Raw genomic sequence first — 115,343 nt, forward strand, 5'->3', positions numbered from 1 at the left:
TCCGGGGTAAAGACCTCTCCCCAGGGGACGTCGATGGTGTGCACCTCCGCCCGGCAGCGACGGGCGATTTCGCACAAAAGATGGCCGAAGCGGCCAAACACCGGCACCAGCACTTTATCGCCGGGACGGATGGCTGAAACCAGGATCGCTTCGATCCCCGCCCGCGAGGTGCCGTCCACCAGCATCGTCCAGCGGTTTTCAGTGCGGAATACGCCACGGTAAAGCGCCATCACTTCGTTCATGTAGTGCGTCATCGCCGGGTCATACTGGCCGATAAGCTGGCTTGACATGGCACGCAGTACGCGAGGATCGGCGTTGATCGGGCCCGGGCCCATCAGCAGACGCGACGGCGGGTTGATTTGCGAAAAGGAGGAGACATCCATCTTAAAGTCCTTACGTTAATTGAGACCGCGCACGGAGGAGATAAACTGCTTCAGTTCGCTGGTTTGCGGGCTGGCGAACAGCGTTTTGCTGTCACCCTGCTCCCAGACGCGTCCCTGATGCATAAACACCACGCGATCGCCCACTTCACGGGCAAAATTCATTTCATGGGTCACGAGAATCAGGGTCATGCCCTCTGCCGCCAGCTGCTCCAGCACCTTGAGGACTTCCCCCACCAGCTCAGGATCCAGCGCCGAGGTGATCTCGTCACAGAGTAATACTTTTGGCGACATCGCCAGGGCGCGGGCAATCGCCACCCGCTGCTGCTGACCACCGGAAAGACTGGAGGGATAGTAATCCAGCCGGTCACCAAGACCGACCTTCTCCAGCATGCGTCGGGCAAGGTCACGGCATTCGGCGGCACTTTTCTTCAGCACCCGACGCGGCGCCAGCATCACGTTTTCCAGAGCCGTCATATGCGGGAACAGGTTAAAGTTCTGGAAAACCATGCCAATCGAGCGACTGATTTCCCGCGCCTGGGAATCGCGGTCGGTTATGGTCATTCCGCCGAGCTTGATGCTGCCGTCCTGATAGCCCTCCAGGCCGTTGATACAGCGCAGCAACGTGCTTTTTCCTGACCCGCTGCGGCCAATAATCGAGATAACTTCTCCCATATCGATATCCAGATCGACACCCTTGAGCACGTGGTTATCGCCGTAATACTTCTGCATCTGGTTAATGGTGATGAGAGGCATTGAATTTATTCTCCAGATAGCGGCTGTAGCGGGACAGCGGGTAACACAGAATGAAGTAGCCCAGCGCCACCAGCGCAAAGACTTTAAACGGTTGATACGTCACGTTAGTCAGCATCGTCCCGGCCTTCGTCAGCTCGATAAAACCGATGATTGACGCCAGCGCCGTGCCCTTGATCACCTGCACGGCAAAACCCACCGTCGGGGCGATAGCAATGCGCATCGCCTGGGGTGCAATCACCCGACAAAGCGTCTGGCCAAAGCTCAGGCCCAGGCAGCGGGATGCTTCCCACTGCCCTTTCGGCAGGGCACGGATGCTGCCAAACCAGATATCGAGCAGAAAAGCGCTGGTGTAAAACGTCAGGGCCATCGACGCTGCGGTCCAGGCGGAAACGTCGATGCCAAACAGCGCCACGCCGAAAAAGGCGAGGAACAGCTGCATCAGCAGCGGCGTGCCCTGAAACAGCTCGACATAACCGCGGATGAGGCGCTTCACCTGACGGCCTGCGGACAGACGCAGCAGTAAAAGCGGCAATGTCACCAGCCCGCCGCCAACAAAGGCCACCAGAGAGAGCAGCACCGTCCAGCGCCCGGCCAGCAGTAAGTTGCGGACAATGTCCCAGTCGGTAAAGGTTGTCATCATGCCTGCACCCCCAGCCATTTTCGCCCCGCCGCCATCATCAGCTGACGCATCGTTATCGACAGCACCAGATAGATGCCCGTCGTCACCAGATAAACCTCAAAGCTGAGGAAGGTGCGCGACTGAATCAGGTTGGCAGCGAAGGTCAGCTCTTCATAAGAGACCTGCGACACCACTGACGATCCAAGCATCACAATAATGCACTGGCTTACCAGGGCGGGATAAATGCGCTGTAGCGCAGGCGGCAGAACGACCTGGATAAAAGTCTGCATCCGGCTCAGCCCCAGTACACGCCCCGCCTCCCACTGGCCTTTTGGCGTCACCTGAATCCCGGCCCGCACGATTTCAGTACTGTACGCCCCAAGGTTTACGATCATCGCCAGCAGCGCGGCTTCGCCTGCGGTCATCTTCAGGCCCAGATTCGGCAAGCCGAAGACGATAAAAAAGAGCTGAACCACAAATGGCGTGTTGCGGATCACCTCCACATACCCGCCCCAAATCCGGCTTAACCACGTGGGAGGCCCGCTGCGAATGGCCGCGCCGACAATGCCTGTCAGCAGACCGCCTGCCGTCGCCAGCAGGGTCAGCTGAACTGTGACCCACAGCCCCGCCATCAGCTCCGGCCACAGGGGCCAGAGCGCCGAAAAATCAAGTTGCTCCTTCATGCCCCAGCCTTATACGCCGAGGCTGGCAGGCAGCGGCGCTTTCAGCCACTTCTCAGACAGCGCGTTAAGGGTGCCGTCTTTCACTCCCTGTTCAATCAGCGCATCCACCTTCGCCTTCAGCGCCGGTTCGTTCTTTTTCAGGCCGATAAAGCAGGGGGAATCCTTCAGCATAAAGCTCGGCACCGGCGCTTTATCGGCGTTCTGCCGGGAAATGGCCGCGATCACCAGATTGCCGGTGGCGACGTACTGCACCTGGCCGGAAAGATAGGCTGAGAGGGTGGTGTTATTGTCTTCATAGCGCTTAATCTGCGCCTCTTTCGGCGCGACGCTACTCAGCACCATGTCCTCCACCGCGCCGCGGGTCACGCCCACGCTTTTGCCGCTGAGCGCGGCCGGGTCTTTCAGCTCAGCCCCTTGAGGGCCGAACACCCCCAGGAAGAACGGCGCGTAGGCGCGGCTAAAATCAATCACCTTTTCGCGTTCGGCGTTTTTACCGAGGCTTGAAATCACCAGATCGACTTTGTTGGTTTGCAGATAAGGCACCCGGTTGGCGCTGGTCACCGGCACCAGCTGCAGCTTGAGTTTCATCGCCTTAGCCAGATAGCGGGCCGTATCAATGTCATAGCCCTGGGGCTGAAGGTCGGTCCCTACCGATCCAAACGGCGGGAAATCCTGCGGTACCGCAATGCGGATCACACCGCGTTTTTCAATATCCTGCAGCTGGTCAGCCTGTGCTGCCGAAAGGTGGGTTAACAGGCTGGCAGCCCCAACCAGGGCGATGAGCAATTTTTTCATGAGGGTTCCCCGTTACGTTAGCATGAAACAAAAGATTCTTATGTTTCAGTTTTGCAACTAATGTGCCAAGAAGCATTCAGTCTGACGCACGGGGTACAAGTGGGATTAAACACGGCATTATCAGAGGGAAAAGACTAAAAAAGAGGAAATCCCACCGGCTTTCCCCACTATCTTTTCGCACCAGGAAGAGGCAAGGCACCACGCTGGCGCCCCATTATCGGTGTTCGAGTTCATCCAGCTGCTGGTAAAGCGTGGCGATATCGTGGATCCGCGGTCGGCCTTTATCGAGAATTTCATGCAGGAAAGCGTTCGCCAGCAGGTTGATCAGGCTGTTGACCGAGGCGTAGCTATCGTAAGCCGACACGCTATCCAGCGGGGCGCAAAGCTGCCAGCGCGCGAGCGGAAAGAGGCCATGCGCCTGCGGCTCGCACATCAGCAGGACCGGAATACCTCTGCTCTGCAGCTGCTGCAACAGCGGACGAATAATGCGCGGGCGACGGCGGAAGGCCATTACCACCACCAGATCCTCAGCCGTTAAATCAACCAGCTCTTCACTCAGGCTCTGCCCCGGCTGAGGCAACACCAGCACCTCTCCCCGCGCCTGCAGCAGCTGCTGACGCAGATGCAGCGCCGCAGGCCAGGAGTTGCGCATGCCCACAATAAAGATGCGCCGGGCGGCGACCATAGCCTGAAGCGCACCGGCAAACTGCTGCACGTCCAGGGCATTGACCCACTGGGTCAGATTCGCCATTTCCTGTTTATAGTGTCTTGCCAGCAGCGTGTTGCCCTGCACCGCATCGCGGTTGTCGGTAATGGGCATGCCACTCTGGCGCAGGGTCCGCAGTTCATCCCGCATCTCTTTATATTTTTCATAGCCCAGCCGCTTGAACAGGCGGCTGACCGTCGCTTTAGAGACGCCGCTCAGCTGCGCCAGCTCTGCGCTGTTATAGCTGATGAGATCGTCAAAATGATCGAAAATAAAGTCCGCCACCCGCTGCTCCTGTGGCGATAAAGACGCATACTGCTCTTTCAGGCGTTCATCAAGCTGTTGCATAAGGCCTCTGTAACTTTTGTTTCACTGCACTATAGCGTTAACTCTCTTCATAATGCATGCCAGTTCCGCAAAATGCCCTCGTCCTGCAGCAGGTGAAACTTTAAATTCATAAATGGAACAGCTTTTGCAACCCTTCGCACACAAACGGTTATCAGAGGACACGCCATGCAAAGTCATGTTGCCACCGAAGGGATGGCAGTTACTCCCCATCATCTGGCCAGCCAAAGCGCGCTGGCGATTTTGCGCGAAGGGGGCAGTGCCATTGAGGCAATGGTCGCCGCCGCATCAACCATTGCGGTGGTGTATCCGCACATGAACGGTCTTGGGGGGGATGGTTTCTGGCTGATCGTCCCTCCTGAGGGCGACCCCATCGCCATCGATGCCAGCGGCGCGGCGGGCGCGGGGGCTACCCCGCAGGCCTATGAGGGGCTGGCGCACATTCCCCATCGCGGCCCGCAGGCTGCGCTTACCGTGGCCGGTACCGTCAGCGGCTGGGAAGAAGCACTCTCGATTTCCCACGATCTCTGCCGGAGCAACATGCCCCTGACCCGCCTTCTCAGGGATGCCATCGGCTACGCCACCCTAGGTATTCCGGTCACCGCCTCTCAGGCCAGCGCCACCGCAAGTAAACTGGACGAACTGCGCCACCAGCCCGGATTCGCCGATACCTTTCTGGTCAACGGACAGCCGCCCGCGGCGGGCAGCCGCTTTTTGCAACCGGCGCTGGCAAACACCCTGCGCCGGTTAACGGAGGAAGGGTTAGACAGTTTCTACCGCGGGCCGCTGGCGGAGCATCTGGCCCGCGGCATGGAAACGTGCGGCATGCCGATCGCCCTCGCCGATCTGCATCAGCATCGGGCCCGCCGCCCGCTTCCGCTCAGACTCGATCACCAGCACGGCGAGCTGTGGAACCTGGCGCCGCCGACCCAGGGGCTGGTCTCCCTGGCGATCCTCGGGATAACCGACCGTCTCGGGATGGCCGATGCGGACGATGCGCTGACCATCCACCGCATTGTTGAAGCCACCAAGCTGGCCTTTGGCCTGCGCGACGCCCACATCACCGACCCGCGTCATCTTGATGTCGATATCCAGAGCCTGCTTACCCCTGCGGCGCTGCAGCCGCTGGCAGAGAAAATAGACGATCAACGCGCGGCGCCCTGGGGAGCGGGCAAAGGACCGGGCGATACCGTATGGATGGGCGTTATCGATAAAAACGGTCTGGCCGTCTCCTTCATTCAGAGCCTTTACCATGAATTTGGCAGCGGCGTGGTCCTGCCGGACACCGGCCTGGTCTGGCAGAATCGCGGGGCCTCGTTCAGCCTGGATCCGGCGCATCTTCTGGCGTTGGCCCCCGGCAAACAGCCGTTTCATACCTTAAACCCCGCCGCGGCACGCCTGAAAGATGGCCGGGTCATGGTGTATGGCTCCATGGGGGGCGACGGACAGCCACAAACCCAGGCTGCCCTCTTCACCCGCTACGTCATGCAAAATGTGCCGCTGCAGGAGAGCATCTCCCGCCCGCGCTGGCTGCTGGGGCGCACCTGGGGGCAAACATCCGACTCCCTCAAGCTGGAGGGGCGCTTCAGCGCGGAGAGCATCGCCCGCCTGCGCCAGTTAGGGCATGAGGTTGACCTGCTGGCAGATTTTAGCGAAGCCATGGGCCATGCCGGGGCGATTGTCCGCCACCCCAACGGCCTTTTAGAGGGCGCCAGCGATCCACGCAGCAACGGCTCCGCAGCCGGATATTAGGAGTTCACCATGACGATACCACAAACCGAATGGGATGCTTACCTCGCCCAGATGGAACAGCTGCTGGCACTGGAGCTGGACGACACGCGCCGCGCCGAGCTCAGCGTGCAGTTTACCCGCATTGCGGCTATGGCTGAGCCGCTGCTGGCTTTTTCCCTCGACGACCGCGTCGACATCGCCGGAGTCTATAAAGCATGACGCTACCTGAAATGACGATCGAAGAGATACGGCGCGCGTTAACCTGCGGCGAGCTGAGCGCCGTGGAGATTGCCCGCCACACCCTGGATAATATCGCCCGCGTCAATCCGCATATCAACGCCTGGACCCACGTCAGCGAAAGGCGGATGCTGGCGGAGGCAGAGCATATTGATACCCTGCGCCGGGACAAGCGCCCCCTGCCCGCACTGGCGGCGGTTCCCTGTGCGGTAAAAAATCTGTTCGATGTCGCCGGGCATACCACCCTTGCCGGAGCAGAATTGTTCAGCAACCGATCCCCCGCCGTCGCCGACAGCTGGGCGGTGCGTCAGCTGCAAGGCGCGGGGGCGCTGCTGTCCGGCATGCTGAACATGGATGCCTACGCCTACGGCTTCACCACCGAAAACAGCCACTACGGGGCAACGCGCAATCCGCACGACCTTTCCCGGATCGCTGGCGGCTCTTCCGGCGGGTCGGCAGCTGCGGTGGCGGCCGGCCTGGTCCATTTCTCGCTGGGTAGCGATACCAACGGTTCGATACGCGTCCCGGCGTCGCTGTGCGGCATCTTTGGCCTGAAGCCGACCTTCGGTCGTTTGTCCCGCGCCGGCAGCCACCCGTTTGTCGCCAGCCTTGACCACATCGGCCCGTTTGCCCGCCGCGTCAGCGATCTCTCGACGGTATACGATGTGCTCCAGGGCCAGGATCATGCGGACAGTTTTCAGGCCGACAGGGCCAGCGAGCCCACGGCGAACAGGCTCAGCCGCGGGCTGGACGGCCTGCGCTGCGCCACGCTCGGCGGCTATTTCTCCACCTGGTGCGATAACGACGCCCGGGCGGCTGTCGCCCGCGTAGCCAGGGCACTGGACGTTCAGGAGGAGCTCATTTTCCCGGAAGCGGAGCTGGCCCGCTCCGCAGCATTTATCATCAGCGCCTCCGAGGGGGGAAATCAGTATCTTCCTGCGCTACGCCGCGAGCCGGAGCGTTTTGAGCCCAACTCCCGCGAGCGCCTGCTGGCGGGCGCGATGATCCCCGCCAGCTGGTATATCCAGGCCCAGCGTTTTCGCAACCATGCCCGGCAGGCGTTTAACGCCCTGTTCGCCCATGCTGAGGTGCTGATCGCCCCCGCGACCCCCTGCACCGCTACGCCTGTCGGGGCGCAGACCATGGAGATCAACGGCCAGTCCCTGCCGATCCGCGCCAGTATGGGAATGCTGACGCAGCCCATCTCCTTTATCGGTTTGCCGGTCACCACGGTTCCGCTGCGCACGGCGGGCGGGCAGCCGATTGGCCTGCAGTTAATTGCCGCGCCCTTTAACGAGCAGGCCTGCCTGCGCGTGGCCCGGGTCCTGGAAGAGATGGGTATCACCGATGCCAGCCCGGCGGAGGTGGCAGCATGATAACCGGAGAAGAGATTAATCGCCCGCAGGTGCTTGCCGAGGTGACGGCGGCGTTTTATCGCTACGAAGAGGCGCTGATCGGCAATGATATTGCCGTGCTGGATGCGCTTTTCTGGCACGACGAGCGCACGGTAAGGCTGGGGGCCGGGGAAAACCTCTACGGTATCGAAGAAATTCGCGCCTTTCGTGCCGCCCGCCCTGCCGCTGGCCTTCACCGCGAACTGCGTCATACCACCATCACCACCTTCGGCGAGGATTACGCGGTGTGCAGCACCGAGTTTACCCGTGAGGGCAGCGAGCGCACTGGCCGTCAGCAGCAGACATGGGTACGCTTTCCCGCGGGCTGGCGCATTGTCGCCGCCCAGGTGAGCCTGATGAGCTAAGGGTGTGGACATACCCTCTTCCCGGACGGGAGAGGGTAATCAGAGGGCTATTTCGTTTGAGACGCCCGGTACGGATGAAGGTCGCGCCAGCGATCGGCAATCTGCTGACGGGTACAAATCCATACGTTGTCATGCTGCTGCACATAATCAAGAAAGCGCTGTAGCGCCCGAAAGCGGCCCGGGCGTCCAAGCAGGCGGCAGTGCATCCCGATGGACATCATTTTCGGGGCAGATTCGCCCTCCTCATACAGCACATCAAAGCTGTCTTTCAGGTAAGTGTAAAACTGCTCGGCGGTATTAAAGCCCTGGGCGGTGGCAAAGCGCATGTCGTTCGCATCAAGCGTGTAAGGCACAATCAGGTGCGGTTTGCGCGTGCCGTCACTGCAGGCCACCTCGCTCCAGAAAGGCAAATCATCGCCATAATAATCGCTGTCGTAATCAAAGCCGCCGTGCTCCACCACCAGCTGGCGGGTATTCGGGCTGTCGCGGCCGGTGTACCAGCCCGTGGGGGGCTTGCCAAAAAGATCGGTGAAGACCTGCACCGCTTTATTCAGATGCTCCCGCTCCTGCTCAATGGGCATATTCTGGTAATGGATCCAGCGCCAGCCGTGGCTGACCACGTCATAGTTCGCCGCTTTGATCGCCTCCACCACATCCGGATGACGCGCCAGCGCCATTGCCACACCGAACACCGTGAGCGGCAATCCACGGCGGCTGAACTCCCGGTGGATGCGCCAGAAACCGGCGCGGCTGCCGTACTCGTATAAGGAATCCATCGACATATGACGGTCAGGGTAGCTGGCGGCGCCGATAATATCGGACAAAAACTGTTCTGAACCGGCATCGCCGTGCAGGACGTGGTTTTCGGCGCCTTCTTCATAATTAAGCACAAACTGCACGGCAATCCGCGCGTTGTTCGGCCACCGGGCGTGCGGCGGCTCGCCTGCGTAACCGCGCAGGTCGCGCGGGTAATCGTCTGCCAAAAATGCCATCTCCCACCTCTTCTCGTTAGAATGAATTTAACACCTGAAATTTGCCGCTTAACGTCTTGGCCTCCGGATAAGCCAAATCGCCCTGCTTGCTGGTGGACAGCCCGAGCGCCACCAGCGACTCCACCATCTTGACCGCCGCGCTGACGCCGTCGATCACCGGCACGCGCAGTTCACGGGTTAGCTCCTGCGCCAGCGTCGCCATTCCGCCACAGCCCAGCACTATCGCCCCGCAGCCATCCTCCTTCAGCGCCTGGATACAGCGGGCACGCACCTTCTCCTGGGCCAGCCCGCTGCGCTCCTCCAGCGCCAGCACCGGGAGATCGATGGCGTGCAGGGCCGCACAGTGGTGTTCAAAGCCGTACTGACGCAGAAGATGACGGGCGATAATCAGGGTTCTCGGCAGCGTGGTCACAATTGAGAAACGGGTCGCCACCAGGGTTGCCATGTGCATTGCCGCTTCGGCAATGCCTATCACCGGCCCCTGCGCCAGCTCGCGTGCCGCTAGCAGGCCGGGATCGCCAAAGCAGGCAATCACGTGGCCATCCACGCCCTGCTCCCGACCGGCTTTGATCTGCTCCAGCACGCCGACCGCGGCGATCGCTTCATCAAAATGGCCCTCAATGGAGGCCACCCCGTCAGCGGGGCATACCGCCAGTATCCCGGTGCCCGGCGCGGCCGCCGCTCTTGCGGCTGCGCCGATGGTTTCCGTCATGCCCGGACTGGTATTGGGATTGATCACTTGTATACAAACAGCGGCCATTATTGCTCCTTAAAACCGGCAAACAGCCGGGCGAAATCAGGCAGGGTAACGCCAGAGCGCTCGAAGCAGAGGCTGGCGGCGATATGTTCAAAGTGGTGCGTTAATGCCTCGCTGAGGGGCTCTAGCGCCTTGTCCCGCAGCAGTTGAATAAGCCGGTCGTGATCGTCGCAGCGGCAGCCCTGCCGCCATGGCGATCCCCAGGTCGCAATCACTAAGGAGGAGCGCTGGCTCAGATGGGTCACCATTTCCGTGAGCACCTGATTGCCGGAGATTGCCTGCAGCTGAATATGAAACCCGGCGGAGTAGCGGATCGCCGCCGGACCGTCGTAGCGTTCATGGGCCTGCTGCTCCTGACGGACGATCGTCTCCAGCCCGGCCAGGTGGGTTGGCTGGCAGCGGGCCAGCACATCGGGCAAGTTCGCCACCTCCAGCAGAGTACGGGTACGAAAGATCGCCTGCGCCTCTTCAACCGTCGGGCTGGCGACCTGTGCACCACGTTTGGGTGCCAGCGTGACCATTTGCACCGTTGCGAGTCGCTGAAGCACTTTTCTGATCCCCGTCCGGCTCACGCCAAATACCTCTGACAGCGCCTCTTCCGGCAGCCTGCTGCCCGGGGGGAGCTGATGCCCGACAATGGCCGTCATCAGCGCCTGGTAAATGGATTCGTCCTTGTCATGCAGCTCTGGCGCGGCCTGCAGACGATGTTGGTTGCTCATTCATTACCCCAGCTTTTACTTTTAGATAGCATCTTGTATACATACGATTAAATTATTGTATACAAAATGAACGATTTCTGGCCTGGATCCTGCAACGCCTCAGTAAGCCACTTAACACGGGTTTCACTTACAGGAGCAGATTTCATGCCAAACAGACAAAACACGCATCAGGTTAATGACGCCGATCCTCACGCGGGCTACAGCCCACGGCTCTGCAATGAAGATCTGGCCCCGACACGCGATCAAAACTGGAGCTGGTACAACATCTTTTCGTTCTGGATGTCAGATGTGCATAGCATGGGAGGCTACGTGGTGGCCGCGAGCTTCTTTACCCTCGGGCTGGCGAGCTGGCAGGTTCTGCTGTGTCTGCTGGTGGGAATTTGTATCGTCCAGCTGTGCGCTAACCTCGTGGCGAAGCCCAGCCAGATGGCGGGCGTTCCCTATGCGGTGATCTCCCGGCAGGCGTTTGGCGTCTTTGGCGCCAACATCCCGGCGGTGATCCGCGGGCTTATCGCCTTCGCGTGGTATGGCATCCAGACCTGGCTGGCGGCCAACGCATTGATGCTGGTGTTACTGAAGTTCTGGCCCTCGCTGTCGGCCCTTACCACGGCCAGCTTCCTGGGTCTGTCCCATCTGGGGTGGCTCTGCTTTGCTACCATGTGGCTGCTGCAGGCGATGGTGTTCTGGCACGGAATGAGCGCGATTAAGCGCTTTATTGATATAGCCGGACCGGCGGTCTATGTGGTGATGCTGGCGCTGGCGGGCTGGATTGTATACAAAACCGGGCTGGACGGGATCTCCTTTACCCTCGCCAGTAAATCCCTGACCACCGGCGAGCAAACCTGGCAGATGATCACGGCCATCGCGCTGGTCGTCTCTTACTTCTCCGGCCCGCTGCTCAACTTTGGCGACTTCTCGCGCTACGGCAAAAGCATGGGCGAGATCCGCCGCGGCAACCGCTGGGGCCTGCCGTTCAACTTCCTGCTGTTCTCTGTCGTTACGGTGGTCATTGTCTCCGGGACTCAGTCCCTGTTTGGCCGGATGATTACCGATCCGATTGAAACCGTCAGCCGCGTGGGCAACGACCTGGCCGTCGCCATCGGCCTGCTGACCATGATCACCGCCACCATCGGGATCAATATCGTGGCGAACTTTGTCTCCCCGGCGTTCGATTTCTCCAACTGTTCGCCACAGAAGATCAGCTTCCGCACCGGCGGGATGATCGCCGCCGTCGGCTCGGTCCTGCTGACGCCGTGGAACCTGTTTAACTCCCCGGAGCTTATCCACTACACCCTCGACGTGCTGGGGGCGTTTATCGGTCCGCTGTTCGGCATTCTGCTGGTGGATTTCTACGTGATTAAGCGCGGTCAGGTTTCGGTTAACGACCTGTTTGACGATACGCCAACAGGAAAGTACTGGTATCGCAACGGCTTTAACCCAAAAGCCATCGCCGCGCTGGTGCCTTCCGTCGCCATTGGCCTGGTCATCAGCTTTATTCCTGCCCTGCATGAAGTGGCTAACTTTAGCTGGTTTATCGGCGTCTTTGTGAGCGCGGCCGCCTATCGCTGGATTGCGCGGGAGGATCGCGCCGCAGCGCCTGCCCGTTTTGGCGCCCTTGCCCAGAAAGAGTAAGTCATCCCCGCCGCGGCCCCCGTCCGCGGCGCTTCCTCCTGCCAGAGAAACTGGCATCAATTTTGCTCGCTCTGTTTACCCTTTCGTTTAGCCATAAGGCAGAGACTGATGGACTACCATATCGCCCTTCGCGGCGCCTTTTTCGACATCGGTACGGTTGCCGATTGCCCTGACGATATCGCCCGTCACGCACGCTACATGGAGGACGGCTTACTTTTTATCCGGGACGGGCGCATTGAGGCGCTCCTCCCCTGGCTGGAGGGGGAGCAGTACCTGCAGCCGCTGAAAGGCTATCGCGATCTGAGCGGAAAACTCTTACTCCCCGGTTTTGTCGATGCGCACGTCCACTATCCGCAAACCGAAATGATTGGCGCGTTTGGCGAGCAGCTGCTGGAGTGGCTCACGACCTATACGTTTCCGGTGGAGAGCCAGTTTTCCAGTGCCGGTTACGCCACGGAGATCGCCCGGTTCTTTATCAGCCAGCTCCTGAGCCACGGCACCACCACCGCGCTGGTGTTTTGTACCCTGCATCCTGAATCGGTGGACGCCCTTTTCGGCGAAGCGCTGAAGCTGAATATGCGCCTGCTTGCCGGGAAAGTGATGATGGACCGCCATGCCCCGGACTATCTCAGCGAAAGCGCGGAGCAGAGCTACCGGCAAACCCGGGAGCTGATTCAACGCTGGCATCAGCGCGGGCGCCTTGGCTACGCCATTACCCCCCGCTTCGCCCCGACCTCCACGCCCGCGCTACTGGCTGCGGTGCAACAGCTGCGGGAGGAGTTCCCCGACACCTGGCTGCATACCCATCTGAGCGAAAACCTCAGCGAAGTCGCCTGGGTTAAAAGCCTGTGGCCGGAGCATGAACACTATCTTGATGTCTACCACCACTACCGGCTGACCGGCGAGCGCAGCGTTTTTGCCCACGGCATTCATCTGGCGGACGCAGAGTGGCAATGCCTGCACGATACCGGTTCCGCCGTGGCCTTTTGCCCCACCTCTAACCTGTTTCTCGGCAGCGGGCTGTTCCGCTTGCCCACCTGCTGGCAGAAAAAGGTGCGAATGGGTATCGGCAGCGACGTTGGCGCAGGCACCACTTTCAGCATGCTACGGACGCTGGGGGAGGCTTACAAGGTGGGCCAGTTGCAAAGCTATCGCCTGCGCGCCAGCGAAGCCTTCTACCATGCCACCCTCGGCGGGGCGCACGCCCTGCGTCTCGATGACAAGATTGGTAATTTTCAGCCGGGTAAAGAGGCCGATTTTGTGGTCATCGACCCGGCCGTCACGCCGTTGCAGCGCTTACGTAGCGGGCGCTGCAAGGATATCTACGAGCAGCTGTTCGTGTTGATGACCCTGGGTGATGAGCGCAATATCAGCGAGACCTGGGTGAACGGCAAATGCGTGTGGGGAGAAGCAGAAATACCGTAACGACGGGACCGGCGTCTGAAATGACGCCGGTAAAAGGCCGCCTTAACTTCCGCGATAGGTAGACCACCCGCCAGGGGCAATCAAAAACGGCAGATGGTAGCGATCGCCCGCCGTCTCCCGGATGGCAAAATCAATCTGCGCGCTCAGAAAGATCGTCTCCCGGCCGCTGGCGGCAAACCACTCGCCGGTGGCCGCCGTCAGACGGTAGTCTCCTGCCGCCAGTTGCCCGGCGCCAAACTCGCCGATTCGGCCATTCTCGTCCGTCACGCCTGCGGCTATCTGCTCGCCTTCCCGCTCCAGGGTCACCTTCACCCCCTGCGCCGGTCGGCCGGTAGAGATATCCAGAATATGGGTGCTTAACCTGCTCATTCGCCAATTGCTCCTTCCAGTCGTAATAGCGTAATTTCGCGCAGCTGCGCTAAGGCATCCTGCACCTCTGCACTGTCGCTGTTGCCTAACCGGCGCGACAGCGCCTGGAGAATATCCTCCCCGGTGCGCCCTTTAGCGCGGATCAGAAAGACCCGACCAAATCGCGCCTCGTAGCGGGCATTTCCCTCCCTGAGAGCCCGGGCCAGGGCGGCATCGCCAGCGTTAACGCTGGCCTGTTCCTGACGCGACAGTGCCGCGTGCTGCTGCTCACCCGCAGGCTTTTCACCGATGCGCGGATGGGCGCTCAGGGCCTGGTTCAGCTCAGCGTCTCCCCAGGCGGCCATCAGTTGCTGCGCGGCGTGCAGCATCGCCTCGCGGGTGCGCCAGGGCCGCCCCTCCGCCAGCGCCGTCGCCCAGCCAGGAACGGCAACGCAGGGCGCCAGCAGGGCAGCGGCCTCTGCGCCACTCAGGCGGTTAAAGTGATTCAGCGTGATCATCAGCGCTCCTTGTTACCGCCGCGGCGGTTGATGTCTCTTCCGGGATAATCAGATTGAGGATAATCGCCACCAGCCCACCACTGGTGGCGGCGGAACCGAACAGGTTCTCAACCACTGGCGGGAAATGGGCCAGAAATTCCGGCACGGCTTCGATACCCAGCCCAAAGCCAAATGCCAGACCGACAATCAGCATATCGCGGCGGGTGAGGGGTTTCTGGGTGACGATGCGGATCCCCGCCGCGACCACGCAACCAAACATTACCATCGTTGCACCGCCCAGTACCGGCGCCGGGATCTGACGAAGCAGCTCGCCAAAGGGGGGGAACAGTCCCAGTAAAATCAGGAGCACTCCGATATAGCGGCCAACGTAGCGGCTGGCAACCCCGGTCATCTGGATCACGCCGTTGTTCTGGGCAAAGGTGGTGTTAGGGAAGGCGCAGAGCATCGCCGCCACCATACAGCTGATGCCGTCCGCCAGAATGCCGCCCTTCAGGCGCGTACGAAAGGCGCGATCGTCGATGGACTGCTGCGAAATCAGGCTGTTGGCCGTCAGGTCGCCGACGGCTTCAAGTATGCAGACCAGCGATACCAGCGCAATGGGCAAAAAGATCGCGCCGTTAAACGCAAAGCCAAACGGGAACAGCTGCGGCAGGCGGAACCAGACGTCGCCCACGGGCTGAAGCTGGAAACTTCCGCTCAGGGCGGCCACCAGGCAGCCGACGGCAATGCCGATCACCACCGACGAAAGCCGCAGCCAGCGGTTTTTCATGCAACTGAGCAGGACGATGGTTCCCAGCGTCACGGCGCCGAGCGTGATATTGCCCATGCTGGCGAACTCTTTTGCATGCTCCCCACCACTCCAGTTGATGATGCTGACCTTAATCAGGCTCATGCCAATCAGGGCAATGACGCTGCCGGTAATAATCGGGGTAAAAACTCGCTTCAGGGGTTCAATAAAGCGGCTGACAACGCAGGGTACCAGGGCGGCAACGAAATTGACGCCAAACAGCATAGCCATAATATCCTGCGGCGTGCCTCCCTGCCCCTTTACCCACATGCCACCCGCAATCGCCACCCCGAGAAAAGCAAAGCTGGTGCCCTGCATACAGATCATGCCCGCACCAATTCCCCACAGGCGGTTAGATTGTAAAAAGGTACCGATACCCGATGCCAGCAGGGACATGCTGATTAACCAGGGCAGCCACTGCTCTAACCCTAGCGCGGCCCCGATAATCAGCGGCGGCGTGATAATTCCCACCAGCCCGGCAAGCACGTGCTGTAGCGCGCTGAAAATTGCCGGAACCGGCGGGATCTGCTGCTCAAGGCCGTACAGTAAGCCACCGTTCTTTTCCTCTGACATAGTCTTTCATCCCGTTAAGAATAAGCGTGCAGTGGCAAGTGCATAAAACAGGCCAGAGTTGCTCACTTTGTGATATCACCGGATTTACGCTTTTAATATCAGCTAATTACATCCTCCCCCGGAAAAAGCGCGTCAATGTGAACCGCGTCGGCGCCATGAAACATTAGATTCTTTATCGCCTTTATAGAAACGATTGATTCACAAAAGAGCAACATTCACCCCGTTACGCCCCGATTTTGTGCAACCTCTCTCCAGGAAGTACCAGAAAGCGCCAGATTCCCCCCGCTCGCCATTGTGGTACGCAAATTGCTCAAGGCTATGACAACGCAAAAAGAGGAGAGGCAAATGAAAGCACTGGTGATTGGGGGCGGAATTGGCGGTCTGAGCGCGGCGGTCGCGTTGAAAAATGCAGGTATACAGTGCGAGGTCTTTGAAGCCGTAAAAGAGATCAAACCGGTGGGCGCCGCCATCTCCATCTGGCCTAACGGCGTAAAATGCATGCAGCACCTGGGCATGGGCGAGATAATCGACAGCTACGGCGGTCCGATGCATTTTCTGGCCTATAAAGAACACCGCCGGGCGGAGACCCTTACGCAGTTCAGCCTCGCGCCGCTGGTGGAGCGCACCGGCGGACGCCCCAGCCCGGTATCCCGGGCAGAGCTGCAGCGTGAGATGCTCGACTTCTGGGGCCGCGATGCCGTGCAGTTCGGTAAACGTGTGACCCGCTGCGAAGAGAACGCCGACGGCGTCTGCATCTGGTTCACCGATGGCTCAACGGCACAGGGGGATTTCCTGATTGCCGCCGACGGTAGCCATTCCGCACTGCGTCCGTATGTGCTCGGCTACACCCCGCCGCGCCGTTACGCGGGCTACGTCAACTGGAATGGGCTGGTGGAGATTGATGAGTCCATCGCCCCCGGCAACCAGTGGACCACCTTTGTCGGCGAGGGAAAACGCGTCTCGCTCATGCCGGTCTCCGGCGGCCGCTTCTACTTTTTCTTCGATGTTCCGCTGCCGCTGGGGCTCCCGGAAGATCGCACTACCCTGCGCGATGACCTCAGCCGCTACTTCAGGGGATGGGCGCCGCAGGTGCAAAAGCTGATTGCCGCTCTCGACCCGCAGACCACCAACCGGATCGAAATCCATGATATCGAACCCTTCGATACCCTGGTGCGCGGGAAAGTGGCGCTGCTGGGGGATGCGGGGCACAGCACCACACCGGATATCGGTCAGGGCGGCTGCGCGGCCATGGAGGATGCGGTGGTGCTGGGGGATCTGTTCCGCCAGAGTCAGGACATTTCACAGGTGTTAAGCCAGTACGAAACGCTCCGCCGGGACCGGGTTCGCGACCTGGTGCTGAAGGCGCGAAAACGGTGCGATGTCACCCACGGTAAAGACAGGGCGCTGACGGAGGCGTGGTATCAGGAGCTGAAAGCCGAGACCGGAGAGCGGATCATCAATGGCCTGTGTGAAACCATTCAGGGCGGCCCGCTGGGCTAAGCGCGGCTGTTGCACAGGCTTTTTACGGCACAGCCTGCATCATCTCCATAACCCCGGTCAGCTTCTGGATAGCCATCTGCGCCGGGCGGGAGAGCTGGCGCGAGGGGGCCGTGCACAGGGCCAGCGTCAGCGGCCGCAGCAGCTTATTACGCAGCGGTATAAACGCCAGTCGCCCATCCTTCACCTCATCCAGAACATCCAGTCGGCTGAGGACGGTGACGCCGCTGCCTTTTAACAGCAGGGATTTAATCAGCCGGATATCGTTGCAGCGCACGCTATTTGCCGGGGAAAAGTCATAATGGCGATAGAGCATCGAGACCCGCTCATGCACGATGAGCGGTGCGCCGGCAATGATATGCCGCTCGTCGCTTAATTCCCCCAGGGAGAGCATCGCAGCCCCGGCCCGGGGATGATCCGGGCGCGTCACCACCCCCATCTCCAGCTCGGCAAATGCCAGCACGCTCAGACCGGCCTGGCCTTCAGGATCCAGGATCAGGCCAAAATCGAGATCCGCCTGACGCACCCGCTGGCTGACAGTATGGCTGTCCGCCACCTGCAGGTTCAGTTCCAGCCAGTGCCAGCTGCCAATAATCTCCGCCAGCGCGGCGGCAAAACACCCCTCCGCCAGCGCCTGAACCATGCCGACGCTGACGGTGCCGCGCTTCAGCCCCTGAAGCTCATCAAACTTCTGCCGCGTAAGCTGAAACTCCTTTTGCCAGCGCAGCAGATTTTCATACAGCAGTTCGCCAGCGGTGGTCATACGCAGCCCTTCGGGCAGACGCTCAAACAGCGGCGTACCGAACGCCTCCTCGGCCTGCAAAATTTGCCGGTTGATCGCCGAGGCGGAGATATGCAGTTTTTCCGCCGCCCGGCGCAGGCTACCGCTGCGGGCCACTTCGGTAAAATAGACAGCAAAACGCGAAAATGGACTCATGCTGGCCTGTTCTCTTTTTTGCAACGCATGACTGAATTAATGGCGATGGATGTCAACACCCTAATATGGCAACAATAAACTCACAACAATTAAACAATTATTTGTGTGAGCAGGAAAAGACGCCATGAACAGAACGCAACCCACGCCCCCCGCCCACTGCACCTTTGAGCCTGACGACTGGCGGCGTCTGGCGAAATGCTGGCACCCGGTCGCCCGGGCCTGCGATATCGGCCCCGCGCCGGTAAAAGCCACCCTGCTTGATGAGCAGCTGGTGATCTATCGCATTAAAGGCCAGGTGGTGGTGGCCCGCGATGTCTGTCCCCATCGCGGCGTCCCCCTGACGCTCGGCTTTCACGATGAAGAGGGGATCGTCTGCCCCTATCACGGGCTGCGCTTCGGCGAAGAGGGCCGCTGCAACCGCATCCCCTCCAGTCCCGATCAGCCGGTGCCGGCTAAGCTTCATCTCACCGCATTTGCGGTGGAGGAGCGCTACGGCCTGATCTGGACCTGCCTGGACTTCGATCCCCTGGATCCTGTGCCGCTGCCGGTCATGCCGCACTGGCATGATGACGGCTTCCAGCAAATTAACTGTCCGGGGTTTGAGGTCAGGGGCTTTGCTGGCCGTCAGGTCGAGGGGTTTCTTGATGTGGCCCACTTCGCGTGGATCCATACCGATACCTTCGCCGATCCGGAGAATCAGGTCGTGCCGACCTACAGCACGGAGGAGACACCGTCGGGCTTCAGGGCCGATTACTGGAGTTCGGTGAGCAACTATCCCCCGAGCGCCGCTTTTCGTGCGCCGGAGGGGTTCCAGTGGCTGCGCCATTTTGAAATGCATCTGCCGTTTACCGCCACCCTGACTATCCATTTTCCTGGCGATGACCGGCTGGTGATTATGAACGCCGCCTCGCCGGTCTCCTCGCGGATCACCCGCATGTTTGCCCCCATTGCGCGTAATTTCGATCTGCACGTGCCGGTGGAAGAGGTGCACGCCTTCAATCTGCGCATCTTTGAGGAGGATCGCCTGATGGTGGAGACGCAGCGGCCGGAAAAGTTGCCGCTGGATTTAACCCTTGAGGCCCACATTCCCGCCGACCGCAGCTCCATCGCCTACCGGCGCGGGCTAAAGAAAATGGGTTTCGGCGACTTTTTCCTTGTCTGAAGGAGCACCATCATGAGCGATCTCCTCGATGTTGTTGTGGACGGACTCTGGCGCCAGGGGAGCCAGAGCCTCGCCGTCAGGCTGGTGGCAGAGAACGGTATGCCGCTCCCCGACTGGCAGCCCGGCGCCCATATCGATGTACACCTGCCCTGCGGGCTCATCCGCCAGTATTCCCTTACCGGGGCGCCGTGCGGGCAGGAGGGATATCTGATTTGCGTGGCGCTGGAGAGCGCCTCCCGCGGCGGATCCCGCTATGTTCACCAGCAGCTGCGCCCCGGCCAGAGGCTGGCTGTCTCCCGACCGCGAAATCTGTTTCCTTTACTGCCGGCAGAGCGGGTGATGCTGCTGGCTGCCGGGATTGGCATAACGCCGCTGTATGCCATGGCATTGCAGCTGGAGGCCCAGGGGGTCCCCTTTACCCTGCACTATTATCTGAAAACCCGTCAGCAGGGCGCCTTTATCAGGGAGCTGCAGCAGGCGTTTAACGCCGGGAGAGTAGTCATTCACTCCTCTTGTGAGGGGAGCAGCGCCCGCCATCATCTGTCCGCTGCGCTGGCAGAATCCACACCGGGGACCCCGATTTACCTCTGTGGACCCGGTGGCTTTATGGCGCATGCACGTCACGCCGCGCTGGAACAGGGCTGGCCGGAGGCGCTGATCCACAGCGAAGCCTTCCAGCCCCTGGCTGCGCCTGCCGACGCGCAGGCGGGAGAGACCTTCTGGGTGACCCTCGCGTCATCCGGTGAACGGTGGCCGGTGCCCCCGCATCAAACCATCGCCCGGGTCCTTCAGGAGAACGGCATCGACGTTCCCCTCTCCTGCGAGATGGGGATCTGCGGGGCCTGCCTGACCCCGGTGCTGGAGGGCGTGATTGACCACCGCGACACCGTCCAGTCGGCGGCTGAAAAAGCGGCCAGCACACAGCAGATTGCCCTTTGCTGCTCGCGCAGCCGGTCAGCGAATCTGCTTCTGGATATATAAATGTTCCGGCAGCGTCAGAACCCTTCCAGCACAATTTTCCCGACCGCACGCCCTGTCTCCAGCTGAGCATGGGCCTTCTGCACATTCGCCGCCGTAATCGCCCCGTAATGCTCACCCAGCGTGGAGGTGATAATGTTATCGTCAATCAGCCCGGCCACGCGGGTCAGCAGCTGGTGCTGGGCAATCATATCGGCGGTCTCAAACATGGAGCGGGTGAACATAAACTCCCAGTGCAGGGAGAGGCTTTTCGCCTTCAGCGGGCGGGCGTCCAGCGTCTCGGGATCGTCAATCAGCGCCAGTTTCCCCTGCGGCGCCAGGGCCTTAATAATTTCCGCGTAATGCGTGGCGGTGTGGTTCAGGCTGGCGACGTGGGTAACCTCTTTGATGCCTGCGGCGGCTAACGCTTCCGACAGCGGCTCGCTGTGATCGATAACATGATGCGCCCCCGCCTTCTGCACCCATTTCTGGCTTTCAGGACGCGAGGCCGTACCTATCACCGTCATTTTCGTCAGCCTGCGCGCAAGCTGCACCAGGATCGACCCCACCCCGCCTGCGGCACCGACGACCAGCAGGGTGTCGCCTTCGTTACCCTGCTCCAGAACGCCCAGGCGATCGAACAGCATCTCCCACGCGGTGATGGCGGTTAACGGCATCGCGGCAGCGGAGGCGTTATCCAGGGTTTTAGGCTTCAGGGCGACAATACGCTCGTCCACCAGCTGAAACTCGCTGTTGCTGCCCGGCCGTCCCAGCGCACCGGCATACCAGACTTCATCTCCCGGAGCGAACAGCGTTACCGACTCGCCCACCGCGGCAACAACCCCCACCGCGTCCCAGCCGAGCACGCGCGGCGTATCGCCCGTAAAGCCGGAACGGACTTTGGTATCCACCGGGTTTACAGAGATGGCTTTCACTTCAATCAGCAGATCGTGCCCTGTCGCCACCGGCTGCGGCAATTCAATATCCTGCAGGAACGCGATGTTGTCAGGGGCAGAACGGGTAATGGCAATGGCTTTCATAATCTCTCCGGCATTTTATGGTGTGGGTCGTAATAATTTGATGGTAAGGCGAAGCAGTGACCGGAAAAATAGCCTCGCGGAGATAAGACTTGTACTCGAAAAAGGAAAATGGCCCGGCCTGAAGATGTATGGCTGTGGGTGCCGGGCGTCAGATTATTGTATGAAGCGGTTAAAGCGTGCTGTGAAATTCAGTCAGCGCACGATGATGTAATTTGATCACCGCTTTTTTGATCATCCCGGGCGTTGCGGTACAGCAGCCCGGCTTATGGGGTTCACCCGGCATAAAAATGGCAAACATCCCCGGCTTTAGGGTCAGGGTCTGCCGATCCGCAATGCGGTCACAGAGCTGATAGTCCTCCTCCTCGTGCCACTCATCACAGTCCCGGGCGCTTCCCGCCAGGCCAAAATCAATCTGCTCTTCCCCCTCCAGCAGGATCTGAATATCGATATAGCTGCGGTGCAGCTCCGCGCGTTTGTCCTCCGGGCGCTGCGTCGCAAACTGCATCACATTCACGAACATCTCTTCACCCTGCAGCGGATAGCTGCCCGGTGCCAGCTGCGACAGCCCGGCGCTCAGCGCCCGGTCAATTGCCTGACAGAACACCGCCGACAGACCCGCGGCCTGCATGCGGTTGATATCCCCCACAATCATTGCCACGCTCCTTTTGCCCACAATGCTGCGCCCAGCAGCCCCGCGTCGCCGCGATGGCGGGCTGAACAGAGTTCGGTCTGATAAACGCCCGGCTCCTGCGCCAGGTAGTGCTGCACCTGCGCCAGATACCCGTCGGCGAGGCCAATACTGCCGCCGATCACTACCCGCTGGCAGTCGGTGACGGCTTTCAGATCGGCAATTAACCGCGCCAGCGTCCGGGCAGAGCGCGCAACCAGCCCTGCCGCCTGGGCATGTCCCTCTGCGGCGCGGGCAAAGATGGCTTTTGCATCCAGCCCGCAGAGCGCCCCTTCTGCCGCCGCGGCGATGCCCCGGCCCGAGGCAATCGCTTCCACGCAGCCGATCCGCCCGCAGCCGCAGCGCGGCCCGTTCGGGTCGGCCAGCGTGTGGCCGCAGTGCCCGGCCAGCCCGCCGGAGCCGGTCACCAGTTTGCCGTTATGGATAACCCCCCCTCCCACGCCGGTGGACACGGTGATAAACACCATATCGCGCACGGCATGGGGCATGTGCTGATACTCCGCCAGCGCCGCGGCCTGGGCATCGTTCAGGGCCACGCCGGGAAGCCCGGTGAGTGCCGACACATATTTCACCAGCGGAAAATGCGACAGCCCGCCGAGGTTGGCCGGGTTAAACGAGGTGAGTACGCCCTGCTGAATAATCCCGGTCGAGGCGATAGCGACGTGCTGCGCCCGGGGGTAAAGCGGCGTCACCAGTTCGCACAGCGCCGCTTCCAGCGCATCCGGCGTTTTGCTGGCGGGGGTGGGGATCTCCCGGCGTTCAATAATATTCAGTTCGCTGTCCAGGAGCGCCGCGGCGAGCTTGGTCCCGCCGATATCCATCGCCAGCGTAATCATTTTGCCGCTCCCTGTAAGGCATCCAGATACCACTGGCAGATATGCTCCAGCCGGGTAATGGCGGACCCCACCGTCACGGCCCATGCCCCGTGTCCGATGGCCTGCGCGGCCAGTTGCGGGGAATTGTAGCGCCCTTCGGCCACCACCCGGCAACCGGCCTGACTCAGCGCAGAAACCAGCGCCAGATCCGGCTCGACGGGCGTGACGTCCGAGGTGTAGCCCGAAAGCGTTGTGCCAATCAGCTCAACCCCCAGCTGATGGCACCAGAGCCCGTCCTGCTCAGAAGAGCAGTCCGCCATCGCGATGAGCTGATGGTGTCGGATGCGCGTCAGCAACGCCTCCACCGGCACAGGGCGCGGGCGCTGGGTACCGTCAAAGGCGATGATGCTGGCCCCCGCCTCTGCCAGCGCATCCACATCCTCCAGCCAGGGGGTAATGCGCACCGGGGTGTCGGGCAGATCGCGTTTAATAATGCCGATAACCGGCACGCTCACCAGGGCGCGTACCGCCCGCAGGTTTGCAATCCCTTCGATACGCAGCGCCACGGCCCCCGCCTGCTCCGCCGCCAGCGCCATCGCCGCGACGATCTCCGGCTTATCCAGCGGGCTGTGCGGCACCGGCTGACATGAGACGATCAGCCCGCCATGGGCTTTTACTTTTGTATCCAGTTCATCAAGGAACGACATAACTCCTCCGTTAAAAATTCAGCCTTTGTGTCTGGCAAAGTGGCTCGCCTTTTGGCCCGGGATAAGGGCGCCGCTGAAGGGTTTTCCGTCGATGGCATCATGGGTGCGCAGGGCTTCCGGATGCAGCCAGCGCTGAACGCGGGACGGCATATCAAAACCAATCAGCAGGATGACGACGAACGTCAGGCCAAACGAGAGGGAACAGAGCGCGGTGCCCAGATCCAGACGCTGAGCGATAAACGCTCCCAGCACCGGGGCCAGTGCGCCGCCCAGCGCGCCGACGTTATAGGTAAACCCGAGCCCGGCCGCGCGCTGATCGGTATCAAAGTAGCCTCCGATCAGTTTAGGCAGGATCCCGGAGATGCCCTGGCCGAGCATCTGCTGGAAGAAGAGCAGCAGGCCCAGCACCCAGACGCTGCTGCCGCCAATGGTGAAGACCGGAATAATCAGCAGCTGTGAGGCCAGCAGGCTACAGACATAGGCTTTGCGCGTGCCGAGCCAGTCACCAAGGAAGCCCCCGGCACAGCAGCCCGCCGCCGCGCCAAAGCCGCTGAAGAACAGCACCTGGGCTACGGTGGCGGGATCGTAAGCGAGGTCGGTTTTCAGGTACGTCGGCAGCAGGGCCTGGATCGGCCAGGAGTATAAGAAGGCAAACAGCACCACCACCATCAGGGTGACGCCGGTCGGCCAGCGCCTGCCGTTGCTTTGCACCATAAAGCTGATGAAGATCCCCGCGCACAGCAGGCCGAGCACGGCCACTATCGCGGCGCTCTCCAGCTGGCCTGCGAAGCAGAACCACAGCGACACGGCGGCCACCAGGGTCATGGCAATATTGATAAACCGGTGTTCGCCGCGATACAGAATATCCACCATGGTTTTCACCGGCGCACTGGTCTGCCGCTTCTCTTTCCAGTCTTCCGCTTCCGGGATATTTTTTCGCAGCCAGAGGGCAAATATGATGGGCAGGATGCCGATGAAGAACAGCGCCCGCCAGCCCCACTCCGGCACCACCAGGCTGTAAACCTGCGCCGCCACTACCGCGCCAACGGAGAAGCCCGAGATCAGAAAACCGCTGGCTTTGTTGCGCAGGTGTTTGGGCCAGCTTTCGATCACATAGGTGGCGCTGGAGCCATACTCCCCCGCCATCCCCATGCCGATCACCAGACGGGCGATAAACATGGTGGTGTAGCCCTGGGCCAGGCCGCACGCCAGCGTCCCGACGGAAAAGAGGATAATGCTGCTGACCATTGCCAGACGGCGGCCATAGCGATCCCCCATCGCCCCCAGCACCAGGCCGCCGAACCAGCGGGAGATAAAGGCGGCGGAGATCAGGCTGGCGGCGTGCAGGGTGGTCAGGCCGAATTCGGTTTTTATATCGGTTAACACAAGGGCGATGAGGACAAAATCAAAACCATCAAGAACATAACCGACCCAGGCGGCAGAAAACGCGCGCCACTGCTGACGGTTGAGGCAACGATACCACGGGACATTTTGTGTCATTGTATTCATGTCAGTCTCCGCAATGGGAAAACCCATACGCTGTTTTGCAGGATACAGCTTCAGTGATGCCGGAAATGCCCGGCATCCGGTGTTGTCTTATTGTTGGTCTTGTTCTTGCTGGAGCCGCTGCGCTAACGCCCGCAGCTCAGGCAGGTATTTCTCCTCGACGGGGGCAAACGGCTTGCGGCACAGCGGAACATCAATCACGCCCATATAGTGCAGCACCGTTTTCAGGCCGCGGAACACGCCCACTTTGATCAGCAGGTCGATGACCTCGTTACATTTTGTCTGCAACGCGCTGGCGGTGGCGACGTCCCCCTCCTTCAGCGCCCTGATGATCCCCTGATAGCGCCAGCCCATGATGTTATAGGTGCTGCCGATGCCACCGTCCGCGCCCGCCAGCAGGCCGGAGGCAAAGATCTCATCGTAACCGTTGTACAGCACCAGATCCGGATGCGCCCGGCGGATCTGCTCCATCTGAAAAAGATCCCCCGACGTCTGTTTCAGCGCCCCCACGCCCGGAAGGGTCACAAGGGTGTTGATCTGTTCGAGCGAGAGTTTCACCCCGCTAAGGGCCGGAATGTTGTACACCACCATCGGTAATCCATCCGCTGAATCAATAATTCCCCGGTAGTGATCGCAGTGCTCTTCAAAGCTGAACGGATAGTAGAACGGCGTGACGGCGGAGACGGCGTCATAGCCAAAGCGGCTGGCGGCCTGGGCCAGCTGCTGGCTCTCCTGGGTGCTGACGGTGCCGACGTGGGCAATCAGGGTCACTTTGCCTTTGGCCTCTTCGGCGACGATCTCCAGCACGTCCTGACGTTCGGCACTGTTCTGCACGAAGGCTTCCCCGGTGGATCCCCCGACGTAGAGGCCGTCCACCCCCTGGGCGATGTTGAACCGTACCAGCTGGCGCAGGCTTTGCGTATCCAGCTTATGCTGGCGATCGAAGGGTGTAAGAAGCGCGGGCATAACCCCTTTAAGCGTAACGGACATAGATACCTCGAATGTGTTGTGACGATGTTTTAACGGTAGACCTTTATACCTGTTATACCAGACAGATTAAAAACAGCGCGACAGAAATGCGCAGAACGCGATCTACTTCACTAAACGATCGAGGTTACTTGCGGCGCTTTTTGCCCTGCTCGAAGGCATGCCAGGTGGCGAAAACGCTGGTGAGGTGAGCCTGTAACGCCTGTTCCGCCGCATCGGGATCGCGGCTGCGGATGGCGTTAAAGATGGCGATATGTTGTTGATAGCTGGTGTTATTGTGCTCGTGCAGCGCCTGCTCAGGTACCGCAGGACGGGCGGCGATCAGCCAGTCGATCAGCGCCACGTGGATCGACATAAAAATAGGGTTGTTGGGGATCTCCGCCAGCACGCGGTGAAACTCCACGTCGGAGCGGATAAACAGGGCGTTGTCATCCAGCGACTGGCTGTTCAGCTCCAGGGCTTTTTCCAGCAGGGCAATCTGCTCATCGCTGGCATGCTGTGCGGCATGGCGCACCAGGCTGGATTCAAAAAACAGGCGCAGCTGTTCAAAGTGGGCAATTCCGCCCGGGTGGGCGAGAAAATCTTTCGCCATGCCGGAAAGTTCCCCGATGATGGTGTCCGCAGACGGACGCGAAATACGGGCGCGCTCGCCGTTCTGGATCTGCACCAGCCCTTTACGCTTTAACGCCGCTAGCGCCTCGCGCACCGAAGGCCGCCCAACGTTGAAAAAGGCCATCAGTTCGCGTTCGGAAGGAAGCTGTTCCCCTTCGGCGAACTCGCGGCGGCGGATCATCTGCTCCAGCTCTTCTTCCACCATCTCGGACAATTTTTTGCGCGCCAGCGGGCGGCGACGCAACGTGCGCCCAATGGCCTCAGAGGAGATTTCTGTCTGTTTTTCGCTGGAAAGAGTCATAGACGTTACATCGTAAGAAGTTGAGTGAAGACGTTCTTTATCATACCACAGGCGTTTGTACCAGGTGTTATGGGTTACGCAGGCCGTGGGGCTGACCGCCACCCGGCGATGTCACAGCGGTACAACCTGATGTTCTTTCCCGAGGGTAAATATCGGCACGGTCGGCTCCCTCTCCATTCAGGGAGAGGGCTGGGGTGAGGGGGAACATGCGACCGAGGTGGTGATTCCGTTCACCTTAGGTTCCTTGCTTCTCTGATTCACCTGAACCGGTGAACGTGCCAGGGTGGCTCAATCGCCACCACCCTGGCGACCCGGGCTCCCGGCAAGAAAACCGCCGCTTCTCGGTTTGTACTTTATTCTTCTGAACGTTCTCCATCGCTGGTTTTGTCGTTTCGTAGGCCGGGTAAGCGAAGCGCCACCCGGCGATGTCTTACCGGTGCGGCCTGATTCCCTCACCCCGACCCTCAGCCCATAGGGAGAGGGAGCAAACATTAAAACGTCCTAAAACTGTGACCTCACCGCAAACACATAAATAACAATGCCCTGAATACCCTTGCCGACGCGCTTGCCCCTTTCTACGCTTATCTCACGCAGGGCCCTACACCAAATAATCCTGCGCTCTGTTAAAGGGAGACCCTATGCTGCGCCTCACTCTTCTGCTGATCGTCACGCTCGTTTGCCCGTCGCTCTGCGCAGCGCCCGTGGTATACGCCATCGACACACAGAAGACAGCCATCAAACTGTCGTGGCGCGCCTTCGCTGGCATCCCCTCCTGGGCGCATCTCAGTGGGGTAACAGGCTCGGTGACGTTGAACCCGGACAATGAATTTGAGGATCATATCCAGGTGACGGTGCCGGTCGCCACGCTGCAGGCCTCCAACAACCTGCTCACCTGGCAGCTGAAGAGCAACATGTTTTTCGACGCCGCGCGTTATCCGACAATCACCTTTTCCAGCACCCGGGTGGTGAAGCTCAGGGACGATCGTTACCGCGCCTTCGGCACGCTCAACGTGCGGGATCTCAACCGTCCGGTGATCCTCGACGCCACGCTGGATCGCCTTCCGGGTAAGGCGATCGCCCTGCACGCCACCACCGCTATCTCACGTTCGGCGTATAAAATGGATCGCTTTGCGCTGGTGGTGGACGATCGCATCGCCATTGCCATTGATATCCAGACGAAACCGTCCAGCGACTAAACGCACCTTTCTTCCCTTTATTCGATAATATTTATTAATAATTATCCCGGCAAAAGCCGTATAGCTGCTCTATACTGCCTGACCATCTGTCGCGGTAAAGGATAAAATAATACGAACGTCGTAGAGCAATTTGCAGAGTACATTATTTAAAAGATAAAAATTCATACTTTTGTATTATTTCCTGTCTCAGCGGGGCTTCTGCTAGCAAAAAGCCAGCATATTGCAATGATGTAAATAATAAACCCACAGGCTTTATAAACATCATTCACATAATGCCGCCCTGCCCCGCATTTAATTAATAAAAACGGCAATTTCATCGCCATGAATTGTGATCGGCCGCAATATCCATAATGCGCTATTTCGCTGTAGCAATAGCCACCAACCCGCACCCCACAAGGCTTGCAGCCATGCAAGCGCTACAGCCCGACGCCTTAAGCATGCATCAGACCAGGCTAACTATCGGCTATTCTTTATTTCACCGCTTCGTCATTTGCGCTTTTAGTCCTTTCTGGCTATATCCTTTTAAAGCAATAATGAGACGCTGGCAGTATTAATAACAGGGATGACAAAAAACCTATCTGAAAGCAAAAACATTACAGCAGGTCACTATTTCTAACAAATAGTGTCTCCTTCGGGACGCTTAAATTCTGCTGACGAAAAACGAATTTATACACACAGCATGTCATTACACTCTGGTGGGAGTAATACAAATGAGTAAATTCACTGTCATCTCCAGACTAACGCATCAAGAAACCGTGGCTGAAGGCAATCAGATCGTTCTGGGCGAAGATTCCGTTGTTAAGCTCCAGGCTGGCAGGGGCGATATTGCCAGCTATTCCCGCAGCAATAACGATCTTCTGGTCAGAATGACCAACGGCGAAACCGTGACGCTGAAGAACTACTACGTCAACAACCACAAGCTGGTGCTGGATGAAAACGGCGCGCTGTGGTGGATTGACGATCCGCTGGCGGTGGAGCGTTACCAGTCGATCCCCTCCACCGATGCGCTGATAGCGGGTAACGTCAGTAACTCATCCAGTGATACCCCAATCTGGCCGTGGGTGCTGGGCGGTGTGGCCGCTGCGGGCGGTATTGCCCTGGCAGCAGGCGGTGGTGGTGGCGGCGGCGGGGGTGGCGGTGATGACAGAATCGATCCCGGTCCGGCTGCGACGGATACCACGCCACCCGGTGCGCCAACGAACCTGCACTTCGCCAACGGTAACACCCAGCTGCTCGGCAGCGCCGAAGCCAACAGCACGGTGACCATCACCGATGCCAGCGGCAACGTGGTGGGTAAAGCCAGGACCAACGGCAACGGCGAGTTCACCGTCGAGCTGGGTACGCCTTACACCAACGGCGAAACCCTGACGGCGATAGCCACCGACGGCTCTGGCAACGTCAGCCCGCCAACCAGCATTACCGCCGCAGATACTACTGCGCCGGATGCGCCAATGATTATCATCGCGGACGATGACGTCGGCAGCATTACGGGCGCGCTGGACAGCGACGGGACCACCGACGATCCGCGCCCGGTATTTAGCGGCAGCGGCGAGGCCGGGTCGACCATCACAATCTATGACAACGGTAAAAACATCGGCAGCACGGTGGTAAACAGCGACGGCAGCTGGACGTTTACCCCAGCCTCCGATCTGGCTGACGGCCTGCATCAGATCACCGCCAGCGCCACCGACCCGGCAGGCAATACCGGCCCGGATTCCCCCGCGTTTACCCTCACCATCGATACCCAGGCGCCCAACGCGCCGGTGCTGCAGGTGATGGACAGCGTGGGTAACATTCAGGGGTTCGTCACCGCCGGTGGCTTTACCGATGCCACCCAGCCGTTGCTGAGCGGCACGGGCGATCCCGGCAGCACCATTACCCTCTACCATAACGAGCTGCTGCTGGCGGAGATCATCGTCCCGGACAACGGCTCCTGGAGCTACACACCCGTCGAGCCGCTGGAGGAAGGGGAGCACAGCTTCACCCTGACGGAGACGGATGTCGCGGGCAACCTGAGCCCCACCTCCGCGCCCTTTGCGTTTACCGTCGACCTTACGCCACCGGCCGCGCCGGGTGGCCTGGCGATCAACGCCACTGGCACCCTTCTCACCGGCAGCGCCGAGCCCAACTCGACGGTCACGGTCACCAACGACCTGGGCGAAAGCCTGGGCACCGCCACCGCCGATGTTAACGGGGCATTTACGCTGACCCTGACCCCCGCGCAGGTTAACGGCGAAACGCTGAGCGTCGTCGCCACGGACCGGGCAGGCAATGAAGGACCTGAGGCGCCGCTGATCGTGCCGGACATCACCCCTCCGGCGGCGCCGACCGCCCTTGTCGTCGCCGAAACGGGCGACAGCGTGAGCGGTGAAGCGGAAGCCAATGCGCGCATTTCAATACGCGATGCTACGGGCCAGGAGATTGGTTCCGGCACCGTGGAGGCCGACGGTAAGTTCGTCGTTACTATCTCCCCTAACCAGCTCAACGGCGAAGTGCTGACGGTCTATGCCTTCGACACCACCAATAACCAGAGTCCGCCCGCTCAGGCCACGGCGAATGATTCCACCCCACCGGCTGCGCCTGCCAACCTTGATGTCTCCGACGATGGCCTGGCGCTCACCGGCACCGCGGAGACTGGCAGCACCGTGACGATCATGGAAGGCACCACTAAACTCGGCGAAGTGGTGGTGGGCGAATCGGGGAGCTTCTCCTTCACGCTGCCGACCGCCAAACTGAACGGTGAGATTATGAGCCTGACCGCCACCGATCACGCGGGCAATACCAGCGAGCCCGGCACGGTAGAGGCGGATGACACGACGCCACCGGCCACACCGATCATCACCAACGTGGCGGATGACGTGCCTGAAACGCTGGGTACCGTGGTCAGCGGATCCTTAACCGACGATCGCACGCCGCTGATCTCCGGTACCGGTGAGATCGGCACCAAAATTTATGTCTACAGCGAGGCCATTCAGATCGGGATGACGGAAGTCGACTCTTCGGGCAACTGGTCGTTCCAGGTACCCGCCAGCCTGACCAATGGGATCCACTCCCTCACCGCCGACGCCGTTGACCGCCGGGGCAATCACAGCCTGATCTCCGACACCTGGACAATTGACGTTGATCCGGCGGCCCCTAACCCACCGACCACCACGCCAGCAGCCACGGCCTCTGCCCTGAGCGCCACCACGACCGGGGATACGCTGATCTTCAACGTGCTCAGTGATAACGGCGGGGACCACGTCAGCAACTTCTCGCTGGCGGGGGGAGATAAGATCGACATCAGCGAGTTGCTGGAGGGGTGGAATGGCGATCGCAGCACGCTGGGGAATTATCTCCAGGTCAACAGCAGCGATGGCAGCACCACCATCAGTATCGACCGGGATGGGGCGGGCACCAGCTATGCTCCGGCCACGCTGGTGACGCTGGACGACGTCCAGACCACGTATGAGGAGCTGGTGAACCAGAATCATATTATTACCGGTTAGCACGGACTATCCCCTCTCCCCTGTGGGGAGAGGGTTAGATTTTCCAGGCCCGGCAAGCGCAGCGCCGCCGGGCAACACCGCGCACGGCATTAAATAACCCCACCTTTAACCCAATAAATATTCTGACATTTGTCACATTAATGCTAATGCTACTAAATACCCTGGTTGCCTTAACTTAAACGATCATCTAAATAGCACAGCAAATCACTATTTCAACTCCTGAAATCTACACTTGCCAAATATATCACAAACAGTTTTCAGTTCATTCTCGCTTAATTATTTGTGCAGCCACACTGAAATAAGCACACTACTTATTTCACCATGCGTAATATTCCCATCTTATTAAATCTTCGATATAAAATCGCCGCCACACCCTGATTCAGGCACCCGATGAACCCGCGCCGCGCCTGAATTCTTTATTTCCAACCTGTGCGAAATAACGTTTTCAATCCCGCTAAACATTTATTCATTCAGGCTTAATTTGCGCTTCTGATACTTTCTGGCTATATCAAATTCAGTCAATCATGAATTCTCACGATTATCTAAGACAAGGATTTTACCGCCGAAAATATATTCCCAATTGAATTACCCATTAAGAAGTAGGGCCTATATGTCGCTGCCACCATCGCTATATTGGCAGCCCTTAATCACTTTCAAATAATTACCCTGGGTCATTGTTTTAAATAAACACTTTCCCTACGGGTGGAGCTCAATCTGCTGAAAAGAAATGGTTAATACTGCGCGCCATTTCACTGCACACTGCCGGGAGTAATACACATGAGTAAAATCACTGTCATCTCCAAACTGACGCACGTGGAGACGGTAACAGACGGGTCTCAGGTGACACTGAACGACACCTCCATCGTGAAAATTGACGCCGAACGTGCCGACATTCTCGAGTACAACCGCAACGGTAATGACCTGATTATTAAGCTGACCGACGGCGAAACCATTACCGTCAAAAACTTCTTTGTCAGCGGCGATCAGGGTATCAGCCAACTGGTGCTGGAAGAGGAAAACGGTGCGCTGTGGTGGATTGCAGACCCGATGGCAGGGGAAAGTTACCAGTCAATTGCCTCCATTGACGCTCTTCTGGCGGGCACCACCGCGTCGACAAGCGAAGGCGCGGCGATCTGGCCCTGGGCGCTGGGCGGCGTAGCGGTGGCGGGCGGCATTGCGCTGGCCGCAGGTGGTGGTGGCGGTGGCGGTGGCGGAAGCGACAACGACGGCGGCAATAACAACGGCGGTGGCAATGGCGGAGACGGTGACAATGGCACCGGCGGCAACCCAACCCTGCCGGGAACCAACCCGAACGACACCACGCCTCCGGGCGCAGCAGGCAACCTCAGATTCTCAGCAGATGGCACTAAACTTAGCGGGAGCGCTGAAGCCAACAGCCTCATCACCGTAACCGATGCTAACGGCAACGTCATCGGCACAGGCCAGACCAACGGCAACGGCGAATTCACCGTCGATCTCGGCAAGCCCTACACCAACGGCGAGACCCTGACCGTCACGCCAACCGACGGAGCAGGTAACGTCGGGCCGGGTACGCCGGTGACCGCCGCAGACACCACTCCGCCTGCCGCGCCGGTCGTCGCCAGCGTGACGGATGACGTGGGTAGCGTGACCGGGTCGCTCACCAGCGGCCAGACTACCGATGACGCCCGCCCGACCTTTAGCGGCAGCGGCGAACCGGGTTCCACCATCACGATTTACGACAACGGCAACGCCATCGGCACCGCGCAGGTGAACGGCGACGGCAGCTGGACGTTTACCCCGGCCACGGCGCTGGGGGACGGGGCGCATCAGATAACCACCCGGGCCACCGACGGCGCGGGCAACACCGGGCTGGCCTCTCCGGCCTTCGGCTTCACCGTAGATACCGTCGCGCCGAATGCGCCAACCGGCGTGACGGTGAATGACACCACCGGCAGCGTGCAGGGGGTCGTGGCCGCCGGGCAGAGTACCGACGCCAACCGCCCTTCCCTCAACGGCACCGGCGAGGCGGGCAGCACCATCCGGATTTATGACAACGGTCAGCTGGTGGGCCAGGCCACCGTGGGCGCAGACGGCAAATGGAGCTTCACGCCAGAGACACCGCTTGCCGACGGGCCGCACGCCATCACCCTGACGGAGACCGATCTGGCGGGCAACACCAGCGCCGCCTCTGAGCCGTTCGCCTTCACCATCGACCGCACCCCTCCGGCCCAGCCGACCATTAGCCAGATCCCTGGCGGCACCGAGGTCATCGGCACCGCCGAACCGGGCAGTACCATCACCATCACTAACGGTGCCGGGGAGCCCATTGGCTCCGGACTGACCGATGCTAACGGCGAATTCCGGGTTGTGCTCAGCGAAGCGCAAACCGAGGGGGATACCCTCAACGTGGTGGCCACCGATGCCGCCGGGAACGCGAGCCAGCCCGTTAACGTGGTGGTGGGCGATGTTACCCCTCCTCTGGCGCCGACCGATCTTCAGATCTCTGACGATGGCGCCACCGTCACCGGTAAGGCCGAAGCGGGCAGCACCGTCACCATTCGCGACGGCGACGACGTGATCGGCAGAGGCGTGGCTGACGCCGACGGCAACTTCGATATTATTCTCTCCACCCCAAGACTGAACGGCGAAGACCTGGCGGTTACCGCCACCGATGCGGCGGGCAATACCGGGCCGCAGGCCACCGTGACCGCCCCGGACGTCACTCCGCCAGAGGCCCCGGTCATCACCAGCGTGGTGGATAACGAAGACGACATCACCGGCGTGGTTCTCGACGGCCAGGTCACCAACGACACCCAGCCGGTAATCAGCGGTACCGGTGAGCCGGGCACCACTATTTACATCTACAGCGGCGAGGTTCAGGTAGGTTTCGCCGAAGTGGATGCCGAGGGCAACTGGTCGACCGAGCTGCTGCTGGTCGACGACGGCGGCTACGTCCTGCGGGCGGAAGCGGTTGACCGTTACAACAACCACAGCCAGCCGTCCAACACCTGGAGCATCATCATCGATGCCACCGCGCCGGACGCCCCGGCCATTACCCAGGTGATTAACGATCTGCCTGACTCCGCAGGCGTAATTAATAACAACGGCACCACTAACGACAACCGTCCAACCCTGTACGGCACAGGTGAGGCCGGGTCGACCGTCAGCATTCGCGTGGATGGGGTGGAAATCGGCACCGCGCAGGTGGGTAACGGCGGCGAGTGGAGCTTCACCCCTGCCACCGCCCTTGAGGAGGGTGAGCACAACATCACGGTGGTGGCGAAAGATGCCGCCGGTAACAGCAGCGACGTCTCCGGCGCCTTTACCTTAACCGTTGATACCACCGCCCCGGAGGTGCCTGTTATTACCCGAGTGGAAGATAACACCGGCAGCGTGCAGGGCGATGTGGGCAACAACGTGCCGACCGACGAAACCCGTCCGGTGATCCACGGCACCGGCCCGGCAAACTCGCAGATCAGCCTCTATGAGGGCACCACCCTGCTGGGCACCGTCACCACTAACGGCGACGGCGTCTGGAGCCTGCAGCTGACCACGCCGCTGGTGAACGGTACCCACGTGATTACCGCCACCGTAAGCGATGCCGTGGGGAATACCTCCACCTCGGAGAGCTTTAACCTGGTGGTGGATACCCTGGCCCCGGTCACCCCGGCGTTGCCGACCATCACCGTCAACCCTGACGGCGGCGAGCAGCAGCCCCTCCTCCCCGGCGGCAGCACCCGCGACACCACCCCAACCCTTAGCGGGACCGGCGTTGAAGGGGATGTCGTCACCATCTACAACGGCACGACCCCGATCGGCGAAACCACCGTTCAGCCGGACGGCACCTGGACCTGGACCCCGCCGGAAGGGCTGCCGAATGGCACCTACGATCTCAGCCTGACCGTCACCAACAGCGACGGCGCGGGCAACGAGAGTGCCCCGTCGCAGCCGGTAAGCATCACCATCGATACCGAGGCGCCGGACCAGCCTGACGCCCCGGCCATCACCGATAACGTCAGCGAAATTACCGGCCCGGTGGGCAACAACGGCGCCACCAACGATACCCGTCCGGTGCTGAGCGGCACCGGTACGCCGGACGACACCATCAGCATCTACGACCAGACCGCGGCGGGCAACGTCAAGGTGGGTGAAGTGGTGGTCGACGTCAACGGCAACTGGACATGGCGTCCTGATGAGGAACTGGCCCAGGGGCAGCACAGCTTTACCGTCACCGCCACCGACGAGGCGGGTAACGTCTCGGTAGTCTCTAACACTGTTACCGTGACCGTCGACAGCCAGATCCCGGCGATCCCGACTATCGGCAGCGTGGATGACAACCTTCCGGCGGGCGGCAGCAGCAACAGCAATACCCCGACCGTGACCGGCACCGGTGAAAACGGCACTACCGTTATTCTTTACAGCAACGGCGTGGAGGTGGGCCGCGGGCAGGTCACCAACGGCAGCTGGAGCATCACCACCCCGGAACTGAAAGATGGCCCGACCACCCTGACCGTCGCGGCGGTGGATGCCGCCGGGAACGTCAGCGGCGTAGGGGGTGATTTTGCCTTCACCGTCGACACCCTCCCGCCGGGGATCCCGCAGCTGCTTGAGATCTCCGACAGCACCCTGGCCAACGGCACGCTGTACGTGAACAACGCCACCCCAACCCTCAGCGGCACCGGCGAGCCGCTCAGCACCATCACCGTCCTTATCGACGGTAATGCCGTGGGCCAGGTGCAGGCTAACGCCGAAGGTGTGTGGACCCTGCCACTGCCTGAGGGCACCGTCCTGGCGAATGACAACCACACCATCACCGTGGTGGCGAGCGACGCGGCGGGCAACACCAGCGAAAGCAGCCCGGTCAGCGTGATTGTGGATACGCTGGCGCCGGACGTGCCGGTGGTCACCGACATTGTCTCCGGCGGTACGCCGCTGAACGGCACCGCGGAAGCGGGCGCCACCGTGACGGTCACCGGCCAGGGCGGCGTGGTGCTGGGTACCGGCTTTGCGAACGAACTGGGGCAGTTCTCGGTGGCCCTGACGCCGCCGCAGTACAACGAAACCATCCTGACCGTGGTGGCAAGCGACGCGGCGGGCAACACCAGCGATGCGGCGACCTTTAACGTGCCTGCCACGCCACAGCTGCCGGACGCACCGGTTATCGACACCATTATTGATGACAACGGCACGGAAAACGTTAACGTCAAAGGCGGTAGCTCGAACGACGCCACGCCAATCCTGAACGGTACGGCCATTCCAGGCAGCGTAGTCAACATCTACCTCGACGGCAGCGCCACGCCGCTGGGTACCGTCACCGCCGATGCCCAAACCGGGGCCTGGACCTTCCCGATCGAAACCGCCCTGAGCGAAGGCAGCCACAGCTTCAGCGTTACCGCCATTATCGACGGATTAACCAGCACCCAGTCGCCGGGCGCGACGGTCAATATCGATCTCACCCCACCGGCCGCCCCGGCGTTTGGCTCCGTCATTGACGATGTGGGTCCGGTTTCGGGCGCTGTCGTCAGCGGCACGCCAACCAACGATGACCTGCCGACCTTCAACGGCACGGCGACACCGGGAGATGTCATCACCCTGTACTCGGGCGATACCGTGCTCGGTACGGCAACGGTGGGCAACACCGGGGCCTGGAGCATCACCCTCGCCCAGCCACTGGATGACGACACCTACAGCCTGACCCTCACCGCCACCGATCCGGCGGGCAACGAAAGCCTGCGCTCGGAGGCGTTCTCTCTGGTCGTGGACACCACCGCGGGTGAAGTCCTGATCACCGGCGCTAACGACAACGTCGATCCGGTCAGCGGCAACGTGGCCGACGGCGGCAGCACCAACGACAATACCCCAACCCTGACCGGCACCGCGGAAGCGGGCAGCAGCGTGGCCATCTATGACGGTATCCGGCTGCTGGGCACCGTCACCGCCAGTACCGCAGGCACCTGGACCTTTACCCCCACCAGCGTGCTGGCGGAAGGCCAGCACGTCTTTACCGCCGTGGCCACCGACAGCGCGGGCAACGTCACGCCGGTGTCAGGCACTTACACCCTGACCGTGGACATGACCCCACCGGCCACCCCGGCGATCGTCAGCATTAACGATGACGTGGAGGGCAGTACCGGCCAGCTGACCAACGGCCAGGTCACCAACGACACCCGGCCGGAACTGACCGGTACCGGCGTGGCGGGCAGCACGGTGCATATTCTGGATAACGGCCAGGAGATCGGCACCGCCGTGGTCAGCTCTTCCGGCAACTGGAGCTTTACCCCTGCCAGCGATCTGGCGCCGGGGCCACACGATCTGCGCGTCAGCGCCACCGATGCGGCAGGCAACGTCTCGGGCACCTCCCCGGTCTTTACGATAAACATCGACACCGCCGCCCCGCTGGCGCCAGTGCTGGCAACCGTGGTGGATGATGTCGGCCCCGCTACCAGCACCCTGGCGAGTGGCGATACCACCAACGACGCCCTCCCAACCTTCACCGGCAGCGGCGAAGTGGGTGCCACGATCCATATCATTGTCGACGATCAGGAGATCGGCACCGCGGTGGTGAACGCCGCGGGCAGCTGGACCTTCACCCCTGAGGCCCCCCTCGGGGAAGGTACCCGCAGCATAACCTTCACCGCCACCGACACCGCCGGGAACACCGGTCCGGCCAGCGAGCCGTTTATCCTGACCGTGGACACCCTGGCCCCTGCGGCCCCGACCCTGACGTCCATCAGCGATAACGTCGGCACCATCCAGACGCCGATCACCACCTCCGGCCAGGCCACCGACGACACCACGCCGACCCTGACCGGCCGCGCCGAAGCCAATGCCACGGTCACGATTTACGACAATGGCGCGGTACTGACTACCGTGCAGGCTAACGACGCGGGCGACTGGACGTACACCCCAACCGAGGCGCTCAGCAGCGGGAGCCACACCTTTACCACCCGCGCCACCGACGCGGCGGGCAACCTCAGCGAAGTCTCTCCGGGCTTCACCCTGATTGTTGATACCCTTAAGCCGGTTGCGCCAACCATTGCCCTGGCCCAGGACGACGTCGCCCCGGTGACCGGCTCCCTGACCAGCGGGAGCAGCACCAACGACAACCTGCCGGTGCTCACCGGCACCAGCGAACCGAACGCCCGGGTGCAGATCTTTGAAGGCGACACCCTGCTCGCTGAAGGCGTGGCTGATGCCAGCGGCAACTGGTCCATCCCCCTCACTGAGCCGCTCGACGATGCTCAGCATAGCTTCACGGCGGTGGCGATCGATGCGGCAGGCAACGCCAGCGATCCGTCCGCCACCTTCACCCTGACGGTGGATACCGGGACGCCAGAGGCACCGGTGCTGGTCTCCGTCACCGATGACGTCGGCACCACGGTGCTGCTCGATAACGGCCAGCTGACCAACGACGCTAACCCGACCCTGCGCGGCACGGCGGAAGCCGGGTCGACGGTGAGCGTTTACGACGGCACCACCCTGCTGGGCACCGCCCTTGTCGGGGACGACAACGCCTGGATCTTTACCCCGCTCAGCCCGCTGGGTGACGGGGAACATACCCTGACGGTGACCACCACCGACGCGGCAGGCAACGTCAGCCTGCCGACCGGCGGATTTACGATCAACGTGGATGCCACCGCGCCGGTTGCCCCTGCCATCGTCTCGATTGTGGATGACACCGGCTCGGTACAGGGGCCAGTCCTCAACGGTAATCCGACCAACGACACCCGTCCGACCCTCAACGGTACCGCTGAAGCGGGCGCCATTGTGCGCATTTACGACGGCGACACCCTGGTGGGTGAGACCCTTGCCAACGGCGAGGGCCAGTGGACTCTGGCCCAGACCACCACCACCCTCACCGACGGGGTGCATAACTTTACCGCCACCGCCACCGACCCGGCGGGCAACCTCAGCCCGGCGTCGCCAGTCGTCTCGATCACCGTCGACACCATCGCCCCGGGGGCACCGGACAGCTTCACTATCCTTAACAACGGCAACACCCTGACCGGCCAGGGGGAAGCGGGCAGCACCATCACCGTGCGCGATGGTGACACCGTGATTGGCACCGGCGTGGTTAACGACACCGGCAGCTTCTCCATCACTCTCACCACGCCGAAACTGAACGGGGAACTGCTGACGGTCACGGCGACCGATATCGCCGGGAATACCGGTGCAGAAGGCCAGGTGACGGCTCCGGACACCACGCCACCGGCCGTTCCGGTGATTACCGACGTGGTGGACAACGTCACTGACTTCACCGGCACCGTTAACGACGGGCAGACCACCAACGACAACACGCCGCTGGTGCGCGGGACCGGCGTCGCTAACGCCACCATCCTGCTCTACAGCGGCACGGAGCTGGTTGGCACCACCCAGGTCAGCCCGGGCGGGACCTGGGAGATCCAGCTGACGGCACCGCTGCCTGATGGCGGCCACGTCCTGACCGCGCAGTCGGCGGATGCGGCAGGCAACAACAGCGCGCCATCCAACAGCTGGAGCATCGTGGTTGATGCCACCGCGCCGGACGCCCCGGTCATCACCCAGGCGATCAACGATCTCTCCGGCAGCCCGGTGGCGATCGCTAACAACGGCGCCACCAACGACAGCCAGCCAACCCTGAGCGGTACCGGCGAGGCGGGCACCACCCTCAGCATTCGGGTGGACGGCGTGGAGGTGGGCACCACTCAGGTGGGCGCGGGGGGCGCATGGACCTTTACGCCGCCTGAAGCCCTCGGGGAGGGGCTGCGCGTCATCACCGTGGTGGCGAAAGATGCCGCCGGGAACACCGGTGAGCCGTCCGTGGCCTTTAACATCACCATTGATACCGTGCCGCCAGCCGCCCCGGTTATCACCCTGGCGGAGGACACCACCGGCACCGTGACCGGTGACGTGGTGAGCGATCAGCCAACCGACGAAACCCAGCCGCTGATCCGCGGGACAGGCCCGGCGAATTCCCAGATTAACCTTTACGAAGGCACCACCCTGCTGGGTACCGCCACCACCAGCGCCACCGGGGCATGGAGCATACAACTGGCCACCCCGCTGGGGAACGGCACCCACGCCCTGACCGCGACGGTGACCGATGCGGCGGGCAATACCGCTACCTCCGGCACCTTTAACCTGGTGATTGATAACGTGCCGCCTGCCACGCCGGAGGTCCCGGCGATCACCGTCAACCCTGACGGCGGCGGCGAAACCATCCTCACTGGCGGAGACAGCACCCGCGATACCACCCCAACCCTGAGCGGCACCGGGAATGAGGGCGATATCGTCACCATCTACAACGGCACCACCCCTATCGGCGAAACCACCGTTCAGCCAGGCGGGACCTGGACCTGGACGCCGCCGGAGGGGCTGCCGAACGGCACCTACGATCTCAGCCTGACCGTCACCAACAGCGACGGCGCGGGCAACGAGAGTGCGCCATCCCAGCCGATAAGTATCACCATCGATACCGAGGCGCCGGACGCGCCAGCCCTGCCGGTAGTAACGGATAACGTCAGCGACATCACCGGCCCGGTGGCCAACAACGGCGCCACCAACGATACCCGTCCGGTGCTGACCGGGACAGGTACGCCGGACGACGTCATTACCATCTATGACCAGACCACAGCCGGTAACCTCCCGGTGGGCGAAGTGGTGGTGGACATCAACGGCAACTGGACGTGGCGTCCGGATCTGCCGCTGACCGAAGGCAGCCACAGCTTCACCCTCACCGCCACCGATCCGGCAGGCAACGCATCGCCGGTGTCAGGGGCCATGACCGTGACCGTCGACAGCCTGGTGCCGGAGATCCCGGTTATCAGCACCGTCAATGACAACGTCGGTCCGGTCACCGGCAACATCACGGCAGGCGGCAGCAGCAACGACAACACCCCGACCGTGACCGGCACCGGGGAGAACGGCACCACCGTCATTCTCTACAGCAATGGCATCGAGGTGGGACGCGGCCTGGTAAGCGACGGCGGCTGGACCATCACCACGTCGGCGCTGAGAGATGGCGCAACCACCCTGACCGTGGCGGCGCTGGATGCCGCCGGGAACCGCAGCGAGGCGGGCAGCGACTTCGCCTTTACCATCGACACCGTTCCACCGGCTATCCCGCAGCTGCTTGAGATCTCGGACAGCACCCTGGCGGGCGGCCAGCTTTACGCCAACAGCAGCACGCCGACCCTGAGCGGTACCGGCGAGCCGCTCAGCACCATCAGCGTCTATGCCGACAACACCCTGCTCGGCCAGGTGCAGACCAACGCCGAGGGGCAGTGGACGCTGTCTGTTCCTGCCGGTACGCCGCTCACCGATAACCCGCACACCTTCACTCTGGTGGCGAGCGATGCGGCGGGTAACACCAGTGAAAGCACCCCGGTGAACGTGGTTATTGATACCCAGGCACCGGGCGTGCCGGTGGTGACCGGGATTGTCTCCGGCGGTACGCCGCTGACCGGTACTGCCGAAGCGGGCGCCACCATTACGGTGACCGGCCCGGGCGGCGCGGTACTGGGCACGGGCGTCACCAACGATCTGGGGCAGTTCTCCATCGCCCTGACCCCGCCGCAAAGCGACGCGGTGACCCTGAGCCTGACCGCCAGCGACGTGGCGGGCAACACCAGCCTGCCGGGTACCTATGACGTTCCGGCCACGCCAGCCCTGCCTGACGTACCGGTTATCGACGCCATCCTGGATGACAACGGCACCGGCGGCAGCGTCAACGTGAAAGGCCTCAGCTCCAACGACGCCACCCCAACCCTGACCGGTACGGCGATCCCGGGCAGCGTCGTCAGCGTCTATCTCGACGGCAGCACCACACCGCTGGGTACCGTTACCGCCGACGCCACGACCGGCGCCTGGTCGTTCCCGATCGCGACGGCCCTTGCTGAAGGCAATCACAGCTTCAGCGTCACCGCCACCGTGGGGGCAGAAACCAGCGGCCAGTCGCCGGGGGCGACGGTGAATATCGACCTCACCCCGCCTGCGGCACCGACCCTCGGTACCCTGGTGGATAACGTCGGCACCGTGACCGGGTCCGTGGTCAGCGGCACGCCGACCAACGACAACCAGCCAACCCTGAACGGCACCGCGACGCCGGGCGACGTGATCACTATCTACGCCGGTGACACCGTGCTGGGCACCGTACCGGTAAGCGCCACCGGGGCGTGGAGCTTTACGCCGGCTACCGCCCTGGACGATGGCACCTATACCCTGCTCATCACCGCCACCGATCCGGCGGGTAACCAGAGCCAGCCTTCCGCACCGTTCTCGCTGGTGGTGGATACCGTGACGGCGGCCCCGGTCATCACCGGGGCTAACGATGACGTCGGGCCGGTGACCGGCAACGTGGTCAGCGGCGGCGTCACCAACGACAATACCCCGACCCTCTCCGGCAGCGCGGAAGCGGGCAGCAGCGTGGCCATCTATGAAGGCACTCGCCTGCTCGGCACCGTGGTCGCCAACGACAGCGGCGTCTGGAGCTTCACCCCAACGGTGGTTCTGGCCGAAGGCGTACACAGCTTCACCGCCATCGCCACCGACGTGGCGGGCAACGTCAGCGCGGCGTCCGGGGCCTATACCCTGACCGTGGACATGACGCCACCGGCGACGCCTGTCCTGGTGAGCGTTAACGACGACGTGGCGGGCAACACCGGCGTGCTGGTCAGCGGCCAGCTCACCAACGATGCCCGTCCGGAACTGACAGGCACCGGCGTGGCGGGCAGCACCGTACACATTCTGGATAACGGCCAGGAGATCGGCACCGTGCTGGTAGATGGCACCGGCAACTGGCGCTTTACCCCCACCAGCGATCTGGCCCAGGGGCCGCACGAGCTGCGCGTCAGCGCCACCGATGCCGCAGGTAACCTGTCGGGCACCTCCCCGGCCTTCTCCCTCAACGTGGACACCGTCGCCCCGCTGGCCCCGGTTCTGGTCACCGTGGTGGATGACGTCGGGACCCTCACCGGCCCGGTGAACAACGGCGGTATTACCAACGACACCCGTCCAACCTTCAACGGCACCGGCGAAGCGGGCTCCATTGTGAGCATCCTTGTCGACGGCGAGGCGATCGGCACCGCGGTGGTTAACGCCTCGGGAAGCTGGACCTTCACCCCTGACACCGCCCTCGCCGAGGGGCTGCGCAGCGTCACCCTGACCGCCACCGATCCGGCGGGCAACACCGGGCCTGTCAGCGCGGCCTTCACCCTGACGGTCGACACCACTGCCCCGGCGGCACCGACCATCGTGGCGGCTGCCGATAACGTGGGCGCCATCCAGACGCCAATCACCGTCTCCGGCCAGGTGACGGACGATGCGACCCCAACCCTGACGGGCAGAGCCGCCGCCAGCGCCACGGTGACCATCTATGACAACGGCGTTGCCCTGGGTAGCGTGCAGGCCAGCGCCGCAGGGGACTGGACCTTTACCCCTGAGAGCGCGCTTGACAACGGCAGCCACACCTTCACCGCCAGCGCCACCGACGCGGCAGGCAACCTGAGCGAGGCCTCGGCGGGCTTCACGCTGATTGTCGATACCGTCAAACCGCTCGCCCCGGTCATTACCCTGGCGCAGGATGACGTCGGCACCCTCACCGGGTCGCTCATCAGCGGCCAGCGCACCGACGACACCCTGCCGGTGCTCACCGGGACCAGCGAAGCCAATGCCCGGGTGCAGATCTTTGAAGGCAACACCCTGCTGGGCACCACCACCGCCGATGCCAGCGGCAACTGGACAATCCCGCTGACCACGCCGCTGACCAACGCCACGCACAACTTCACGGCGGTGGCGACGGATGCGGCGGGCAACGCCAGCGATCCGTCCAACACCTTCAGCCTGACGGTGGATACCCTGCCGCCAGCGGTGCCGGTGCTGGTGTCGGTGGTGGATGATGTGGGCACCGTGACCACGCTCACCAGCGGCCAGCTGACCAACGACGCGAAACCGACCCTCAGCGGCACGGCGGAAGCGGGCTCGACGGTGAACGTTTACGACGGGGCCCTGCTGCTCGGCAGCGTGGTGGCCGACGCCAACAACGCCTGGAGCTTTACCCCGGCGACGCCGCTGGCCGATGGCCTGCACACCCTGACGGTGACAGCCACCGACGCGGTGGGCAACGTCAGCCTGCCGACCGCGGGCTTCACGGTTAACGTCGATGCGACCGCCCCAACCGCGCCAACCATCACCTCGGTGGTGGACGACGTGGGCACCATCCAGGGGCCGGTTGTTAACGGCAATCCGACCAACGACACTCGTCTGACCCTCAACGGCACCGCCGAAGCGAACAGCGTGGTGCGCATTTACGACGGCACCACCCTGGTGGGCGAGGTGACGGCCAACGCTCAGGGCCAGTGGACCCTGGCGCAGACCACCACCACCCTCACCGACGGGGTGCATAACTTCACCGCCACCGCTACCGACGCGGCGGGCAACCTCAGCCCGGCGTCGCCGGTGACCGCGATCACCGTCGACACCATCGCCCCGGGGGCACCGGGCGGCTTTACCGTGCTGGAGAGCGGTGGCCGGGTTAACGGTACCGCCGAGGCGGGCAGCACCGTCACCATCCTCGGCACCGACAACGTGACCGTCCTGGGGACCGGCGTGGCCGACGCGAGCGGGCGATTCAGCATCGCGCTCACCACGCCGCAGGTTAATGCCGAGCTGCTGCACGTCTTCGCCACCGACCGGGCCGGTAACGCGGGCCTGACGGTGGATCTGCGGATGCCGTACTCGGTGATCCCAACTGCGCCGGTTATCACCAGCGTCAACGACAACGTGGGGAGCATCATCGGCAATCTGCTTAACGGCCAGAGCACCGACGATACAACCCCAACGCTGACCGGGACCGCGCAGCCGCTCTCCACCATCACCCTGTACGACAACAACGTGCTGTTAGCCACGGTGACCACCAACGCGGCCGGGGTCTGGACCTACACCCCAACCGTGCCGCTGGGTAACGGCTCCCACGCCTTTACCGCTACCGCGGGCAATGCGGTCGGCACCAGTCCGGTCACGCCGCTGAGCACGGTAGTTGTGGATACCGTCGCGCCGGGCACGCCGCAAGGGACCTTCAACGCCGACGGCAGCGTGCTGAGCGGGACTGCCGAAGCGGGCAGCACCATCACCCTGCTGCTGAGCGATAACAGCGTGGTCACCACCACCGCCAACGCCCAGGGCAGCTGGAGCTACACCTTCCTCGACAAGCAGTCCGAAGGGGAGCGGATCACCCTTTCCGCCACCGATGCGGCGGGTAACACCTCCGCGACCGGCACGGTGATTGCGCCAAACCTGCCGCTGTCGGCCAGTGATAACGTGGTGGGTCTGGCCCTGACCACCAACGCCACCACCAGCACCGCCCAGTACAGCGACTACGGCGTGCAGCTGGTGGGCGGCGTCGGTAACGTGCTGTCGCTGCTGGGGGAAAACTCCGCTCAGGTGACCTTCACCGTGCCAACCGGCGGTAGCGCGGATATGGAGATCAACGCCAGCGCCACCGGCATCGTGCTCTCCCTGCTTAACACCATGGAGATCATCGTGCAGCGCTGGAACGGCACGACCTGGACTACCGAGATAGATACCGGTCTGCCGCAGTTCGCCAACCTGCTGACGCTGGGGGCCAGCGGCGTCACGCTGAACCTCACCGGCATGCAGGGCGGGCAGTACCGCGTCCTGAGCTACAACAGCAACCTGCTGGCAACCGGGACGTACACCAGCCTCGACGTGGATGTCGTCCAGACCACGGCGGGTACCCTGACCGGCACGCTGGTGCAAAACGGTAACGTCATCACCGATACCGATCCGGTGAGCGGCAGTGACAGCGCGCCAAACGGCACGGTGGTCACCAGCGTCACCAACGCCAACGGTGAGACCGTCAACGTGGCGGCGGGCGCGGCGGGCACCACCATCAACGGGCTGTACGGCACCCTGAACCTGCACGCTGACGGGAGCTACACCTACACCCTGACCAACACCAGCGCCTCGGTGCTGGGCCGGACCGACACCTTCATCTATAACATCGCCGGGAAAGGGGCCACGGATGACGCCCGCCTGGTGATCACCCTGGGTGAAAACACCGTCCGCAACAGCGTGACGGCGGTGGACGATACCGCCTCCCTGACCTTCGGCACCGAAGTCCACGCCATCGACTACGGCCCGTCGAGCCAGGGTGGCTTTACCGTAGTGGGTGTCAACCTGGGTAACGTGCTGAACCTTAACCTGCTGGACGACCGCAGCGAGAGCGTGAAGTACAGCGTGGCGGAGGGCACCACCCGCACCATGACCATTCAGAGTACGGTGGGTGGGGTGGCGCTGGCCTCGGTGTTTGACCTCTATATCTACAAGTTCAACCCGGCGACCCAGAGCTACGAGCGGATGCGTACGGAAGCAGGCTGGCTGCGCGCGCCGCTGCTGGGCGGCTCCTCCGCGCCGCTGACGCTGACCCTTCCGGCAGGGGATTACATCTTCCTGTTGAACACCGTCTCGGGGATCACCGCCCTGACCGGCTACCGTCTGAACGTGCTTGAGGACCACGTTTATGCCGTGACCAGCACCACCGCCGCGACCACCGGGGACGTGTTGCAGAGCGACATCGTTCCGGCAGGCACCCATGTGACGCAGGTGAACGGCGTGGACGTGAACGCCACCGGCACCACCCGCATTGACGGGCAGTACGGCACCCTGCTGATCGACGCCGACGGGAAATACACCTACACCCTGCGTGCCGGGGTGGGCGCCGACCTTATCAGCACGCCGGACACCTTCATCTATACCGTCACGGCACCGAACGGCGATAAGGACACTGCCTCCCTGAACATCACCCCGACACCGGTGGCGCTGGATGCGGTCAACGACGTCAGCCGTGAGATGGTGGTGGATGCCACGCCGCAGGTCGCAGCCTATCGCGATGATACGGTGGGTGTCGCCACCTGGAACGCCGCCCTGCTGGCCTCAACGTCCGGCAGCGGCAGCGGCACCTTTGTGGTGGCGGCCAATACCGCCCTGCATGACGTCGTGCTCCACTTTAACGTCGCCTCCCTGCTGTCGCTGGGTGGCCTGAACGTGAACTGGACCATTACCGGGGGTGGGGTGACCCGAACCGGTTCCTTCAACGGCGGTCTGCTGCTGGGGGGCACAGCCACCATCAACCTCCCGGATCTGGATCTGAATGCCGGGACCTACACCCTGAGCTTTACCGGGTCTATGGGGCCGCTGGCGGCAGGCCAGATCTCCATCACCCCTTACGTCACCGGGACCACCCTGTACCTGAACAATGAGCTCACCACCGCGGGCCACACCGTCACCGGCAATATCTATGACGGCACCGATTCGCTGGGCGTGCTGGATCAGGTGAGCTCGGTGGACAGCCGTCTGAGCATTACCGGCTACAACGGCACCACCACGACGCTGGATCCGTACACCACCGCCACGGCCACCGCGACGGTTCAGGGGCACTACGGCGTGCTGACCATCGGCGTGGACGGCGCGTACACCTACACCCTGAACAGCGGCGTTTCGCTGGCATCCATGACGAGCAAGGAGACCTTTACCTACAAACTGACCGGCGAAAACGGCACCTCCGATACCGCCACCCTCACCATCAACATGGCACCGAAATTTGTCAGCTCGGAGCATAACGATACCTTCACCGGTAGCGCTTATGGCGACACGCTGATTTACGAAGTGCTGAACAACACGGCGGGGAACGGCACGGCAGGCAACGGCGGCAACGACCACTGGACCAACTTCTCACTGGCGCAGGGAGACAAGATCGATATAAGCGATCTGCTGGTGGGCTGGAACGGTGATAACGCCACGCTGGGTAACTATTTGCATGTCACGAACAGCAATGGCAATACCGTGATCTCCGTCGACCGGGACGGAGCGGCAAATATTTACACCAATACTACACTTGTAACACTGGATAACGTTCAGACAACTTACGAGGAGCTGGTTAACCAGAATCATATCATTACCGGTTAGCGCTAATAACAAGACCCGGGCGCCTGTCGCCCGGGCTTAACATTATAAAGTTGTTCAGTTTTTTTAGGGATAATGCCATGAACAAAGTACCTTGCTGGTGGCTTGGGTGCTGCCTGTTGTCTGCGCAGGTCCTTGCCGCCGACTCGCCTGCGGTTATCAGCTTTGGACAATTAAATGAAGATCGGGAGCTGCCCGCCCTGGACGGACGGGTCGCCCTGCCGACCAGCCAGGCCGCACCCGGTACCCTGACGCTGGGCGATGCGGTCACCCGCGCCGTTAACTGGCATCCCACCATTCGCGAAGCGGTGGGCAAACTTTACGAACAGATCCAGCAGGTTGATGTCGCCAAATCGAAATACTATCCGCAGATCAGCGCGGGCTTAGATAACGGCTACAGCAACAACTCCAGCGATACCGGCTTTACCCCCTCCGTGGTTGTCTCCCTCTCCCAGATGCTCTATGACTTTGGCAAGGTCGCCAGCCAGGTGCGCGCCGAAGACGCGGGCGTGGTCCAGCAGCAGGCCAACGTCCTGCTGAGCATCGACACCATCGCCCGGGACACCGCCACCGCGCTGGTGCAGGTGCAGATGTGGCAGCAGATGGTGGAGACCGCCGAGGAGCAGCTTGAGGCGCTTGGCGCTATCGGCAAACTGACCCGCCAGCGTAACGACGAAGGGGCCACCTCGCTCTCGGACGTGGTGCAGACCGACGCCCGTATCGAAGGGGCGCGCTCGCAGCTGATGCAGTATCAGGCCAACCTCGACAGCGCCCGCGCGACGCTGATGAGCAACCTCGGCTGGAGCAACCTGAACGGGGTCAGCAACGCGTTCCCGGAAAAACTCGCCCGCAGCTGCGACATCAACGAGCCGGATGACCGGCTGGTGCCCGCGGTGCTCGCGTCCTGGGCGCAGGCCAACGTGGCGCAGGCCAATCTCGATTACGCCAACGCCCAGATGACCCCCACCGTCTCCCTTGAGCCGCAGGTGCGTCACTATATGAACGAGCGCTACCCCGGCCACGACACGCTGGATAAAACCCAGTACAACGTCTCGGTGAACGTCGAGATGCCCATCTATCAGGGCGGTGGCCTGAACGCGCGGCGCAATGCCGCCAGCCACGCGGTAGAGGCGGCCCAGTCCAATATTCAGCGCACCCGGCTGGACGTGCGGCAAAAGCTCCTGGAGTCCAAAAGCCAGGTGATGAGCCTGATGAGCACCCTGCAGATCCAGTCCCGCCAGGAGACGCTCAGCCAGCGCACCCGGGAGCTTTATCAGCAGCAGTATCTGGATCTGGGCTCCCGCCCGCTGCTTGACGTCCTGAACGCCGAGCAGGAGGTCTACCAGGCCCGCTTTACCCAGTGGCAAACCGCCGGGCAGCTCCGCCAGCTACAGATCAACTGCCTGTATAACACCGGGCGGATGCGCAATGCCTTCGGCCTTGAAAACCACACCATTCAGTCAGTGGAGATCCAGCCATGATCCGAGACGATATCCTTTACGAGGACACACTGACGCAAGAGGCGCTGGAGCACTGGGCGCAGGCGTTTGGCTATGTCGCCACCCGCTACCGGGTGGCCTGCTCCCCCGGCGCGCTGGTGGCGGGTGCCCCCTGGCTACAGGGCAAAAGCAAAATCCCGGCGCTGACCGGGCTGGCCCGGGAGGCGGGCCTCTCCTTTCAGCTGCTGAGCAACGGCCAGGAGTCCATCAACAGCTGGCGTCTGCCGGTGGTGGTGGAGCTGGATGACGGCAAGATCGGCGTCATTGAGCACTTTGATGGCGAAGATATGCTGGATGTCTGCTTCTTCGACGGCAAGGCGCAGACCAACCGCATCTCGCTGGCGAAGATGCTACCGGCCATTCACCAGGTGGTGGCCCTGCGCCCGCTGGCGGCGCTGAAAGACAGCCGCGTGGATGCCTATATCTCAAAGTACCGCCCGGACTGGCTCTACCGGCTGGTGATGCGCGACCTGCGCCCCTACACCTACGTGATGCTGGCGGCGCTGTTCATCAACCTGCTGTCCCTGGCGGGTATCCTGTTTTCGATGCAGGTGTATGACCGGGTGATCCCGGCCCAGTCCTACCCTACCCTGTATGTGCTGACCATCGGGGTGCTCATCGCCACGTTGTTCGGTTTTATTTTGCGTATCGCCCGCTCCCACATAATGGATCTGCTGGGCAAACGCGCCGACATGCGCGTCTCGGACCGGGTGTTCGGCCATGCCCTGCGCCTGCGCAACAGCGCGGTGCCCCGCTCCACCGGCAGCTTTATCTCCCAGCTGCGCGAGCTGGAGCAGATCCGCGAGATGGTCACCTCCTCCACCATCTCCACCATTGTCGACCTGCCCTTCTTCTTCCTGTTCGTGATTGTGCTGGCGATTATCGCCCCGTCCCTGGCGTGGATCGCCCCGGTGGCGGCGGTGCTGATGGTGCTCCCGGGCCTGCTGCTGCAGAAAAAGCTGGCAGCGCTGGCGAAGCAGTCGGCCCATGAATCGACCCTGCGCAACGCCGTGCTGGTAGAGAGCGTGCAGGGGCTGGAGGACATCAAGCTGATGCAGGCGGAGAACCGCTTCCTGCAACAGTGGAACAGCTACATTCAGATCACCGCCGAGTCGGGCCTCAAGACCCGGGAGCTGACCCAGGGGTTAATCAGTTGGGGGATGACCATTCAGAGCCTGGTCTACACCGCGGTCATTGTGGTGGGAGCCCCGATGGTAATTGAGGGGGAAATGACCACCGGTGCGGTGGTGGCCGCTTCAATGCTGGCCTCGCGGATGATCGCCCCGATGGCGACCCTCTGCGGCGTGCTGGCCCGCTGGCAGCAGGTGAAGGCGGCCAAAGAGGGGCTGGACAACATTATGCAGCTCCCCACCGAGAACCAGCGCGAAGAGACGCCGATCCGCCAGGACGTGCTGCGCGGCCACTACATCTTCGATCAGGCGCAGTTTGCCTACGCCGGTGATGCGCAAACCCCGGCGCTGCGCATCAACCGCCTGGAGATCAAACCCGGCGAGCACGTGGCGATCCTGGGCCGTAACGGCGCGGGCAAATCGACCCTGTTGCAGGCGATGGTCGGCGGCATGGATCTGGTAGGCGGCGAGCTGCGGCTCGACAACCTCAGCCTGCCCCATCTCGACATGGCGGACGTGCGCCGCAACGTCGGCCTGATGAGCCAGAACGCGCGGCTGTTTTACGGCACCCTGCGGGAGAACATTACGCTTGGGATGCCGCGCGCCACCGACGAGGAGATCTTTGCCGTGCTGGAGATGTGCGGCGCGGCCAGCTTTGTGCAGAAGCTGGCGAAGGGGCTGGATCACCCGATTATGGAGAACGGCGTCGGGCTCTCCGGCGGCCAGCGCCAGTCGATTTTGCTGGCGCGCATGTTCCTGCGCGATCCCAATGTCGTCCTGCTGGACGAACCTACCGCCTCGCTGGATGAACACACCGAACGCGAATTTATCCAGCGTCTGGGCCAGTGGCTGGGCAACCGCACCCTGATCGTCGCCACCCACCGCGTGCCGATGCTGGAGCTGGTGGATCGCGTGGTAGTGCTGAAAGAGGGAATGCTGGTGATGGACGCGCCGAAAGCCCAGGCGCTGAGCAACAGCCGGATGCAGCAGCAACAGCAGGCGAATGGCCGGGAGTGGAAAAATGAAAACCAATCAGCGTGATGTTGCGGCAATGGACGACCTGGATAACGCCCTCGGTTCCGAGAGCGGCTATACCGGGGCAAGAAGCATCGTGTTATTCAGCCTGCTGCTGTTTGTCGTCGCCGGCGTGTGGGCGTGGTTCAGCATTCTGGATGAGGTCTCCACCGGCACCGGAAAGGTGATCCCCAGCTCCCGCGAGCAGGTCTTGCAGTCCCTCGACGGCGGGATCCTCGCCGAGCTAAAGGTCCACGAAGGGGACCAGGTGCAGGCCGGTCAGGTGCTGGCGCGCCTCGATCCGACCCGCTCTGAATCCAACGTGGGCGAGAGCGCCGCCCGCTATCGCGCGTCGCTGGCCTCCAGCGCCCGTCTGCATGCGGAGGTGAACGACCTGCCCCTGACCTTCCCGCCGGAGCTGAAGAATTGGCCCGATCTGATCGCCGCCGAAACCCGGCTCTACAACTCCCGTCGCGAGCAGCTTGAGGACTCCCGGCGCGAGCTGCGCCAGGCGCTGGAGCTGGTCAATGCCGAGCTGGCCATCACCCAGCGGCTGGTGAAAACCGGTGCCGCCAGCCACGTCGAGGCCCTGCGGTTGCAGCGCCAGAAGAGCGATCTGGAGCTGAAGCTCACCGACCTGCGCTCGCAGTATTACGTACAGGCCCGGGAGGCGCTTTCCAAATCTAACGCCGAAGTGGATATGCTCTCGGCGGTGCTGAAAGGCCGTGAGGACTCGGTCACCCGTCTGACGATGACCTCCCCGGTGCGCGGCATCGTGAAGAACATCAAGGTGACCACCATCGGCGGCGTCATCCCGCCGAACGGTGAGGTGATGGAGATTGTGCCGGTGGACGATCACCTGCTGATTGAAACCCGCCTGTCGCCGCGGGATATCGCCTTTATCCACCCCGGCCAGAAGGCGCTGGTGAAGATCACCGCCTACGACTACGCCATCTATGGCGGGCTGGACGGCGTGGTGGAAACCATCTCCCCGGACACCATTCAGGATGAAGCCAAGCCGGAAGTGTTCTACTACCGGGTGTTTATCCGCACCAGTCAGGATTACCTGGTGAATAAGGCGGGCAGGCACTTCTCCATTGTGCCGGGGATGATTGCCACGGTGGATATCAAAACCGGCGAGAAATCGGTGATGGATTATATGATCAAGCCGTTTAACCGGGCGAAAGAGGCGTTAAGGGAGCGGTAGCGGAGGTAAATGCAAAACGGCAACCAGGTTGCCGTTTTTAGTATTTGCTCCCTCTCCCCGTGGGAGAGGGTCGGGGTGAGGGCATCAGGCCGCAACGCTGTGGTATCGCCGGGTGGCGGCTGCGCCTTACCCGGCCTACAAGACCTTGCCTTTGACCCGGTAGGCCCGGCAAGCGCAGCGCCGCCGGGCAATCCGCAGCACCGCCGGGTGGTGGCTGCGCCTTACCCGGCCTACAAATCCTGCCTTTGACCTGGCAGGCCCGGCAAGCGTAGCGCCGCCGGGCAATCCACGGCACCGCCGGGTGGCGGCTGCGCCTTACCCGGCCTACAAACCCTGCCTTTGACCTGGCAGGCCCGGCAAGCGCAGCGCCGCCGGGCAATTCACAGCACCGCCGGGTGGCGGCTGCGCCTTACCCGGCTTAAGCCACGAGCCTGTGTTGTAGATCCCTGCTGTGGACTGTGCCGTCTCCAAATCTGCCAATAGCGCCACGGTAATGGAGTGACCTTTATTGTTCAGATAACGGGGGATTACTTCAGCGATATCCGCCGCGACGACGATCAAGACTCCTTTCATCACTTATCGCCCCGCATCCATGTCACAGCGCATACGATCCCAGCCGGTATAGTTTTTCACTTCGGGGACTTTGTCGGGCAGGCCCTGATAGTTTTGTTCATGGCTTACAACTTTTCCTTCGAGCCATCCCTTCGTGAAGTACACCATTCCCCATTTCCAACCCGGAAATTCTGGGCTAATTGACTGGACGGTTCCATCTTCAAGGGTATATGTGATACCCGGACCACCAGCAACAACGCGTGGATCTTCAAACGGCTTTGATGACATGTAGAGCCGGTGTCTGGTCTGCAGAAAACCCTGATCGTTGACGACGGTAAAAGATAGCACGTCTTCAGCAGGCGCTCTGTTATCACCATTCGGTTCATTATGTCCGGGAGCAAAGCCGACGGACCTCCATGTTTGACCATAATCTTTCGAAACAAGGAAGCCATCCACTTGCCAGTTGGTAATTGCTATATATTTCTCAGAAGGATGGATAAATTTCCGCGTAAAAATTCGATAGAACTGACTGGCAGGTGTGGTGTGAATACCTCGTTTGGTATCCGTATACCAGAGTTCCCCTTCACAGTCCCAGCCCTTAAGCTCCAGATAGCGATGGTCATCAAACCGATAAACCACCTGTGTTGGTGGCTCTTTTCCCAGGCAATCAGCAGCCAGCACAACGGCGACTACTGCGAAAACAGTAAATAATCCTTTCATTACTTATCGCCCCGCATCCATGTCACAGCGCATACGATCCCAGCCCGCATAGTTCTTCACTTCGGGGACTTTGTCGGGCAGGCCCTGATAGTTTTGTTCATGGCTTACAACTTTTCCTTCAAGCCATCCCTTCGTGAAGTACACCATTCCCCATTTCCAACCGGGAAAATCTGGGCTAATTGATTGAACGGTTCCATCTTCAAGAGTGTAAGTGATACCTGGACCACCCGGCAGAATGCGCGGATCATCAAACGGCTTTGAAGACATATAGAGCCGGTGTCTGGTCTGCAAAAAACCCTGATCGTTGACAACGGTAAATGATAATACGTCTTCAGCGGGAGCGTAATCATCACCATTAGGTTCATTATGCCCGGGAGCGAAACCAACCGCTCTCCAGGTTTCGCCGTAATCTTTTGAAATCAGGAAGCCATCAACCTCCCAATTTGGAATTGAAATATAACGTTCTGAAGGGTGAATAAATTGGCGGGTGAATATTCGGTAAAACTGAAAATAAGGCTGTGAATGAATACCCCGCTTTGTATCGGTATACCATAACTCTCCCTGGCAATCCCAACCTTTTAACTCAAGGTAGCGGTGGTCATCAAACCGATAAACTATCTGTGTAGGTGGCTCTTTCGCGAAACTATTCGCAGTCAGTAAAATAGTGGCTACAGCGAAAACAATACATAATTCTTTCATGCTTAATCCTTAAGCCAACTGGCTGTCACTTTTAGGTTTTGGCATTTCCCACTGCAATAACTTTCTTTCCTGAAAGTCTTCTGCCTTGAAAACGCCCATATCGACATACTTAGAGTTACGAACATTAGGTCGGATACCTGCGTAACCATTCTCCACACCGTATTGGCCTTTAGGCAGCACTTCGTCTGGCTTATTCATGTGAAATTTGGTAAGTATTTCTGGCAACCTACCTTTCCGGTAGTACTCTTTCACGTCACTATTCTTATTCAATGGATCTCGCCAGTCCGCCAGATGTAACAGCTCCTCCCAGAACTTCCCTGCCTTATAATCAAACGATTTGCACTGTCCAATCGCCAGGTCAAAGGCCATCGCCTGAGACGGCGCAAACTCGCTCATCACAATGGAAGAGTGCTGGCTGTACCCTACCGGGTCGGTTTTCTGCCACTCTTTTTCCAGCTCTTCACGGGTTTTCAGCCAGGTAATTGACAGTACCGGGTACTCTTTTGAACCAATAATTTTCCCTTGAATGACCGTGTGTTTCCGGGCAGTACTTTCAATATTAAGTTCATCAGGCGTTAAAACATGCCCCGGTTTCCAGCTGATACGCTGATAGCTGTTAAGCATATACATTGCAGAGTCCGTGCGCTTAATAGCGCTGGCTTTGGCTGAATAAGAGATATAAGCGTCCGGACTTTCCGGATCGATATAATAGGTATAGGGTTTGTCACTGGTTTTAGGTTCGTTATCAGAACGGTTATCCTGTCCCTGAAGTTTAAAAATAAACGGCTCCGGTAATTCCTCGCCGTTAATCACCACATCACGAAAGTCATAACTGCTGTTCGTCAGGAAGGCGTACTCTGCATCTCCCTCCTTTCGCGGCGGTAACGAAAAAGGTTTTGCATCCGGGGCTTTTCCCACCTCCCCGTGCTGATAAAACACGCGCTGATACAGATTAGGAATATCACCGGCTATTTTCTGAGGGATACCCCGCCAGCCGAACCCCTGCACATTCTCCAGCGACACGACACCGTCGTTCGGGCAAAAGTAGTTGTACACCTTGCCGTCATTGCTCCGGCCATAACGGTCATCGGTCCGCAGCGGGTTATCGGAAGGTTTACGCAGGGTGCAGGAGGCTTCCAGAGCCAGTATTTCACTCTCCGACATTTTTCCGCCCCCTTTCCATTGCGTATACATCAGGCTGCAGAAGTTTTTGAAGGTGTTCTGCCTGGCCGCGTTGGTCTGCTGGTATCCGGGCTGAATATTTTCAGCCACGCGTGATTCCAGTGAATAGGGGGAATGGTTAAGAATGACACAATTTACCGGAGCATATCCGGCTTGTTTAACCAGCATATTCGCCAGCATGGTTATGATAGTTCCCTGGCTATGGGCAACCACATTAATCACATCATTCTTAGTTATATCTTCTACCCTGATCTGAATAATCAAATCCGCCAGTCGTTGAGCGGCAAAAAACTGATATATGCGGTGCGGGTTTTCATAGATGGGATGCGTGAAGTCCCCTCCATTGAAGTGCAACGAAGCAAAGCCCGCAGCCGCCACGCCGAATCCACCGGCACCCGGCCCTAACATATCCGGGATAGTGGTGGTGGCATTAGCGAAAGTCCCGCCATTTTTGGCAAAGTGCATATCGAGCACATTTTTGAAGTTATCGTTCTGGTACTTAAAGGGGCCTTTTCCGTCATTACCCAGCGCCTTTTTATTCTCCGGGTTATGTTCCTGATACGCATCATAGGGCAGATGCGCTTTGTCACTCAGCTTGCCGACCTCTTCCCGGTAGCGCTTCTGGTCTGCCCGGTAGTCATCATAGGTAACCGGTTTATAGCCCCAGTAAAACGGGATAATGGGCGAACGGCCGGGCGTGGTGATTCGGTAATCTTTCCATTCATGGGGATAAAAATCCTGCCGGTTAAGCCGTTTCCCCAGTCCTTTGAGAATTCCCTTCTCCTGATTCTGGTAGGCTTCCCCCACGTCGTTTACCCCGTGAACCAGAATCACAATACCCGGCATCGGGCGCGGCACTCCGACATTTCGAGTCTGGGCCACTTCGCCCAGACTTTTATGTACCGGAATATCGCCCTCAGAAACCACCCTCGGGGCGTAGGGTCTGGTCTTCGTCTCCTTCATTCCATTAGCTCCATTTTGTAACAATAGTTTCTGTCCAGCGAAGGCTCGCTTAACCCTTCTGTTCGAGTAAATAAATAAACATCAGGAATAATTTTTTTGTTATGGCGTACATGTAAAAAATATCGGTTTGAGGTGGTCTTTTTTTGTATCGATTCGGTTTCCCCTGCCATAGTCGAACATCCTTTAATAAATGATGAGGTAACTATAAATAATAAACCCACGCCTTTTATTAAAATATGATTTAGCTAAGCAGAATCAGATATTCTCGAGATAAACTTATTCACTCAATGAATTTAAGATAAAGAATTAATTGCGTGAATATAAAAATAAGCGCCTTCACACTCAATTTAAATAACAAAATGACGAATAGATTATTTAATCGGCAGCTTCGTGCGCCGGGTGCGGCTACACCGCATCCGGCCAGGGAAATCAACGAAACATCAACGGCAGGGTTTCACTCAACTGCTGCGGTCGGGATGCCCCTGCCTTTGAGGGATGGTCGATAAAATCAGGGTGATGAACAATATGATTTGTCGCCAGGTTAAGGGCGCAGTTCATTTCATACAGCATCCTTTCCTGTTCCGGGCCACTGCGCCCCGCCAGGTTTTGCGCGTAGCCTTTCACCTGCAGCAAATTTTCCGTCATGCGCAGATTCGCCAGCTTGTACTCCTCTGCCTGCTGGCCGGCAGACTTCAGCTGTCCCCGGCTCTCTTCCAGCGCCGTTTCAAGCTTATCAACCTCGTTGGTGAGTCGGGTAACCATTATGAAGAGGATGGCGACGCCTGCCAGGACCGGAACGATTAACCACCATGACACAAACATGTGAATCACCCTGAAAGATAATTAGCGTAGTTACAGTCTTAATAGCAGGGTGAGTTAGAGCAATAAGAGGAATTCATTAGAAAGGCCCGCGCGCCTTTACTTATTCACTTCAGATTGCCAGTACAGCGGCGTGCCGAAAAATTTCACGTAGTAATCAATAACCGCCCTGACGTTCAACGGCGGGTGCCGCGCATTGGGGTAGATCGCCGAGATGTTCTGCGGTTCCGTGTTGATAGCGGCCTCCCAGCCTGGCAGCAGTTTTACCAGCTCCCCGCTCCTGCACCGGTCGCCGATGAGCCAGTCCGGGAACAGCACTATCCCCATCCCGCCCAGCGCCGAGGTCAGCAGGGTTTCCGCATTATTGGATGACAGCTGCGGCGACACGGGATAGTGAACCCACTCCCCGCCCGGCTCGCGCAGCAGCCAGCGGTTTGGGCCGGACGAACCGCGATAGACCAGGCATTTATGACGGTTAATGTCGTCCGGCACCTCAGGCGCCCCGTATTTGCGCAGGTAAGCAGGCGCGGCGGCCAGGTGATAAAACTGCGGCCCGAAAACCCGGGCGTGGAAAGAGGAGTCGGTCAGCATACCGATGCGAAAGATCAGGTCGGCGGCATCCCGGTGGGGATCGATATAGTCGTCCGTCAGCGTCAGCTCAATGCTGAGCCGGGGGTAGCGCTCCGCCAGGCCCGCCAGCCCGGGGGCGATATGCCGCTGGCCGAAAAAGACCGGGGCATTGATGCGCAGCACACCGGACGGCGCCTGCTTGCGCTCGTCCAGCTCCCGCCGCGCCTCCTCAAGATTACCGAGCATCAGGCGGGCATAGCGGATAAAGAGATGCCCGCTTTCGGTGGGGATGATCGCCCGCGTGTTGCGGTAGAAAAGCTGCTGGCCAAGGGCATCCTCAAGCTGATGGATAACCCGCGACACCTGGGACGCGGCAATCCCTTCCCGGCGCGCCACCACTGAAAAATTGAGGGACTCATAGACATCTTTAAAGATAAGCAGCCAGCGCATGCTGATGTTGGCGGTATCGCGCATTGATGCATTTCCTGCACAAGTGTTTAGTGCATTATGGCATTTTTCTCACGGATGTTCAGGGGTACGCTTCTCCGCCTGGATAAAAGAGATGAGTCACTATGCAACATTTATTGATTTTACTGGTTATTGCCGGCGGGATGGGCCTCTCCGTCGAGGCTGGCTTATTGGGGCCACTGGGCAGTGAAGTGGGCGATCTGTGGGCAACGTTCAGCATATTCGGCGTCGGGGCCGCCCTGACGTTTCTGCTGATGCTGTTTTTCAGCCCCCGCAACAGCCCGTCGTTTTTCTCCCAGCCTGCATGGCAGCTGCTGGGCGGCGTCCTCGGCCCGGTCTACGTGGTGATCCTCACCGTGGTGACACCGGCGATTGGCATCGCCATGACGATGATTGGCATCCTCGCAGGCCAGGTGTTTAAGAGCCTGATCATCGATCACTATGGCCTGCTGGGCACGCCACACCGAAAAATTGACGCCAGACGTATCATCGCGCTGATATTTATCATTGCCGCGCTGGTTCTGGTTGCACAGGGGTAACAGTATGACATTTATCATGATTATTCTGGCAGTCATCGGCGGTGCCACGCTGAGCATTCAGGCTGCCATTAACGGCCAGCTGGGCAGCAAGGTGGGCGTGTTCAAAAGCGCATTCCTGACCTTTTCCGTCGGTGCGCTCATCACCGCCCTGCTGATTGTCTTCTTTGAACCTCAACATGCCGTCACGCTGATGGACGTGCCGAAATGGCAGCTCCTTGGCGCCCTGCTTGGCGTGCCCTATATCGTGATTATGGTGCTGGCCGTGCAGCGGATCGGCACTGCGGTCGCCACGGTGGCGGTGATTTTCGGCCAGCTGACCATGAGCATGCTGATCGACAATTTTGGCTGGCTGGGCAATGCGTCTATCCCCTTCTCGATGAGCCGCCTGGGGGCCGTGGTCTGTCTGGGGATTGCGCTGTGGTTTATCTACTCCAGCAGCACAGACAAAGCTCAAGAGAAGAGGCCAGCGAAAACGCGGAGTTAAGCTGATGGCGATGAGGGGAGATACAGGCAGGTGTTTTTGCCCCTGAGGTCATTTATAGTACTTCCCCTCATCCCGAAACCATTAACCCAATGAAAACCGATAATAAACGCGTTCGTGCTTTTCACTTTTCCGCCTTTCGCCATCTTTTTGCGGCGCGTTTTCTCACCGTACTCGGCAACGGTATTGCCCCCATCGCGCTGGCGTTCGCAGTGCTGGATATTGGCGGCTCAGCTTCCGATCTGGGGATCGTCGTGGCGGCCCGCTCTCTCTTTAATGTCCTGTTCCTGCTGCTGGGCGGCGTCTTAGCGGACCGCTATTCCCGCAGCCGGGTGCTGGTTTCATCTTCGTTGGTGGCTGCCCTCTCGCAGGCTATTGTGGCCTGGTCGGTACTGGACGGTTCCGCCTCGGTGCTCAGCCTGGCCCTGCTTGGCGCGGTGAACGGCGCCGCCGCCGGTATCACCCTACCGGCCTCCTCTGCCCTGGTGCCCCAGACGGTGCCCGGCAAGAGCCTGCGGGAAGCCAACGCCTTTATTCAGCTCGGTGTTTACAGCGGGACGGTGATCGGCGCGTCGCTGGGCGGGGTGCTGATCGGCTCCGTCGGGCCGGGCTGGGGGCTCGCCATTGATGCGCTGGGGTTCGCCGCCGCAGCACCGCTCTACCTGCTGATTCGCGTCACCGCCGTCGAGGCTGACGCCCCTCAAAGCAACATGCTCCAGGATCTCAAAGAGGGATGGAAAGAGTTCATCAGCCGGGCGTGGGTGTGGTCGATCGTCGTGCAGTTCACCATTATTAACGCCGCCTTTAGCGGGGTGATGATGGTGCTCGGGCCGGTGATTGCGGATACCTCTTTTGGCCGCGCGCACTGGGGGATCATTGTTGCGGCGCAGAGCATTGGCCTGATGGTCGGATCGTCGCTTGCCCTGCGCTGGCGTCCGCGCCGGGATCTCTTCATCGGCGTGATGCTGGTGTCATTCTGCGCCCTGCCCATCTTCATGCTGAGCCAGCTCCCATCCACGCCCTGGCTGATTGCCGCATTCTTTATCGCCGGGGTAACCTTTGGCCTCTTTGGCGTCGCCTGGGCCCACTCCCTGCAAACGCACATTCCGCAGGATAAGCTGGCACGCGTGTATGCCTACGATGCGGTGGGTTCCTTTGTGGCGATCCCCTTCGGAGAGCTGATCGCCGGGCCGCTGGCGCACCAGTACGGCACCAGCAAGGTGCTGCTGGTTGCGGCCTGTGCGGTGGTTCTTGCCACCCTGGCCGCCAGCCTGGTGCCTGCCATCAGACGGCTTGATAACACGTCACAGATTAAATCGCATACGTAATGGGTTATCATCCGCTTCCCCCTTTGTTTTTGCGGTCAGCCTGATGTCAGTCATTATCGATAATTTTATTGCCCCGCCCTGCCATGAAGCGATAGAGACGCTCTGGCAGGACGAGCACCTGGTGCTGATCAATAAGCCCAGCGGGCTGCTCAGCCTGTCGGGCAAAAACCCGCAAAATCTCGATTCCGTGCATCACCGGCTGGTGCAGCGCTTCCCCGGCTGTACCCTGGTGCATCGCCTCGATTTTGGCACTTCCGGCGTGATGGTGATTGCCCGCAACAAGGCGATCAATGCCGCCCTCTGCCAGCAGTTCAGCCAGCGCAGCGTGACGAAAATCTACACTGCCCTGCTCTGCGGGCATCTGTCTGAAGATGAGGGGTTGATAGACGCGCCGATTGCCAAAGATCCGGCGCTGTTCCCGCGGATGTCGGTTTGCCCCCTTCACGGCAAGCCCGCCCGCTCCCGTTATCGGGTGACTGAACGCTTTTATCATCAGGGAGGCGTGCCGGTAACGCGGGTGGAACTGACGCCTGAGACCGGGCGCACCCACCAGCTGCGTATTCACTGCCAGCAGCTGGGCCACCCGATTTTAGGCTGCGACCTGTACGGCGGCTTGCTGATGCCCGGCACAGAGCACACGCCGCGCCTGATGCTGCACGCCAGCGAGCTGCGGTTTGCGCATCCGGTGAGCGGGGAGCCGGTTTGCATCCACAATGCGAGTCCGTTCTGATATCCGTCATGATCGACGAAGGTGCATCCGTTTACGTCCCAGTACGGGTTAAACGACGCTGACTGGGTGAACCCGGCGTCACGCATTCTTCCGCAGGCCTGTTCCCATTCCGCTTTATCGGGATAATACAGAATCATCGGATCGTCTTCCCTGTTTACCCCGTTTGAAGTAGCCCTTTCTGTGAGTAACTGTAATCCATACATAATATACACAGCCGCTTCGCATGATTATTTTTCACCCAAATAAATACGCGCAAATAATATATAAAACCAATTGAGATTAATCCCACGTACATTAAGTTTATCTGCACTATAGGCTCTCAGCCAAAATGTAAATTTTCGTAAAGAGCCCCGCCACGCCTGGACTCGCCCGTTTCAGCGAAACATAAAAACAGCGAAAAAGCAGAACTGCCGGAAGGTCGTTTGTTTACATAATCTTGTCGCCGAATATCTGTGAAACAAGCGAAGCGTTATTTTTACCCAGGGTTAAAAGTGACAAGATATTTATTTCAGAAAGTCAGTTTGACTCCTCGCAAACAGGGTCTAAATTTAATCCTGAACGACAACGGATACGAATAAAAACGTATCTCAACTGACATAAACAATGTACACGAGGAAACATAATATGGCAGATCAACGTGGTGGTTCAGGTAATTTCTCTCAGGATCGTGAAAAGGCTTCTGAAGCAGGGAAAAAAGGTGGACAGCAGAGCGGCGGTAATTTCAAAAACGATCCGCAGCGTGCATCCGAAGCAGGTAAAAAGGGTGGTCAGCATAGCCATGGCGGCGGACGCAAGTCTGACAATTCTTAATTCATCTCAATATTAAAGCCTGTTCTTCACTTTAACCGAAAATCTGCGAGTCCGCGGGCTCGCAGAATTTCGACGTCACTGGAGATAATATATGAATATGAAAAGTGTTGAGGATGTATTTATTCATTTACTATCCGATACCTATAGTGCAGAAAAACAGCTTACCCGCGCGCTGGCTAAATTGTCCCGCGAAGCCTCCAGCCCTGAATTAAGCGCTGCGTTTAAAGCGCACCTGGAAGAGACGCACGGCCAGATTGAACGTATCGATCAGGTTGTAGAGAAAACGCCCAATATCAAACTGAAAAGAATGAAGTGTGTGGCGATGGAAGGCTTAATCGAAGAAGCCAATGAAGTCATTGAAAGCACAGAAAAAAATGAAGTTCGCGATGCGGCCCTGATCGCCGCGGCGCAAAAGGTCGAGCACTATGAGATTGCCAGCTACGGCACCCTCGCCACCCTGGCGGAGCAATTAGGCTATACCCAAGCAGTAAAATTATTAGCCGAGACGCTGGAAGAAGAGAAATCCACCGATTTTAAACTCACCGATCTGGCCGTCGGTAATATTAACCAGAAAGCAGAAAAGTAAGCCTGTATTAACCGAACCCGAGGAAGAAAATATGAATCACGTAGAACACTACCACGACTGGCTACGCGATGCTCACGCCATGGAAAAGCAAGCTGAATCTATGCTCGAATCAATGGCGAGCCGCATCGATAATTATCCTGATGTCCGTGCCCGCATCGAGCAGCATATTTCTGAAACCAAACACCAGATTACCCTGCTGGAAGAGATTCTTGATCGTAACGATATTTCCCGCTCGGTTATTAAAGACTCCATGAGCAAAATGATGGCGTTCGGTCAGTCTATGGGCGGCATGATGACGTCAGATGAAATTGTGAAGGGCTCTATTAGCGGCTACGTTTTCGAGCAGTTCGAAATTGCCTGCTATACCTCCCTGCTGGCCGCGGCGAAAAAAGCCGGGGACGTGGCGTCGATACCTGCGATTGAATCCATTCTCGCGGAAGAGCAGCGCATGGCCGACTGGCTGATCCAGCATATCCCTGACACCACTGAGCAGTTCCTGCTGCGTTCAGATGCAGACGGCGTGGAAGCGAAAAAATAACTCAGGAGTGAGCCTATGTTTCGACATGTAAAGCAGCTGCAGTACACCGTCCGCGTCGCCGAGCCTAATCCCGGCCTGGCGAACCTTTTGCTTGAACAGTTTGGCGGTCCTCAGGGCGAGCTGGCTGCAGCCTGCCGCTACTTCACGCAGGGGCTGGGCGATGACGATCCGGGCCGCAGAGAGATGCTGATGGATATCGCTACCGAAGAGCTCAGCCACCTTGAGATCATCGGTACGCTGGTCGGCATGCTGAATAAAGGCGCCAAAGGTGAGCTGGCCGAGGGAACGGAAAGCGAAGCGGAACTCTACCGCTCGCTGACGGCCAACGGTAACGACAGCCACATTACCTCTCTGCTGTACGGGGGCGGGCCTTCGCTGACCAACTCCGCTGGCGTGCCCTGGACCGCCGCTTACGTCGACACCATTGGGGAAGCCACCGCCGATCTACGCTCGAATATTGCGGCGGAAGCGCGCGCCAAAATCATCTATGAACGCCTGATCAACGTCACTGACGATGTCGGGGTAAAAGATGCCCTTGCGTTCCTGATGACCCGTGAGGCCGCGCACCAGCTCTCGTTTGAGAAAGCATTGCAGTCGATTCGCAATAATTTCCCGCCGGGGAAACTGCCGCCAATCGAACAATATGCAACCACCTACTACAATATGTCTGCAGGTGACGATCTTCGCGGTAGCTGGAACAGCGATGAAAACTTTGAGTACGTTGCCGATCCGCAACCCGCCGTTGACGGTGGAGACGGTAACGCTCAGGTTAAGCTTTCGAAAGAGCAGACCGCTCTGCTCAAAGCGATGGCGAAACGCACCGAGTCGGATCCTAAAGCCGATCCACTCACTGGCGCTGAGCTGGGTGCCGGAAAGAAAAAACCGTAACCCTGCGCCGAAGAAAATGCTGTATCACAATGCCCCGTTTCGTGCGGGGCATTTCGCTGACAGGGGTAGAGTACGATGTTCGAACTCGATGCGTTCCATCTCGCCAGGCTTCAGTTTGCCTTTACTGTCTCATTTCATATTATCTTTCCGGCGTTAACCATCGGTCTTGCCAGTTATCTGGTGGTGCTGGAGGGGATGTGGCTGAGGACGAAAAACGACGTCTGGCGCTCGCTGTATCACTTCTGGTTAAAAATCTTTGCCGTTAACTTCGGGATGGGCGTGGTCTCCGGGCTGGTAATGGCCTACCAGTTCGGTACCAACTGGAGCGGCTTCTCCCAGTTTGCCGGGAGCATTACCGGCCCGCTGCTCACCTATGAAGTGCTGACCGCTTTCTTCCTCGAAGCGGGTTTCCTTGGCGTGATGCTCTTTGGCTGGAATAAGGTCGGGCCCGGCCTGCACTTTTTTGCCACCTGCATGGTGGCGCTCGGCACCCTGATGTCCACCTTCTGGATCCTCGCCTCTAACAGCTGGATGCATACGCCGCAGGGCTTCAGCATTGAGAACGGTCAGGTGATCCCCGAGGACTGGTTCGCCATCATCTTTAATCCCTCCTTCCCCTATCGCCTGATCCACATGTCCATCGCCGCCTTCCTGAGCAGCGCCCTGTTTGTGGGTGCCTCCGGGGCATGGCATCTGCTGCGGGGTAACGACACCCCGGCGGTGCGCAAGATGTTCTCGATGGCGCTGTGGATGGCCCTGCTGGTCGCGCCCATTCAGGCCTTTGTCGGGGATATGCATGGCCTGAACACCCTCGAACACCAGCCGGCAAAAATTGCCGCTATCGAAGGCCACTGGGAAAATCCGCCCGGCGAGGCCACGCCGCTGCTGCTGTTTGGCGTGCCGGATATGGAGGAGGAGCGTACCAAATACGGGCTGGAGATCCCGGCGCTTGGCAGCCTGATCCTCACCCACAGTCTGGATAAGCAGGTTCCGGCGCTGAAGGATTTCCCGAAAGACGAGCGGCCCAACTCGCTGATTGTCTTCTGGTCGTTCCGCGTGATGGTGGGGCTGGGAATGCTGATGATCCTGATGGGGGTCACCAGCCTGTGGCTGCGCCGCCGTCGCCGGCTTTACCACTCCCGCCCGTTCCACTGGTTCGCCCTCAGCATGGGGCCCGCTGGCGTGGTGGCGATCCTGGCGGGCTGGATCACGACCGAAGTGGGCCGCCAGCCGTGGGTGGTGTATGGCTATCTGCGCACCATTGACGCGGTGTCCCTGCACAGCACGTTACAAATGAGCATCAGCCTGCTGGCGTTTATCGTTGTCTACTGCTCGGTGTTCGGCGTGGGGCTCGTCTATCTGGTGCGGTTGATTAAAAAGGGGCCGCAGCCTGTCGACAACCTTTCAGTGAAGACCGACGGCAGACCTGCACGTCCGCTCTCGGCGGCAGAGCCGGTACCGGAAGAGGAGAAACTGTAATGGGCGTCGATATCTCAGTCATCTGGTTTGCCATCATCGTTTTCGCCACCCTGATGTACATCATCATGGATGGCTTCGATTTGGGTATCGGCATGCTCTTTTACTTTGAGCGTGACCCCCAGGCGCGCGACGTGATGGTCAACAGCGTCGCCCCGGTATGGGACGGCAATGAAACCTGGCTGGTGCTGGGGGGCGCAGGGCTGTTTGGCGCCTTCCCGCTGGCCTATGCGGTGATCATCGACGCTCTGACGATCCCCCTCACCGCCATGCTGATCGGCCTGATCTTCCGCGGCGTGGCGTTTGAGTTTCGGTTTAAGGCCACGCCGTCGCACCGCGCCTTCTGGGATTACTCCTTCGCTGGCGGTTCGCTGCTGGCGACCTTCAGCCAGGGCATTGTGGTGGGGGCGATGATCAACGGCTTTGATGTCGAAGGCCGTCGCTTCGCCGGTTCGTCGCTGGACTGGCTGACGCCGTTTAATCTCTTCTGCGGCCTGGGGCTGATGGTGGCCTATACCCTGCTGGGCACCACCTGGCTCATCATGAAAAGCGAAGGTGCGTTGCAGAACCATATGCGCGATCTGACCCGCCGCGTGCTTCTGGTGCTGCTGGGCGTGGTGGCGGTGGTGAGCGTCTGGACGCCGCTCGGCTGGCAGTTTGTGGCCGACCGCTGGTTCACGTTGCCGAACTTCTTCTACTTCCTGCCGGTGCCGCTGCTGGTGGGGATTTTCGGGCTGTGGATCTGGCGGCTGACCCGCAACCCGCACAGCCACACCCGACCCTTTATTCTGACCCTCGGGCTGATCTTCCTCGGCTTTAGCGGGCTGGGCATCAGCCTGTGGCCGAATATTATTCCGCCGCGCATCACCATCTGGGACGCCGCCGCACCGCCGTCCAGCCAGCTGTTTATGCTGGTGGGAACGCTGCTGATCATCCCGTTGATCCTGGTCTACACCGCCTGGAGCTACTACGTGTTTCGTGGGAAGGTGACGGATACCGAGGGGTATCATTAAGCGCAGCGGCAGTGCCGGGTGGCGGAGGTAAATGCAAAACGGCAACTCAGGTTGCCGTTTTTAGTGTTTGCACCCTCTCTCTTGAGGGAGAGGGCTGGGGTGAGGGGGAACATGCGACAGAGGTGGTGGTTCCGTTCACCTTACGTTCTGCACTTATCTGTCAGCCGGACCAGGGAGCCGCTGTAAGCCCTTTATAATCATGTAGTAATTTCATTGCGTTAAAGGCAAGAAAGTTACCGGGGATTTTTCAGCCCTGGGGATAAGACCGATGTGAGGGCATCAGGCCACATCCGGCCTATATGCTATTTCCGCCTGGCGATCAATTTCCCCACCAGCAGCAGCCCCGCCAGCGCGGCGGAGCCCAGCAGCACCTTCCCCGGTACGCCGGAGGTGATGGCCGTGGCCCGGGTTCTGGCCTCGCTGGAGAACCGCCCGTGGACCTGGTGCATACCGCTGACCGGGGCGGAGAGATCGTCCTGCCGCTCGGGGGGATTCAGCTCGCTGGTCATCTGCCCTTCCCACGCCTTTTTGACCATCAGGCGGTCGAGCAGGCCGGGGAAAAGAAACTGGCCGATAATGGCCTGCATGGTGCTGCATCCCACCCACAGCTCCCGCACCGGACGTCGGGTGACGTTGAATATCGCCTCGGCGGCGACCTCCGGTTCGTAGACCGGCGCGACCGGGCGCATGGCGAAGGCAAACTTATTCCGCGCCCAGTTAAACTGCGGCGTGTTAAGCCCCGGCATCTGCACCATCGACAGATGAACGTTGATTCTCTCGTGGATGAGCTCGGTGCGCACGGCGTCGGTGAAGCCGCGGATCGCCGCTTTGGCACCACAGTAGGCCGACTGGAGCGGGATGGAGCGATAGGCCAGCGCGGAGCCGACCTGAATAATCTGCCCGGCATCGCGCGGGGTCATCACGGCCAGTGCCGCCCGGGTGCCGTTAACGTAACCGAGATAGGTAACGTCCGTGACCCGACGAAACTCCTCGTCATCCATGGTGCGAAACGGCGCCAGCACCCCGCACATGGCGTTGTTGATCCACACGTCGATCGCCCCAAGGTGCTGCTCGAACGCGTTTGCCGCCGCCATAATGGCCGGGGCATCAGCCACATCGGCGTTCACCGTGTGGCACTTTACGCCGTAGTGTTCAATTTCGCCCCGCGCCACCTCCAGGCTGTGGTCATCGCGGGCAATAATCCCCACGTCATAACCCGCCTGGGCAAAACGCAGCGCCGTGGCCTTGCCTACGCCTGCCGTCGCGCCTGTGATCACCACTACGCTCATCGTGCTCTCCTTAATGCAGTTGCTTTTTCCAGTGCGGGACCTGCCGCAACAGTTCCGAAAGCGCATAGCGAACCGCTTTCTCAATCACGTCTTCGCACTCGCCGGTGAAGTGCTGCACGGCGGTGGTGACTTCGCCGTGAAAACACCAGCCAAACCAGACGGTGCCTGCCGGAGTGCCATCTTCACCGCCGTCCGGCCCCGCATAACCGCTGATGGCGATACTGATATCCGCGTCGGCAAGCTTCAGCGCCCCTTCGGCCATCTCGCCCACGGTCTGGCTGCTGACGGCGGTGTGTTTTTCGAGGGTGGCATTGCTGACGCCCAGCACCTTGTGCTTGGCTTCGTTGTTAAAGGTGACCACCCCGGTACCAAAAAACGAGGCGGTATCCTCTTCGGCGCACAGCGCCGAGGCCAGATTGCCGCCGGTGCAGGATTCCGCCGTGGTCAGCAACCAGCCCAGGTCGATCAGAACGGTGGCAACCTGGCGGGTAAGCTCCCTGGTGGTTTTAGCCTGGTTCCAGATATTGTCTTTCATGATGCATTCTCTTCAGGAATAATCGAAATATGGCCATTACGTTCAAGTATGGCGTATTTAATTTTTTTCAGTTCTGTTATGCCATGATTCTGACGGGCAGAGACCAGAATATCGTCGCAGGAAACATCCACCTTTTTTAATTTTTCGTTTTGTAATTCGCCGTGTACGACAAGGAAAACCGGGGAGCCATCGAGCATCGACTCCGCGCCGGAAATATATTTTTTCAGCATGCCAAAAAGCATATCCACCACCACCAGCGTAATAATGGTGAGCATGGCGCCGGTGACGGAAAAATCATCCCCCAGCAGCGCCTGCTGTGTGGCTTCACTGATAATTAACAGCAGAATGAGATCGAAGCTGGTCATTTGCAGCAGCGCCCGACGCCCGGCGATTTTAAATACCACCAGCAAAATCAGATAAATCGCCACCGCCCTGAGTATCATTTCCATACTATTGCCTTAGGGATAGATAAATTGCCAGAACGAGAGACCCGGTTGATTATTGACCGTGACGGTGGTGTCCGTTTTACCGGGGCGATGCGGGGTCGTGTAGAGCCAGACGGTAAAATCCCTGCGCGGCGCCTGATAAACCAGCACCATTTCCCCGCCCTCACTGTACATGTTGTCAGGCTGCGGCCAGATATTATCGGTCTGAATACGCGCCATATAGTCGCCGCCGATCCGCAGCGCCAGCGGGGCGGGATCCGCGCCCGGCACGGTGATTTTTAACTCGACGGGGGTCTGTAATCGGCCAAAACGCTGATATTCCACCTGCAGATTATGTGCAGCCGTTGTTTTTGTCGCTTCGCTAAAGTACCCGCCGGAAAAAAGCCCCAGCAACGCAGCGGCAATAATGAGTAATAACAGAACAAAACCGAAGCGGTGGGTGTCGTATTCAAACTTCAGGGCGGCTGGACTTGGTTTCACGCCGGGCAAAGCGGGGGAATTATCTTTTGCTTTTGCCATATATCACCTCACCGTCTCGTTAATTAAAATTATGCAGCCAGATGATTTTTATCGATAAATTTGATTAAGACTGTTCCTGTTTGCAAAATAAAAAATAGCAACCAGGCTTAATCTGTCAAGCTGACTAAACCAAGGAGGCCGTATGAAATTATCCGTCGCACCCTTATTGTGTTGCCTTATAATTCCGGCTGCGTATGCCGATGATAATGGTGGACTGAAAAAAGATACTGCCCCACCACCACCCCATGCGCTGGATGACGGTTATCGCGGCACCGAGGATGCCCGCACCATGACCGTAGAGCAGGCAAAAGAGATGCACGATGGGGCAACGATTTCCCTGCGCGGTAATCTTATTGACGGCGCCGGCGGTGATAAATTTAAATTCCGCGATAAAACCGGCACCATTGATACGATTATTCCTCAGGCGGTATTTGATGGCCGCAAGGTCCAGCCCGATAATATGATCAGCATTAACGGCAGTCTGGACAAAAAATCGTCCCCTCCGGTCGTTCGCGTCGACCGCATTCAAAAATAGCCATAAATTTCACTTAAGTTTCTCGTGGGTATTTCCTGATATCCACGAGAACCCTGCGTTATCTATTTTCCCCGCCTGAACCTACCAGATTTAAGGAGCCTGAAACTCGGATAATTCCGGGCTTTAGGAATAATCCCCCTTTCATTCCCGGCCTAATACTTAAACAATTTTACACAAATTCACATTGACTTCTTTTTTCTTACACAGCATGGATTCGCCGATGATCGCCCGACACAATATCGCCATAATAATAGCGCCAGCCGCTGGCCTGCCTTTAATTCTCCCTGCCCATGCCGCGCCGCCCGATAATCAATTTATTATTCAGCAGCAGCGCCAGAGAGCGCTGGAGCAGCAATTAACCCCGCCGGTACCGGACGTGCGTCTTTCGGAGCCCTCCTCCGGCTTTGGCAGAATTGCCTTTCCTACCGAAACCCCCTGCTTCCCCATTAACCGCGTCGAACTGAGCGGTCAGGAGGCTCTGCCCCACTGGGTGCCGCTGCAGCGTATTGCGGATCAGGCCCGGGGGCGCTGTCTGGGCGGCAAAGGGATTAACCTGCTGATGAGCACGATGCAGAACCGCATCGTCGATCACGGCTGGATCACCACCCGCGTGCTGGCCCCGTCGCAGGATCTGAAAAGCGGCACCCTGAAGCTCGCCATCGTGCCGGGCACTGTGCGCCACGTAAAACTGACCGAAGAGAGCGACGACTACATCCAGCTCTACAGCGCCTTCCCGGCACATGAAGGGGAGCTGCTGGATCTGCGCGATATTGAACAGGGGCTGGAAAACCTGCAGCGCCTGCCGACGGTCGAGGCCAACATGGAGCTGCTGCCGGGGGAAAACCCCGGCGAGACCGACGTGGTGATTACCCGCAAGCAGAGCAAAATGTGGCGCATCGGCCTGTCGCTGGACGATGCCGGAACCGAAACCACCGGGCGTTACCAGGGCGGCGTGACCCTGTCGCTGGATAACCCCTTCTCGCTGAGCGATCTGCTGTATGTCTCCGCCAGCCACGATCTGAACGACAAGGGCGGCAAAGGCAGTAAAAACGTCACCGCCCACTACTCGGTGCCCTTTGGCTACTGGCTGCTGGGCGTGACCGGCAGCGACTACGACTACCACCAGACCGTCGCCGGGCTGAACGAGGACTATCGCTACAGCGGTAAAAGTAAAAACCTCGACGTTCAGCTGAGCCGCGTGCTGCACCGCAGCGGCTCGCAAAAAACCACCTTCACCTGGGACGTGATGGCGCGGGAGACCCGCAACTATATCGACGATACCGAAGTGGGCGTTCAGCACCGGCAGACCGCCGCCTGGCGTATCGGGCTGGATCATCGCCACTACATCGGCCAGGCGACCCTGGACGCGGGCATCAGCTATCAGCGCGGCACCCGCTGGTTCGGCGCGCAGCCTGCGCCGGAAGAGTACTGGGGCGATGCCACGGCGCTCAGCAAAATTACCCTGCTCAGCGCCCAGCTCGATCTGCCGTTTGCTCTCGGCACGCAAAACTTCCGCTACAACGTGCAGTACCTGCGCCAGATAAGCAACACGCCGCTGACGCCGCAGGATCAGTTCGCCATCGGCAACCGCTGGACGGTGCGCGGCTTTGACGGCGAGCGCACCCTGAGCGCCAGCCACGGCTGGTACGTGCGTAACGATGTGGCCTGGCGCACGCCGCTGCCAAATCAGGAGTTCTACCTGGGTGCCGATTACGGCGAAGTGGGCGGTTACAGTTCCGACCTGCAGGTAGGCAAACACCTGGCGGGCGGCGTGGCGGGCCTGCGCGGCAACGCCTTTAACACCGGTTACGACCTGTTCGCCGGAACGCCGTTCTCGAAGCCAGACGGCTTTGAAACCAGCGATCTGACCCTCGGCTTTAATCTCAACTGGAGCTGGTGATGCGCGTCGGCAATCTGGATATCAAAGCGCCGCTGATCCTCGGCGGAGAAGAGAGCGAGGCCGAGGTGCTGGGCGCCACCGTCTGGCTGTGGATGCACTCCCCGATGCACCGGGATGCCCCCCTTCACGCCCTGCCCACCCTGCTGCTGCCGATCATCAAGCGCGGACAGTACGTGCTGGTGAGCGAAAACGGGCGTCCCGTCTTTTTCATGAGCTGGGCCTGGCTGAACGAGGAGGCGGAAGCCCGCTACCTCACCCGCCCGGCTATCGAGATGAAAGAGGCGGACTGGGACTGCGGGGACAGGATCTGGTTCTGCGACTGGATCGCCCCCTTCGGCCATACCGCCGCGATGTACAACCTGATGCGCCGCGACATCTTCCCCGACCACGTCTGCCGCGCGCTCTATCACCGGGGCGCGGAGCGTGGCAAGCGCGTGATGCTGTTCCACGGCAGCCACGTCAGCCGTCAACATGCCCGAGAATGGCAACAGAATCACCCGCTCACTGTGCCCCTGCCGGAAGCGTTTAAAGGAATGAACCATGAATAAGAACCTGTACCGAATTGTCTTTAACAAAGCGCGCGGCATGCTGATGGTGGTGGCGGATATCGCCCGCTCCGGCCGCGCCGGTTCGTCCCGTTCTTCCGGCATCGGCCATACCCACAGCCAGCTTATCGGCAAGGTGAGCGCCCTGAGCTTTAGCCTGTGGCTGGCGATGGGAGCCGTACAGACGGCGCAGGCCAACATCGTGGCCGACGCCGGGGCGCCAAAAAACCAGCAGCCAACGGTGGTTAACAGCGCCAACGGCACGCCGCAGGTCAATATCCAGACGCCATCCGCTGCCGGGGTATCGCGCAATAACTACACCCGGTTCGATGTGGATCAGAAAGGGGCGATCCTCAATAACTCGCATAAAAACGTGCAGACTAACCTGGGCGGCATGGTGGCGGGCAACCCGTGGCTGGCGAAAGGCGAAGCCAAAGTGATCCTCAATGAGGTGAGTTCCCGCGATCCGAGCAAGCTGAACGGCATGATCGAAGTGGCCGGTAAAAAAGCCCAGGTGGTGATCGCCAACCCGTCAGGGATCACCTGTAGCGGCTGCGGCTTTATTAACGCCAACCGCGCCACCCTCACCACCGGCCAGCCGCAGATGAAAGACGGCGCGCTGACCGGGTTTAACGTCGAGCGCGGCGAAGTGGTGGTCGAGGGCGCGGGGATGGACACCTCCGGCGCGGATTACACCGATATCATCGCCCGTTCGGTCAAGGTCAACGCCGGGCTGTGGGCTAAGGATCTGAAGGTGACCACCGGGCGCAACACCGTCGATGCCGCCCACGAGGTGATTGAAAAAGGCAGCGACGACCCGGCCACCCGCCCGCAGCTGGCGGTGGACGTGGCCAGCCTTGGCGGCATGTACGCGGGCAAGATCCGCATGGTGGGCACCGAGCGCGGCGTCGGGGTGCGTAACGCCGGGGCTATCGGCGCCCAGGCGGGCAGCGTGACGATCTCCGCCGACGGACGCATCGAAAACAGCGGCACCCTGCGGGCCGCAGAGAGCGCCAGCCTGCAAACCGCGGGCGAACTCAACAACAGCGGCGTGATTACCGCCGCCAGTAACGTCCGGGCGAGCGCGGCCAGCCTCACCGGCAGCCAGCAGAGCGTGCTGGCTGCCGGGGTGAAGAGCGACGGCACCTTCGCCGGGGCGGGCGATCTGGAACTGAGCACCAGCGGCCAGCTGAGCGCCCACGGGCAAACCCTGGCGGGGGGCAATCTCAGCGCCCGCGGCCAGGGGGTGGACGTCAGCGGCAGCCAGACCCAGGCTAAACATGTCCTGCTGGATGGCGGCGCGGAAGATGTGAACACCGCCAGCGCGAAGGTCAACGCCAGCGAACTCACCGTCCGCAGCGGTAAGATGCTTAACAACAGCGGCGGCAGCCTGAGCGCGGAGAAAATCAACCTCAGCGCTCACGACCTCAACAACCAGAAAGGTAAAATCGTCCAGCGCGGCAGCGACGCTTTCGCAGTGAATCTGCCGGGCAAGCTCGATAACCAGCAGGGGCAGATTGGCGCGGCCAACGGCGTGCAGCTCAAGGCTGACAACATCGACAACAGCGCCGGGCAGATTGTGGCGGTGGCGGGCAATACCCGGCTGGACGCCGGGACGGTAAACAACCAGCAGGGGCTGATCTCAGCCAGCGCGGGTGACGGCGAGATCGCCAGCCAGCAGGCGGTGAACAACGTCAAAGGCCGCATCGAGGCGGCCAAAACCCAGCGCATCAGCGCCGGGAGCCTCGACAACCAGCAGGGGGTGATTGTCGCCGACGGCGCAACGCTGGCCCTGAATGAATTTGATAACCGTTCCGGCTCCCTGCTCTCTCAGGGTTCGCTTAGCCTCGAGAGCGGCGCGCTGAATAACCAGAGCGGCTTCCTGGCAAGCGACGGCGACTTTAGCCTCAGCGCGGGTACTATCGACAATACCGACGGGCAGATTGGCGCGAACCGGACGTTAACCGCCGGGTTCGACACCCTCACCAATAACGGCGGCGCGCTGAAATCGGTCGGGGCTATGACCCTCAGCGGCGGCCTGCTGGATAACCGCCAGGGGACTACCTTCTCCGGCAACAGCCTGAATTTCAACGGCGGCACGCTGAACAATACGTCCGGGCAGCTTGCTGCGACAGGGAGCCTGTCGCTGGGCACCTCGCAGCTCATCAACACTCAAGGCGTCCTGCAGGGCGACGGGATCAATCTCACTTCCGGTACCCTCGATAACCGCTCTGGCACCCTGAACAGCCTGGGGGCCCTGAACCTCTCGGCAGACAATCTCAATAACCAGGCGGGCACTCTGGCGGCGAGCGGCGCGGCGGATGTCGCGGCCACAGAGCTCGATAACCGCAGCGGCGGGCGCATCATTGGCGAGGCCGATACCGCCCTGCATACCGATAATCTGCAAAACGGCGGCGGGCAGATCCAGTCGGTGGGGGATCTGCTCCTCGACAGCGCCAGGGGTGCGGTGGATAACGTCTCCGGGCTGATTCGCAGCGGCAAAAACGTGACCCTCAATGCCGTCAAATTTGTGAATACCAGTACGTCTGGTGAAAACCAGGGGCTGGAGGGCCAGAGCCTGACGCTGAACACCGATACCCTGGATAACCAGCGCGGCAGCATCCTGGCGAACAACACCCTGAGTATCAATAACGGCGGCGTGCTGAACAACGGCGCAGGGGTCCTGGCCTCGGGCGATACCCTGGATCTCAGCGGTAGCGCCCTGAATCTGTTGAACGCGGACGGCACCCTTAAGGCAGGTAAAACGCTCAGCCTGGACGCGGCATCGCTGGACGCCAGCGGCCAGCTGCTGTCGCTGGGGGACATGACGCTTCACAGCGGCAGCGGCGTGAACAACAGCGGCACTACCATTGCCAACGGCAACCTGACCTTCACGACCGACGGCGATCTCACCAACAGCGGCCAGCTGATGGCGGGTAGCGCCCTTAACGTGCAGAGCGCGAACCTGAATAACCTCGCCGGGGGTGAAATCAACGCCGGCAGCACCACCCTGACGGCCAGCGGCACGGTACGCAATACCGGCCTGATCGACGGCATCGCTACCCGCATCAACGCCGACACCCTGACCAACACCGGCACCGGGCGGATCTACGGCGATGCGGTGGGGATCAATGTGGATACCTTCAACAACCTCGCCGAAAACGGCACCGCGGCGACGCTCGCCGGTCGTGAGCACGTGAGCCTGGGCGTGCAGACCCTGAACAACGCCGACCACGGCCTGATCTACAGCGCGGGCAGCATGAGTATCGGCGGCGCGCTGGACGACAGCGGCGCCGTGACCGGCCGGGCGGGAACGATCAATAACCACAGCTCCACCATCGAGTCTGCCGAGGATATGGCCATCGCCGCCGGGCAGATCAATAACATCAACGACCACTTCTCCACCGAAGTGGTGCGGGTGTCGCAGGAAGATCTCACCGACTATCAGCACTCCGGCTCCACCAACCGCTGGAGCTCAACTGAGAAAGGCGTCTGGGTGGATGACAACTCCTCCGACGGGCTGCGCAACCTGAATACGCCAGAAGATACCGGCTCAAATAACGACAACTTTAACCAGTACGACTACACCCGCACCATCGACGAAACGCGCATCAAAGAGAGCGACCCGGCGAAGATCCTCGCCGGGGGCAACCTGCTGATGACCGGCGACAAGCTGTTTAACGACAAGAGCCAGGTGATTGCGGGCGGCACCCTGGCAATCGACCAGATGGGTAGCGTGAAGAACGAGGACGTGCCCGGCAAGCGTTACACCACTGATGAGGGCACCGTCACCCACTACTACCGTATTCGCCACAAAGGCGACGATGAACAGGGACGCGATCGCACGGCTTACACGCCGCCAACCACCATTCAGGATATCGCCCTGAAGCCGGGCCAGCTGGTCAGCAACGGCAGCGTGGAGGGCAGCAACCTCAGCCTCTCCCCGCTGGTGTTAACGGGCACCGACGTGACCATTGGTCAGGCCGCGGGCGTGGCCCCTGCCCCGCAGCAGACCGTCTCGCCGGGCGAGCCGGTGACCCCGCCTGCCGGACAGCAGTTTGAAGTGACTCCGGCCGACGGCGCGATCCGCATTATCGGCCCCAACACCACCCTGCCGGACAACAGCCTGTTCAAGGTGAACCCGTCGGCGGAGGTGCCGTACCTGGTGGAGACCGATCCGCGCTTTACCAACGAGCGCCAGTGGCTCGGCAGCGACTATATGCAGGACGCCTTTACCGCCGACGGCGACATGACCCAGAAGCGGCTGGGGGATGGCTACTACGAGCAGCGGCTGATCCGCGAGCAGGTGATCGGCATCACCGGCCAGCGCTATCTGGACGGCTACAGCAACGACGAAGAGCAGTACAAGGCGCTGATGGATCGCGGCATCACCTTCGGCAAGCAGTACGATCTGAAGATTGGCGTGGCGCTGACGCCTGCGCAGATGGCGCTGCTGACCGGGGATATCGTCTGGCTGGTGAACACCCGGGTGAAGATGCCGGACGGCTCAACCGAGAACGTGCTGGTGCCGCAGGTCTACGCCAAAGTGAAACCGGGCGATATCGACGGCTCCGGCGCGCTGATTGCCGGGAACAACGTCTCTATCAAGCTCAACGGCGACCTGTTTAACCGCGGGACCCTTGCCGGGCGCAAAGTGCTGCAGCTGGACGCCGACAACATCACCAACCAGACCGGCACCATTCAGGGGGCGGATGTTAACCTCAACGCGCGCACCGATATCAACAATATCGGCGGTGCCATCGTGGGAGACAGCAGCCTGCTGGCCAGCGCCGGGCGCGACATCAACCTCACCAGCACCACCCTCAGCGCCGAAAGCGTCAACGGCGAGAACCGCTTCGCCCGCACCACCATCGACAGCGTGTCGGGTATTTACGTCCAGGGCGACGACGGCAAACTGGCGCTGCAGTCAGGGCGGGATATTAACCTGACCGGGGCACAGGTTATCGCCAGCGGCGAGAACGGTACCGCCCAGCTGGTGGCCGGGCGGGATATGAACCTCAACGATCTCCAGACCGCCAGCCGCGATAATCTGGTGTGGGATGCCGACAACAGCCTGAAACAGGGCCAGACGAACAGCATCGGCAGCGAAGTGACGGGCAAAGGCGACGTGACCCTGGCCGCCGGGAATGACCTCAACGCCCGCGCCGCTGCCCTCTCCGCCGGGCAGGCGCTGAACGTCAGCGCCGGGAATAACTTGACCCTGACGGCGGGTGAGAATACCCAGGATCTGGACGAACGGCACAAAGTGGTGGGCGGTAACGGCTTCCTGTCGAAAACCACCACCACCACCCGCGACCAGATCGCCCGTCAGACGGTGCAGAGCAGCGAGCTGAACGGCGACACCGTTAACCTCACCGCCGGAAACGATCTCACCGTGCGCGGCAGCAACGTGGCGGGCACCGGGGATGTGGCCCTGCTGGCAGGCAACAACCTGAGCGTGGAGACCCAGGCCGAACGCAATAATGAGCTGCACCAGAAGCAGGAGAAAAAATCGGGTCTGCTGAGCTCGGGCGGCATCGGCTTTAGCGTCGGCACACAGAGCATTAAAACCACCGACACCGGCGCGGACGCGACCCAGGCGGGCAGCACCGTGGGCAGCGTCGACGGCGACCTGACCCTGCGGGCGGGGGATCGCCTGACGGTGAGCGGCTCGGATCTGGTGGCGGGTCAGGACATGACGCTGACCGGTAAAAACGTCGATATCACGGCGGTGAATAACCGCAGCCAGCAGACCCACGAGGTGGAGCAGAAAACCTCCGGCCTGACGCTGGCGCTCTCCGGCACCGTCGGCAGCGCGCTGAACAGCGCCGTTGAAGCCTCCCAGCAGGCGAAATCCTCCGGCAGCGGCCGCTTACAGGCGTTGCAGGGGGTGAAGGCCGCGCTCTCCGGCGTGCAGGCCGCCCAGGCCGCACGTATGGATCAGGCCCAGGGTGCGGACGCGGGCAACACCAATACCGTGGGCATCAGCCTCTCCTACGGCAGCCAGTCGTCGAAATCGACCCAGTACAGCGAGCAGAACACCGCTCAGGGCAGCACCCTCAACGCCGGGCGCGATCTGAGCGTTGTCGCCACCGGCAGCGGCGAGCGCGGCACGGACGGCGACCTGACCGTGGAAGGCAGCCAGCTGAAGGCGGGCAACGATATTACGCTTGCCGCCAACCGCGATCTGTATCTGCGCTCTGCGCAGAACACCCAGCTGCTGGACGGCAAAAACGAGAGCAAGGGCGGCAGCGTCGGGGTTGGGATCGGCGTCGGCTCCGGCGGCTTTGGCCTGAACATCTCCGCCAGCGTCAACCGCGGCAAAGGCAACGAGAGCGGCAATGGCACCACCCACAGCGAGACCACCGTGGACGCGGGCCGCCAGGTGAATCTTCTGACCGGACGTGACGCCACCCTGACCGGGGCGCAGGTAAGCGGCGAGACGGTAAGGGCGGATATTGGCCGCAACCTGACCCTCACCTCCGAGCAGGACAGCGATCGCTACGATTCGAAACAGCAGAACGCCAGCGCGGGGGGCAGCTTCAGCATCGGCTCCATGACCGGCTCGGCCAGCGTCAACCTCAGCCGCGACAAGATGCACAGCAACTACGACTCTGTCGTGGAGCAGACCGGGATCTTCGCCGGCAAAGGCGGCTACGACATCACCGTGGGCGAACATACCCAGCTCAACGGGGCGGTGATTGGCTCGACGGCGACCGCCGATAAAAACCGTCTCGATACCGGCACCATTGGCTTCAGCGATATTGAAAACCGCGCCGATTTCGAAGTGGAACACCAGAGCGTGGGGATGAGCACCGGGGGCAGCATCGGCAGCCAGTTTGCCGGGAATATGGCGAACGGCCTGCTGGTGGGGGCGAACCGCGACGGGCATGACAGCAGCACCACGCACGCCGCAGTATCGGAGGGCACCCTGATTGTCCGCGACCAGGATCGTCAGGCGCAGGATGTCAACCAGCTCAGCCGCGACGTGGAGCACGCCAACCAGACGCTCTCCCCTATCTTCGACAAAGAGAAAGAGCAGGAGCGGCTCCAGCAGGCGCAGCTCATCGGTGAGATTGGTAATCAGGTGGCGGATATTGCCCGCACCGAGGGGAGCATCCGCGCCACCAACGCGGCGAAAGAGAAGCTGAAAAACGTCAACGCCCAGGATCTGCAGGAGGCGAAAGCGGCGTGGGAGAAAGCCAACCCGGGCAAAACCGCGACGCTGGAAGATATTAACGGCCAGATCTACCAGACGGCGTACAACGACGCGCTCAGTGCCTCCGGCTTTGGCACCGGTGGGCAGTATCAGCAGGCGATTCAGGCGGCGACGGCAGCGGTTCAGGGCCTGGCCGGAAGCGATCTCAGTGCCGCTCTCGCGGGCGGTGCTGCGCCATACGTGGCGGAGGTGATTGGTCATTACAGCGGTCTGAACGACGCGGGCAAAGTCGCCGCCCACGCGGTGGTCAACGCCGCGCTGGCCGCCGCTCAGGGGCAGGACGCACTGGCGGGTGCCGCCGGTGCCGCCACGGGCGAACTGGTGGGGATGATCGCTACCGAGATGTACGGCAAATCGGCCGATGAGCTGGATGAAACGCAGAAGCAGACGGTTTCTGCGCTGGCGACGCTGGCTGCGGGGCTTTCCGGCGGTCTGGCGGGCGACAGCTCAGCTTCTGCTGTTGCCGGGGCGCAGGCGGGTAAAACGACGGTTGAGAATAACTATCTGAGTACGGCAGAAGCGCGTCAGCTGGATAAAGAGCTACTGGAGTGTAAAGCTTCCGGCGGTGACTGCATGAAAGTGGTTGAGAAGTATCTGGCAATCAGTAATAAGAAAAGCAAAGAGCTTGCGGATGCCTGTACCGGCGGAGGGGTGACCTGCGTTACCTGGCAGGAGCTGATCCAGGCCTCGACCAACGTGGCCAACGATCCGCAGCCAGGGCAGTTCCGCCTGGATGAAAAACTCAAAGATCCGACGGCAGCGGCACTGGTGAATTACCTGAACGGCGCCGACCTGAAATTCCTTCAGGACAATATCACAACAGGCGATCGTGTACTGTCTGTGGTGATGGATCCTACCTCCTGGCCGGTGATCATCATGGGCGGACGAGCGATTCTGACCAATGCCGTAAACAACAGCAAAGAGCAGCTTATCGCTGTGGGTGTGGGTGTCGGTTTAGGGGCGGGTATTCAGTACAAGACTACGGGTGAAGTCAAACTTGCCGATCTTATTGGATCCGGGGTTATCGGGGCAATCACCGCGGGTAAAGGTTATAACCCAACCGTGACATGGAACGCAGCAGGTGGTTACTATCAAGCTCAAATCAATGGTGACGATCCTATGCTCGCAGCGTTACTGAGTAAGGCGGGTGCTTCTGCTGGTTTCGCTACAGGCAACATGATCAAAGTGCCGTTTGATAAAATATTCAACCCGGTATCAAAACAGTACGAGTGGGTTCCAACAGGCGTCTGGACAATAACCAAACCTGTACCACAACACCCATTACCTTCAATACTGGGTAACGCAGGGGACTCTGCGATGTCGGGTATGGTTTCAGATAAACTGAAAGAGAGCGGTAGTAAGAATGAAAAACAGCACTAAATCGTTTATTAACCTTGTTTACCTGTGCTGCTCGATAGGTCTGGCTGTGTTCATTCTGACGCTCCTTGGCCGTTTAGTCGGTGCGGGATTAGCATGGAATGTGAAGGAGGATTTCCCCTTCTCTTTCAAGGATGTGTTGATATGTCTTGAGTTAACCTGGCTGGGGCTGCCTGCGGGTTTGATCATCTGGTTTTTTTATCACCGATAAAAGACCAGGACAGGTTGCAATGTGAATCACCTCCCGCACTTCCGGCGGGAGGTTGGCTTTATGGCAAAGTAAAATGAGACTCGATAATTCCAAAAAATCCCTTTGGACGCTTTTGGGCATATGTTTTTTGATGTGCATCGCATTGATGATAATTGGTCTTTTTTCTTATCTGGTGAAAGGCTGGCTAATCCGGGACTTTGATAAGCCTTTTCCATTCGGAAAAGAAGAGATAATTACTATTTTAAAAATCAGTGTGTTAGGTTTACCTGCGGGGATAGTGTTCTGGATTTTTGGTATCCGTTAGAAGTATATTCGCGAGGTTCGCTGATATGTTAGTCAATATTAATGAAATACAAAGACAAGCTGATGAGATGATTTTACGAGCAGGCTTTCCAAAACATTCAGTGAATCTGTGTTCTGCTCCCTATGGCGATGGCACCCCCTATATTTCATTCGAAAATGATTTATATAACTATATTTATTCAGAAAGAGGGTATGAGTTCTCCCGAAAAGTCACTCACTCTTTGAATACGCTGCTTTATTGGATTATGTCCGAATTCGCCTGTCAGATTGCCTACCAATATAAGTTAGATCACAGGGTTGAAGAGAGGGATGGACGGCGCATCGCTTTTCCAAAATTTATTGAAATAATGGCGAATATGAACCCAATATGGGAGTTGGAAGCGCGATATGAAATTCAAAAAAATTACGGGAGCCACTCAGTACATCTTCAGTACACGGAGCATAATCATCTGTGTCACGCAACGTTAATTAAAACACATTGATTTGTAAAGATTTTAATAAAATTTTAGCCGAATCGGTGTATAGCGATTACGGGCACAAATATTGCCCTCTTTGAGCAAATTTATCTGTCAGGAGGAATGATGCGTGAATCCCAGAATATTTATAATGACATTGGTTCAGTACTGCTCTCGATCGCACCTGATACTGCGGAAAAAATCATTCTGTGTGCTACGTTAGATCCGGAAAGTGACTGTGGTGAGTTTACTTATGACTATATAGATAAACAGGGTAACCAGCACTGGATCACTGAAACCGCAGATGCCAGTGCAAGACTTTTAGATCTTTTAGTCGAACTAAGAAATTTCTTTGTTGATAACTTTAAATCACAAGAAAAGCCATTCTGGCATGGGTGTGAAGTAACGATAAACATTGAAACACTGAAAATAAATATCGACTTCAAGTATGAGAGTTAACAAACAGTCTCTCGCCCCTGCCGGCGGGATGTTGGGTTTACGTTAGTAATAAGGGGAAAGGGTCTATGACTCACTCGCATCATTTGATTAAAATTATCGCTGATATGGCCATTTTCCTTGAATTCACTGGCGAAGATTCGCTCTGTCCCGATGCCGCTGTGGAAATGCTGGAACATATTGCCGCCGAGCTTCAATTATTAACGGACGATGAGAAAGGGAGCATTATCGATTCCTTTGCAGAAATTGCAAAAGCCTATCGGGGGAATGAGTCCGACTTTGTCAAAGATCTGCCCGATACCTTTGGTTTGCGTTGACCAGTAGTTGTCAGCCAGGCGCTATAAGGAGAAAGAGCAGGAGCGATCCCAGTGCCGCCCTCGCAGGCGGTGCTGCGCCATACGTGGCGGAGGTGATTGGTCATTACAGCGGTCTGAACGACGAGGGCAAAGTTGCCGCGCACGCGGTGGTCAACGCTGCGCTGGCCGCCGCCCAGGGACAAAACGCGCTGGCGGGTGCCGCCGGTGCCGCCACGGGCGAGCTGGTAGGGATGATCGCCCTCGAGATGTACGGCAAATCTGCCGATAAGCTGGACGAAACGCAGAAGCAGACGGTCTCTGCGCTGGCGACACTGGCGGCGGGCTTATCGGGTGGGCTGGTAGGCGACAGTTCTGCTTCCGCTGTGGCGGGGGCGCAGGCGGGTAAAACGACGGTTGAGAATAATTTCCTTGGTTCTACATCTTCAGACAAACTTGACAAAGCCGTTGAGAAAATTAGGAACGGTGATAAGACGCTAGCGACAGCCAGTGAGCTAATTAAGTTGGAAAATTCTGACAAACGCAGTGATGCATTGGTTGCAAAATTTACTAAAGATCCATCACAGATGAGCAGCAATGAACGGGCTGAATTGGCAGGTTACTTACGTGTTTACGCATCAGAGATGGAGAGGGAATACGGTTCTGCTGTTTCGCAAGAACTGGTCAAAGGTTTGCTCTCCGGACAGGATTACATGAAACGTAACCCTGACTCTGAGGCCATGTCTAAGGCTCAGACAATCATGAATACCTGGGGCTACCATAAATCGAATGCCAGCATTGGCGACGCACCTGTCATGTTCGGGGGCAGCGTGCTGGGCATTACTGTGAAAGGTATGGCCGCTAATGCTGCAATTGGTATTGGAGTAAATACGGGTGTGCAACTGGCAGGAAAGGATCCTTTAAGTTATGTGGACGCAATCATGGCGGGAGTAACAGCCGCAGCAACAACGGGGAAAGGTATTCTGGTTTCAACTCCTATAAATATGGGTGGTGCGGCAATAGGTAGTAGTATTAAAGGTGAAGATCCAACTAACTCAACTATTGGCGCCGGAGTTGGCTCTCTATTTGGTGGTGGTATTGGCAAAGTGGCAACCGAGCAGCTAAAACCTGTTATAAAAGAAGGTAGTGCTGAAATAATTGGAGCAGCTACGGGGGCCACTGTGGGAGAGGTTTCCGGCAATAAAGTTAAAGATAAACTTGACAATGCAGGAAAGAAAAATGGAAAAAATTAACATTAAGGATTTGGTTAAACTGGTTTGCATATGTGTAAGCATATTGTTTATTGCGGTAGTCATCGGCTATCTAATCGTTTCAGTAATCGTTTATTTTAAAATAAATGTATTTGAGTTCGATTGGAGAGAAGCTTTCAGTGATGCCTTAAGGAAAGGTATCGCTGGCGGCTTAATACTTGCTTTCGGCATCTGGATTAAAGCCAGGTTACAAGAGCGTAAAAAGAAAAAAAGAAGCAGATAAAAAGACTATGAGGTATTAACGGGCTACCCACTGGCAAACGCGTGGCAGAAGAAGTATGGTTCAATACCAGCGGGCTATCGCCTGGTGCCCAAAATTCCGTTTGTAGTGGGTGGCGAATATGAGCCAGATAATCTTTATTTAGAAAAATCGACAGTAGCAATGCAAGCAAGAGCCAATATTGCATTGCAAATAAGAGACGTTCCTGATGGTAGCAACGTGCAGCTAAGGTTAATTGACAAAGACTAATACAGGGAGTCGCAAATGAAAATATTCCCCATCCTGTTCTGTTTCATGCTCTGCGGCTGTGTTGTTGGCAATATGGATTCAACCGACTATCAATACGTGCGCTATGCGCAAACGTTTCAGAAGCCGGGTGCAGGCGGTTACACCGATAATGAACAGCGTAAAGCCGATCTCTACAGCTGTGGTGTACCTAAAAACGCCAATCTTGACGATGGCAGCTGGAACGGCGGCAGCTCTCGCCCGGAGGAAACGCTTCAGGAGGTGGTGGCAAGAAACGATAAAATCTCAGGCTGCATGAAAAGTAAAGGCTACAAGGTCTACGGATACGATGCGTGCGGCCCGCTTAAAGCGCCGACCGGCCTTTGCCCTAATTAATATGACCAATAACAAAGCGCCATGGACAGGTTGCGAAATGATTGTTGAAATACCCACAGAGAAAATAAGCATCAGCCCTAAATATGATGAATAATTGTGGTGCCCTACCAATATAGGGGAGGCAAATTCCAGGACTATTCCGGTCTTTAAGATTATTCCCTATTTTATCCCCCACCAAAAAAACCAACAATTTTATCGCCTTAATTTGCAGTGGAATATCTCCCGCCTGATGGATGAGGAGATAGGGCATTACACATAAAAAATGACAACAAGGATTACGGAAAATGAAAAAACTCTCTCTGGCGGTATGCGTTGCGGCGAGTCTGGCAAGCGGTACTGCTCTGGCGGATAATCAGACTGTTTCTGTGGGTTATGCGCAGAGTAACGTTGAAGACTTCAAAAATATCCGCGGCGTGAACGTTCAGTATCGCTACGAGTGGGATTCCCCGGTCAGCCTGATGGGTTCATTTACCTATATGAGCGGCGATCAAGACCAGCATTATTATCTGGCGTCCGACTCCATTAAAAACCACGTCGAAGTGAAATATTACTCCCTGATGGCAGGCCCGGCATATCGCCTGAATGATTTCGTTTCCCTGTATGCGCTGGGCGGCGTGGCGCGCGTGAAAGCAGACGGTCACACCACCTGGGTGAACGGCGGCGACAACTATACCCAGCGCGACGGCATCGATGAGAAATCCACCTCTTTCGCTTACGGCGCGGGCGTACAGTTCAACCCAACGCCTGAGCTGGCAATCAATGTCGGTTACGAAGGCACCACGGCCGACCTGGGTGATGATTACGGGATCGACGGCTGGAATGTGGGTGTGGGTTATCGTTTCTGATTGGTGCGGCCTGATGCCCTCACCCCGGCCCTCTCCCACAGCGAGGGGGTGAAAACCACCGCACCATCCCGTAGGCCCGGCAAGCCCAGCGCCGCCGGGCGTTACAGGCCGCACTGAGCCTGCATAATATGCTCAATAAACCGCGTGAGTTTCGGCAACGGGCGTAGATCCTGACGCCATAACAGGTGCACCGGTCGGGGCTGGGGTGTGTAACCTTCTAACACGCGAATCAGCCGTCCATTCGCCAGTTCGTCCGCCACCAGCACCTCCGGTTGTAACAGTAACCCCGCCCCGGCAATCGCCGCCATCCGCAGCCCATACCCGTCGTTACAGCGCAGGATCGCATCGCGCTTCCAGCGCACTTCCCCTTCCACGCCCGGCAGCCGCCACTCGTTGCGCGCGGTCCAGACGGTATGGGAGAGACAAAGATGATCCACCAGATCGTCCGGGGTTTGCGGCGTGCCGTGGCGGGCTAAATAGTCCGGTGCAGCGCAGATCACCATCCGGTACGGGCAGAGGTATTTCGCCACCAGATCCTCGGTATGGATCTCGCCTATGCGGATCGCAAGGTCTACCCCCTCCTCCACCAGATCCACCATCCGGTTGGTCAGATCCAGCTCGACGCGCACCGCCGGGAAGCGCTGCAAAAAGGTGGCGGTCAGCGGGGCGATCACGCATCCGCCGAACGACGTAGGCGCGGTCACCCGCAGCGTGCCCGCCGGTTCGGTGCGTAAGCGCTCCACCGCGCTTTCGGCGATAGCAACCTGCTCCAGCACCCGCTTCGCCTCCTCAAACCAGACCCGCCCGGCGTCGGTCAGGCTCTGGCGGCGGGTGTTGCGCTCCAGCAGACGGGTACCGAGCTGGCTCTCCAGCCAGGCGATGTACTTGCCCACCATCACCGCCGACATCGACAGCCGGGATGCGGCACCGGTGAAACTGCCGCTCTCCACCACGGCGATAAAGGTTTCCATGCCGCGAAACTTATCCATATTGCAAACCTCTGGTTAGTAATGTTCTAACTTTAGCCCAGTTTATCCGGCTTATTGTTTGTTAAACAATGGGGGCTCACATCACAAAGGAGTCGGCTATGAAAATCGTCATTATTGGTGCCAGCGGTACGGTGGGTCGCGCAGTCACAGAAGAGCTGAGTCGTCGTCATGACGTCATTCGCGTGGGTCGCACTCAGGGCGATCATCAGGTGGATATCACCTCCCAGGCCAGCGTGCAGGCGCTGTTCGAGAAGATCGGCCCGGTGGATGCGATTGTCTCCGCCAGCGGCGGGCTGCACTTTGGCCCTCTGTCGACCATGACCGACAGCGAGTTTAACCAGGGATTGCAGGATAAATTGCTGGGCCAGGTGCGGCTGGCGCTCACCGGACAGCACTACCTGAATAAGGGCGGGTCGATCACTTTGATCAGCGGCATCGTTGCCCACGAGCCTATCGCCCAGGGGGTAAACGCCACCACGGTAAACGCCGCGCTGGAAGGCTTTGTCCGCGCCGCCGCCTGCGAGCTGCCGCGCGGGATCCGTATCAACCTGATTAGCCCGACGGTACTCACCGAATCGGCCGACGCCTACGACGGCTTCTTCCCGGGCTTTGCGAGCGTGCCCGCGGCCACCGTGGCGCAGGCCTATCGCCGCAGCGTGGAGGGGGTGCAGAGCGGGCGGGTGTATACGGTGGGATATTGAGGGTGAACGGGGCGAGTCCGTCTCGCCCCGGTTAAGGTCACAGCCTGCGACGGATTTTTTCCACCATCGCCGCGGTAGAAATGCCGTAGCGGTCGTGCAGGGTCGGCAGCGCCCCGGCGTCGAGGAAGGCATCCGGCAGCGCCACGGTATCAAAATCGACGTTAATCCGGTTGCGCATCAGCAGCGACGCCACCGCCTCGCACAGGCCGCCAACGCTGCTGTGGTTTTCCGCCACCACCACCAGCCGTCCTGGCTTCGCGGCCTGCGCCAGAATGGTCGCCTCATCCAGCGGCTTGATGGTAGGCGAGTGGAGCACCGCCACGCTGACGTTGTCCTTACGCAGCTGCTTCGCCGCCTCCAGCGCCCGCATGGTCATCAGCCCTGAGGCGATAATCAGCACATCGCTCCCCTCTTCCAGCAACGCGGCTTTGCCAATTTTGAACTGGTAGTTGTACTGGTCCAGCACCACCGGCACCTTGCCGCGCAGCAGGCGCATATAGACCGGGCCATCGTGCTCTGCCATGGCCGGCACCGCCTGTTCGGTGTCTATCGCGTCACAGGGATCGATAATGGTCATGCCCGGAATGCCGCGCATAATGGCGAGATCTTCAGTCGCCTGATGGCTCGGGCCGTAACCGGTGGTCAGCCCCGGCAGCGCCGCGCAGATCTTCACATTGAGGTGCTCTTCGGCGATCACCTGATGAATAAAGTCGTAGGCGCGGCGGGTGGCAAACACCGCGTAGGTGGTGGCGAAGGGAACAAAGCCCTCTTTCGCCATGCCGCCCGCGGCCCCCATCAGCAGCTGCTCTGCCATGCCCATCTGGAAGAAGCGTTCCGGGTGCGCCTGGGCAAAGATATGCAGGTCGGTGTATTTTGAGAGATCCGCCGTCATGCCGACGATCTCCGGGCGCTGCTCCGCCAGCTTCACCAGCGCGTGGCCGAACGGCGCGGCGCGGGTCTCCTGCCCCTCTTCAGCAATAGAGGCGATCATCGCCGAGGTGGTTAAACGCGGTTTTTGCTCGGTGGTCTGGCTCATCACTGCACTCCTTCCGGTTTGTTCGCGTCCAGCACCGCGAGCGCTTTTTGCCACTCGTCAGCGTCCACGCGGATAAAATGGTTCTTGTCGCGCTGCTCAAGGAAAGGCACGCCCTTACCCATCAGGGTGTCGCACAAAATCACCCGCGGCTGGTTCTCCGGGTAGCGTTTTGCGTTATCAAAAGCGGTGACCAGCGCCGGGACGTCGTTGCCGTTGACCCGCTGCACGTACCAGCCAAACGAGGTCCACTTATCTTCCAGCGGCTCAAAGCCAAGGATCTTGTGGGAGTTGCCGTCCGCCTGCTGGCGGTTGATGTCCACCAGCACGATCAGGTTCGACAGGCCGTGGTGGGCGGCGGACATCGCCGCTTCCCAGGTTGAGCCTTCGTCCAGCTCGCCGTCGGACATGGAGTTCACCACCCAGGCATTACTCCCCTTGTGCTTCAGCCCAAGCGCCATGCCTACGCCAATGCTCAGGCCCTGCCCCAGCGAGCCGCCGGAGATCTCCATGCCCGGCGTATAGGTGGCCATGCCGGACATCGGCAGGCGGCTGTCGTCGGCGCCGTAGGTCTCCAGCTCCTCTTCGGGAATAATGCCCGCCTCGATCAGCGCCGCGTAACAGGCAATGGCGTAATGACCATGAGAGAGCAGGAAGCGGTCGCGCCCTTCCCACTCCGGCTCATCAGGCCTGAAATTCATGCCGTGGGCAAAAGCGGTGGCCAGCACGTCGGCGTAGCCCAGCGCCTGTCCGATATAGCCCTGCCCCTGTACTTCGCCCATCCGCAGGGCAAAGCGGCGGATGCGCCACGCGGCGGCGGCGACCTGTTGAATCGTGGTATCAGTCATAATCCTGTCTCCTTAGTGGATCAGCATGCCGCCGTTGACGTCGAGGGTGATGCCGGTGGAGTAAGAGGAGAGATCGCTGCCGAGGAACAGCGCGGCGCGGGCGATATCCTGCGCGTCGCCGAGGCGGTTAAGCGGAATGCCTGCCAGAATGGCGGTTTTCATCTCGTCCGAAAGTTTGCCGGCGGTGATGTCGGTCTGGATCAGTCCCGGGGTGATGCAGTTAACCCGCACATTATCCGGCCCCAGCTCGCGGGCCATCGCCTTCGCCAGCCCCAGCACGCCCGCTTTGGCGGCACTGTAGTGCGGCCCGCCGAAGATGCCGCCGCCGCGCTGGGCCGACACCGAGGAGATGCAGACGATGCTGCCGGACTGCTGGCCGCGCATGGTGGGAATAACGGCCTGGGACATTAAGAGCGTGCCGCGCAGGCTGACATCCAGCACCGCATCATAGTTTTCCCGCTTAATATCCATCAGCTTGATGGGCTGGGTGATGCCAGCGTTATTCACCAGAATATCGATGCGGCCATATTTGCCCAGCACCTGCTCAATGGCGGCATTGACCTGCTGCTCGTTGCTGACGTTCGCCGCCAGCCCCAGATGCCCCTCACCCAGGCTTGCCGCCGCCTGCTTACTGGCCTCTGCATCTAAATCAATAATCACCACTTTCGCGCCCTGTTCGGCATAGAGTTTTGCCGTAGCGAACCCCAAACCGCGTACGGAAGCCGCGCCGGTAATAACGGCGACTTTATCTTTCAGTAGCATATAATTACTCCAAAATATTGAGAGGTGTTTAATTTATTATTTAGGCTCTTCCAGCAGCATAATCAGTAATAACCCAATGGCTGCGCAAACGCCGAAATAAATAAAGACGGAATTAAAACTTCCTGTTTTATCCAGCAGATAACCCGCCAGCATCGGTGAAACAAATCCGCCGAGATTACCGCCGCTATTAATAATCGACGCGGCAATCGGATAGGTTTTACTGTCCGCAATCGCCATGCCATAGGCGGTAAAAGCGGGCCAGCCAATATTTAAACAGAGCCCGACAAAAAACAGACCAATACAGACCGCAACGGTGCTTTGCGGAATATTGAGCATAATGACCATCATCAGAACGGTGCTGATGGCGGTAAACATCATGGTCGGTTTACGCCGGCGGCCGAGCAGCTTATCAGAGACGTAGCCGCCAAAAATTGCCCCGATAAACCCACCGATGCACGGCATACTCGCCACCAGCCCCATGCTCATAAAGGTAAAGCCTTTCTCTTTCACCAGGTAGAGCGGGATCCACGTCAGCAGGCCATAGAGCACGCTCACCATCATGAAATAGGCCAGACAGTCGCCAAGAATATTCTTCGAGGTGAACAAGCCTTTCACCGTGCTGACCGGGGCTAAATCCCGCACGCGGATGAGCCGGTCGAGGCGGGTAAACGACGGAGAGATCACGATATTTTCTCGTCTGGTATCGGGGGTCTCCTGTCCGGCGGTAATAGTTTTTAGTTCCGCCTCGGAGACAAAACTGCTCTCAGAGGGCCTCGTACGCACCAGCAGATACCACAGAACGGCAATGACCAGCCCGGGGATGGCGAAGGAGAAGAAGACCCACCGCCAGCCCCAGGTCATGGCGATCCACACCGCCAGCGGCGGCACCAGGATGGGGGCAAACATGGTGGCGGCAATATAGACGCCGGTGGCCGTGGCTTTCTCCTTTGGCGGAAACCAGTTATTGATGGTCGAGGCCAGCCCGACCGGGCACGGCCCTTCCGTCAACCCCAGCCCCAGGCGGATAAACTTCAGCCCCAGAACCGAGGTCGCGGTGCCCATCAGCCAGGTAAAGGCGGAGAAGCCAAATATCGACAGCGCCACCATGCCGCGAATACCCTTTTTGGCGATAAAAAAGCCCGCCGGGATCTGGCTCAGGGCATAGCCCAAAAAGAACATACTGGCAATCGCACCCGCCTCGAAATTATTGATATGAAACTCATCAATGATAAAAGGAAGCACCGCGCCAATATTTGTTCGGTCAGCATAGTTAATGGCATAAACAATAAAAATTAATGCCAGCACAACGAAACGGTAATTAGTTTTTTTAGTGGCTATGTAGGGTACATCTTGTTCTATACGAGACATGTTTTACCTCATTATTCGAACACCGTATGTCGTTTTATTTTTTACGTTCAACGTCAATATATCGGCTCACGAATGAAACGCCATTCAATAAACCTCATTTATTGCTGAGATAAATTTGATTCGCGATACAGCTCAAAAAAATAAGATCGTCCTGAAATTGCCCGCCCCGGCGCTCAATGTTATGTTTTTTATCATTAATCATGAAAGGAGCCGGTTATGACCGCCCAGGATCGCCAGACGCTCGCGCTGCCTTCCCTCAGAAATCTTCAGGCTTTTGTCGCGGTGGCCAACGCGCTGAGCATCCATCAGGCGGCCGAGCAGCTCAATGTCACCCCCTCGGCGGTGAGCCATCAAATCGCGTCCCTGGAGTCGTGGATGGGCAAGAAGTTGTTCATTCGCAGCGGCAAAGGGGTGCAGCTCACCCCAACGGGGGAAAAATATCTGCGGGAGGTGTCAGCGGCATTGAGCGCCATCGGGCGCGCCACCGATCAGATTATTACAGAGAAAGATAACGCCGTGCTGCGCGTCCACTCCTCGCCGACCTTCGGTTTATCCTGGTTATTACGCCGCCTCGGCAAGTTCCGCGCCGAATATCCCGACATCACCATTAATCTCACCTGCTCTTATGAAAACCTGCAGTTCGCCAGAGATAATATTGATATTGATATCCGTCACGGTATCCCGGACTGGGACGCCTACCGGGTGATGACCATAAAAAACGACACCCTGGTGGTGCTGGCCTCACCGGAGTATGCGGCGCAACATCCTGTCGGCACGCCCGCCGATCTGCTACATCAGTCGCTGATCTCCTCCACCAGTACCCTGGTGAACTGGGAAAAGTGGTTTGCCTGGCACAATATCGACAGGCCGTGGCTCAATTTCAGCCTGAGTTTCGACCGCTCCTATATGAGCTTCGAAGCGGCACGCATGGGGCTGGGGTTTATCCTGGAAAGCAAAATGATGGCCACCGATCACCTGCACGATGGCTCTCTGGTTCAGGTGCTGCCGGATGAGATGGGCATCGCCATTAATGCCCATCATCTGGTGATGCCGCACATGAACGAGCGCAGCTGGAAGATCCAGCAGTTTGTCGAGTGGATTGACCGGGAGTTGCGGCTGTCGGGGTATCATCTGTAACGCCGGGTGGCGGCTTCGCCTTACCCGGCCTACAAAATCTGCGGCCTGTTGCCCTCACCCCAACCCTCTCCCACAGGGAGAGGGAGAAATGCACATCACCCCACCGTTCCCCACACCAGGTTCCCGTTATGGAAGGTTGCGGTGCGTGGAGAGATGCGCGCCACCGCCTCGGCGGAACAGGAGGCGTCCACCAGCACAAAGCTGGCGGCATCCTGCGCTTTCGGCCATACGCGCTCACCTTTTTCGTTCAGCGGCAGCACGTCGCCGGTGGCGATACCCAGCGCGCGGGAGAGCGTCTGCTCGTTCGGGCGGATATAGAGCTGGGCATAGAGGTTGGCTTTTTCCAGCATGTCCCCCAGGCCATACGGCGACCAGTGGTCAATGACGCTGTCGGTGCCGGTCATAACAAACACACCCTTATCGCGCAGCTGTTTGAGCGGCATATGCAGGGTGCCAATCGGCACCGTGGAGGCGATAGTCACCTGCTGCGCCGCCATGCGGGTGGCGATCTCATCCACCTGCTGCTCGTTCATCGTCGCCAGCGCAAAGGCGTGGCTGATGGTCAGTTTGCCCTTCAGCGCCGGGGTTTTCTCCACGGTCTGCACCATGTAGTTCACCGCCGCTACGCCCGCCGGGCTGGTTTCGTGCAGGTGAATATCCACCCCTTTGTCGTAATCCAGCGCAATCTGGAACATCAGGTCGAGGGATTTCTCCATCGCGCCGTCGACGCTGGTCGGGTCCAGCCCGCCGACGTAGTGCGCCCCGGCCTGCATCGCCTCGCGCATCAGCTTTTCAGCGTTGGAGAGCAGTAAACCGTGCTGCGGAAAGGCCACGATTTCACAGTCGAAGCCAGGTTTACGCCGGGCCAGAACCGCCTGTAAATTTTCCAGATTCTTCAGACCGGACACCGGTTCGATATTGCAGTGGCTGCGGGCGATCGTGGAGCCCTTCGACTGGATGAGGTCGATCAGCTTTTCTGCCCGCAGCTGGGTGTACGGCTGCAGCTCCGGGAGCAGCTTTTGTTCCAGGCGGATCATGTCCTGAATGGTGGTCCCCGCCGGGCGGTTGAGCGAGCGCCACGGGCCGCCGTAGAAGGTTTTGTCCAGATGGATGTGCATGTCGCGCATCGCCGGTAACAGCAGTTTGCCGCCGCCATCGTAGTGCGACAGAGTGGCGTCGGCGTGGCTGTTGTTGTCGAGCAGCGCGGCGATTTTGCCGTCCTTGATCTCCAGCGTTTTCAGTTCGGTGCGGGTGCTGACGGCCACGTCGCCGTCGAAGCTAAACCCGGCCTCCAGCAGCACGTTATCCAGGTAATAGTGTGTCGCGGTGATGTTCATCGGTTTGCCCGTCTCGCAGGTCGGTTTTGCGGTGTCAGCAGCATACGCGACGGAGCCGGTCGCGCCAAACAGGGCGCAGGCGGTGACCATCTTGCCGCTCTGGCTGATAAACTCGCGACGGCTTTTATTTTCAGGCATCTTAGCTTCCTTCATTAACAATGTGGGTCCCGGTTTCCCCGCGCAGCGCGGCGGGCAGGCAGTCCGGCGAGGTGATGATCACGCGCCTGCCGCCGTGGTGTAAAAATTCCAGCGAGGCGACGATTTTCGGCAGCATACTGCCCGCCGGGAAGTGCCCCTCCTCCCTGTAGCGCATCATCTGCGCCACGTTGACCGTCTCCAGCGCCTGCTGGTTCGGCTTGCCGAAGTTAATGCACACTTTCTCCACCCCGGTGGTGATCACCAGCACATCGGCGCGGATCTCCCGGGCCAGCAGCGCGGTGGAGAGATCTTTGTCGATCACCGCGTCCACGCTCTGGTAGTCGCCCTGTTCGGTACGCACCACCGGAATGCCGCCGCCGCCCGCGCCGATCACCACAAAGCCTTTTTGCGTCAGGGCTTTAATGGCATCAGCTTCGACAATGCGTACCGGCTGCGGCGAGGCCACCACCCGGCGGTATCCGCGACCGGAATCCTCAACGAAATGCCAGTCGGGATGGGCCTGTTGCAGCTCATCGCGCTGGGCCTCGCTGAAGAACGCCCCGATGGGTTTGGTGGGATGGGTAAAGCCAGGGTCGTTTTTATCCACCTCCACCTGCGTCACCACCGTCACCGCCTTTTGCTCGCCGCGGGCGGCCAGGCGGTTATTCAGCGCCTGCTGGATCAGGTAGCCGATGCCGCCCTGGGTATCGGCCACGCAGTTGGCCAGCGGGGTGAGCGGCAGCCCTTCCCGCTCGTGGGCAATCTCCGCCCGGCGCAGATCCAGCCCCACCTGAGGGCCGTTGCCGTGGGTGAGCACGATGTCATAGTCCGATGCCAACATCTCCAGCACGGACTCGGCCACCGCTTTTACCGCCTGGGCCTGATGTTCAATCGACTGGCTGGCGTTATCTTTGATAATGCTGTTGCCGCCGATGGCGACGACCATGAGTTCTTTCATAGGTTTTCCTTCGCAACGGTGCGGTATGTTTCCCCTCACCCCTGCCCTCTCCCCAAAGGGGCGAGGGAGTTAACGTCCCCTCTCCCCTTTGGGGAGAGGGTTAGGGTGAGGGGTCGCTTTTAAGCTTCAGAAACCGGTGCCGCAGCGCTCGCGGCTTCCCGGCTATCCAGCACGTGCTTCACCACAAACATGCCGCTCATCATCAGGTAGGCCAGCACGAAGGTCAGGGAGCTGCCTTCCGCGAAGCCCACCACCGGCGCGTGGATCACCCCGAACAGCGCCAGCAACGCACCGACGGCGGCGGCAACGGCGCCGCGCAGCGGTTTGTTGACGATGGCGAAGATAGCGATACAGCCCCACAGCATGCTGGCGAGCGGCGCGCCGTTACCCAGATGCATCAGCCCTTCGTAGTAAATCCCTTTGCTGTGCAGCACGTCGGTGCCGATCTTCGCCGCATTAGTTCCCGCCGCCCCCATCACGCTGTTCATCATGGTCAGCGCCCAGTTGGCGATCCACGGGAACAGACAGATAAAGATGACGGGCACCTCCACTTTGGGAGTTTCCCTCACCACCTGGTTGGCGGTGACCACGCCGATAAAGACCAGGATCGGCACGATGGCGGTCATCGGGATGATGGCGAGCATAAAGGCCCCCAGCCCGAACAGCGGCACGATGAACATGGTGACGCCGGACGCCAGGGTATAGCCGATGCTCGCCCCCATCGCTTTCCAGCCCGCGTGGCCGACGTAGACCGTCACCGGGAACGGGTTGCCCATCAGGCAGCCGAGCATGGAGGAGAGACCGTTCGCCAGCATCACTTTACGGGTCGGGTACTCGTCCCCCGCCGCGTGGGCGCTCTCGATGTTCTCAAGGTCAAAGATGTAGTTCGCCAGCCCCAGCGGAACGGCAGAGGCGAGGTACGGCAGCGCGTGCGGCAGGCCCTGCATAAAGCTGTCGATATGCACTTCCGGCGGGTTAAAGCCGAAGGAGGACATCGACGCCTTAATCGCTTCCGGGCTTTGCAGGCCGGAGATCCACGCCAGGGCGGTACCGGCGATCAGCAGCAGCAGGCCGGTAGGAATGCGGGCGAAGATCGGCTTTTTGCCAAACCAGTTAATGAAGATAAGCAGCAGCACGATAAAGGAGACCGTCGGCGCTTCGAACGCCTGCAGCATCGGGTTCATCGCCAGCAGCAGCAGGCCCAGACCGGACAGGCACGACAGCAGCACGGTACGCGGGATCATCTTGCGGATGGTTTCGCCGAGGAACGAACCGCCCGCGAGGATCATCGCCTCCACGAAGCACCACACCAGGCCGATCTGGATGGCGAAGTCGGCGTCGCCGGTCTGCTGATAGACCGGCATCAGCACCAGAAAGGTGACGGTGAAAATCGACGGCGCGCTTGGCCCCGACGGCAGCGCGGTAACGTCGCTCCGCCCGGTCTGGCGCGCCATCTGCAGGCCAAACCACGCGTAGCAGACGCTCGCCACCAGCACCGCCAGCCCGAAGGCTGGGGCAATACGTCCATAAACAATCTCTTTCGGGATGCCGACGACAAAAATGAGCAGCCCCATCATGGTCAGCAGGTTCGTCAGGTTGTTGGTCATCAACCCGAAGTACGCCGCCCAGTCACCTCTTTTCCACTCCAGTTTCATGCTTTTCATGGATGCTTACCTTATAAGAAGTAGCGATCGCGGAAGGTCAACAGCGCCTTTTCAAAACAGCTAAACGGCGGGTGAACGATGCCCGCCCCAATCATGCCTATTCCCGCATCTTTGTGGGCAATGGCGGTATTAATAACCGGCAGAATGCCGCTGCCCGCGACTCGGGTGATGTCGATGGCGGTCGGGATGCCCATAAACGAGAGCAGCGGAATGGTGACGTTCGGGTTTTCACCCAGCGTGATTTCGCGCATCTGGCGGGAGAAGTCGATAGCCTCCTCTACCGTACCGCCGACCAGGGCAACAATCGCCGGTGCCGTCGCCATGGCAAAGCCGCCGATGCCGTAGGTTTCGGTGATGGCGCTGTCGCCAATGTCCAGCCCGGAATCTTCCGGCTTGTAGCCCGCAAACATCGGGCCAATCACCTGCTGTGCCGGGCCGGTGAACCACTGTCCCGGCATACCGGAGACGCGCAGGCCAAACTCGTAGCCGTTACGCGCCATGGTGGTGACCACGGTGCTGTACTCGATGCCGTGGGCAGCGTCCAGCGCGGCTTTACACATCGCCATCCAGGTCGGGCCGGAGAAGTAGTCGCTGCTGGCGACAAACTCAAACACCTGCCGCTGCTGCTCCACCGGGTAACCGGCCTGGATCAGCCCCGGCGTCAGGGCCTGAATCAACAGCGTGGTGCCCGCGTTGTTGCGGTTGTGACACTCGTCGCCCATATGCAGAGCCTGGGCCAGCATCAGGCGCAGATCGATTTCACCGATAATTTTCATCGCATCGCGCAGCATGGGGCCGAGCACGTCGCGCATCCAGTTCAGACGGTCGATGACGCTCTGGTCGTTGGCCCCCATACGCAGGATCTTCGCCATCTGCTCGCTGAGGTTGGTGAAGGCGCGGTTGCCGTAGGTTTTGTTCTCGACGATATGCATAAACATCGACGCCGAGGTGACGCCTGCCATCGATCCCACGCAGTCGTGCTCGTGGCACGGCGAGAAGGTGATTTGGCCTGAAGCCGCCAGCCGTGCCGCATCCTCCAGATCGGTCGCCAGCCCTTCAAATACCAGCGCCCCGGTTACTGCCCCCTTCATCGCCCCGCACATGTTCTCCCAGGCCACCGGCGGACCGGCGTGCAGGATGGTGGTGCGGGTCATGCCCGGCACGACGTTGATCGCCTGATCGAAGCCCACCAGCACCGGATGGGACTGAATAATGCGCTCCAGCGCGAGTTTGTTAGCGGCGGCAATTTTCTCCGCCAGCGGCTGCGCGCTAAGCTGATCCAGGGCTTCGACCACCTGCATATTGCCCTGCCCCGGCGGGGTCCAGTCGAGATGGGTGACCGGGACGTGCTGCTTCTTTAGATCGTCGCTGAACATTGCGATGCCAACGTTAATGACGTTCAGCGGCTGGTTAAATAAGGTGGTCATCAGGCTTTCTCTCCTTTGAAGACAAATTCACGTGCCAGTAATCCGGTGTTGGTGCTGCTGCTGGCCCAGATAACGCCCGCGTCGGTCAGGAGCTGGCACTGCTGGCTGAGGGACGGGGTATCCTGGTCGGTGCCGAGCACGTAGCCGAGAATTTCCAGCGGTCGGTTATCGGCCTTCGCAATCGCCTGCGCCTCTTTGATGGCGTCGATCATCACGCCGACGGGATCCTCGTGCGATCCAAAGCCGAGAACGAAATCCATCACGATCACGCCCACTTCCTGGTCGCGCGCCTCCTGCAGCAGGCGGCTGATGCGGTTGGTCGGGTCGATCATCGGGTGCGGTTTGCCGTTGGTGAAGTCGTCATCGCCAAAGTCGAGGAAGGTGTGGGCCTGGCTGACGTTGATGTCGCGCAGGCGTCTGGCCGGATCCGGCTGGATGTTGCTCCAGACGTCGTCGTATTTTTCCAGCGCGGCGAACATCGCTTCGTCGCACAGGGTGCCGCCGCAGAACAGGCCGCGAATGTACTTCTGCTGCGGGGTCAGGCGGGCGCGCACCTCTTCGATCAGCGGCCAGTTGAGCGGATGCAGATCCAGTGACTCTTTTTTGATCCCGGTAAGCAGCACCGCTTTCAGCGCCGCCTCTTTGGTGCCGCGGGCAAACTGCAAACCCTCTTCATCGGCGGGCGGTTCGTTGCGACCGAGGAAACAAACCACGACCGGTTTACGGCAGGCGCGGGCGCGGGCCAGGACTTTCTCTGCCACCGCTGGCGCAGGGGGCTTGGAGATAAGCGCAATCACCTGCGTGGCCTCGTCCGCCTCCAGCATCGCGATGGCGTCCAGCATCATCAGGCCGCCGATCTTCTCACTGAGATCGCGACCGCCGGTGCCGATCAGCTGGGAGATGCCGCCGCCGAACTCGTGGATGCGCGCGCTCAGCTCCTGGCTGCCGGTGCCGGAGGCCCCCACAATCCCAATCGGGCCGCGGCGTACCGCGTTGGCGAAGCACAGCCCGGCGCCGTTAATAATGGCGGTGCCGCAGTCCGGCCCCATCATCAGTAGCCCTTTGTCGTGGGCAAGCTGTTTCAGCGCCAGCTCGTCATCGAGAGAGACGTTATCGGAGAACAGCATCACGTTGAGATCGTTCTCCAGCGCCTGGCGCGCCTCGCGGGCGGCAAAGGTGCCGTTGACGGAAATCACCGCAAGATTGCTCTCCGGACGGTGGGTTTTGGCGCTGGCAATCGTGGCGTAGCGCGATTCATGGGAGCCCGCGCTCTCTTTGCGGGTGAACAGCGCCTCGATGGCGGCCAGGGTGTCGTCGTTGGCAGCCTCCCCTTTAATAACGATCATCAGGTCGCCGTTTTTGGCGTCTTCTAATTCCGGCGTCAGCAGGCCGAGATTTTTTAAGACGCCTTTATTCATTTCGGTCGCCATCGCCACGAACGCCTGCTCGACGCCCGGCAGTTTGTTGGCTTTGGTGGAAACCGACATCAGCGAAACAGAATCAAAATAAGTGTTCTTTTTTATGACGATTTTAGTGGGCATTACGTCCTCCTGAATGCGGGCAAAAGGGGGCCACATCACGCCCGACGGGGTGATGGCAAAAACGGTATTTATTTCAGGCCAGCGCGAAACGGCTGGCCGGAGGTATTACGCGCCGGCGGCGATCAGCAGATCGGCAATCTCGCTGAAGCCTTTTTCCCGCGCCAGTTCGAGGGGGGATTTGCCGTATTTATCGGTCATGTGCGGGTTGGCGCCGTGGTCGAGCAGCAGCTTAACGATGGCCTGCTGGCGAGGGCCGCCGTCGTTTAGCACAATGGCTTCCAGCAGCGGCGTCCAGCCTACAAAGTTGGTGTGGTTGACGTTGATGTCGGTGTGGGCCAGCAGCTCCTGCACCACCTCCAGATGGCCTTTCTCGCTGGCCGGGGTGATCCCCACCCCGCCAAAACGGGTCAGCCTGTCGAGGTCCGGCCTGGCCGGGAGCACCAGGCGCAGCAGGGTGAGATCGTTGGTCAGGCAGCTAATCAGGAACGGGTTAAAACAGGTCTGATCCTGCTGGTCGATATCGGCGCCTGCGGCAATCAGCTGCTCAACGCAGGCATAGTGTTTATTCAGGCTGGCAATAATAACGGCGGTTCTTTTCTGCCGGTTGGTGGCGTTGATATCCACCCCTTTCTCCAGACAGGCTTTTAATGCCCCGGTATTTCCCTGTTCGGCAGCTAACAGAAATTCGGTAACGAGTTCATTGTTGGACATTTCCACACTCCTGGTTTTCCTTTCTGATGGAGTGAGCATAGCAACGGCCTGGTCAGAAAAGAATCCGCTTAAAAATGATTCATCGACAGGCAATTCATTGTTGAGATAAATTTAACAGTCCGGTCAAAATGTGCGTCCGTGCAATCTTTTTCTTATGTTTTGCCGCTATTTAGCCTCTCAGGCTGCATTCTGCTTATGTTTACGCAGACCTTGCCCGGCGCGGCTCACGGCTATTTGGCAGAACTGTGATCGGCTTCAAATGAGTTGTAACCGCGTTGTTAAAATATGTTCAAAACTGATGGGTGCCAGGAGCCATAATATGAATTCCATCTTTACCGAAGAGAATCTGCTGGCGTTCACCACTGCAGCACGCTTTGGCAGCTTCAGCAAGGCCGCCGCCGAGCTGGGGGTGACCACCTCGGCCATCAGCTACACCATCAAGCGAATGGAGACCGGCCTCGACGTGGTGCTGTTTGTGCGCAACACCCGCAGCATCGAGCTCACCGAGTCGGGCTTCTACTTTTATCGCAAGGCGGTAGACCTGCTGAACGATTTTCACGCCATTAAGCGCGGGATAGATACCATCTCCCAGGGGATCGAAACGCGGGTGCGGATCTGCATCAACCAGCTGCTCTACACCCCGCGCCACACTGCCCGCCTGCTGCAGGTGCTGAAGAAACAGTTTCCTACCTGCCAGATCACGGTGACCACCGAGGTGTATAACGGGGTCTGGGATTCGATCATCAATAACCAGGCGAATATCGCCATCGGCGCGCCGGATACGCTGCTGGACGGCGGCGGGATCGACTACACCGAGATTGGCGCCATTCGCTGGGTATTCGCCATCGCCCCGGACCACCCGCTGGCGCTGGCCCCGGAGCCGCTAGCCGAGAGCCAGCTGCGCCTGTATCCCAACATCATGGTTGAAGATACGGCGCACACCATTAACAAAAAAGTGGGCTGGCTGCTGCACGGCCAGGAGGCCATTCTGGTGCCGGATTTTAATACCAAGTGCCAGTGCCAGATCCTCGGGGAAGGGATTGGATTTTTACCGGAGCATATGGCCAGAGAGGCCGTTGAGGCGGGGTTGCTGGTGACGCGGCGCATCAATAACCCGCGGCAGGACTCGCGCATGCTGCTCGCCACGCAGCATGCGGCAACCGGTCTTGTCACCCGCTGGATCAAGCAGCAGTTTGCGCCTCAGGGCGTGCTGACCGGGATCTACAGCGATTTGCTGTGGCGGGATTAGCCGCGGCTCTGCACCCAGAAGGCGTGGATAAGACCGGGGATGTAACCCAACAGCGTCAGGATGACGTTGAGGATAAATGCCCAGCCAAACCCTTTGCCCAGCAGGACGCCAAGCGGGGGAAGCAGAATAGTAATTACGATACGCCAGAAACCCATACATTCTCCATACAAGCAGTCAGGTCATTGTAAAAAAAGAAATTTTCTCTTTAAGCGTAGCGAGTCTACGCACGGCTGCCAGCGCTGGCGCGAAGTTTTACCCTCTTTTACCCTCTTTACACAGGTTTAGGCAGACGATTAAGGGGTATTCCCCCTGCAACCCTGTACCGCGGCCTGCGCCTGGGCTAAGCTCGGAGCTCATCCATCATAAGGAGGTAACTATGTTTTCTGTTGGCGATCTCGTTCAGCCGCGCATGGGCGGACCAAAACTTAAAGTCATCGAAGTGCATGAAGATCAGATTGTGGCGGTGCAGGCAAGTAACGAAGATGGGGATAAATACACCCTGAAGGCAGCGGATGTCACGCTGTATAAAGAAGATGGCGATTTTGGCGTCTGCTGAGGCAGCCGCTACCGGGCGGAATAACGCCGCCCGGTCTGCACGGATTAAATCAGGAAATCGTCCAGCGATTTGCCCTCTTCCAGTGCAAGGGCGATAGGCTTCGGCGTACGGCCCTGGCCAGTCCAGGTTTTTTCGCTGCCATCGGAATCGGTATAGCGATATTTCGCGGCACGCGGTTTACGCTTTTTCGGCTGCGCGCTGCTGTTCAGCAGGTCCGATCCCAACAGGTCTTCAGCAGAAATACCGTCGGCTTTCATCATCTCCAGCAGGGCGCTAATTTTCTGCTGCTGCTCGGCACGCTCCTGCTCCAGTTCAGATTGTTCATTGCGTTTTTCTTCTGTGACGATGCGCAGCTTTTCAAGCATATCTTCCAGCACGTCCAGTGAGAATTCACGCGCCATGGCACGGAGCGTACGAATATTATTAAGATTCTGTAACATCGAAGTCATGTAATATGAAAACCTTTTCAAAGTCGATTAAATAATCAATACCGGGCCATGGTAATTCATTTGTTTATGAACATCCAGACGATACCGCACGAAAATATAATTCAGGTCAAATAAGGAGAAATTAAGAATATAAAAGGCGTTATTTTTATTTTGTATGATTTATTGTGAAAAGCCGTTTAACTTTTATTTATTTTAGCTGTGATAAAACCCCTCCCCGGCAAGGGAGTCCCCCTCTGCGTTTCGAGAATATTCATTCATGTATTCTGCATAAAACTAAAACCCGCACTACAGAGCTTTACGCTGGGTAAACCACACTCAGCAACATAATCAGCAAGAGTAACGGGCGTTTTCTTCCTTCCGGGCACAGGTCATGCCAGGGATAAAAAAATAAATCAATAAGCAATTGATTTTGCTCCATAAAATCAAAAATCACAGAGAAAATAACGCCATACTGATAAAACCGGTTCGTTCAGAGAATTTTAGAGACCAAACGGCATTAAATAAAAATTTATCGCTAATTGAGAGTTTTATCGCAGAGAGATACGCTATACACGAAAAATAAAGCAAACTAAAGCACTATCCCGGACCGCTTTAGCCTCTTCATCGTATTATCTTCAGGAGTCAGAACATGTTCTCACGGCAGTCTCGCCTGCGCCACGCTGTAGCGGACACATTTGCAATGGTGGTCTACTGTTCGGTGGTGAACATGATGATTGAAATATTCCTCTCCGGAATGACCTTCGAGCAGTCACTTTCCTCACGCCTGGTAGCCGTCCCGGTGAACATCCTTATTGCATGGCCTTACGGTTTCTATCGCGATGCGGTGATGCGTTTTGCCCGCCGTTATTCCCCAACCGGCTGGATGAAAAATCTGGCAGACGTAGTGGCGTACGTCACTTTTCAGTCACCGGTGTATGTGGCAATTTTATTAACGGTCGGAGCAGACTGGCACCAGATCGCCGCTGCGGTGAGTTCGAACATTGTGGTGTCGATGATGATGGGTGCAGTATACGGCTATTTCCTCGATTACTGCCGACGACTGTTTAAAGTCAGCCAGTACCATCAGGTCAAGGCATAAGGCACGGCGACTGGCGAAAGCCAGTCGCGTCGTTATTGCGAGTCGCCAAACAGGCCTTTGAGAAAGCGTTCCAGCGCCATGCGGGAACTGAATCCATGCGGAATACCATAATGTTCCTGATTATTTCCCCCTAAATAGAGCGGGAATTGCTGGTAATGGTCGCTGGTTTTCATCTCTGAAGCAGGCTCCGCGAAGGAAAGACTTCTCTCTTTCAACGTCGGATGAATGATCAGCGCAGTGCGCCCCATGCGGGCTTCCCGGTTCACATAAACATAATTATCGCCACGACGATAACCGTATGCTTTTTGTGTTACCACATCCACGGTAAATCCCGCTTTTTCAAGTTCGCGCGCAACCTCATCGGGTCGTAAATACATATTCTTTCCTCGTTATCATTTCCTGCCGGGCAACCTTACCGTATTCAGCATTAGCAGTGCTTTCAGAAAATTCCATAAACGGCCTGATAAGCCGTGACCGGCTTCAGATATTAAAAAGGTGGTCTAAACTGTTAATTACCGCAAATACAAGGGAGAACTCTATGTTTAGCCGATCAAACCGAAATGACGTTGACGACAATGTTCAGGATATCCATGACGATGTCAGGAAATTAGCGGATTCGCTGGAAAGCGTTTTGAAATCCTGGGGATCGGATGCGAAGGGCGAAGCGGACGACGCCAGACGTAAGGCCAAATCCTTACTGCGTGAAACCCGTGCGCGCCTTCAGGGACGCTCTACCGGCAAGCAGGCTGCCTGCGACGCCATCGGCTGTGCCAACACCTTTATCCGTGAACGCCCGATGTGTGCTGTAGGTAGCGTTGCGGCCGTCGGGATCTTTATCGGTGCGCTGCTGGCCCTGCGTAAGTAACGCCCGTCCCAAATCCGCTCCTTTCTACCCCAATGCCCTGCGGTGTTGGGGTTTTTCTTTTTTAAGCCCAAAACTCCCCCTCTCCCGCTGAGCGCATCACCGGCAGTAAACCCCTCTGATTTTTCCCATATCTTGTGTGGTTGAAAGTTTAGATAACTACATCTAGTATTCCTTTTAGCAAGACAGTTTCCTGGTGACGCGTTGAATCGCGTCGGCCCACTATCTTAGATGGAAATACGAATCATGCGCATTATTATTTACACTCGTAACGACTGTGTGCAGTGCCATGCCACCAAACGCGCCATGGAGAGCCGCGGCGTGAGCTTTGAAATGGTGAATGTTGACCTGGAGCCGGACGCGGCAGAGACGCTGCGTAACCAGGGGTTCCGCCAGCTTCCTGTGGTGATCGCCGGAGAAATCAGCTGGTCAGGGTTCCGCCCGGATCTGATTAATCGTCTGCCGCAGCCTGCGCAGGCCGTCCGGGCATGAGCCTGCTCGTCTACTTCTCCAGCAGCTCGGAAAACACGCACCGCTTTATCCTGCGCCTCGGGCTGCCCGCCGTGCGTATTCCGCTGAACGAGCGGGAGCGGATCCAGGTGGACGAGCCTTTTATTCTGGTGGTGCCGAGCTATGGCGGGGGCGGAACCGCCGGGGCAGTACCGCGCCAGGCGATCCGCTTTCTCAACGACCCGCATAACCGGCAGCTTATCCGCGGGGTTATCGCCGCCGGCAACCGTAATTTCGGCGATGCCTTCTGCCGCGCCGGGGATGTCATCTTACAAAAGTGCGGCGTGCCGTACCTCTATCGCTTTGAGCTGATGGGGACGCAGCAGGACGTCGACAACGTGCGTAAAGGAGTAAACGAATTTTGGCAACGACAACCGCAGAACGCGTGATGCAGGGCTCACAGGATTTCCATGCCCTGAACGCCATGCTGAACCTGTACGATGCAGACGGGAAGATCCAGTTCAGCAAGGATCATGAGGCGGTGGACGCCTTTTTTAACGCCCACGTGCGCCCGAACAGCGTGACCTTTGCCAGCCCGCAGGCGCGTCTCGACTACCTGCTCAGCGAGGGTTATTACGACCCCCGCGTGCTGGCGCGCTTCGACAGCGACTTTGTGCTGGGGCTGTTTGACCACGCCCACGCGAGCGGTTTTCGTTTCCAGACCTTTCTTGGCGCGTGGAAGTTTTACACCAGCTATACGCTGAAAACGTTCGACGGCAAGCGCTACCTTGAGAGCTTCGAGGATCGGGTGGTGATGGTCGCCCTGACCCTCGCGCAGGGAGATGAAAACCTGGCCCGCCAGCTGACGGACGAGATGCTCGCCGGACGTTTTCAGCCCGCCACGCCCACCTTCCTCAACTGCGGCAAGGCGCAGCGCGGAGAGCTGGTCTCCTGTTTCCTGCTGCGCATCGAAGACAACATGGAGTCGATTGGCCGGGCGGTGAACGCCGCCCTGCAGCTCTCCAAACGCGGTGGCGGAGTGGCCTTTTTACTCTCGAACCTGCGGGAAGCAGGCGCCCCCATCAAGCGCATCGAGAACCAGTCCTCCGGGGTGATCCCGGTGATGAAGATGCTGGAAGATGCCTTCTCCTACGCCAACCAGCTCGGGGCGCGTCAGGGGGCGGGAGCGGTCTATCTCCACGCCCATCACCCGGATATTTTGCGCTTCCTCGATACCAAACGGGAAAACGCCGACGAAAAAATTCGCATCAAAACCCTCTCTCTGGGGGTGGTGATCCCGGATATTACCTTCCGGCTGGCAAAAGAGAATGCCGATATGGCGCTGTTTTCGCCTTATGACGTGGAGCGTATCTACGGCAAGCCGTTTGGCGATGTGGCGGTAAGCGAGCTGTACGACGAGATGGTGGCAGATGCGCGGATCCGTAAGAAGTACCTCAATGCCCGCGACTTTTTCCAGCGGCTGGCCGAGATCCAGTTTGAGTCTGGCTATCCCTACATCATGTACGAGGACACGGTTAACCGCGCCAACCCGATTGCCGGGCGCATCAACATGAGCAACCTGTGCTCGGAGATTTTGCAGGTCAACAGCCCCTCGACCTTTGACGAGAACCTGGACTACGCCCGCACCGGGCACGATATCTCCTGCAATCTGGGTTCGCTGAATATCGCCCATACCATGGACTCACCGAACTTTGGCCGCACCGTCGAAACCGCGGTGCGCGGCCTGTCGGCGGTGTCGGACATGAGCCACATTCGCAGCGTGCCCTCGGTGGAGGCCGGGAATGCCGCCTCGCACGCTATCGGACTCGGGCAGATGAACCTGCACGGCTATCTGGCGCGGGAAGGTATTGCCTACGGCAGCCCGGAGGGGCTGGACTTCACCAACCTCTACTTCTACACCATCACCTGGCATGCCCTGAACACCTCGATGATGCTGGCGCGCGAAAAGGGGCAGCGGTTTGCGGGCTTTGAGCAGTCGCGTTACGCCAGCGGAGAGTATTTTAACCCGTACCTTCGTGACGACTGGCAGCCGAAAACGGAAAAAGTGCGCGCCCTGTTTGCCCGCGCCGGGGTCAGCCTGCCGACACGGGCGATGTGGCAGCAGCTGCGCGACGACGTGATGCGCTACGGCATCTATAACCAGAATCTGCAGGCGGTACCGCCGACCGGATCGATCTCGTACATCAACCACGCGACCTCGAGCATTCACCCCATTGTGTCGAAGATTGAGATCCGCAAAGAGGGCAAAACCGGGCGCGTCTACTACCCTGCCCCCTTTATGACGAATGAAAATCTGGCCCTGTATCAGGACGCCTATGATATTGGCCCGGAAAAAATTATCGATACCTACGCCGAGGCGACAAAACATGTCGATCAGGGGCTGTCGCTGACGCTGTTCTTCCCGGATACCGCCACCACCCGCGACATCAACAAAGCGCAGATCTACGCCTGGAAGAAAGGCATTAAGACCCTGTACTACATTCGCCTGCGCCAGCTTGCGCTGGAAGGCACCGAAACAGAAGGCTGCGTGTCCTGCGCGCTGTAAGGAGAGAGCATGAAACTGTCACGGGTGCACGCCGTTAACTGGAACAAAATTGAAGATGACAAGGATCTGGAGGTGTGGAACCGCCTGACGAGCAACTTCTGGCTGCCGGAAAAGGTGCCGCTGTCGAACGACGTTCCGGCATGGGAGACGTTAAGCCCCGCCGAACAGCAGCTCACCATCCGCGTCTTTACCGGCCTGACGTTGCTCGACACGGTGCAGAATACGGTGGGCGCACCTTCGCTTATCGCCGACGCGCTGACGCCGCATGAGGAGGCGGTAATGTCGAATATCAGCTTTATGGAGGCGGTGCATGCCCGCTCCTATAGCTCGATCTTCTCGACCCTCTGCCAGACCAAAGACGTGGATGCCGCGTACCGCTGGAGCGAGGAGAGCGTTGCATTGCAGCGTAAAGCCCAGCGGGTGCTGGAACATTATCGCGCCGATGAACCGCTGAAGAAGAAAATTGCCAGCGTGTTTCTGGAGTCGTTCCTCTTCTATTCCGGCTTCTGGCTGCCGATGTACTGGTCCAGCCGGGGCAAGCTGACCAACACCGCGGACCTGATTCGGCTGATCATCCGCGATGAAGCGGTACATGGCTACTACATTGGCTATAAGTACCAGAAAGGTTTAGAGAAAGTCAGCGAAACTGAACGCGAGGCGTTAAAGGGTTTTGCGCTGGATCTGCTGATGGATCTGTACGACAACGAGCTTAGCTATACCGACGAGCTGTATGCCGGAACCGGCTGGGAGGAGGATGTGAAGGCGTTCCTCTGCTACAACGCCAACAAGGCGCTGATGAACCTCGGCTACGAGGCGCTGTTCCCGCCGGAAATGGCCCAGGTGAACCCGGCGATCCTTGCGGCCCTCTCGCCGAATGCCGACGAAAACCACGACTTTTTCTCGGGGTCGGGCTCGTCCTATGTAATGGGTAAAGCGGTCGAGACCGAAGACGAAGACTGGGATTTTTAAACGGAATATTACGGTTATTTATTTACGATATATTAGCGTTATTTCCTGACAAATATTCCTCTGTGATCTACGCTGTAATTCTGTGGTCATATTCGCCTGAATCCTCGTGATTCAGGCGAAATTCCCCGGCCGCGTCATAAAAATCTTAAAAAATTGCATTTGCCGCTCAGCCCTTATCTCATGGGAAATTCAGCGATAGTCTCTGCATTCAAACCGCGGCAAAATTCGTGCCACAAGCGGCACAAGGGTTGTCTCAGATTCTGAGTATGTTAGGGTATGGCCTGCTTATTATTTTACTGGTAATTCTATCGACTTAAATAAATAACGGGACATTCTCTATTGCATGGCAATTAAATTAGAAGTGAAAAATCTCTACAAAATATTTGGCGAGCACCCGCAGAGGGCTTTCAAATATATTGAAAAAGGTCTGTCAAAAGAACAAATTCTGGAAAAAACCGGGCTGTCGCTTGGCGTTAAAGACGCCAGTCTGGCCATTGAAGAAGGCGAGATTTTCGTCATCATGGGGTTATCCGGCTCGGGTAAATCCACTATGGTTCGCCTTCTCAATCGCCTGATTGAACCCACCCGTGGACAGGTGCTGATTGACGGCGTTGATATCGCCAGAATATCGGACGCCGAGCTCCGCGAGGTGCGCAGGAAAAAGATCGCGATGGTGTTTCAGTCGTTCGCTTTGATGCCGCATATGACGGTGCTAAATAATACCGCCTTCGGTATGGAATTAGCGGGTATCCCGGCCAATGAGCGCCAGGAAAAAGCGCTGGATGCGCTGCGTCAGGTCGGGCTGGAAAATTACGCGCACGCTTATCCGGATGAACTCTCCGGCGGTATGCGTCAGCGCGTGGGATTAGCCCGCGCATTAGCGATCAATCCCGATATATTATTAATGGACGAAGCCTTCTCGGCCCTCGATCCATTAATTCGTACCGAGATGCAGGATGAGCTGGTAAAACTGCAGTCCCGCCATCAGCGCACCATTGTCTTTATTTCCCATGACCTCGATGAAGCCATGCGAATTGGCGATCGTATTGCCATTATGCAAAACGGCGAAGTGGTCCAGGTAGGCACCCCGGATGAAATTCTCAATAATCCGGCGAATGATTATGTGCGCACCTTCTTCCGCGGCGTGGATATTAGCCAGGTGTTCAGCGCCAAAGATATTGCCCGCAGAACGCCAAACGGCATTATCCGTAAAACGCCAGGTTTCGGCCCGCGTTCGGCGCTGAAGCTGCTGCAGGACGAAGACCGTGAATACGGTTATCTGGTTGAACGCGGCAATAAATTTGTCGGCGTTGTCTCCATCGACTCCCTGAAAACCGCCCTTGGCGAAAATCTGGGAATCGATGCGGCGTTAATCGACGCGCCACTTGCCGTGGATGCCGAAACGCCGCTCAGCGAGTTGCTCTCCCACGTAGGCCAGGCGCCGTGCGCGGTACCGGTGGTTGGAGAGGAACAACAGTACGTCGGCATCATCTCAAAACGCATGTTGCTGCAGGCTTTAGATCGCGAGGGGGCAAACAATGGCTGATCAATCTAACCCGTGGGGCACCACAGAAGCGGCGGACAGCGCGGCACAATCCGCAGACGCGTGGGGCACTTCCACTCCCGCACCCGCTGACGGCGGCGGGGCCGACTGGCTGACCAGCGCCCCTGCACCTGCGCCGGAACATTTCAATATTATGGATCCGTTCCATAAGACCCTGATCCCGCTCGACAGCTGGGTGACGGAGGGGATCGACTGGGTGGTGACCCACTTCCGTCCGGTCTTCCAGGGCATTCGCGTCCCGGTGGATTATATCCTCAATGGCTTCCAGCAGCTGATGCTGGGGATGCCTGCGCCGGTGGCGATCGTCCTGTTCTCGCTGATTGCCTGGCAGTTTGGCAGTGCGGGGATGGGCGTGGCGACGCTGGTTTCGCTGATCCTGATCGGCGCGATCGGGGCATGGTCCCAGGCGATGATCACCCTGGCGCTGGTGCTGACCGCCCTGCTCTTCTGCGTGGTGATTGGCCTGCCGATGGGGATCTGGCTGGCACGCAGCCCGCGGGCGGCAAAAATTATCCGCCCGCTGCTGGATGCGATGCAGACCACGCCGGCGTTTGTCTACCTGGTGCCTATCGTAATGCTGTTCGGCATCGGTAACGTGCCGGGCGTGGTGGTCACCATCATCTTCGCCCTGCCGCCGATTGTGCGTCTGACCATTCTCGGCATCAACCAGGTGCCTGCGGACCTTATCGAAGCCTCGCGCTCGTTCGGCGCCAGCCCGCGCCAGATGCTGTTTAAAGTTCAGCTGCCGCTGGCGATGCCCACCATTATGGCGGGTGTGAACCAGACCCTGATGCTGGCCCTGTCGATGGTGGTCATCGCCTCGATGATCGCCGTGGGCGGTCTCGGTCAGATGGTTCTGCGCGGCATTGGCCGTCTCGATATGGGGCTGGCAACCGTCGGCGGCGTCGGGATCGTGATCCTCGCCATTATCCTTGACCGCCTGACTCAGGCTGTCGGTCGTGATTCACGCAGTCGCGGCAACCGTCGCTGGTATACCACCGGCCCTGTCGGGTTAATCACCCGCCCCTTCACGAAAGCAAAATAAGGAACAACGATGCGACATAGCGTAATTTTTGCCACAGCGTTTGCCACCCTTGCCTCCACCAGCGCATTTGCAGCCGATCTGCCGGGCAAAGGCATTACCGTGCAACCGGTACAGAGCACCATCTCCGAAGAGTCCTTCCAGACCGGGCTGGTCAGCCGGGCGCTGGAGAAGCTGGGCTACACGGTCAATAAGCCCAGCGAAGTGGATTACAACGTGGGCTATACCTCTATTGCCTCTGGCGATGCCACCTTTACCGCCGTCAACTGGCAGCCGCTGCATGACGACATGTACAGCGCCGCGGGCGGCGACAAAAAGTTCTACCGCGAAGGGACCTTTGTCACCGGTGCGGCCCAGGGCTACCTGATCGACAAGAAAACCGCCGACCAGTATCACATCACCAATATTGAACAGCTGAAAGATCCTAAGATTGCGAAACTGTTTGATACCAACGGGGATGGCAAAGCCGACATGATGGGCTGCTCGCCGGGCTGGGGCTGCGAAGCGGTGATTAATCACCAGAACAAAGCCTTCGACCTGGCAAAAACGGTGGAGGTGAGCCACGGCAACTACTCCGCGATGATGGCGGACACTATCGCCCGCTTTAAAGAGGGCAAACCGGTCATCTATTACACCTGGACGCCATACTGGGTGAGCGATGTGCTGAAGCCGGGTAAAGATGTGGTCTGGCTGCAGGTGCCGTTCTCCTCCCTGCCGGGCGAGCAGAAGGACATCGACACCAAACTGCCGAACGGCATGAACTACGGCTTCCCGGTGAACACCATGCACATCGTGGCCAACAAAGCCTGGGCGGAGAAAAACCCGGCCGCGGCGAAGCTGTTCTCGGTCATGAAGCTGCCGCTGGCGGATATCAACGCGCAGAACGCGATGATGCATGCCGGCAAATCGTCTGAGGCCGATGTCCAGGGTCATATTGACGGCTGGATCAAAGCCCACCAGCAGCAGTTTGATGCGTGGGTAAATGAGGCGCTGGCCGCGCAGAAGTAAGTGCTCGCGTTTCCCTCTCCCCTCTGGGGAGAGGGTTAAGGTGAGGGCTCAAACCGCACGATCCATCACTTAACAACTCCCCGCCTCCAGCATTCATCCGTTATTATGGTTTACGAAAAAATAATCACTTAACTCATGTTTTCGAAAACCAATGACAAAAACAACTCAAGGGCTTAGCCCCGCACTTATTCTGCTGATGTCAGTGGCAACCGGTCTGACGGTCGCCAGTAACTATTACGCTCAACCCCTTCTGGAAACCATCGCCCGCAACTTCTCGCTCACCGCAAGCTCGGCCGGTTTTATCGTCACCGCCGCTCAGCTGGGGTATGCCGTTGGCCTGCTGTTCCTTGTGCCGCTGGGGGATATGTTCGAACGTCGGGCGATGATTGTCTCCATGACTCTGCTGGCCGCGGGCGGGATGCTGATCACCGCCTCCAGCCAGTCGCTGAGCATGATGATCCTGGGTACGGCCCTGACCGGCCTGTTCTCGGTTGTCGCGCAGATTCTGGTGCCGCTCGCCGCCACCCTCGCCTCGCCGGAGAAACGCGGTAAAGTTGTGGGTACCATTATGAGCGGCCTGCTGCTGGGGATTTTACTGGCGCGTACCGTCGCGGGTTTACTGGCGGGCATCGGCGGCTGGCGTACCGTTTACTGGGTAGCCTCAGTGCTGATGGTGGTGATGGCGCTGGCGCTGTGGCGCGGCCTGCCGAAGGTGAAGTCGGAGACCCATCTCAACTATCCGCAGCTGCTGGGATCCGTGTTCAGCCTGTTTATTAAAGATAAACTGCTGCGCACCCGGGCGCTGCTGGGCTGCTTCACCTTCGCGAACTTCAGCATTCTCTGGACCTCGATGGCCTTCCTGCTGGCCTCACCGCCGTTTAACTATTCCGAAGGCATGATCGGCCTGTTTGGTCTGGCCGGCGCTGCCGGCGCGCTGGGCGCACGTCCTGCGGGTGGGCTGGCGGATAAAGGTAAATCGCATCTGACCACCACCGTCGGGCTGGTAATGCTGCTGCTCTCCTGGGCGGCAATCTGGTACGGGCATGTCTCGGTGCTGGCGCTGATTGTCGGCATTCTGGTGCTCGATCTCACCGTCCAGGGGGTGCATATTACAAACCAGACCGTGATTTACCGCGTCAAGCCGGACGCCCGTAACCGCCTGACGGCCGGGTACATGACCAGCTACTTTATCGGCGGTGCGGCCGGGTCGCTTATCTCGGCCTCGGCGTGGCAGCATGCCGGCTGGATGGGCGTGTGTGCCGTGGGTGCGGTGATGGCGGTGCTTAATCTGCTGGTGTGGTGGCGCGGCTACCACCGTCAGGAAGCCATTCAATAAGGTTTACATAAGTTTGGGGCTCCTCAGGGTGTTAAGGAGCCCCTCAGTCTGTTAAGGTACGGAATCATTTATATCGGAAATTTTTGTGTGGGTAATATATTAGAATACCGCATGAATAGCATACGCCCGAAGACCCATCCCCGTTTTGCCAGTGCCCTCCCCTCTTTTCTGTGCTTACCGGGTCACGGATCAACCCGGCTCTTGATGACAGTGAAATTTGTCGCGTGGATTTTAGCCGCGCAAATAATTCATTTACATTATTTGTCACTGTCGTTACTATATCGGCTGTAATTAATGAGGTTATGCCCAAATGGATAGTTCGTTTACGCCCATTGAACAAATGCTTAAGTTTCGCGCCAGTCGCTATGCAGATTTCCCTTATCAGGAGATCCTGTTAACGCGTCTCTGCATGCACATGCAGGGTAAGCTGCTGGAAAATCGCAATAAAATGCTGAAAGCTCAAGGGATTAACGAGACGTTGTTTATGGCGTTGATTACGCTGGAGTCTCAGGAAAATCACAGCATTCAGCCCTCCGAGCTAAGCTGCGCGCTGGGTTCGTCCCGTACGAATGCCACCCGTATTGCCGATGAGCTGGAGAAACGTGGCTGGATTGAACGCCGCGAAAGCGACAACGACCGCCGTTGTCTGCACCTGCAACTGACCGACAAAGGTCACGAATTCCTGCGCGAGGTGCTTCCACCTCAGCACAATTGCCTGCATCAACTCTGGTCGTCTTTAACCGGCGCCGAGA

General features: G+C 59.1%; 95 protein-coding genes and 2 pseudogenes (2 of these 97 running past the window's edge). 52 read left to right on the top strand and 45 right to left on the bottom strand.

Annotation, left to right across the window (positions count from 1 at the left end):
* From NB069_RS16790 to hpxU, 6 genes are all read right to left on the bottom strand, one after another.
* Positions 1-383: the beginning of a pyridoxal-phosphate-dependent aminotransferase family protein gene (locus NB069_RS16790; RefSeq protein WP_250585361.1), read on the bottom strand. The gene continues 859 nt to the left of window position 1, outside the view; 383 of the gene's 1,242 nt are visible here — the first part of the coding sequence; its start codon is at positions 381-383; its stop codon lies off the left edge, out of view.
* Between the two features lie 15 nt (positions 384-398).
* Positions 399-1,136 (bottom strand): amino acid ABC transporter ATP-binding protein, encoded by a 738-nt coding sequence (locus tag NB069_RS16795; RefSeq protein ID WP_039030081.1) that lies wholly within the window; start codon positions 1,134-1,136, stop codon positions 399-401.
* Positions 1,117-1,773, bottom strand: a complete 657-nt coding sequence (locus NB069_RS16800; protein WP_250589537.1) for an amino acid ABC transporter permease — start codon at positions 1,771-1,773, stop codon at positions 1,117-1,119. The genes NB069_RS16795 and NB069_RS16800 overlap by 20 nt, the downstream gene beginning before the upstream one ends.
* Positions 1,773-2,438, bottom strand: a complete 666-nt coding sequence (locus NB069_RS16805) for an amino acid ABC transporter permease (protein WP_250585363.1) — start codon at positions 2,436-2,438, stop codon at positions 1,773-1,775. Before NB069_RS16805 ends, NB069_RS16800 begins: the two co-directional genes overlap by 1 nt.
* A 9-nt stretch (positions 2,439-2,447) precedes the next feature.
* A complete protein-coding gene (locus NB069_RS16810) occupies positions 2,448-3,233 on the bottom strand; it encodes a transporter substrate-binding domain-containing protein (protein ID WP_250585365.1) in 786 nt (261 codons plus the stop codon).
* 214 nt (positions 3,234-3,447) lie between these two features.
* Positions 3,448-4,287: a MurR/RpiR family transcriptional regulator HpxU gene (gene hpxU, locus NB069_RS16815; RefSeq protein ID WP_250585367.1), complete on the bottom strand. Its 840-nt coding sequence runs from the start codon at positions 4,285-4,287 to the stop codon at positions 3,448-3,450.
* Between the two features lie 165 nt (positions 4,288-4,452).
* Between hpxU and hpxW the strand changes: the two genes are divergently transcribed.
* Genes hpxW through hpxZ form a run of 4 tightly spaced genes read left to right on the top strand, consistent with a single transcriptional unit; the run spans position 4,453 to position 8,011 of the window.
* Complete coding sequence (gene hpxW, locus NB069_RS16820; RefSeq protein WP_250585369.1) at positions 4,453-6,036, top strand: oxamate amidohydrolase; 1,584 nt, start codon at positions 4,453-4,455, stop codon at positions 6,034-6,036.
* Positions 6,037-6,045: 9 nt separating this feature from the next.
* Positions 6,046-6,234 (top strand): oxalurate catabolism protein HpxX, encoded by a 189-nt coding sequence (gene hpxX / locus NB069_RS16825; protein WP_250585371.1) that lies wholly within the window; start codon positions 6,046-6,048, stop codon positions 6,232-6,234.
* Positions 6,231-7,628, top strand: a complete 1,398-nt coding sequence (locus NB069_RS16830; protein WP_250585373.1) for an AtzE family amidohydrolase — start codon at positions 6,231-6,233, stop codon at positions 7,626-7,628. The genes hpxX and NB069_RS16830 overlap by 4 nt, the downstream gene beginning before the upstream one ends.
* A complete protein-coding gene (gene hpxZ / locus NB069_RS16835) occupies positions 7,625-8,011 on the top strand; it encodes an oxalurate catabolism protein HpxZ (RefSeq protein ID WP_250585375.1) in 387 nt (128 codons plus the stop codon). Before NB069_RS16830 ends, hpxZ begins: the two co-directional genes overlap by 4 nt.
* A 47-nt stretch (positions 8,012-8,058) precedes the next feature.
* Here hpxZ and puuE read toward each other — a convergent pair whose 3' ends face one another.
* Genes puuE through NB069_RS16850 form a run of 3 tightly spaced genes read right to left on the bottom strand, consistent with a single transcriptional unit; the run spans position 8,059 to position 10,479 of the window.
* Positions 8,059-9,003 carry an allantoinase PuuE gene (gene puuE / locus NB069_RS16840; protein ID WP_250585377.1) on the bottom strand — a complete coding sequence of 315 codons (945 nt, stop codon included), beginning with the start codon at positions 9,001-9,003 and terminating at the stop codon, positions 8,059-8,061.
* Between the two features lie 16 nt (positions 9,004-9,019).
* On the bottom strand, positions 9,020-9,763 hold the full coding sequence (hpxA, locus tag NB069_RS16845; protein WP_250585379.1) for an allantoin racemase: 744 nt from the start codon (positions 9,761-9,763) through the stop codon (positions 9,020-9,022).
* Positions 9,763-10,479 (bottom strand): GntR family transcriptional regulator, encoded by a 717-nt coding sequence (locus tag NB069_RS16850; RefSeq protein WP_250585381.1) that lies wholly within the window; start codon positions 10,477-10,479, stop codon positions 9,763-9,765. The genes hpxA and NB069_RS16850 overlap by 1 nt, the downstream gene beginning before the upstream one ends.
* Before the next feature lie 144 nt (positions 10,480-10,623).
* Here NB069_RS16850 and NB069_RS16855 point away from each other — a divergent pair, with 144 nt between their 5' ends.
* Both NB069_RS16855 and guaD read left to right on the top strand, forming a co-directional pair.
* Positions 10,624-12,111 carry an NCS1 family nucleobase:cation symporter-1 gene (locus tag NB069_RS16855; RefSeq protein WP_250585383.1) on the top strand — a complete coding sequence of 496 codons (1,488 nt, stop codon included), beginning with the start codon at positions 10,624-10,626 and terminating at the stop codon, positions 12,109-12,111.
* 105 nt (positions 12,112-12,216) lie between these two features.
* Complete coding sequence (guaD, locus tag NB069_RS16860) at positions 12,217-13,536, top strand: guanine deaminase (RefSeq protein ID WP_250589538.1); 1,320 nt, start codon at positions 12,217-12,219, stop codon at positions 13,534-13,536.
* 42 nt (positions 13,537-13,578) lie between these two features.
* On the opposite strand, the gene uraH is transcribed toward guaD, so the two are convergent.
* The 3 genes from uraH to NB069_RS16875 are packed head-to-tail and all read right to left on the bottom strand — an operon-like array spanning position 13,579 to position 15,762.
* Positions 13,579-13,905, bottom strand: coding sequence for a hydroxyisourate hydrolase (gene uraH, locus NB069_RS16865; protein WP_250585385.1), 327 nt, complete (start codon positions 13,903-13,905; stop codon positions 13,579-13,581).
* A complete protein-coding gene (uraD, locus tag NB069_RS16870) occupies positions 13,902-14,402 on the bottom strand; it encodes a 2-oxo-4-hydroxy-4-carboxy-5-ureidoimidazoline decarboxylase (RefSeq protein WP_250585387.1) in 501 nt (166 codons plus the stop codon). The genes uraH and uraD overlap by 4 nt, the downstream gene beginning before the upstream one ends.
* The gene (locus tag NB069_RS16875; protein ID WP_250585389.1) at positions 14,380-15,762 is read right to left on the bottom strand and encodes a nucleobase:cation symporter-2 family protein; all 1,383 of its coding nucleotides are present in this window, start codon (positions 15,760-15,762) and stop codon (positions 14,380-14,382) included. The genes uraD and NB069_RS16875 overlap by 23 nt, the downstream gene beginning before the upstream one ends.
* A 345-nt stretch (positions 15,763-16,107) precedes the next feature.
* Between NB069_RS16875 and hpxO the strand changes: the two genes are divergently transcribed.
* The gene (gene hpxO / locus NB069_RS16880; protein WP_250585390.1) at positions 16,108-17,262 is read left to right on the top strand and encodes an FAD-dependent urate hydroxylase HpxO; all 1,155 of its coding nucleotides are present in this window, start codon (positions 16,108-16,110) and stop codon (positions 17,260-17,262) included.
* Positions 17,263-17,284: 22 nt separating this feature from the next.
* Here hpxO and hpxR read toward each other — a convergent pair whose 3' ends face one another.
* Positions 17,285-18,196 (bottom strand): LysR family hpxDE operon transcriptional regulator HpxR, encoded by a 912-nt coding sequence (gene hpxR, locus NB069_RS16885; protein ID WP_250585392.1) that lies wholly within the window; start codon positions 18,194-18,196, stop codon positions 17,285-17,287.
* 124 nt (positions 18,197-18,320) lie between these two features.
* Here hpxR and hpxD point away from each other — a divergent pair, with 124 nt between their 5' ends.
* Positions 18,321-19,358 carry a molybdenum cofactor-independent xanthine hydroxylase subunit HpxD gene (gene hpxD / locus NB069_RS16890; protein WP_250585394.1) on the top strand — a complete coding sequence of 346 codons (1,038 nt, stop codon included), beginning with the start codon at positions 18,321-18,323 and terminating at the stop codon, positions 19,356-19,358.
* Positions 19,359-19,370: 12 nt separating this feature from the next.
* Positions 19,371-20,339, top strand: a complete 969-nt coding sequence (locus NB069_RS16895) for a PDR/VanB family oxidoreductase (protein ID WP_250585396.1) — start codon at positions 19,371-19,373, stop codon at positions 20,337-20,339.
* Positions 20,340-20,353: 14 nt separating this feature from the next.
* Here NB069_RS16895 and NB069_RS16900 read toward each other — a convergent pair whose 3' ends face one another.
* The 7 genes from NB069_RS16900 to nanR all read right to left on the bottom strand — a co-directional run bounded on the left by NB069_RS16900 (position 20,354) and on the right by nanR (position 26,971).
* On the bottom strand, positions 20,354-21,355 hold the full coding sequence (locus NB069_RS16900; protein ID WP_250585398.1) for a zinc-binding alcohol dehydrogenase family protein: 1,002 nt from the start codon (positions 21,353-21,355) through the stop codon (positions 20,354-20,356).
* Positions 21,356-21,524: 169 nt separating this feature from the next.
* A complete protein-coding gene (gene nanQ, locus NB069_RS16905; RefSeq protein WP_250585400.1) occupies positions 21,525-22,007 on the bottom strand; it encodes an N-acetylneuraminate anomerase in 483 nt (160 codons plus the stop codon).
* Positions 22,004-22,879, bottom strand: coding sequence for an N-acetylmannosamine kinase (gene nanK / locus NB069_RS16910; RefSeq protein ID WP_250585402.1), 876 nt, complete (start codon positions 22,877-22,879; stop codon positions 22,004-22,006). The genes nanQ and nanK overlap by 4 nt, the downstream gene beginning before the upstream one ends.
* Entirely contained in the window at positions 22,876-23,565 is a 690-nt protein-coding gene (locus NB069_RS16915) for an N-acetylmannosamine-6-phosphate 2-epimerase (RefSeq protein WP_250585404.1), read from the bottom strand. Before NB069_RS16915 ends, nanK begins: the two co-directional genes overlap by 4 nt.
* A gap of 18 nt (positions 23,566-23,583) precedes the next feature.
* Positions 23,584-25,074 (bottom strand): MFS transporter, encoded by a 1,491-nt coding sequence (locus NB069_RS16920; RefSeq protein ID WP_250585406.1) that lies wholly within the window; start codon positions 25,072-25,074, stop codon positions 23,584-23,586.
* An 87-nt stretch (positions 25,075-25,161) separates the two neighbouring features.
* On the bottom strand, positions 25,162-26,061 hold the full coding sequence (nanA, locus tag NB069_RS16925) for an N-acetylneuraminate lyase (protein WP_250585408.1): 900 nt from the start codon (positions 26,059-26,061) through the stop codon (positions 25,162-25,164).
* A gap of 124 nt (positions 26,062-26,185) precedes the next feature.
* On the bottom strand, positions 26,186-26,971 hold the full coding sequence (gene nanR / locus NB069_RS16930) for a transcriptional regulator NanR (RefSeq protein ID WP_250585410.1): 786 nt from the start codon (positions 26,969-26,971) through the stop codon (positions 26,186-26,188).
* A gap of 638 nt (positions 26,972-27,609) precedes the next feature.
* Here nanR and NB069_RS16935 point away from each other — a divergent pair.
* From NB069_RS16935 to NB069_RS16960, 6 genes are all read left to right on the top strand, one after another.
* A complete protein-coding gene (locus NB069_RS16935) occupies positions 27,610-28,167 on the top strand; it encodes a YceI family protein (protein ID WP_250585412.1) in 558 nt (185 codons plus the stop codon).
* A gap of 710 nt (positions 28,168-28,877) precedes the next feature.
* Positions 28,878-31,655, top strand: a complete 2,778-nt coding sequence (locus NB069_RS16940) for an Ig-like domain-containing protein (RefSeq protein WP_250585414.1) — start codon at positions 28,878-28,880, stop codon at positions 31,653-31,655.
* 777 nt (positions 31,656-32,432) lie between these two features.
* Positions 32,433-48,599 carry a BapA/Bap/LapF family large adhesin gene (locus NB069_RS16945; RefSeq protein WP_250585416.1) on the top strand — a complete coding sequence of 5,389 codons (16,167 nt, stop codon included), beginning with the start codon at positions 32,433-32,435 and terminating at the stop codon, positions 48,597-48,599.
* 77 nt (positions 48,600-48,676) lie between these two features.
* A complete protein-coding gene (locus tag NB069_RS16950; RefSeq protein ID WP_250585418.1) occupies positions 48,677-50,077 on the top strand; it encodes a TolC family outer membrane protein in 1,401 nt (466 codons plus the stop codon).
* Complete coding sequence (locus tag NB069_RS16955; RefSeq protein WP_250585420.1) at positions 50,074-52,266, top strand: type I secretion system permease/ATPase; 2,193 nt, start codon at positions 50,074-50,076, stop codon at positions 52,264-52,266. The genes NB069_RS16950 and NB069_RS16955 overlap by 4 nt, the downstream gene beginning before the upstream one ends.
* Before the next feature lie 10 nt (positions 52,267-52,276).
* A complete protein-coding gene (locus NB069_RS16960; protein WP_250589539.1) occupies positions 52,277-53,446 on the top strand; it encodes an HlyD family efflux transporter periplasmic adaptor subunit in 1,170 nt (389 codons plus the stop codon).
* Positions 53,447-53,770: 324 nt separating this feature from the next.
* On the opposite strand, the gene NB069_RS16965 is transcribed toward NB069_RS16960, so the two are convergent.
* The 6 genes from NB069_RS16965 to NB069_RS16990 form a co-directional block, all read right to left on the bottom strand.
* Entirely contained in the window at positions 53,771-54,007 is a 237-nt protein-coding gene (locus NB069_RS16965) for a hypothetical protein (RefSeq protein ID WP_250585422.1), read from the bottom strand.
* Positions 54,008-54,022: 15 nt separating this feature from the next.
* Complete coding sequence (locus NB069_RS16970; protein ID WP_250585424.1) at positions 54,023-54,718, bottom strand: T6SS immunity protein Tli3 family protein; 696 nt, start codon at positions 54,716-54,718, stop codon at positions 54,023-54,025.
* Between the two features lie 3 nt (positions 54,719-54,721).
* Entirely contained in the window at positions 54,722-55,417 is a 696-nt protein-coding gene (locus NB069_RS16975; RefSeq protein ID WP_250585426.1) for a T6SS immunity protein Tli3 family protein, read from the bottom strand.
* A 9-nt stretch (positions 55,418-55,426) separates the two neighbouring features.
* Positions 55,427-57,562, bottom strand: a complete 2,136-nt coding sequence (locus NB069_RS16980; protein ID WP_250585428.1) for a T6SS effector phospholipase Tle3 domain-containing protein — start codon at positions 57,560-57,562, stop codon at positions 55,427-55,429.
* Between the two features lie 429 nt (positions 57,563-57,991).
* Positions 57,992-58,384: a hypothetical protein gene (locus NB069_RS16985; RefSeq protein ID WP_250585430.1), complete on the bottom strand. Its 393-nt coding sequence runs from the start codon at positions 58,382-58,384 to the stop codon at positions 57,992-57,994.
* Positions 58,385-58,480: 96 nt separating this feature from the next.
* Positions 58,481-59,425, bottom strand: coding sequence for a LysR family transcriptional regulator (locus NB069_RS16990; RefSeq protein WP_250585432.1), 945 nt, complete (start codon positions 59,423-59,425; stop codon positions 58,481-58,483).
* Positions 59,426-59,523: 98 nt separating this feature from the next.
* On the opposite strand from NB069_RS16990, the gene NB069_RS16995 reads away from it, so the two are divergent.
* From NB069_RS16995 to NB069_RS17010, 4 genes are all read left to right on the top strand, one after another.
* Positions 59,524-59,958: a DMT family transporter gene (locus NB069_RS16995; RefSeq protein ID WP_250585434.1), complete on the top strand. Its 435-nt coding sequence runs from the start codon at positions 59,524-59,526 to the stop codon at positions 59,956-59,958.
* Between the two features lie 4 nt (positions 59,959-59,962).
* Entirely contained in the window at positions 59,963-60,442 is a 480-nt protein-coding gene (locus NB069_RS17000; RefSeq protein WP_250585436.1) for a DMT family transporter, read from the top strand.
* Between the two features lie 89 nt (positions 60,443-60,531).
* Positions 60,532-61,767, top strand: a complete 1,236-nt coding sequence (locus NB069_RS17005; protein WP_250585437.1) for an MFS transporter — start codon at positions 60,532-60,534, stop codon at positions 61,765-61,767.
* A 43-nt stretch (positions 61,768-61,810) separates the two neighbouring features.
* Complete coding sequence (locus NB069_RS17010; RefSeq protein ID WP_250585440.1) at positions 61,811-62,497, top strand: RluA family pseudouridine synthase; 687 nt, start codon at positions 61,811-61,813, stop codon at positions 62,495-62,497.
* Between the two features lie 56 nt (positions 62,498-62,553).
* Here the strand turns inward: NB069_RS17010 and NB069_RS22635 are convergent.
* Positions 62,554-62,700: pseudogene (locus NB069_RS22635) on the bottom strand (hypothetical protein); the annotation flags it as partial.
* Between the two features lie 421 nt (positions 62,701-63,121).
* Here NB069_RS22635 and NB069_RS17015 point away from each other — a divergent pair.
* The 6 genes from NB069_RS17015 (at position 63,122) to cydB (ending at position 67,808) form a co-directional block, all read left to right on the top strand.
* Entirely contained in the window at positions 63,122-63,307 is a 186-nt protein-coding gene (locus NB069_RS17015) for a general stress protein (RefSeq protein ID WP_250585441.1), read from the top strand.
* Between the two features lie 91 nt (positions 63,308-63,398).
* Complete coding sequence (locus tag NB069_RS17020) at positions 63,399-63,893, top strand: ferritin-like domain-containing protein (protein ID WP_250585443.1); 495 nt, start codon at positions 63,399-63,401, stop codon at positions 63,891-63,893.
* Between the two features lie 31 nt (positions 63,894-63,924).
* Entirely contained in the window at positions 63,925-64,431 is a 507-nt protein-coding gene (locus tag NB069_RS17025; protein WP_250585445.1) for a ferritin-like domain-containing protein, read from the top strand.
* 15 nt (positions 64,432-64,446) lie between these two features.
* Positions 64,447-65,319 carry a manganese catalase family protein gene (locus tag NB069_RS17030; protein WP_250585447.1) on the top strand — a complete coding sequence of 291 codons (873 nt, stop codon included), beginning with the start codon at positions 64,447-64,449 and terminating at the stop codon, positions 65,317-65,319.
* A gap of 75 nt (positions 65,320-65,394) precedes the next feature.
* Positions 65,395-66,798: a cytochrome ubiquinol oxidase subunit I gene (locus NB069_RS17035; RefSeq protein ID WP_250585449.1), complete on the top strand. Its 1,404-nt coding sequence runs from the start codon at positions 65,395-65,397 to the stop codon at positions 66,796-66,798.
* Positions 66,798-67,808, top strand: a complete 1,011-nt coding sequence (gene cydB / locus NB069_RS17040; RefSeq protein WP_250585451.1) for a cytochrome d ubiquinol oxidase subunit II — start codon at positions 66,798-66,800, stop codon at positions 67,806-67,808. The genes NB069_RS17035 and cydB overlap by 1 nt, the downstream gene beginning before the upstream one ends.
* Positions 67,809-68,110: 302 nt before the next feature.
* Here cydB and NB069_RS17045 read toward each other — a convergent pair whose 3' ends face one another.
* Genes NB069_RS17045 through NB069_RS17060 form a run of 4 tightly spaced genes read right to left on the bottom strand, consistent with a single transcriptional unit; the run spans position 68,111 to position 70,597 of the window.
* A complete protein-coding gene (locus tag NB069_RS17045) occupies positions 68,111-69,097 on the bottom strand; it encodes an SDR family oxidoreductase (protein WP_250585453.1) in 987 nt (328 codons plus the stop codon).
* Between the two features lie 10 nt (positions 69,098-69,107).
* Positions 69,108-69,632, bottom strand: a complete 525-nt coding sequence (locus NB069_RS17050; protein ID WP_250585455.1) for a 2-oxo-tetronate isomerase — start codon at positions 69,630-69,632, stop codon at positions 69,108-69,110.
* The gene (locus NB069_RS17055) at positions 69,629-70,081 is read right to left on the bottom strand and encodes a DUF421 domain-containing protein (protein WP_250585457.1); all 453 of its coding nucleotides are present in this window, start codon (positions 70,079-70,081) and stop codon (positions 69,629-69,631) included. The genes NB069_RS17050 and NB069_RS17055 overlap by 4 nt, the downstream gene beginning before the upstream one ends.
* A 9-nt stretch (positions 70,082-70,090) precedes the next feature.
* Positions 70,091-70,597, bottom strand: coding sequence for a hypothetical protein (locus tag NB069_RS17060; RefSeq protein ID WP_250585459.1), 507 nt, complete (start codon positions 70,595-70,597; stop codon positions 70,091-70,093).
* A 142-nt stretch (positions 70,598-70,739) separates the two neighbouring features.
* Between NB069_RS17060 and NB069_RS17065 the strand changes: the two genes are divergently transcribed.
* From NB069_RS17065 to NB069_RS17120, 12 genes and pseudogenes are all read left to right on the top strand, one after another.
* Entirely contained in the window at positions 70,740-71,132 is a 393-nt protein-coding gene (locus NB069_RS17065; RefSeq protein WP_250585461.1) for a YdeI family stress tolerance OB fold protein, read from the top strand.
* Between the two features lie 220 nt (positions 71,133-71,352).
* Positions 71,353-73,032: a ShlB/FhaC/HecB family hemolysin secretion/activation protein gene (locus NB069_RS17070; protein ID WP_250585463.1), complete on the top strand. Its 1,680-nt coding sequence runs from the start codon at positions 71,353-71,355 to the stop codon at positions 73,030-73,032.
* Positions 73,032-73,580: a toxin-activating lysine-acyltransferase gene (locus tag NB069_RS17075; protein ID WP_250585465.1), complete on the top strand. Its 549-nt coding sequence runs from the start codon at positions 73,032-73,034 to the stop codon at positions 73,578-73,580. Before NB069_RS17070 ends, NB069_RS17075 begins: the two co-directional genes overlap by 1 nt.
* Entirely contained in the window at positions 73,573-82,176 is an 8,604-nt protein-coding gene (locus tag NB069_RS17080) for a hemagglutinin repeat-containing protein (RefSeq protein ID WP_250585467.1), read from the top strand. Before NB069_RS17075 ends, NB069_RS17080 begins: the two co-directional genes overlap by 8 nt.
* Positions 82,160-82,384, top strand: coding sequence for a hypothetical protein (locus NB069_RS17085; RefSeq protein WP_250585469.1), 225 nt, complete (start codon positions 82,160-82,162; stop codon positions 82,382-82,384). The genes NB069_RS17080 and NB069_RS17085 overlap by 17 nt, the downstream gene beginning before the upstream one ends.
* A gap of 329 nt (positions 82,385-82,713) precedes the next feature.
* A complete protein-coding gene (locus NB069_RS17090; protein ID WP_250585471.1) occupies positions 82,714-83,169 on the top strand; it encodes an Imm63 family immunity protein in 456 nt (151 codons plus the stop codon).
* 96 nt (positions 83,170-83,265) lie between these two features.
* Entirely contained in the window at positions 83,266-83,601 is a 336-nt protein-coding gene (locus tag NB069_RS17095) for an immunity protein YezG family protein (RefSeq protein ID WP_250585473.1), read from the top strand.
* 65 nt (positions 83,602-83,666) lie between these two features.
* Positions 83,667-83,915, top strand: a complete 249-nt coding sequence (locus NB069_RS17100) for a hypothetical protein (protein WP_250585475.1) — start codon at positions 83,667-83,669, stop codon at positions 83,913-83,915.
* A gap of 47 nt (positions 83,916-83,962) precedes the next feature.
* Positions 83,963-85,144, top strand: a pseudogene (locus tag NB069_RS17105) (VENN motif pre-toxin domain-containing protein); the annotation flags it as partial.
* Positions 85,131-85,385, top strand: coding sequence for a hypothetical protein (locus tag NB069_RS17110; protein ID WP_103180829.1), 255 nt, complete (start codon positions 85,131-85,133; stop codon positions 85,383-85,385). The pseudogene NB069_RS17105 and the gene NB069_RS17110, both read left to right, overlap by 14 nt.
* Positions 85,386-85,646: 261 nt before the next feature.
* Positions 85,647-86,003, top strand: a complete 357-nt coding sequence (locus NB069_RS17115; RefSeq protein WP_250585479.1) for a hypothetical protein — start codon at positions 85,647-85,649, stop codon at positions 86,001-86,003.
* A 284-nt stretch (positions 86,004-86,287) separates the two neighbouring features.
* Positions 86,288-86,848: an Ail/Lom family outer membrane beta-barrel protein gene (locus NB069_RS17120; protein ID WP_250585481.1), complete on the top strand. Its 561-nt coding sequence runs from the start codon at positions 86,288-86,290 to the stop codon at positions 86,846-86,848.
* Between the two features lie 101 nt (positions 86,849-86,949).
* On the opposite strand, the gene NB069_RS17125 is transcribed toward NB069_RS17120, so the two are convergent.
* Positions 86,950-87,837 carry a LysR family transcriptional regulator gene (locus NB069_RS17125; protein WP_250585483.1) on the bottom strand — a complete coding sequence of 296 codons (888 nt, stop codon included), beginning with the start codon at positions 87,835-87,837 and terminating at the stop codon, positions 86,950-86,952.
* Positions 87,838-87,905: 68 nt separating this feature from the next.
* Here NB069_RS17125 and NB069_RS17130 point away from each other — a divergent pair, with 68 nt between their 5' ends.
* A complete protein-coding gene (locus NB069_RS17130) occupies positions 87,906-88,538 on the top strand; it encodes a short chain dehydrogenase (protein ID WP_284677020.1) in 633 nt (210 codons plus the stop codon).
* A gap of 37 nt (positions 88,539-88,575) precedes the next feature.
* Here NB069_RS17130 and NB069_RS17135 read toward each other — a convergent pair whose 3' ends face one another.
* The 4 genes from NB069_RS17135 to NB069_RS17150 are packed head-to-tail and all read right to left on the bottom strand — an operon-like array spanning position 88,576 to position 92,549.
* Positions 88,576-89,574 (bottom strand): transketolase family protein, encoded by a 999-nt coding sequence (locus NB069_RS17135; RefSeq protein WP_250585487.1) that lies wholly within the window; start codon positions 89,572-89,574, stop codon positions 88,576-88,578.
* A complete protein-coding gene (locus tag NB069_RS17140; RefSeq protein ID WP_250585489.1) occupies positions 89,574-90,419 on the bottom strand; it encodes a transketolase in 846 nt (281 codons plus the stop codon). The genes NB069_RS17135 and NB069_RS17140 overlap by 1 nt, the downstream gene beginning before the upstream one ends.
* Before the next feature lie 12 nt (positions 90,420-90,431).
* Positions 90,432-91,181 carry an SDR family NAD(P)-dependent oxidoreductase gene (locus NB069_RS17145; RefSeq protein ID WP_250585491.1) on the bottom strand — a complete coding sequence of 250 codons (750 nt, stop codon included), beginning with the start codon at positions 91,179-91,181 and terminating at the stop codon, positions 90,432-90,434.
* 36 nt (positions 91,182-91,217) lie between these two features.
* The gene (locus tag NB069_RS17150) at positions 91,218-92,549 is read right to left on the bottom strand and encodes an MFS transporter (RefSeq protein WP_250585493.1); all 1,332 of its coding nucleotides are present in this window, start codon (positions 92,547-92,549) and stop codon (positions 91,218-91,220) included.
* 216 nt (positions 92,550-92,765) lie between these two features.
* Here NB069_RS17150 and NB069_RS17155 point away from each other — a divergent pair, with 216 nt between their 5' ends.
* Positions 92,766-93,686, top strand: a complete 921-nt coding sequence (locus NB069_RS17155; RefSeq protein ID WP_250585495.1) for a LysR substrate-binding domain-containing protein — start codon at positions 92,766-92,768, stop codon at positions 93,684-93,686.
* A gap of 95 nt (positions 93,687-93,781) precedes the next feature.
* Here NB069_RS17155 and NB069_RS17160 read toward each other — a convergent pair whose 3' ends face one another.
* From NB069_RS17160 to NB069_RS17185, 6 genes are all read right to left on the bottom strand, one after another.
* A complete protein-coding gene (locus NB069_RS17160; RefSeq protein ID WP_250585497.1) occupies positions 93,782-95,161 on the bottom strand; it encodes an amidohydrolase family protein in 1,380 nt (459 codons plus the stop codon).
* A gap of 1 nt (position 95,162) precedes the next feature.
* On the bottom strand, positions 95,163-96,119 hold the full coding sequence (locus tag NB069_RS17165; protein WP_250585499.1) for a carbamate kinase family protein: 957 nt from the start codon (positions 96,117-96,119) through the stop codon (positions 95,163-95,165).
* 119 nt (positions 96,120-96,238) lie between these two features.
* The gene (locus NB069_RS17170; protein ID WP_250585501.1) at positions 96,239-97,783 is read right to left on the bottom strand and encodes a xanthine permease; all 1,545 of its coding nucleotides are present in this window, start codon (positions 97,781-97,783) and stop codon (positions 96,239-96,241) included.
* Between the two features lie 11 nt (positions 97,784-97,794).
* Complete coding sequence (locus tag NB069_RS17175; protein WP_250585504.1) at positions 97,795-99,210, bottom strand: DUF1116 domain-containing protein; 1,416 nt, start codon at positions 99,208-99,210, stop codon at positions 97,795-97,797.
* Entirely contained in the window at positions 99,210-100,751 is a 1,542-nt protein-coding gene (gene fdrA, locus NB069_RS17180; protein WP_250585506.1) for an acyl-CoA synthetase FdrA, read from the bottom strand. The genes NB069_RS17175 and fdrA overlap by 1 nt, the downstream gene beginning before the upstream one ends.
* Before the next feature lie 105 nt (positions 100,752-100,856).
* Positions 100,857-101,462: an ankyrin repeat domain-containing protein gene (locus tag NB069_RS17185; RefSeq protein WP_250585508.1), complete on the bottom strand. Its 606-nt coding sequence runs from the start codon at positions 101,460-101,462 to the stop codon at positions 100,857-100,859.
* 319 nt (positions 101,463-101,781) lie between these two features.
* Between NB069_RS17185 and NB069_RS17190 the strand changes: the two genes are divergently transcribed.
* A complete protein-coding gene (locus NB069_RS17190; RefSeq protein WP_250585510.1) occupies positions 101,782-102,711 on the top strand; it encodes a LysR substrate-binding domain-containing protein in 930 nt (309 codons plus the stop codon).
* On the opposite strand, the gene NB069_RS17195 is transcribed toward NB069_RS17190, so the two are convergent.
* Positions 102,708-102,866 (bottom strand): YqaE/Pmp3 family membrane protein, encoded by a 159-nt coding sequence (locus NB069_RS17195; protein WP_039030008.1) that lies wholly within the window; start codon positions 102,864-102,866, stop codon positions 102,708-102,710. The two genes, NB069_RS17190 and NB069_RS17195, sit on opposite strands and share 4 nt — an antisense overlap.
* A 221-nt stretch (positions 102,867-103,087) precedes the next feature.
* Between NB069_RS17195 and NB069_RS17200 the strand changes: the two genes are divergently transcribed.
* On the top strand, positions 103,088-103,267 hold the full coding sequence (locus tag NB069_RS17200; protein WP_039030007.1) for a hypothetical protein: 180 nt from the start codon (positions 103,088-103,090) through the stop codon (positions 103,265-103,267).
* Between the two features lie 44 nt (positions 103,268-103,311).
* Here the strand turns inward: NB069_RS17200 and stpA are convergent, their stop codons facing one another.
* Complete coding sequence (gene stpA / locus NB069_RS17205) at positions 103,312-103,716, bottom strand: DNA-binding protein StpA (RefSeq protein ID WP_250585512.1); 405 nt, start codon at positions 103,714-103,716, stop codon at positions 103,312-103,314.
* A gap of 628 nt (positions 103,717-104,344) precedes the next feature.
* Between stpA and alaE the strand changes: the two genes are divergently transcribed.
* Positions 104,345-104,794 carry an L-alanine exporter AlaE gene (alaE, locus tag NB069_RS17210; RefSeq protein ID WP_250585514.1) on the top strand — a complete coding sequence of 150 codons (450 nt, stop codon included), beginning with the start codon at positions 104,345-104,347 and terminating at the stop codon, positions 104,792-104,794.
* 32 nt (positions 104,795-104,826) lie between these two features.
* On the opposite strand, the gene NB069_RS17215 is transcribed toward alaE, so the two are convergent.
* Positions 104,827-105,171: a DUF2002 family protein gene (locus NB069_RS17215; protein WP_039030004.1), complete on the bottom strand. Its 345-nt coding sequence runs from the start codon at positions 105,169-105,171 to the stop codon at positions 104,827-104,829.
* Between the two features lie 161 nt (positions 105,172-105,332).
* On the opposite strand from NB069_RS17215, the gene NB069_RS17220 reads away from it, so the two are divergent.
* From NB069_RS17220 to mprA, 10 genes are all read left to right on the top strand, one after another.
* Positions 105,333-105,659 (top strand): DUF883 family protein, encoded by a 327-nt coding sequence (locus NB069_RS17220; protein ID WP_250585516.1) that lies wholly within the window; start codon positions 105,333-105,335, stop codon positions 105,657-105,659.
* Positions 105,660-105,887: 228 nt separating this feature from the next.
* The gene (gene nrdH / locus NB069_RS17225; RefSeq protein ID WP_250585518.1) at positions 105,888-106,148 is read left to right on the top strand and encodes a glutaredoxin-like protein NrdH; all 261 of its coding nucleotides are present in this window, start codon (positions 105,888-105,890) and stop codon (positions 106,146-106,148) included.
* Complete coding sequence (gene nrdI / locus NB069_RS17230; protein ID WP_250585520.1) at positions 106,145-106,555, top strand: class Ib ribonucleoside-diphosphate reductase assembly flavoprotein NrdI; 411 nt, start codon at positions 106,145-106,147, stop codon at positions 106,553-106,555. The genes nrdH and nrdI overlap by 4 nt, the downstream gene beginning before the upstream one ends.
* A complete protein-coding gene (gene nrdE / locus NB069_RS17235; protein ID WP_250585522.1) occupies positions 106,528-108,672 on the top strand; it encodes a class 1b ribonucleoside-diphosphate reductase subunit alpha in 2,145 nt (714 codons plus the stop codon). Before nrdI ends, nrdE begins: the two co-directional genes overlap by 28 nt.
* A gap of 9 nt (positions 108,673-108,681) precedes the next feature.
* The gene (gene nrdF / locus NB069_RS17240; protein ID WP_250585524.1) at positions 108,682-109,641 is read left to right on the top strand and encodes a class 1b ribonucleoside-diphosphate reductase subunit beta; all 960 of its coding nucleotides are present in this window, start codon (positions 108,682-108,684) and stop codon (positions 109,639-109,641) included.
* Between the two features lie 343 nt (positions 109,642-109,984).
* Entirely contained in the window at positions 109,985-111,187 is a 1,203-nt protein-coding gene (gene proV, locus NB069_RS17245; protein WP_250585526.1) for a glycine betaine/L-proline ABC transporter ATP-binding protein ProV, read from the top strand.
* Entirely contained in the window at positions 111,180-112,250 is a 1,071-nt protein-coding gene (gene proW / locus NB069_RS17250) for a glycine betaine/L-proline ABC transporter permease ProW (RefSeq protein ID WP_250585528.1), read from the top strand. Before proV ends, proW begins: the two co-directional genes overlap by 8 nt.
* Positions 112,251-112,259: 9 nt before the next feature.
* Positions 112,260-113,255 (top strand): glycine betaine/L-proline ABC transporter substrate-binding protein ProX, encoded by a 996-nt coding sequence (gene proX, locus NB069_RS17255; protein ID WP_250585530.1) that lies wholly within the window; start codon positions 112,260-112,262, stop codon positions 113,253-113,255.
* Between the two features lie 151 nt (positions 113,256-113,406).
* Positions 113,407-114,591, top strand: a complete 1,185-nt coding sequence (locus NB069_RS17260) for an MFS transporter (RefSeq protein ID WP_250585532.1) — start codon at positions 113,407-113,409, stop codon at positions 114,589-114,591.
* Between the two features lie 310 nt (positions 114,592-114,901).
* Positions 114,902-115,343: the 5' portion of a transcriptional repressor MprA gene (mprA, locus tag NB069_RS17265; RefSeq protein WP_250585534.1), read on the top strand. 89 nt of this gene lie beyond the right edge of the window; only the first 442 of its 531 coding nucleotides appear in the window; it begins with the start codon at positions 114,902-114,904; its stop codon lies off the right edge, out of view.

The organism is Leclercia adecarboxylata, assembly GCF_023639785.1.
GTDB classification, from domain to species: domain Bacteria; phylum Pseudomonadota; class Gammaproteobacteria; order Enterobacterales; family Enterobacteriaceae; genus Enterobacter; species Enterobacter adecarboxylatus_D.

Bases quoted from the DNA above. Each gene is read 5' to 3' on its own strand.
- NB069_RS16795 (WP_039030081.1), bottom strand. From the start codon at position 1,136: ATGCCTCTCATCACCATTAACCAGATGCAGAAGTATTACGGCGATAAC.
- NB069_RS16800 (WP_250589537.1), bottom strand. From the start codon at position 1,773: ATGACAACCTTTACCGACTGGGACATTGTCCGCAACTTACTGCTGGCC.
- NB069_RS16805 (WP_250585363.1), bottom strand. From the start codon at position 2,438: ATGAAGGAGCAACTTGATTTTTCGGCGCTCTGGCCCCTGTGGCCGGAG.
- NB069_RS16810 (WP_250585365.1), bottom strand. From the start codon at position 3,233: ATGAAAAAATTGCTCATCGCCCTGGTTGGGGCTGCCAGCCTGTTAACC.
- hpxU (WP_250585367.1), bottom strand. From the start codon at position 4,287: ATGCAACAGCTTGATGAACGCCTGAAAGAGCAGTATGCGTCTTTATCG.
- hpxW (WP_250585369.1), top strand. From the start codon at position 4,453: ATGCAAAGTCATGTTGCCACCGAAGGGATGGCAGTTACTCCCCATCAT.
- hpxX (WP_250585371.1), top strand. From the start codon at position 6,046: ATGACGATACCACAAACCGAATGGGATGCTTACCTCGCCCAGATGGAA.
- NB069_RS16830 (WP_250585373.1), top strand. From the start codon at position 6,231: ATGACGCTACCTGAAATGACGATCGAAGAGATACGGCGCGCGTTAACC.
- hpxZ (WP_250585375.1), top strand. From the start codon at position 7,625: ATGATAACCGGAGAAGAGATTAATCGCCCGCAGGTGCTTGCCGAGGTG.
- puuE (WP_250585377.1), bottom strand. From the start codon at position 9,003: ATGGCATTTTTGGCAGACGATTACCCGCGCGACCTGCGCGGTTACGCA.
- hpxA (WP_250585379.1), bottom strand. From the start codon at position 9,763: ATGGCCGCTGTTTGTATACAAGTGATCAATCCCAATACCAGTCCGGGC.
- NB069_RS16850 (WP_250585381.1), bottom strand. From the start codon at position 10,479: ATGAGCAACCAACATCGTCTGCAGGCCGCGCCAGAGCTGCATGACAAG.
- NB069_RS16855 (WP_250585383.1), top strand. From the start codon at position 10,624: ATGCCAAACAGACAAAACACGCATCAGGTTAATGACGCCGATCCTCAC.
- uraH (WP_250585385.1), bottom strand. From the start codon at position 13,905: ATGAGCAGGTTAAGCACCCATATTCTGGATATCTCTACCGGCCGACCG.
- uraD (WP_250585387.1), bottom strand. From the start codon at position 14,402: ATGATCACGCTGAATCACTTTAACCGCCTGAGTGGCGCAGAGGCCGCT.
- NB069_RS16875 (WP_250585389.1), bottom strand. From the start codon at position 15,762: ATGTCAGAGGAAAAGAACGGTGGCTTACTGTACGGCCTTGAGCAGCAG.
- hpxO (WP_250585390.1), top strand. From the start codon at position 16,108: ATGAAAGCACTGGTGATTGGGGGCGGAATTGGCGGTCTGAGCGCGGCG.
- hpxR (WP_250585392.1), bottom strand. From the start codon at position 18,196: ATGAGTCCATTTTCGCGTTTTGCTGTCTATTTTACCGAAGTGGCCCGC.
- hpxD (WP_250585394.1), top strand. From the start codon at position 18,321: ATGAACAGAACGCAACCCACGCCCCCCGCCCACTGCACCTTTGAGCCT.
- NB069_RS16895 (WP_250585396.1), top strand. From the start codon at position 19,371: ATGAGCGATCTCCTCGATGTTGTTGTGGACGGACTCTGGCGCCAGGGG.
- NB069_RS16900 (WP_250585398.1), bottom strand. From the start codon at position 21,355: ATGAAAGCCATTGCCATTACCCGTTCTGCCCCTGACAACATCGCGTTC.
- nanQ (WP_250585400.1), bottom strand. From the start codon at position 22,007: ATGATTGTGGGGGATATCAACCGCATGCAGGCCGCGGGTCTGTCGGCG.
- nanK (WP_250585402.1), bottom strand. From the start codon at position 22,879: ATGATTACGCTGGCGATGGATATCGGCGGGACCAAGCTCGCCGCGGCG.
- NB069_RS16915 (WP_250585404.1), bottom strand. From the start codon at position 23,565: ATGTCGTTCCTTGATGAACTGGATACAAAAGTAAAAGCCCATGGCGGG.
- NB069_RS16920 (WP_250585406.1), bottom strand. From the start codon at position 25,074: ATGAATACAATGACACAAAATGTCCCGTGGTATCGTTGCCTCAACCGT.
- nanA (WP_250585408.1), bottom strand. From the start codon at position 26,061: ATGTCCGTTACGCTTAAAGGGGTTATGCCCGCGCTTCTTACACCCTTC.
- nanR (WP_250585410.1), bottom strand. From the start codon at position 26,971: ATGACTCTTTCCAGCGAAAAACAGACAGAAATCTCCTCTGAGGCCATT.
- NB069_RS16935 (WP_250585412.1), top strand. From the start codon at position 27,610: ATGCTGCGCCTCACTCTTCTGCTGATCGTCACGCTCGTTTGCCCGTCG.
- NB069_RS16940 (WP_250585414.1), top strand. From the start codon at position 28,878: ATGAGTAAATTCACTGTCATCTCCAGACTAACGCATCAAGAAACCGTG.
- NB069_RS16945 (WP_250585416.1), top strand. From the start codon at position 32,433: ATGAGTAAAATCACTGTCATCTCCAAACTGACGCACGTGGAGACGGTA.
- NB069_RS16950 (WP_250585418.1), top strand. From the start codon at position 48,677: ATGAACAAAGTACCTTGCTGGTGGCTTGGGTGCTGCCTGTTGTCTGCG.
- NB069_RS16955 (WP_250585420.1), top strand. From the start codon at position 50,074: ATGATCCGAGACGATATCCTTTACGAGGACACACTGACGCAAGAGGCG.
- NB069_RS16960 (WP_250589539.1), top strand. From the start codon at position 52,277: ATGGACGACCTGGATAACGCCCTCGGTTCCGAGAGCGGCTATACCGGG.
- NB069_RS16970 (WP_250585424.1), bottom strand. From the start codon at position 54,718: ATGAAAGGATTATTTACTGTTTTCGCAGTAGTCGCCGTTGTGCTGGCT.
- NB069_RS16975 (WP_250585426.1), bottom strand. From the start codon at position 55,417: ATGAAAGAATTATGTATTGTTTTCGCTGTAGCCACTATTTTACTGACT.
- NB069_RS16980 (WP_250585428.1), bottom strand. From the start codon at position 57,562: ATGAAGGAGACGAAGACCAGACCCTACGCCCCGAGGGTGGTTTCTGAG.
- NB069_RS16985 (WP_250585430.1), bottom strand. From the start codon at position 58,384: ATGTTTGTGTCATGGTGGTTAATCGTTCCGGTCCTGGCAGGCGTCGCC.
- NB069_RS16990 (WP_250585432.1), bottom strand. From the start codon at position 59,425: ATGCGCGATACCGCCAACATCAGCATGCGCTGGCTGCTTATCTTTAAA.
- NB069_RS16995 (WP_250585434.1), top strand. From the start codon at position 59,524: ATGCAACATTTATTGATTTTACTGGTTATTGCCGGCGGGATGGGCCTC.
- NB069_RS17000 (WP_250585436.1), top strand. From the start codon at position 59,963: ATGACATTTATCATGATTATTCTGGCAGTCATCGGCGGTGCCACGCTG.
- NB069_RS17005 (WP_250585437.1), top strand. From the start codon at position 60,532: ATGAAAACCGATAATAAACGCGTTCGTGCTTTTCACTTTTCCGCCTTT.
- NB069_RS17010 (WP_250585440.1), top strand. From the start codon at position 61,811: ATGTCAGTCATTATCGATAATTTTATTGCCCCGCCCTGCCATGAAGCG.
- NB069_RS17015 (WP_250585441.1), top strand. From the start codon at position 63,122: ATGGCAGATCAACGTGGTGGTTCAGGTAATTTCTCTCAGGATCGTGAA.
- NB069_RS17020 (WP_250585443.1), top strand. From the start codon at position 63,399: ATGAATATGAAAAGTGTTGAGGATGTATTTATTCATTTACTATCCGAT.
- NB069_RS17025 (WP_250585445.1), top strand. From the start codon at position 63,925: ATGAATCACGTAGAACACTACCACGACTGGCTACGCGATGCTCACGCC.
- NB069_RS17030 (WP_250585447.1), top strand. From the start codon at position 64,447: ATGTTTCGACATGTAAAGCAGCTGCAGTACACCGTCCGCGTCGCCGAG.
- NB069_RS17035 (WP_250585449.1), top strand. From the start codon at position 65,395: ATGTTCGAACTCGATGCGTTCCATCTCGCCAGGCTTCAGTTTGCCTTT.
- cydB (WP_250585451.1), top strand. From the start codon at position 66,798: ATGGGCGTCGATATCTCAGTCATCTGGTTTGCCATCATCGTTTTCGCC.
- NB069_RS17045 (WP_250585453.1), bottom strand. From the start codon at position 69,097: ATGAGCGTAGTGGTGATCACAGGCGCGACGGCAGGCGTAGGCAAGGCC.
- NB069_RS17050 (WP_250585455.1), bottom strand. From the start codon at position 69,632: ATGAAAGACAATATCTGGAACCAGGCTAAAACCACCAGGGAGCTTACC.
- NB069_RS17055 (WP_250585457.1), bottom strand. From the start codon at position 70,081: ATGGAAATGATACTCAGGGCGGTGGCGATTTATCTGATTTTGCTGGTG.
- NB069_RS17060 (WP_250585459.1), bottom strand. From the start codon at position 70,597: ATGGCAAAAGCAAAAGATAATTCCCCCGCTTTGCCCGGCGTGAAACCA.
- NB069_RS17065 (WP_250585461.1), top strand. From the start codon at position 70,740: ATGAAATTATCCGTCGCACCCTTATTGTGTTGCCTTATAATTCCGGCT.
- NB069_RS17070 (WP_250585463.1), top strand. From the start codon at position 71,353: ATGATCGCCCGACACAATATCGCCATAATAATAGCGCCAGCCGCTGGC.
- NB069_RS17075 (WP_250585465.1), top strand. From the start codon at position 73,032: ATGCGCGTCGGCAATCTGGATATCAAAGCGCCGCTGATCCTCGGCGGA.
- NB069_RS17080 (WP_250585467.1), top strand. From the start codon at position 73,573: ATGAATAAGAACCTGTACCGAATTGTCTTTAACAAAGCGCGCGGCATG.
- NB069_RS17085 (WP_250585469.1), top strand. From the start codon at position 82,160: ATGAAAAACAGCACTAAATCGTTTATTAACCTTGTTTACCTGTGCTGC.
- NB069_RS17090 (WP_250585471.1), top strand. From the start codon at position 82,714: ATGTTAGTCAATATTAATGAAATACAAAGACAAGCTGATGAGATGATT.
- NB069_RS17095 (WP_250585473.1), top strand. From the start codon at position 83,266: ATGATGCGTGAATCCCAGAATATTTATAATGACATTGGTTCAGTACTG.
- NB069_RS17100 (WP_250585475.1), top strand. From the start codon at position 83,667: ATGACTCACTCGCATCATTTGATTAAAATTATCGCTGATATGGCCATT.
- NB069_RS17110 (WP_103180829.1), top strand. From the start codon at position 85,131: ATGGAAAAAATTAACATTAAGGATTTGGTTAAACTGGTTTGCATATGT.
- NB069_RS17115 (WP_250585479.1), top strand. From the start codon at position 85,647: ATGAAAATATTCCCCATCCTGTTCTGTTTCATGCTCTGCGGCTGTGTT.
- NB069_RS17120 (WP_250585481.1), top strand. From the start codon at position 86,288: ATGAAAAAACTCTCTCTGGCGGTATGCGTTGCGGCGAGTCTGGCAAGC.
- NB069_RS17125 (WP_250585483.1), bottom strand. From the start codon at position 87,837: ATGGATAAGTTTCGCGGCATGGAAACCTTTATCGCCGTGGTGGAGAGC.
- NB069_RS17130 (WP_284677020.1), top strand. From the start codon at position 87,906: ATGGGGGCTCACATCACAAAGGAGTCGGCTATGAAAATCGTCATTATT.
- NB069_RS17135 (WP_250585487.1), bottom strand. From the start codon at position 89,574: ATGAGCCAGACCACCGAGCAAAAACCGCGTTTAACCACCTCGGCGATG.
- NB069_RS17140 (WP_250585489.1), bottom strand. From the start codon at position 90,419: ATGACTGATACCACGATTCAACAGGTCGCCGCCGCCGCGTGGCGCATC.
- NB069_RS17145 (WP_250585491.1), bottom strand. From the start codon at position 91,181: ATGCTACTGAAAGATAAAGTCGCCGTTATTACCGGCGCGGCTTCCGTA.
- NB069_RS17150 (WP_250585493.1), bottom strand. From the start codon at position 92,549: ATGTCTCGTATAGAACAAGATGTACCCTACATAGCCACTAAAAAAACT.
- NB069_RS17155 (WP_250585495.1), top strand. From the start codon at position 92,766: ATGACCGCCCAGGATCGCCAGACGCTCGCGCTGCCTTCCCTCAGAAAT.
- NB069_RS17160 (WP_250585497.1), bottom strand. From the start codon at position 95,161: ATGCCTGAAAATAAAAGCCGTCGCGAGTTTATCAGCCAGAGCGGCAAG.
- NB069_RS17165 (WP_250585499.1), bottom strand. From the start codon at position 96,119: ATGAAAGAACTCATGGTCGTCGCCATCGGCGGCAACAGCATTATCAAA.
- NB069_RS17170 (WP_250585501.1), bottom strand. From the start codon at position 97,783: ATGAAAAGCATGAAACTGGAGTGGAAAAGAGGTGACTGGGCGGCGTAC.
- NB069_RS17175 (WP_250585504.1), bottom strand. From the start codon at position 99,210: ATGACCACCTTATTTAACCAGCCGCTGAACGTCATTAACGTTGGCATC.
- fdrA (WP_250585506.1), bottom strand. From the start codon at position 100,751: ATGCCCACTAAAATCGTCATAAAAAAGAACACTTATTTTGATTCTGTT.
- NB069_RS17185 (WP_250585508.1), bottom strand. From the start codon at position 101,462: ATGTCCAACAATGAACTCGTTACCGAATTTCTGTTAGCTGCCGAACAG.
- NB069_RS17190 (WP_250585510.1), top strand. From the start codon at position 101,782: ATGAATTCCATCTTTACCGAAGAGAATCTGCTGGCGTTCACCACTGCA.
- NB069_RS17195 (WP_039030008.1), bottom strand. From the start codon at position 102,866: ATGGGTTTCTGGCGTATCGTAATTACTATTCTGCTTCCCCCGCTTGGC.
- NB069_RS17200 (WP_039030007.1), top strand. From the start codon at position 103,088: ATGTTTTCTGTTGGCGATCTCGTTCAGCCGCGCATGGGCGGACCAAAA.
- stpA (WP_250585512.1), bottom strand. From the start codon at position 103,716: ATGACTTCGATGTTACAGAATCTTAATAATATTCGTACGCTCCGTGCC.
- alaE (WP_250585514.1), top strand. From the start codon at position 104,345: ATGTTCTCACGGCAGTCTCGCCTGCGCCACGCTGTAGCGGACACATTT.
- NB069_RS17215 (WP_039030004.1), bottom strand. From the start codon at position 105,171: ATGTATTTACGACCCGATGAGGTTGCGCGCGAACTTGAAAAAGCGGGA.
- NB069_RS17220 (WP_250585516.1), top strand. From the start codon at position 105,333: ATGTTTAGCCGATCAAACCGAAATGACGTTGACGACAATGTTCAGGAT.
- nrdH (WP_250585518.1), top strand. From the start codon at position 105,888: ATGGAAATACGAATCATGCGCATTATTATTTACACTCGTAACGACTGT.
- nrdI (WP_250585520.1), top strand. From the start codon at position 106,145: ATGAGCCTGCTCGTCTACTTCTCCAGCAGCTCGGAAAACACGCACCGC.
- nrdF (WP_250585524.1), top strand. From the start codon at position 108,682: ATGAAACTGTCACGGGTGCACGCCGTTAACTGGAACAAAATTGAAGAT.
- proV (WP_250585526.1), top strand. From the start codon at position 109,985: ATGGCAATTAAATTAGAAGTGAAAAATCTCTACAAAATATTTGGCGAG.
- proW (WP_250585528.1), top strand. From the start codon at position 111,180: ATGGCTGATCAATCTAACCCGTGGGGCACCACAGAAGCGGCGGACAGC.
- proX (WP_250585530.1), top strand. From the start codon at position 112,260: ATGCGACATAGCGTAATTTTTGCCACAGCGTTTGCCACCCTTGCCTCC.
- NB069_RS17260 (WP_250585532.1), top strand. From the start codon at position 113,407: ATGACAAAAACAACTCAAGGGCTTAGCCCCGCACTTATTCTGCTGATG.